The following is a 114,734-nucleotide window of genomic DNA, read 5'->3' on the forward strand; positions in this document are numbered from 1 at the left end:
GAAAAAAGGCGTGTAAGTTTGGAGTTCGTTGGATTTGATGATCATGGGGTTTGCTCGCTATAAAAGATCAAAGTACGCGTATGGATTGTCAAAACTTACTAGGCTTTAAAAATGACGACTTATGACGGCCATCAACTTCTTTGTTAAAAGTGCTCAAGCCAATGGCTTCCCTCTTTAACAATCAGAATTCATCACAATTCGATGAGTGCCATGGTCAATGTGTAACCACTGCCATGAATGGTTTTAAGAGGAAAGTCTTCAATGGTCTGTGTTCTGACTTTTCGACGCAATCTCAATACCAATGCATCCAGATTGCGGTCGTCATAACTCACACTGTCTTTGCCCAGTTGCTCGATGATATGACGCCTTGAAACACTGGCCCCTGATTTGACATTCAAGATTGTCAAAAACTTGTATTCCAAAGCACTCACCGGAATAAGTACGCCACTAGGTGATCGAAGCGCCCATTCCGCTTTATTCAATTGCCAAACCTTGGTTTGGCAAATTCTGCGCTCCAATGATTGAAGGATGGCAAGCAGTTCATCCATTCTTATAGGCTTGGTGACGTAGTGGTCCACCCCCATGCCGTAGCCATTGATACGATCACGTGTGCTGTCTTTTGCCGTGAACATCACAACACCACAATTTGGGTGATGATTTAGAACTTCACGTGCTACGTCAAACCCATCACCATCTGGCAAAGCCGCATCCAGTATCACCATGTCATAACTGCTTGACTTGAAATACTGATAAAACTGCCGAATTGTGGCTACTTGGACGACCTCATAAGCACCTGAAATTTTTAAAAATGAGGCAACTTCTTCACGCAAATCGTCTTCATCGTCAAGCAACATGATTCTGGCCATATCAAAGTGATAATGCACTTAAGCTCAGTTTAAATTCTGACAATTAATGACAACTTCAATGATAAATACTATTTTCACAATCTGAAACATGCGATCAATCACAGGTTTCGTGTTGGCATTCGCATTATTCGGCTGGCATTCCATTGGAATGGGCCATGAAAAAGACGCGCCATCATCCCAGGCAATATCTTTACAAGGTACCTTGGGCCAATCTCATCAGGCAAAGGTATACCGTGATGAGTCAAGCAGGCTAGACTTTCAACAAATTCGACGTTTACCAGCAAATCAATGGACAGATCTGACAAGCAGCATTGCTGAAGGCTTTACTACCGCGGCCATATGGATTCATTTTCAACTGCCACAGAGACACAGTGACGAAGCGGGAGAATGGTTTCTGGAACTGAATCAACCACTTCTTGCAGATGTCCGTCTTTATTCCCTAACTTCCAAGGGAAACATCATTGAAAGATTTGGCTCAACATTGTCGGATGCGCAAAAAAGAGAACTGAATTACCGTTATCCAACATTTGTACTCAAAGATCAAATTGACAGTGCTTACTGGATTCGAATCTCAACGCCCACCGCTTTACAGACATCTCTGAATTTGTACAAGGCCAATCAATTGATGGCAAAGCATGCCAGAAATGATTTTGTATGGGGCATTGTATTTGGAACTTATTTACTGATCGTCATTTTTTATTTTGCGTTCAGTTTAAGGACTCGCGAACGGCTGCATCTCTACTACACGTCTTATATTTTCATCAACTTTCTTGCCGCGTTATTCACAAGCGGTTGGCCTCTTCAATATTTCGAAGGGATGACAAGCAATGATCATATTAAGTATTTAGGCATCTGGGTATCGCTTTCTTTGACAACAGGCACACTGATGTCGGCAGAGTTTCTCCAAATGAAACATCGCCATCCAATCACAAAAAAAATGATGCTGACGATAGCTTTCGTCTTTACGACTATCGGTCTTATTGGCGCAATTCGAAATCAATATGCAAGTGTAATTCCATATGTGCAAGTCACTTCTTTGTTTTTAATATTGTGCTTCATGCTATTGGCCATTGTAGATGCGATCAAAGGAGATCGAATTTCGCGGATTTTTCTGCTCGCATTTAGTTTGTTTTACATCGGCGTCATATGGCGATACATGAGAAATTTTGGAATTTTTGAGTCCAACTTTTGGAGTGACAACAGTTACCAATTAGGTGCGTTTGCTCACATGCTCATTATGAGCACTACCATTTTTGCGCGATACAACAACGTGGTCAAAGAGAAGAAGCAAGTGCAGTTACAACTGCAATACGAATCTCAAATTCGAACCAGTCAAGGCAAGTTTGTAGACATGGTTTCACACGAGTTTCGCACACCGCTGTCTGTGGTGAAAGCTGCTCTAGGCAACCTGATGGTCAAACATGCGAGTGACAACGAAACGCTTACTAGACTGCAAAGGATTGAGCGCGCCAGCGAGCGCATGCAAGATTTGATTCACAATTATCTCAATACAGAACGAACAATCCTCAACACACACACACCCAATTTAAGTAAACACAACATTGCAAGCATCTGTCGCCTTGCTGTGGAGGATTTGAATGAAGAAAATCGGCGGCAAATTATTCAAAACCTTGCTGTTACCCCAGATGTCATCTGCGATATTGATTTAATTCGAATTGCAATTCTTAATTTACTTGAAAATGCGTGCAAACACAGCATGTCAAGCGAACCCATTCACTTGAGTACGATGGTTAATGACGGCTGTCTAAGAATTGAAATAGCTGACACTGGACAAGGTATCAAAAACGAAGAACTAGAGCACATCTTTGAGCGTCATTACCGTGGGTCAGGGAGTCATGCAATAGAAGGCTCTGGTTTAGGTCTTTACATCGTTCAATCAATCGCCATGAGTCACCAAGGTCGGGTTTCAGTTAGAGACAATTTGCCAAGTGGATGCGTATTCGCTCTGGACCTCCCGCTTTAATTTTTGGTGAACAAGCTAAATAGAACCATGCAATGCTTAGAGTTGCACTGAGGACGATGGACAAGCATCAAAAATTTAAAGTTTTATATCATTTAAAAAAATCTACGATCAATACAACACGCTGCGAATTTGATTCATTGGCAGCACTGTGTGTGTGATTATCATCAAAAATCACGACCTCACCTGGCTTCCAAATATATCGTTCGCCAGCAACCTCAATCCACGCTGACTCTGGGCAAATAAGACCGAGATGAGATCGCAATACTTCGTTGCTGTAGCCTACATGCGGATAAATCTTACAGTTGGGATTTAAAACTGAAAACCCAGCCAAGAATAAATCTGGAACTTGTTGAAGGAAGTGTGTAGTAATGGGGCATGATTCACTCTGTGGCAACCACTTACCAAATTGGTAAAGACCTACCGTTTCCCACAGACCATTGTGCAGGTTTTGCTCTTGCCATATCTGAGATTGCTGCGCAACACTCAAATACTCGTCAAGTATCAATTTCCAATTTTCTTCAAGACTTCTGAGAAATTTGAAGCGCTTGCTGGACTCAAAAATGCGCATGCTACCTTTATCAAATTTTCAATATTCGAATTGAAAGCAATTCATTTGCAGTGGCATAAAACTTATGATCATGCAACGACATTGAAATTAATCACCCTCTGCCACCTGCGAAACCATATAACCCACACCATGAACTGTTTTGATTGGCAAAGGATGCGAAGTGGCTTCTTCTATTTTTTTTCGCAACCGCAGCACAAGCGCGTCTAAATTACGAGGGTCTGCTTTTTCAGGGTTTTTTCCCAACTGGTTCAGAATCGAAGCGCGAGAAACAGCCTTGTTACGATTTTTGGCAAGGATGCTTAAAAAATCAAATTCTTGAGTCGTCAAATGAATACTGCTGCCACCCGGCTCTATGAGTGTCCAGTGATTTTTATCAAGCCGCCACTCCACCATCGGCGAAAGTCTCCATGCAAGGACTTTGATCAGTGCACCTAGCTCATCAAGTCGCACAGGTTTTGACACGTAGTGATCAGCCCCCGTTTTGAACCCCTCGATTCGATCTTTTGTACCATCCTTGGCTGTGAACATCACAATTCCACAGCGCACACTTGCTGCTCGCAATTCACTCACAAGGTCTAAACCATCACCGTCAGGCAATATTCGATCGATCAGAAGCACATCGAACTTATCGGGTCCAAAGTATTGGTGAAATTGCTTGATGGACCCAACTTCAGTGACCGCATACCCCAAGCCGAGCAGATACGCTGCGACCTCTTCTCGCAGTTCACGCTCGTCGTCAAGGACAAGAACTCTAATCATTTTGAGATATTAGAGGTAGGTGCTCGCGAATTTCTGACAACTTCTGATAATTTGTGATAATGGATCAACAAGTCAAACAAAGAAGAGGGTAAGCCATGCTGTACCGAAATGCCTTGGAGGAACGTCGCAAAACATTTCACCAGATTGTCCATTCGTTCCATATTGCAAACGTGCTAAAAAAATCACTCTTCACCATATTTTTATTTCTGTCATTCAACTGTGCGTTCAGTTTAAGCACTTACGCACAATCGCTCACACTCGATGGAAATGAAGCGTCAAAAATTAATTTAAAAGGACAGCTGTCAGTCTACCGTGACAAATCCGGTCTCCAAACAAGTCAAGACATCGTCGAACTGGACAGTGCTTCCTTCAGATCCGTTCCAGGAAACTTAGCCGAAGGATTTACAAACGATGCAGTATGGGTTCGGTTTTCTATCTCCAAAACGACGACTGCTGCACGTTCTATTTGGTGGCTAGACGTCAGTCAACCCTTGCTGTTCAATTCTCTCTTATACAAGAAAAACCAACAAGGAAACTTAGAGCCAATAAGTGCGCTTCTCAACAGATCTGCCATCGCTGAGAAGTTTGAGTACAAAAAATCTATATTTGAAATCAAACTAGAAGACGATCAGACCTCTACTTTTTACCTGCGCATTCAATCAAGAAGCGCTATCTCTACTGAACTTTTTTTATGGGAACCGGGTGAGTTTGTAACCGCTACAACCATTAATCGATTTGCATGGGGAAGCGCATATGGCATATGCGCGATCATTATCTTCTTCAGTGTCATTTTCTCAATCTGGACAAGAAGATTAATTTATCTATCCTACGCTGGTTACATTACCGCATTTTCAATGGCAAGCCTTTACGCTGGTGCTTGGCCCCTTCAATTTCAACCCAACATCCCCTCAAATACATTCTTTTTTAGCCTAGGCTTTTGGGTAAGCTTGACCCCACCTCTGGCTTTGCTTTTCAGCTTCTCTTACTTGCACCCCAAGGAGCGATGGCCAAACTATGCTTATTTTGCAACTTTTATTTCCGCATCGATTTCACTGATTGCAATCGGACTCTTAATTTTCAATCGATTTGAAATTGCAATGCCACTGATACAGACAGTTGGCATTATTGGATTCACAATTGCTTATCTAACAGCATTCGTTTACAGCTTCAAAACGAATCGGAATGCACGTGTGTTCTTGTTTGCCTTCAGTTTCTTTTATGTCGGAGCATGTCTTCGCGTATTAAAAAATCTTGGTATCGTGGAATCAAATTTTGCAACTGAATACAGTTATCAATTTGGCACTTTGATTCACATGTTGGTCATGACAGCAGCTGTATTTTGGGGATATGTCAAAACACAAAGAGAAAAATCGATTGCTGAATTAAAACTGCAATCAGAAAGAGAATTACGAAAAGATCAAAACAATTTTATTGCAATGATTTCACATGAATTGCGAAACCCCTTGTCAATCATTTCCGCAAGCACAGAAAATTTAATGACGGAAAAAACCCTGAGTCCAGAAATACGAAATCGAATTTCAAAAATTTCAAGGGCAAATCAACGGCTCAGTCAATTGGTCATGGATTATTTGCACCATGAAGAAATTCTAGATGCAGCAGCATCTTTGCAGCTTGAAAGTTGTGATTTGAATCTCATCGTCAAAGAAGCACTGCAATATTTCAATGACTTTGTACCAGCGCCAATTTTTCATCCCAACCCAGGCATCGCCAAAGCCATGATCGATGTCAGGATGATCAAAATGGTGATTTTCAATTTATTAACCAATGCCGTTCGATATTCACCAAACTGCGCGCCAGTTGTCACATGCCAAACGCTGGAGTCATGGTTTGAAATTGTTGTATTTAACGAAGGTAGTGGGATACCTGAAGAGGACATTCCTCACATTTTCAAGAAGTTTTATAGAGGCGCCAACGCAACTGGTACCTCAGGCTCTGGGCTTGGCCTGTACCTCATCGAGGCAATTGTTTCTAAGCACCATGGCAACATGACAGCTAGAAACATCGCTTCAAGAGGATGCGAATTTATTGTCCGTTTGCCCTTGGTTGTAAATGCATCAGGTGCAAATATCCAGCTTTAACTTGTAGATATTAATTTTCAATTAATTTTCCCCATGCGCATCACACTCAAAAGTTGCACTAAAAGACAGCGTGCTCTCGTCGCTCAGGTGCAGCTTTTCCCTCTAGCCAAGTCGCATATGCATCGAATAAAGTTTGTTGCCCATGCGATGGCGTCGCCTCTGCGTCATATCGATTCAAATCTGCATTCCAAACCAACATCGACTCCGTAGCGTAGTAGCGCCCGATGCGTGCCAACTCAGCTTTGTCAGCCGCTTTGGATGAAATTTTGCCAAGCACATCCAACACACCAATGATGAAATCAAGCAGGCCGACAGGCACACTTTTAAATTGGACGGGCTTGCCAAGTTGCCGGAATAAAAACTCACCTTGATCGCGCGGTGTAATGGCCGGACCGGGTCCGCCAATCGGCAGAATTTGATTGTGCTTGTTCGAATCTGTCAAACACCCTGCGATGAAATCACCCAAATCATCATCGCTGATCGGCTTACAAGCCGTGAGTCTGCCATCGCCAAAGATGAGAAAGGGTTTGCCTTTTTGGACGCGCGCTAGCTGACCCGCAAGCGATTTGAAAAACGCGGTGGGCCGCACAATTGAATACTTCATACCTGATTCAATCAAGGCGGACTCAAAGGCCAACTTGGCTTTTTGAAATGCCAACAAAGGCTTCTGGACGCAGATGGCCGACAGCAGCACAAATTGACGCACACCCACCGCTTTGGCAGCTTCCAGTGCAAACAGGTGGGCCTGATAATCCACAGCCCAAGCATCCTGAGGCGTTCCCGTACGCGACGCTAGGCAAGAAACCACGGCATCAAATGGTTCATTGCAAAAAGCATCTTGCTGAAGGGACTCTAAACTGCAGGGGTCACCATATCGAAGTTCAGCACCCCGTAATTCAGTGAGGAAGCCGGGCTTGTCTGCTCTTGCCGTAGACGCTAGAGGCTTTCGCAAAAAACAAACCAGTTGATGGCCTTGTTGCATCAATGCTCGGGCTGTTGCAAGACCGATGGTGCCCGATGCACCCAACAAAAGAACACGCATGGGTCTGTTAGGCGTTGAGGAACATTTTTCGCACAGCTTCCCGCGCTTTGTCTCTTTGCTCTACTTCTGCATGGTGAAGTTCTCGCAAAGGACCATTCAGCATTTTTTTCATCAGTCCGATCGAAAAAGATTCCAAGACCTCCTCAAGGGGCTGTCCTTTTTCGATCAACTTGCGCGCGCGAATCAATTCAGCCTGACGCCAATGGTCGGCTTGCGAATTGAGCTCTTGAATGAGGGGAACATGTGCTCTTTGATCAAGCCACGCCATGAACTTTTGAACACCCGCGTCGATGATGATTTCTGCATCGACCACTGCCGCTTGGCGCTGCGATTGACCGCTGTTGATCACTTCTTTGAGATCGTCTACCGTGTACAGATAGACATCGTTCAAGTCTTTCACCTCAGGCTCGATGTCGCGCGGCACCGCAAGGTCCACCATGAAAATGGGGCGATTCTTGCGTGCCCGCAGTGCGCTTTTCACAGCGCCCAATCCAATCAAGGGCAAGGAACTGGCCGTGCAACTGATGATGATGTCAAACTCATGCAAGTGTTTGGGTAAATCGACCAGTGCAATGGACTTACCACCATGCGCAGAGGCCAAGGCCTGGGCTCTGTCTGCCGAACGATTGGCAATGGTGATGGAACGTGGCGACTTGACGGCAAAGTGCGCCACACACAATTCAATCATTTCACCCGCACCCACAAACAGCACATGGGTGTCTTTGATGTTCTCAAAAATGCGGCTGGCCAAACGCACAGAGGCTGCTGCCATGCTGATCGAGTGAACGCCAATCTCAGTGGATGTTCTCACCTCTTTGGCCACTGCAAACGAGCGCTGAAACAATTGGTTCAAGGTGGTGCCCAATGCACCCGTGTCCGCCGCCAACTTCACAGCGTCCTTCAATTGCCCCAAAATTTGCGACTCCCCCAACACCATGGAGTCGAGCCCGCTGGCCACTCTAAAGGCATGGCGCGCAGAGGCATCGCCCTCTAAGCGGTAAATGTGCGATTGCAACACCTCGATGTTGGTTTGCCCCTTCTCGGCCAACCAAGAAAGTGTTTGCGGAAGTTGCACCGCGTCACCTGCACAGTAAATTTCTGTTCGATTGCAAGTGGACAAGATGGCCACTTCTTTGTGGCTGTCAAAACTTTGTCGCAAACCAATCAACGAGTTCTCTAACTGCTCAGACGCAAAAGCAAACCGCTCCCGCAAATCAATCGGCGCGGTGCGGTGGTTCAGGCCAAGCGTCCAAACTGCCATTTAAACAACCCTTCTGAGCGTGGGAGCTGCTTGAACATCGGGCCAATAGGTTTCGATGCGCTGATGAATGCCTGGCGCTGTCAGGCCGTAGTGCTGCATCAACAGAGCGGGATCTCCATGTTCTGTGAATTCATCTTCAAAGCCAATGACCAGAACGGGCTTGGCCAGACCCAAATCTTGCAAAGCTTCCAATACGGCGGCGCCAGCACCGCCTTTGCGTGTGCCATCTTCAAGGGTCACCAAGCGTTCGTGGGTCTGGGCAACTTCATTCAGCAATTCCAGGTCCAAAGGCTTGGCCCAACGCATGTTGACCACAGTGGCATCGATCTGTTCTGCCATTTTCAATGCTTCGTAGAGCAAAGGGCCAAAGGACAAGATGGCAACGCCTTTGCCTTGTCTTCGAATCTCACCTTTGCCAAAGGGCAAGCAACTTAAGTCTTTGCAGACTTCGGCACCGACACCAGCGCCACGAGGGTATCGCACTGTGACTGAATGGTCTTGAGCATAAGCGGTGCTGAGGAGTTGGCGACATTCGTTTTCGTCGGCAGGACAAGCCACACTCATGTTCGGAATACAACGGGTGAAAGCGATGTCGAACATGCCGGCATGCGTGGCCCCATCAGCGCCCACCAAACCTGCGCGGTCCAGTGCAAAAACCACTGGCAAATTTTGCAGCGCCACATCGTGAATCAATTGATCGTAAGCACGTTGCAAAAACGTGGAATAAATGGCCACCACAGGCTTCAAACCTTCACAGGCCATGCCGGCTGCAAATGTGACAGCATGCTGCTCTGCAATGCCGACATCGTGATAACGGTTGGCAAAGCGTTGGCTGAATGCCACCATGCCAGAGCCTTCACGCATGGCGGGGGTGATACCGACCAAGCGGGGATCTTTGGCGGCCATGTCGCAAAGCCATTGGCCAAACACTTGCGTAAAGGTCAATTTGCTGCTGGTTGCAGGTGTGAGACCCACAGCGGGGTCGAACTTGCCAGGACCGTGATAGTTGATGGGATCGGCTTCGGCCTTCGCATAGCCTTTGCCCTTGCGCGTGACCACGTGCAAGAACTGTGGGCCCTTGGCTTGCGACAATTTTTGCAAGGCATCCACCATGCCGTTTACGTCGTGACCATCGATAGGGCCTGTGTAAGTGAATCCCAACTTTTCAAAAATGGTTTCGGGTTGGATGAAGTTGTGTGTTTGTTGTTCAAGTTGACGCGCCAGTGCAAACAAGGGCGGCGCATTTTTCAAAAACTTTTCGCCAATTTTTTTGGCTTCCGCATAAAAGCGCCCCGACATCAATTCGCCCAAGTACTGGTTCAACGCACCCACAGGTGGACTGATCGACATGTCGTTGTCGTTCAAGATCACCAACACGTCACAGTCTGCAGCGCCCGCATTGTTCATCGCTTCATAGGCCATGCCCGCCGTCAGTGCGCCATCGCCAATGATTGCTACGGCTTTGCGTTGGCTGCCTGTTTGTTTGGCGGCCATGGCCATGCCAAGTGCCGCTGAAATGCTGGTGGACGAGTGGGCAGTGCCAAATGCGTCGTACGCACTTTCTTCACGCCTTGGAAATCCACTCAGACCGCCCTTTTGGCGCAGCGTCCCCATTTGGTCCATCCTGCCAGTGAGCATTTTGTGGGGATAGGTTTGATGGCCCACATCCCAAATCAAACGGTCTTCTGGCGTATTAAAGACATAGTGCAAGGCAATGGTCAGCTCGACAGTGCCCAAGTTGGAACTGAAGTGACCGCCAGTTTGTGAAACGGATTGAATCAAACGCTCGCGCAATTCATTGGCCAAGCCAGGCAAACTGTCGCGCGACAGTTTTCGCAACTGCGCTGGCGATTGAATCCATTCCAACAAGGCGGTCATGATGGGCCTGACGAGGTGATTGACAGACCTGTAATTTACCCAGATTTGACAAATCGTCAAGTTAAATTGACACTTTGCATATATTTTGAATTGACACTTAGACAAGGATTGGTTTTTGACCAGACCCCAAACGACCATGTACCCAACACTCCAAAACGACCAATTCCTGCGCGCCTGTCTGCGCCAAGCCACTGACCACACCCCAGTTTGGCTGATGCGTCAGGCAGGCCGTTACCTCCCTGAATACCGAAAAACCCGCGAAAAAGCGGGCAGTTTCATGGGCTTGGCCACCAACACCGACTTCGCCACAGAAGTCACGCTCCAGCCCTTGGACCGGTATCCTCTAGATGCAGCTATTTTGTTTTCTGACATCCTGACCGTGCCAGACGCCATGGGCTTGGGCTTGAGCTTCGCACTTGGCGAAGGCCCCAAATTCGAGAAAGTGGTGCGCGATGAGGCCGCTGTGGCCGCCTTGCACGTGCCGGACATGAACAAACTGCGCTACGTGTTTGACGCGGTCACCTCCATTCGAAAGGCCTTGAACGGACGAGTTCCCCTCATCGGCTTCTCGGGAAGCCCTTGGACTTTGGCCTGCTACATGGTCGAAGGCGCAGGGTCTGACGACTACCGCTTGGTCAAAAGCCTGATGTACAGCCGACCCGACTTGATGCACCGCATTCTGGAAATCAACGCACTTTCAGTGGCGGAATACTTGAATGCCCAAATTGACGCAGGCGCTCAAGCCGTGATGATTTTTGACAGTTGGGGCGGCGTGATGGCCGATGGTGCTTTCCAGCAATTCAGTCTGAAATACACCGAATTGGTGCTCTCCAAGCTCAAAAAACAGCATGAAGGCCAACAAATCCCTCGCATCGTGTTCACCAAAGGCGGCGGTTTGTGGCTGGACGAGATGAGCCAACTCGACTGCGAAGTCTTGGGCCTCGACTGGACCATGAACTTGGGCAAAGCCCGCGCCATGGTGGGCGGCCAAGTGGGCGGCCCAGGCAAAGCACTGCAAGGCAACATCGACCCCAATGTGCTGTTTGCACCGCCGCAAAGCATCGAAAAAGAAGTGGTTCGGGTTTTGGACAGCTTTGGTAAACCGCACACCGACACTACCCAAACTGGCCCCACCCATATTTTCAATTTGGGGCATGGCATCCATCAACACACGCCTCCCGAGCATGTGACAGCTTTGGTTGAAACCGTCCATCGACACTCCAAGAAATTGCGTTCGTCGCTCTAAACCGACAGTAGTAACCCCTAGTTGAAGCTTCAAACTGTAAATTTAACTTGACAGTTTGAGGCTGGTTTCAGATGATGGGCTGAATCAGTTCAGTGGGATTTTCCATGGCATCCACGTTTCCTTTCGCAGCCATCGTCGGTCAAGACGAGATGACCCTCGCCATTCAGGTGGTGGCCATTGACCCCACTGTGGGTGGCGTGCTGGTGCTGGGCGACCGAGGAACTGGCAAATCCACCGCCGTGCGGGCTTTGGCCGATTTGCTACCGCCCATTCAGGTGGTGAAGGGCTGCCCCTACAAATGCGATCCCCAAAAGCCAGCGCAGGCCTGCCCTGTTTGCCAAGCCTCGCAAGGCACACCAGGTGCCAAAGCAACCAAACTCCAAACCGAAAGCCGTGCTGTCAGCGTGGTGGACTTGCCTTTGGGCGCGACAGAGGATCGCATTGTGGGCGCACTCGATTTAGAGAAAGCTTTGTCACAAGGCATCAAAGAGTTTTCGCCTGGCTTATTGGCCCAAGCGCACCGCGGTTTTTTGTACATCGACGAAGTGAATTTGTTGGACGATCATTTGGTCGACCTGCTGATTGACGTTGCCGCCTCCGGCGAAAACTTGGTAGAGCGTGAAGGCCTCAGCATTCGCCACCCGGCGCGCTTCGTGTTGGTTGGCAGTGGCAATCCTGAGGAAGGCGAATTGCGTCCGCAATTGCTCGACCGTTTTGGTTTGTCGGTTCAAGTTCGCACGCCACAAGACATCGCACTTCGAGTTGAAGTCATCAAGCGCCGCGATGCATTTGACAAAGACCCCGTGGGCTACAAAGCACAGTGGCAAGACGAAAGCGACAAGCTCCAAAAACGCATCGTCAAAGCCAGAAAGCTGTTGGACTCGGTGGTGATCAGCGACGAGATGCTCACCCTTTGCGCACGCTTGTGTCAGCAACTGGGCACGGATGGGCTTCGCGCAGAACTGACCCTAATGCGCGCAACGCGTGCCTTGGCAGCCATGCAAGGCAGCAAGTCTGTCAAGCCAGAACACCTTCAAACCATTGCACCCCTGGCCTTGCGCCATCGCCTTCGTCGCAACCCTTTGGACGACACAGATTCTGGCGAACGCGTGCAAAGGTGTTTGCAAGAAATTTTGGGTGCGTAAAAGTTGGCATCGCCAAACTCCTTGCAAGGCATGGCGGCATGGAACGATGCCATCACGTCCTTGCAGCTTTTACAAATTGACCCTCACGGTTTTGGCGGTATTTGGCTGAAGGCACCCTTTGGCCCGGTGCGTGAACGTTGGCTCCAGGCATTGCAAAAAAGCAGTGTCAAAACCGTCAAGCTACCCGGTAACATTGACCTTGAACGCTTGTTAGGCGGCATTGATTTGTCGACCACCTTGCAAACGGGCCAGCTTCACATGCAGAACGGTTTGTTACAGCAAGCCCATCAGGGTGCGGTTTGCATCAGCATGGCCGAGAGGTTTCCAAGTGCGTTGGTCGCGCCAATTGCCCAAGCTATGGACACGCAGACGATTCCCGCTTTGAATGTGAAGTCAGATGCTGCACCAATCAACACGCAATTTGGCGTCATCGCTTTGGATGAATCGCTAGAAGACGATGCACCCATTGGCAAAGCCCTGCAAGAGCGATTGGGCATTTGGTTGGATTTAAAAGACCTCGCACCTTCAGACATTCAAGCCATGACTGTAGACGCGCTGGACTCAACCTCTCAGGCCATTGATGTGCAATTCAGCGAAGCACATTTGCAACAGATGCAAGCGCTTCTGCCCAAGCTTCAGTGGACGCACGATCAAGCATTGGCCATGTGCGCTACAGCACAAGGCTTGGGCATTGATTCTTTGCGCATCCCCAGTTTGGCTCTGCGTGTGGCCTGTTGCCATGCAGCCTTGAATTTGCGAACCACAGTTGAAGATGAGGATTTGGAATTTGCAGCACGTCGCGTGTTGGCACCCAGAGCCACACAATGGCCCTCAGAACAAGCAGAAGAGACAAGAGAAGTGACATCCGAAGAAAAAGCAGAACAGCCACCAGAACCCCACAGCGATGCACCCCCTCCACCGCCAGAATCTGAGCAAGATTCTGAAGATGCACAGCCTGAATCGCCACCTTCAGAACCCACAGCGGAAGACTTGCAAGAAATGATGGTGGCCGCGGCCTTGGCCAGTTTGCCCCTGGGCATGCTCGACACCTTGATGACGCAAGCGGGTCGCAGTCAGGGCAACACCTCAGGCCGAAGCGGTCAATTCAAAACTGGCTCTCAACGCGGTCGACCCCTGCCACCTCGGCCCGGCAGGCCCGGTGGCCATTCTCGTTTGCATGTGTTGGCCACTTTGCGTGCAGCAGCACCCAAACAAAAACTCAGAGGCGCCAAGGTACAAGGGCGCGTTGCCATTCGCTCTGAAGATTTTCATGTCCACCGCTATCAACAGCACTCGTCCAGTTGCTTGATTTTGGCCTTAGATGCCTCTGGCTCAGCCGCCTTGCAACGATTGGCCGAAGCCAAGGGTGCCGTTGAATTGTTGTTGCAGCAATCTTATGCACGCCGTGACAGCGTTTGCATCGTGGCCTTTAGAGGCGCACAAGCACAACTGCTGTTGCCCATGACGCGCTCTTTGGTGCGTGCCAAACGGGCCATGACTGGCTTGCCTGGCGGAGGCGGCACACCCTTGGCTTTGGCTTTGAAAATGGCCTACGAGCAAGCCGCTCAGTTGCATCGGCAGGGTGTGACGCCTATTTTGGTGATGCTCAGCGATGGCCGTGCCAACGTCACTTTGCAAGGCTTGGGCGGTCGCGCACAAGCGCAAGCCGATGCCTTGCAGTGGAGCGCGCAGTGGCGTCAAACAGGCCACCGATCTTTGTGGATTGACACGTCCATTCAACCCGACCCGCAAGTGCAAAACTTGGCGCACACCATGGGCGGCAGTTACCTGCCGATGCCGCAAGTGCAAGCCAAGCGCGTGGCCAACGCCATGGACAACTTGCGGCAGTTGGCGGCTTAAGTGATTCACCATGTTTGACAGCCTGTATCCCACCATGCAGTGGGCCAACTACCGCAGTACTTGGCCGCATGCGCAGCACAGCCAGTTTATTCAAGCAGGCGGTATTCAATGGCATGTTCAAATCATGGGACTAGGCCCAGTCTTGTTGTTGTTGCATGGCACAGGTTCTGGCAGCTTCAGTTGGCGCGGCTTGATGCCTTTGCTCAGCGCTCATTTCCAAGTCATCGCACCCGACTTGCCTGGACACGCTTTCACCAGCCGAGGGCCTGAGGGCAGCCTGTCGCTGCAAGGCATGAGCGAAGGTTTGCGTGCACTGTTGTTGCAACTCAATGTCACGCCCTCCATCATCGGTGGGCACTCTGCGGGTGCTGCCATTGCAGCCAACATGCTGCTTCAACAGCGCGCACTGTCGCAGACACAGCTGATCGGCTTTAACCCCGCTTGGTTGCCCCTTCCAGGCCTGCCTTCTTTGATTTTCAGACCTGCAGCCAAGTTGGCCGCAATCAACCCTGTTTCTGCTTGGGCCACGGCCAAACTGGCCAGCAAACCCGCCATGATTGAAAAATCCATTTTGCAAACAGGTTCTCAATTGGATGCACAAGGATTGGCGCTTTACCAAAGTGTGTTCAGCCATTCTGGGCATGTGCACAGCGTCCTGAACATGATGGCGGCATGGCAATTGGACACCCTCTCCAAATCTTTGCCGCAACTTCAAAACAAGGTGAGCATCTTGGTGGGGATGCAAGATCAAACCGTGCCGCCTTCAATGGCACACGAAGCTTGCAAATTGATGCCGCAAGCACGCGTGTTTGAACAACACGGCTTAGGGCATTTGGCGCACGAAGAAGATCCTGCTGGCACTGCGCAGTTGATACTCACCCACTGTGAATCTACTTAAGGGCGAAACCTTTTAAGAGATTGATCGCTTCAATGGGGTCGGTGGAAATGGCATCGGCACCAAACATGTCGGCCGACAAATCTTTGAGTGTGAAGATAGGCCCACCCAACATCACTTTGACATCGGGGTTGCCAGAGTTTTTTCTGAAGTGCGCAATCAATTCGCGCAACTGAGGCAACTGGGTTTCAATCGCCACAGAAATGCCAATGACGTCGAACCATTCATTGGCAATGGCACGCATCAACTCGGATTCGGTGGATGAAATTTCAATGACCACATGAGCGCCTGCCCGCCGGAAAAAATCGGCCACGATGGTCAAGCCTAAGAAATGCTGAGAGCCTGGCGCGCAAGACAACATGACGCGCTGCGTTTCGCCTTCAACAGTGGGGCCGTCGTGGTAGCCGTAGCCCAATCGGTGGGTCACTTGGTGCATCTGCGCCAAGCCACAAGTGACATCGCTGAAATCGCACAGGTCTTTTTCCCACAGCACGCCCAAATGCCTGGCAGCAGGCGTAATGAGTTCCATGAAGATGCGGTCTTGCTTCAAACCGCGGTCTAGCAGGCGGTCGACAATTTGATTGACGCCCGCCACATCACCTTTCAGGCAACAAGCGGTGAAGTCCAACATTTCTGGGACCGGCTCGCCAAACTCGGGGGAGTCGGCGCTGATGGACTGGCTAGAGATGAGTTGCTGAGAATTCAACAGTCTGGGAATGATTTGAGACTCAATCACGTCCAGAAGGGAATCCTTGCACTCGTCATTCGCAGCACCCGAATCCTGGGGGCGCTGAGATGAACTCCCTAAGCCGTTGAACTTAGACATGCAATTTCCTTGCGAAGGATAGCGTGCCAACCTTTTTGTGGGTGATCGGGGCAAAAATTCTGCCAGCAACATAGCTTGCCGATCCGCTAATCGAACTCACTTTATAAAGAGAAGTCGCCTTGGCTTCAACCCTCTATAACCCTATGTACAGTCTGAGAGGATAGGGATTTTTCCTTAATTTTTGATGACAAAGGACGTAAGTTTTGATATCAAAAGGGTCCATTGAGCTTCACAGTGGCCACATTCAAGACAGTGGCAATGCTAACCCATACCCAATAGGGTATCAGCAACAGAACTGCCTTTTTATTGATGCGCCATAGGCCCATGACCAGAAATAGGATCGACAGCCACAAAAAAACCACCTCAAAAACGGCATAGTCGGGCCGTTGCAATTTGAAGTAGATGGCACTCCACAAAATATTCAAGAATGCGTTTGTGGCAAACAACAAAATAATTCTTTTTTTGTCATTTGGCCCTTGAGCTGACTGCCAAGCCAGTGCCCCACTGATGGCACACAGCGTAAAAATGGTGCTCCAAATGACACCAAAGTAAGGGTCTGGCGGCTTCCACTCGGGGTGTTTGAGCGAGAAATACCAAGGCCCGAGCTCAGTCAGACCTGCGCCAATGCCGGCGGTGAGGTAGCTCAGTGCAAATGCAATTGCAAAAGTTTTGAGAGTTGCGAAATTGATTTGCAATGGGGCCCCTTTAGGTTCGGGCCAGTCCTAGCAAATGGGCCATGTCTTTGAAAAATATTCGGACATGGGCCATGGGGTCTTTTCTGGCCAACTCTTTGTTCATGTAAGACTCGAAGGTGAGTCTTTGCACATCGCGATCTTCGCAAATTTTGACGAACTTTTCACGACGCTTGTCATTCTGATACCAGAAGTATTGCATGATGGCCAAAATCCAGAACACCTTGCCGTGCTGTTTCATGAATTTTTTACGGCCTTGTTTCAAGCAAGCTGGGTTGCCGGTTTTCAAGGCTTCATGCGCAGCCCTTGCCATGGTTCTGGCGCAATCCATGGCGTAGTAAATGCCTTCACCTGAAGACGGCGCTACCACACCCGCTGCGTCCCCCACCACCAACACATCTTTGCCGTTGTCCCATTTGGGCAAGGGTTTCAAAGGAATGGGCGCACCTTCACGGCGCAGCGTGGGCTCATCAGTGAGACCTGCGACTTTGCGCAGGTGGCCTGTTGCAGTTCGAAGTGAAAAGCCTTTGTCGGCACTGCCTGTGCCCACACTCATGGTGTTGCCGTGTGGAAAGACCCAGCCATAAAAATCGGGCGACACTTCACCTTGGTAATACACGTCACAACGCTGGCCATCGTGGGATGGTTTTTGCACCGGCGCTTGAATGATCTCGTGATAAGCAAACACATACTTGGTTTTGTCGGCATCGGGAATTTGCTGACGGGCCACTTCTGATTTGGCGCCGTCGGCACCAATCACCATGCGTGCACTCACCTTGACGGGCTTGGCATGCTCTGCAGCAGAATGCTCTTTGGCATGCACAGGTGTGTAATGCACCCACAAAGTGCCAGCCTCGTCGTGCTGTACTTTGTCAAAAATAGCTTGCTGCCGAATAGCACCCGATTCTGCTGCACGTGTTCGTAAAAACTCATCAAAGTCGATCCTGTCCACCATGCCCACAAAACCATTGTCGATGTGGATATCGACCTTGTTATCGGCGGGTGAAATCATGCGCGCACAATTGACTTTGGCCACCAGCAAATGATCCGGAATTTCAAAGTCTTTGATCAACCTGGGTGGAATGGCGCCGCCGCAAGGTTTGGGTCGACCTTGACGGTCGAGTAACAAAACGCGCCAGCCTTCGCGGGCTAAATCATTGGCAGCAGTGGCGCCTGAGGGGCCGCCTCCCACCACGACGAAATCGTAATCGGTTTGGCTCATGATGCGGATCCACCTTTCAAGAGGACTGAGTTGTCGAGAGACATTTCGGAAGGCTTCACGTCACCTGCGCGAATGCGCATGGCAACCAATGCAGAGGCCAAAAACATCAAGGATTGAAATGCAAAAACAGCTACATAGGCTGAACGAGAATCTTGAAGCAGTGTGTGTGCTAAATCGCTGGCACCGGTGCCCACCAGGCCACCCAAACCAAAGGCTGCGGCTTGCGCAGCACCCCAAAGGCCCATGCGCGTTCCTTCGCGGCCAGGGCCGCCCTCACCTGCCAAGCGCATCATGGTGGCGATGGCAGCAATGGAGAATGCGCCATTGGCCACACCTAAGAAAATCACATTGGCTTTAAGGGGCCAAGATTCCGTCATGTTGATCAAGGCAGAGGATGACAAACCGACCGTGGCAACAGCTGAGAACACACAGCCGCCCACCATCCAAGCTTGCACCGAACCCAATCGACCGGCCACCCACCGCGAACTGGCCGCAGCCACCGACAGCATGCCAATGAGCACACCCATGTGGTGCCAACCCGAGAGTTGTGTGGTTTTGCCGGGTGACATGCCATGAATGGCGCCAGCGAAGGGCTCCAAAATCAAGTCTTGAGCGCTGTAGGCCAGCATGGACAAGAACACAAAGATGGTGAATGTTCTGGCCTTAGGCTCTGACCAAACTTCTTTGAAGGTTTGCTTGAAGTCTGCCGCAGACGCTTTGTTTTCTGGCGCCAAAACAGCAGATGCGCTTTCAAGGCGCCACAAACACAGCGCAGTGATGCAAGTGGTCAACAGACTCAAACTGGCAGACACTTTCAACAACACTTCAGGGGTGTACGGATCAATCAATTTGCCCACCACGCCCGCCGTGATGGCAAAGCCCATGATCATCATCAACCACACAGTGGTTGCTGCTTGTGCGCGCTTTTGATCAGGCACTTGCTTGGCCATCAAGGTCAACAAGGAGGTGCCACAGGCACTCACGCCCAAGCCAATCAAGCTGAAGGACAACACGGCCAAGCCAATGCCCATGGCAGGCTCAGTGGCCATCCAAATGGTGGACACAGCAGCCATCACACCTCCAACGCCCAGCACCATCATGCCGCCCATCATCCAAGGCGTGCTGCGTCGGCCTTTGTCTGCACCGTAGCCCATTCGGGGGCGCACCATTTGCACCGCGTAGTGCCACGCCACCAGAGCGCCTGGCAGCAAAGCTGGAAATGCCAACTCCACCACCATGATGCGATTGAGTGTGGAAGTGGTCACCACCACCACAGCACCTAAGCAAGCTTGAATGAGGCCAAGGCGAATGATTTGAAACCATCCAAAGACAGGTGAATTCATAGCACTCCTACCGCATTGAGTTGACGCAATCCCCAAGCGCTGACCATCATGCCGCTGACAAACAGGGGCACATCAAATGCACTGACATACAGCGCACGCTCAACGGGATTTTTTAAAAATTTGAACATGAGGGGCCATTGCAGAAAGCTCAGCACCAGCACGGCCAGTGCATGCCAAGGCAATTGCCATTGATAGAGCAAAGCGACCACCACCACTTGCGGCGTCCACATCATCAAGCAAGCGATGCGTGCGGCACCAACGGGGCCATATTTCACAGGCAAAGAAGCTATGCCCATTTGACGATCGCCTTCAATGGCTTTGAAATCGTTCAAGGTCATGATGCCGTGCGCGCCTAAGCTGTAGAGCAAGGCCAAACAAATTGAGTTCGTGGCAGGCCAAGCACCGCCCAGCATCACAGCTGTGCCAGTGAGCCAGGCCAAGCCTTCGTAGCTGAGGGCACAAGCTGCTGCACCCCACCAACCATTGTTTTTCAGGCGCACGGGTGGCGCGCTGTAGGCCCACGACAATGCAATGGCCAACGCACAAGCAACAAAACCCCAAGTGCCCATCAGCGTCGCCCACAGCAACGACAAGCCGGTCCACAACACGGCAATGCCCAAGCCCCATTTGCCGGGCATTCGGCCTGAAGGTATGGGTCTTTGAGGTTCGTTGATGGCATCGACATGGCGATCGAACCAATCGTTGACAGCCTGGCTGCTGGCGCAAACCAAAGGGCCCGTTAAAACCAAGCCCAACACAATCAAGGCCCAGTTGTCAGAAAGACTTTGGCCCGAGGCTACAGCGCCGCACGCAAAAGCCCACACAGGTGGAAACCAAGTGATGGGCTTGAGAAGTTCTGCAACCGTTCGCAAACTGGGTCGCTGTGGTGGTTGCGAGAGCGCAAGGATGGGATTGTCCATGCCCCCATTGTGAGAAGACTTTGAGAATTGTCAATTAGGATTGACACTGTATGTCAATTAAAAAATACATCTCGCCATTTTTTGGCGAGGTGGCGGGCCGCTTTAAGGGAGCTCGGTGTCAGCTTCCGTGTCGGACAAGATGCCAAAACGGCGCAGTTTGACATACAGACTTTGCCTCGAAAGCCCCAACATTTCGGCCGCAGAGGCCCTGTTGTTGTGGGTCAATTCCAAAGCGGCCTCAATGCACATGCGCTCGATGGTGTCGACCGTTTCGCCCACAATGTCTTTGATGGGTCTGCGGCCCACCAACTGTGACAACTCGGCAAAAGGATGTGGCGCCGCCGTTGTTGTGCCGGCAGCAACCTGCATGCGGCGGTCCATGTCACGGACAAAGAAGGCATACATCGGCTCGGGCCGTGAGAGGTAAACGGCAGAAACTTCCACAGGCAAGGTCATGCCCGACAGGGTTCTAACCTCGGTTGCAAAATTGCGCACAGGCAAGTGCTGCTTGAGGGACGTGTTCAGCACCCCCCAGTCCACAGAACCCCTCAACAACCAGCGCTCCATCGATTGACCAATGACCTGCGATGAGGCCGTGAGACCCAACAAGGCCATGCCTTCTTCATTGACACTTTTAACCGTACCAGCAGTGTCTGTGAGCAGCCAACCGTCTGGGAATTGCTCCATGGCTTCGCTGAGAACTGCAGAAGACTCTGCATCTACCGAAGAACCAGCAGATGCTTCGCGCTGTGTCAAACGCACCAGGTATTGCGCGCCACCCTCTTGCCTGAAGACCGTTGCAGAAACTGTCAGGGGCACATTCGCACCCATGAGCGTGGCTGAGCACATCTCAATGCGGCCTGTGGCCAATGCGGTTCGGAGCAAGGACTGAACCTCGCCCTGGCTGCTGGCCTCAAAACACTCTCGAAAATCGCGGCCCACCAAACGCTTGCCTGCATCTTTGAACAAGGCTTGGGCACCGACATTGGCTTCAATCAAGCGGTAAGAAGCTGCATCGATCATCAGCACGGCCTCAGGCGATGTTTCAAACAAGACCCGATAACGCGCTTCAATGTGCCGTAGACGCAAGTAATCACGTTCGACAGACTGTTGTGTTTCAACCAACCTGCGCTGCAATTCAGCCAAGCGCTCGAGGTTGCGGCCGACGGCCAAAAATTTGTTGCCCTTCAAAGGCACTGTGACGTATTGAATGGCCGCCTCGCCACCGGAGGGGGTGGGATGATTGACGTGACGCCAATTGAGGACTGCGTTTTCATCTGAGACTTGCAACAAGTCTTGAATTTTTTTCTTACTCTCGACGGTCACGGTGTCTGTCCAGCGCTTGCCCATCCAAGCCTGGCAGCCCAACGTCGCCATGGTGTCTTGCGCCGTAGAAACATCCTCAATGACACCTTCACTGTCAATGATCAAGCTGACGTCCGAAACCACGCCCAATAGCTTGGAAAATGTGGCTGGATCGAGGTTTTTGGTGTTCATTGAGACTGCAAATTGACTTCAGTGATGTGAAGTTGACACTTTTTATTGTTGCCGAAGCATACACTCAAAAATGCCATTGTTCCCTAGGGCAAATCTTAAGTATTGATACAAGACAAACTAAGGTGTCACGTTAATTTGACGCTCCATGTTGAAAAGGGTTTGGGTCACAGATTCGACGGCTTGCAAGGCGTTGCCTTTCAGCAGATGCGTGTCTGTCCATGTAATTTTTTCGGGTGCAAAACTCGCCACGGGGCCACCCACAAAGACTTGAAGCGCTGTATTCACACAGTCTTTGAGCAATTCAGGCAGTGCAGCTTGAATCTCAGGCAGATGGCGCTCTGTGGACAGCGACAAGCCAATGACATCGAACCAATCCGCTTGGAAATTTCGTTTGAAATCGTTCATGTCTAAGGGGTTCACCAAGGTGACGTTCCAGCCTGCCCGCCTGAAAAACTCGCTCAACATGAAAACGCCCAAGCCATGTTGCGTGGTGGGCTCGGTCATCAGTAGCACGCTATAGCCGTTAGGATCTAGGCGGCCTTCTGTGACAAACTCTGCACTGAAATCATGCAACATTTGATGCAACCTTGAAAAGCCGATGGTGCACTCGGCAAAACTCAATCGGTCGGACAACCAGTGCTCGCCCAAGACTTTGGCGCTTTCGGCAATGCCTGCAATGTAAATCTGCGTCAAAGACAAACCTTGTCGTTGCCAACCCACAATGACTTTGCGTGTTTCTTCCAAACTTTGCAGGCTGGCATCGCCCAAAAGCACCACTTGGGCCTTGTCAATCCCATCGTTTCTGCCAAAAGTGGTGCCCCCCACCAGGCGGGGACCCACATTCAGGTTGGATTTTTTGCCGTTCACAGACGAGCCAGCACGCCAGCGCTCTGCATCCTGCCCTACTGAACGATCAAATTGATGCTGACTCACAGCGTTCACCCATTTCCTGAATTAACGCAGTCAGTGTCCCTGAAGTTCATTCAGCTTCAATTCGGTGTAAACCCTACATAACATATATATTGTCAATTTATATTGACACTCGTCAGATTGAACCTTAAAGTTGGCTCAGTTCATCAGTCAATAAGAGGCGACATGCAGGATAAGCAAGCACAGGTTTTGTACACGCCCGAGCAACGCGCTCGGCGTGATGCAACGAAGTGGACACTTGTTCAAGGCTTGTTGGCGCCTGTTCAGTTCCTGATATTTCTCGTCAGCTTGTACCTGGTCCTCAGCAGTTTGCGCACAGGCGAGCACACCGATTGGGCCTTGGCCTCAGTGGTCATCAAAACACTGGTGCTCTACGCCATCATGATCACCGGCTCCATTTGGGAAAAAGTGGTGTTTGGCAAGTACCTGTTTGCCCACGCTTTCTTTTGGGAAGACGTGGTCAGCATGCTGGTGCTGGCCCTGCACACCGCCTATTTATGGGTGTGGTGGGAAGGCCAATGGTCTGCCACCGATCAATTGATGTTGGCGCTCGCCGCTTATGTCACCTACGGCGTCAATGCTGCGCAATACATCCGCAAATTGCGCATGGCGCGTCTGCAACGCCCCACTGAACCCTCCCGCGACCTTGAACATACGACCGCATCAGGTCCACAGGTGAGTCTATGAGCCCCGTCATTCCTATTCGCGCAGAAACCAGTATCGGTTGCACCGATGTCACGCCCTTGGTCCAACGCGGGCAACGCGAGGTTTTCTGCGGCCTCACAGGCATCATTTGGCTGCACCGAAAAATTCAAGACGCTTTCTTTTTGGTGGTGGGTTCTCGCACCTGCGCACACCTGATTCAATCGGCTGCAGGCGTGATGATTTTTGCCGAACCTCGTTTCGGCACCGCCATCATTGACGAGCGCGATTTGGCAGGCTTGGCCGATGTTCACGACGAACTTGATCGCGTGGTGCATCAGTTGTTGAACCGCCGCCCCGACATTCGCATGCTCTTCTTGGTGGGCTCTTGCCCCTCCGAAGTAATCAAGTTGGATCTGTTGCGCGCTGCACAGAGATTGAATCAAATTCATCACCCTGCTGTGCGAGTACTGAACTACTCTGGCAGCGGCATTGAAACCACTTTCACACAAGGTGAAGACGCATGCTTGGCCGCCCTGGTACCTGGCTTGCCCAGCATGAATCCCCAAGTGCCATCGCAAACCAAACCGCAACTGATGGTGGTGGGTACCTTGGCCGATGTGGTGGAAGACCAGCTTCGCAATTTGCTGGAGCAGATGAACATCACCGTGAATTTCTTCCCACCGCGCAACAGTCAAAAAATGCCTGCTGTGGGCGCCAACACGAAGTTTTTGTTGGCACAACCTTTCTTGGCAGATACAGCCAGAGCTTTGCAGGACAGAGGTGCCACACACTTACCCGCCACTTTCCCATTGGGGATTGAAGGTACGACTGCGTGGTTGCAAGCTGCAGCACAAGAGTTTGGTGTATCACCCCTGTTGTTCGAAAAAGTAACAGCTGCGCCTAAACAACGTGCTGAAAAAGCTTTGGCAGTGCACCGTCAAATGCTCGATGGCAAACGCATTTTCTTCTTCCCAGATTCGCAACTTGAAATTCCATTGGCGCGCTTCCTGAACCGCGAAATGAACATGGACTTGGTGGAAGTGGGAACGCCCTATTTGCACCGTCAACACATGGCCGCTGAATTGGCATTGTTGCCCACAGGCACCCGCATCAGCGAAGGTCAAGACGTCGACTTGCAACTCGATCGTTGCGTGGAAGACAAGCCCGACGTGGTGGTCTGTGGTCTGGGCTTGGCCAATCCGCTGGAAGCGCAAGGCATGACCACCAAGTGGGCCATTGAGTTGGTCTTCACCCCCATTCAAGGCTACGAGCAAGCCGCCGATTTGGCTGGCTTGTTCAGCCGACCATTACGACGTCGCGAAAAGCTGGCGGCATAGGAACACCAGATGCAACTCACGCTTTGGACATACGAAGGACCGCCCCACGTTGGCGCCATGCGCATTGCCACCGCCATGCGCGATGTGCACTATGTGTTGCACGCCCCACAAGGCGACACCTACGCCGACCTGCTGTTCACCATGATTGAGCGCTTGCCCCGCCGCCCGCCTGTCACGTACACCACCTTCCAAGCGCGCGATTTGGGTGGCGACACGGCAGAGCTTTTCAAAGATGCGGCACGTCAGGCCATTGAACGCTTCAAACCTGCGGCCATGTTGGTGGGCTCTTCATGTACCGCTGAGTTGATTCAAGACGATCCAGGCGGTTTGGCGCAAGCCTTGAAATTGGATATTCCTGTCATTCCTTTGGAGCTGCCTTCGTACCAGCGCAAAGAAAATTGGGGCGCTAGCGAAACCTTTTACCAACTGTGCCGTCATCTGGTGTTGAAACCAGAACAGAAAACTGCCAAGAGCCGTCCTATCTGCAACATCTTGGGCCCTTCCGCCTTGGGCTTTAGACACCGTGACGACGTGAAAGAAATCACTCAGTTGCTCCACAAATTGGGCATAGCCATCAACGTGGTAGCGCCTTTGGAAGCCACTGTGGCCGACATTCGCAAGTTGGCCGATGCCGATTTCAACGTGGTGCTCTACCCCGAAATTGGCATGAGCACCGCGCAATGGTTGATGCGCCAGTTTGATCAGCCTTATACAAAAACAGTGCCACTAGGCTCCAATGCCACACAAGATTTCATTCGCGAAGTTTGCGGCTTTGCAGGCTTGGACGTACCCGCCATTGAAGAGATGACAGCCCGTGCACGCTGGTACGCACAATCGGTTGACTCCACTTACCTCACAGGCAAGCGCGTGTATTTGTTTGGCGATGCCACCCACGTGGTGAGCGCAGCCCGCATTGCCTCGGAAGAGATGGGCTTCGAAGTGGTGGGATTGGGCACTTACAGCCGAGAGTTTGCGCGCGAAGTGCGCGACTGCGCCAAGAAATACGGCGTGGAAGCTTTGATCACCGACGACTACTTAGAAGTTGAAGCGCAAATTACCGAACTGCACCCCGAACTGATTTTGGGCACGCAAATGGAACGTCACATTGCCAAGCGCCATGGCATTCCTTGCGCCGTTATTTCGGCGCCCGTTCACGTACAAGACTTTCCTGCTCGGTATGCACCTCAGATGGGCTTAGAAGGCGCCAATGTGTTGTTTGACACCTGGGTGCACCCGCTCATGATGGGCCTGGAAGAGCACTTGCTGGGCATGTTCAAGCAAGACTTTGAATTCCATGAAGGTGCATCGCCCTCTCACTTGGGCAGTGCGCGTCCTGCAGAAATCATTGTGGAAGCCGCTTCACAAAAAGAGGCTTCCAACCAAGCCACTTGGAGTGTGGAGGCTGAAAAAGAACTGGGCAAGATTCCATTTTTTGTGCGCGGCAAAGCCCGTCGCAATACCGAAAAATATGCCCTCGACCAAGGCGTCGCAACCATCACCGTGGACACACTTTACGATGCCAAAGCTCACTACAGCCGTTGAGATGAAGGGTTCTTCATCCACCACCAAGTCAGCGCGCGCTGGCATGCGGGTGGTGATGCTGACGCTAGACACACACTTGTCCAGTGCAGCGCAACGGTCTGCAGCCAAGTTGGCGCAAAAGCTGCCCGGTTTGGAGTTCAAACTGCACGCGGCCAGTGAATACCGCGCCAGCGAAGATGCCTTGAAGCGATGCTTGCAAGACATTGATCGCGCGCACATGGTCATTGTGTCCATGCTGTTCATGGAAGATCACTATCTGCCCGTGATTGACGCCTTGACCGCCAAGCGCGATCACTGCGATGCCATGGTCTGCATCATGTCGGCGCCACCTGTGATGCAACTCACGCGCATGGGCAAATTTGCCATGGGTGGCCAATCGTCTGGCTTGATGAGTCTGCTCAAAAAGTTGCGTCCCAAGGCCAAAGAAAACACCGAAGAAAAGTCTTCAGGCAAGTCTGAAGGCGCCAAGCAAATGGCCATGTTGCGCCGTTTGCCCAAGTTGCTGCGTTTCATTCCGGGTACAGCGCAAGACTTGCGCATGTTCTTCTTGACCATGCGCTATTGGCTGGCTGGCTCTGAACAAAACATCACCAACATGGTGTTGAGTTTGGTCAACCGCTATGCAGCGCCCGAACGTCAAAACTTCAAACTGGGATCGCAAGCTGAAGAACCCATCGAGTACCCTGAGGTGGGCCTGTACCACCCCAAAATGAAGGGCAAAATTTCTGAAAGCCTTCAGCAATTGCCCAAAGAACTGGATGGCAAGCCCACGGTCGGTTTGTTGCTCTTGCGCTCCTACTTGTTGGCTGGCAACGCCCTGCACTACGATGCGGTCATTGCCGCCATTGAGTCGCGCGGCTTGCGTGTTATTCCAGCCTTTGCCAGTGGCCTGGATTCTCGCCCTGCCATTGAGAATTTCTTTTTGCAAAATGGCAAATCCAAGATTGATGCCCTGGTGTCATTGACAGGCTTCTCTTTGGTGGGCGGTCCCGCTTACAACGATGCCAAAGCAGCTGAACAAATTTTGGCGCAACTCGATGTGCCCTACATTGCGGCTCACCCTGTCGAGTTTCAATCTCTAGACCAATGGGGCAGTTCACAGCGCGGTTTGTTGCCGGTTGAGAGCACCATCATGGTGGCCATTCCTGAGCTCGATGGCTCCACCATTCCCATGGTCTATGGCGGCAGACCCGGCCCTGCAGGCACCAGCTGCACAGGCTGCGAGCGCAACTGCCACTTCACCACTGAGCACCAATCGCAAGACATGTTCACCTGCGCTGAGCGCACCGACATGCTGTCAAGGCGCGTCGAAAAGCTGGTGCAAAGCCGCTTGAAACAAAGAAGCGAGCGCAAGTTGGCTTTGGTCATTTTCAACTTCCCCCCCAACAGCGGCAATGTAGGCACAGCCGCTTACCTGTCGGTGTTTGAGTCTTTGTTCAACACGCTCAAAACACTGAGCAACGAAGGCTACAACATTGAAGTACCGGCAAATGCCGATGTGCTGCGCGACATGGTACTGAATGGCAACCGCGAAATGTACGGTGCCGATGCCAATGTGCATCACATCATTCCTTCCTCTGAGCACGTGCGCAATGAACGTTGGTTGAAGCAGATTGAAGCCCAGTGGGGTCCCGCACCCGGCAAGCTGTTGACCAACGGCCAAGGCTTGTTTGTGCAGGGTGTTCAGTTGGGTCAAGCTTTGGTTTGCATTCAGCCAGGCTTTGGCTACGAAGGTGACCCCATGCGCTTGCTGTTTGAAGCCGGCTTTGCACCAACGCACGCTTTCAGCGCTTTCTACCGCTACCTGCGCCAAGACTTTAAAGCCGATGCCGTACTGCACTTTGGCACCCATGGCGCTCTGGAATTCATGCCTGGCAAGCAGTCTGGTTTGTCTGGCAATTGCTGGCCCGATCGCCTCATTGACGACCTGCCCAATCTGTACTTCTACGCCTCCAACAATCCCTCTGAAGGCGCCATTGCCAAACGCCGTGGCAGCGCCACTTTGGTGAGCTATTTGCCGCCTACTTTTGCAGAGTCTGGTTTGTACAAAGGCTTGTCTGAGCTTAAACAAACCCTCGACAGATGGCGCGCGCTGGACGACGAATTGAGCGAAGAGCGCAACGACTTGGCCGCCATGATTCATCAACAGGCTGTCGTACTAGAACTGCGCGTTCCTGCTTCTGTTCCTGCTGAGTCTTCATTGTCTGAGCCTTGGATCAATTCTCTGGTGGACCAATTGTTAGAGCTTGAGTACTCGCTCATTCCCGAAGGCTTGCATGTCATTGGCCAATTGCCCACACGCTCACAGCGCTTGGCCACTTTGAAAGCCATGGCCAAGGCAATGGAAATTGAAGAGCCAGAGTTACTCGAGCGTTTGGTGGATGGCGTCACAGAAGATCAACTCAAGCGCAGTGCCAAGCACCTCACAGCAGCGCAACAAGATGCCTTGCACCAATTGGTTCACTCCAATGTGTTGTTGAACCAAGAGAGCGAATTGAACGGCCTGCTGCGCGCCTTGGATGGTCGCTACGCTTTGCCCGCACCCGGTGGCGATTTGCTACGCAACCCCGATGTGTTGCCTACGGGTCGCAACTTGCACGGCTTGGACCCCTTCAAATTGCCCACAGCCTTTGCGGTGCGTGATGGTCAAAAGCAAGCTGAAAAACTTTTGCAACGCTACGCCCAAGACGGCTCGGGTTTGCCAGAGTCCATTGCCATGGTGCTGTGGGGGACCGACAACCTCAAAACCGAAGGCGGCCCCATGTCGCAGGCTTTGGCGTTGATGGGTGTGCTGCCCCGATTTGACACCTACGGCCGCTTGGCCGGTGCGCAATTGATTCCTTTAGAAACATTGAACCGCCCCCGCATTGACGTGGTAATCACCTTGTCCGGCATCTTCCGCGACTTGCTGCCCATGCAAATCAAACTCTTGGCCGAAGCCAGTTTCCTGGCGGCCAGTGCCGACGAACCCAGCGAGATGAACTTCATCCGCAAACATGCCTTGGCCTACATGGCAGAACATGGCGGTGACATTGAAGCTGCATCGCTTCGTGTTTTCGGCAACACCGAAGGCGCCTACGGTTCCAATGTGAACATGCTGGTCGACAGCTCCTCTTGGCAACAAGAAGATGAGTTGGGCGATGCCTTCACATCACGCAAAGGCTTTGCGTATGGCCGCGAAGGCAAGCCGGTTCGCAACAACCAACTGCTCAAGAGTGTGTTGGCCGATGTGTCCTTGACTTACCAAAATCTCGACTCTGTGGAGTTGGGCGTGACCAGCATCGACACCTACTTCGACACTTTAGGCGGCATCAGCCGCGCTGTGTTGCAAGCCAAGCACGACCGTGATGGCGACGCTGCGACGGCACCGCCTGTTTACATCGTCGATCAAACGCAAGGCGATGGCGTGGTGCGTAGCCTGACTGAACAAGTGGCCTTAGAAACACGCACGCGCATGCTCAACCCCAAGTGGCACGAAGGCATGTTGCAACACGGCTACGAAGGCGTGCGCCAAATTGAAGTGCACCTGACCAACACCATGGGCTGGTCGGCTACCACCGGCCAAGTGCAACCTTGGGTCTACCAACAACTGGCGCAAACCTTTGTGCTCGACCCTGCCATGCGTGAGCGCATGGCGCAATTGAACCCCACATCATCGGCCAAGCTTGCAAATCGCTTGATCGAAGCTTCTCGTCGCGAGTATTGGAAACCCGATGCTGAGACCATGAATGCCTTGCTGCGCGCCGGCGAGGAACTTGAAGACCGCCTTGAAGGCATTAAAGAGGGACAACCCGCATGATCGAAACGACCAGCATCCCAGTACAGAACATCAAAAAGAGTTCACGACTCGACGGTGAGGGCAGCGTTCAGTTTCAAATGGACCCCAACCTCAAAATTGGCACGGCCAAAGTGTTTGCCGTTTACGGCAAAGGCGGTATTGGCAAGAGCACCACATCGTCCAACTTGTCGGTGGCTTTCAGCAAATTGGGCAAACGTGTTTTGCAAATTGGCTGCGATCCCAAACACGACTCCACCTTCACGTTGACCAAAAAATTGATGCCCACAGTCATCGATGCTTTGGAAACCGTCGACTTTCACGCAGAAGAACTGCGCCTCGATGACTTTGTCTTCAAGGGCTACAACAACGTGATGTGTGTCGAAGCGGGCGGCCCGCCTGCCGGCACAGGCTGCGGCGGTTATGTCGTGGGTCAAACCGTCAAGCTACTCAAAGAGCATCACTTGCTCGAAGACACCGATGTGGTGATTTTTGATGTGTTGGGCGACGTGGTGTGCGGCGGCTTTGCAGCCCCCTTGCAACACGCAGACCGCGCCTTGATTGTCACGGCCAACGACTTTGACTCCATTTTTGCCATGAACCGCATTGTTCAAGCCATTGGTGCCAAAGCCAAAAACTACAACGTGCGTTTGGGCGGCGTGATTGCCAACCGCAGTGATGCCACTGACCAAATTGACAAGTACAACGCCGTGGTGGGTTTGAAGACCATGGCGCACTTCCCCATGTTGGACGAGATTCGCAAGAGCCGTCTGATGAAGAGCACGCTGTTTGAACTGGAGCCAACACCCGCAGTGAAGGCTGTACAAGACGAATACATGCGCTTGGCTGCCGCCTTGTGGCTGGGCAGCGACCCTTTGCCTGCGGTGCCCATGAAAGACCGCGATATTTTTGACTTGCTCGGTTTTGATTGAAGCGACTCACTGGAATCTGAAGAACATGAACACTCGCGCTTACGAACAACGTCGCAGTCAGATCGAACATTATTTCGATCGCACAGCTGCCGACGCCTGGGCTCGCCTCACCTCCAACGAACCCGTGGGACGCATTCGCGCCACCGTTCGTGCCGGTCGCGACACCATGCGCAACACCCTGTTGTCGTGGTTGCCTGAAGACTTAACAGGCAAGCGCATTTTGGATGCAGGTTGTGGCACTGGCGCTTTGGCCGTAGAAGCTGCACTACGCGGTGCAGAAGTGGTGGCCATTGATTTATCGCCGACGCTGGTGAAACTGGCTGGCGAACGCGTGGCCAGCGATCACCCTCAATTGCCAGGCAGCATTGAGTTTTTATCCGGCGACATGCTGAGCCCCGACTTGGGACACTTTGACCATGTGGTGTGCATGGATTCGCTGATTCATTACAACTGCGACCAGATCGCTGATGCATTGGCAGCGCTGGGTCAACGCACACGTGGCAGCATGGTGTTCACCTTTGCACCCCGCACACCTTTGTTGGCCTTGATGCACAGCATGGGCCGACTTTTCCCAAGCTCAGATCGTTCGCCCTCTTTGTCACCTGTGGCGCATTCCGCTTTGCTGAACAAGTTGGACACCCATCCAGAGCTCACGCAATGGCAAGGCGGTCGCATGCAACGCGTGGCCAGTGGTTTCTACACCTCTCAAGCTTGGGAGTGGTCACGCGCATGACACTGAAAATGCCAGCATGGTTGTCGGCTTATGCAACGCGCTTCATGCCGTTTGCAGATGCCGCCTCGCCCGATCTGCCTTTGGGCAGGTTGTTGCGCTTGTCCATGTTTCAGTTGGTCATTGGCATGATCACCGCTTTGTTGGTGGGCACCTTGAACCGCGTGATGATTGTGGAATTGCATGTGCCTGCTTGGTGGGTGGCCTTGGCAGTGGCCATCCCCATGGTGTTTGCCCCTTTGCGAACCCTCATTGGCTACCGCAGTGATACGCATCCCTCTGCTTTAGGACTCCGACGCATTCCTTATTTGTGGACAGGCAGCTTGCTGTTGTTTGGTGGATTGTCTGTGATGCCTTTTGCATTGCTTTTGTTGGCCGAAGCTGTGCCAGAAACTTTGTTGCTAGGACAACTGGGCGCTGGACTGTCATTTATCTTGATTGGCACCGGCCTTCAAGTGACGCAAACGGCCGGCATGGCACTGGCCAATGACGTGGCGCAAGAAGACAAGCGTCCCCGTGTGGTGGCGTTGCTGTATTGCATGTTGCTGCTGGGCATGATTGTGAGCAGCGTGTTGTTCGGCTTGTTCTTGGCCGATTTCACGCCCCTCAGAATGATTCAAGTCATTCAAAGCTCTGCTGTCTTGGTCATTGTGGTTAACCTGATTTCGATGTGGAAACAAGAATCCCGTCAGGCCAAACGTGGCGCGCGCGCGCCCGGTGGTTTCAGCGCCAGCTGGAAAGAACTGATTGCCATGCCCCAGATGCGCCGCTTCTTGTGGACAGTGGGTTTGGGCTCTTTGGCCTTCAGCATGCAAGACATTGTTCTGGAGCCCTACGGTGCCGAAATTTTAGGCTTGGACGTCGGCAACACCAGCTCTCTCACCGCCATGGGCGCCATCGGTTCTTTGATGGCTTTTGGTTTGTCAGCCAAATGGTTGGCATCCGGCTGGCACGCATGTCGACTGGCCAGCTTTGGCATCTTGATTGGCCTGCCCGCCTTTGCCTTGGTCATCTTTGCAGCCCCCACCGAGTCTGTGGCCATGTTCCGCACTGGTGTGGTCTTGATTGGCTTTGGCTCTGGCTTGTTTTCCGTGGGCATGCTGGTCACGGCCATGTCGTTTCAAAACGCACGCATGAGTGGTTTGATTTTAGGTACTTGGGGTGCTGTGCAAGCCACGGCCACAGGCGCTGCGATGGCCATGGGCGGAGCCCTGCGAGATGTGGTTTCAGAAATGGCTTTGTCGGGCCGTCTGGGTGAAGCACTCAACTCACCCATCACCGGCTACAGCTTTGTGTACCACTTGGAAATTTATTTGTTGTTTGTGGTGTTGATTGCCTTGGGGCCACTGCTGAAAAGCAGCCGCCGCGAAGCAAGGACACCAATTTTGAAATTTGGTTTGGCTGAATTGCCAAATTGATGGGCATTGATTTAACAAGGAGCAGTCTTATGGAAACAGGCGCTATTACGCAGTATGTCGACGTGGCACAACTGGTGCTTTACGTATTTTGGGCATTTTTCGCAGGCCTGATTTATTACCTCTTGCGCGAGAACCACCGCGAGGGCTACCCCATGGACTCTGGCCGTGAGAATGGTCCCAAGCAAGAGGGTTGGCCACCTGTGCCCTCCCCTGTCACTTACAAAACCCACGACGGTCACGTCATGCTGTCACCTGACCTGAACCGTCCTGATGGTCAATACAGTGCACAACCCACCACCCAATGGAATGGTGCCCCCATCGAACCCGTGGGCGATCCTTTGTTGGCAGGTGTCGGCCCAGGTGCTTGGGCGATGCGCGCTGATGTACCTGACATGGAACATGGAGCCCCCAAAATTGTGCCTTTGCGTTTGGCACCCGACTTTTCTGTGGCACATCAAGACATTGATCCGCGTGGCTTGGCTGTCGTTGGTGCTGACCGCAACGTGGCGGGTCATGTGGTGGAACTTTGGGTGGACCGCATGGAAATGATCTTCCGTTACATCGAAGTGAAATTGGAAGGCGCCGAGAAAACAGTGTTGCTGCCCATGAACTTTGCCAGGATCAAAAAGCAAGGCATTCATGTGCATGCCTTGTTGGCGCATCAATTTGCCAATGTGCCGCAAACCAAATCGCCTGATCAAATCACCATGCTAGAGGAAGAAAAGATCACGGCCTACTTTGGTGCCGGCACTTTGTACGCAACTCCTGAGCGTCAGGAGCCCCTGCTGTGAGAGCCAAAAACATCAGTGCGACGCACGAGCATGAGTGGGAAGCAGCCCCTGGCTTGCCTTCCACGCTGCCCGAAGGTGAACACATCGTTTGGCAAGGATCGCCCGATTGGCAACAGTTGGCGATACACGCTTTCCATGTCCGCAAAATTGCCATTTACTTTGCACTGATGGTTGGCATTCAACTGACGCACCTTTGGGGCGAAGGTCTTGAAGGTCGCGAGTTGATTGTCCCCATCGTGGTCAGCGCCTCATTGGCCATGCTGGCACTGGCATTGCTGACCACCTGTGCATGGTTTGCAGGCAAGAGTTCTCTCTACACCTTCACCAACAAGCGTGTGGTGATGCGCATCGGCATTGTGCTGACGCTCACCTTCAACTTGCCCTACCGCCGCATTGCGGGCGCTTCGGCCAAAGGCTATTCAGACGGCTGTCAAGACATTGCGTTAGAGCTGTACGCAGAAGATCGAATTGGTTGGGCGCATTTGTGGCCGCACCAAAAGGCTTGGCATGTCAAGCACCCCCAGCCAACGCTGCGCTGTGTGCCCCAAGGCGAAGCCGTCAGCGCTTTGCTTTTCAGCATGTGGCGCGAACACCATCAGGCCGACAAAGTGGTCACAGGCGCAATGAACGTGACGCCTTCCAACGACGGCCGTACGCATCAACCACAAGGCGCCATGGCATGACACGCGAAACGACCTTGCCTTTGGCAACGCGCTCAGCACCTGCATCGGCTTCATTGCCCTGGGCTGTGAAGCTGCTCGGCAGCATGTTGCTGCTGATTTTGTTGGCCGTGGGCTTTGCAAGATGGCAAGGTATTTCAGACAAACAAGTTGACGCTGCCACTGTTTGGCAGCGTGATTTGATTTTTGCGGATGGCCCACAAGGTTCAGTGGTCGTGAAAGATGCCAAGAATCAAATGGAGATTGCCAAGTTTGAAGGTGAACAGGGGTTTCTGCGCAGCACTTTGCGCGCCCTGGCGCGTGAGCGCAAACGCCAAAGCATTGGCCCCGATGCACCCATGCAATTGCTGGGTCGTGCGGATGGCCGCTTGACATTGTTGGACCCCAGTACCCAACAACGCATTGACTTAGAAGCCTTCGGCCCCAGCAATGTGGCTGTCTTTGCAGGCTTGCAAAAAATCGGTCTTGCACCAATACAGATTGTTCAAATTTCAGGAAATGACAGGAGCTCCCAATGAATGCCTCAGCCGTTCGCAGCATTGAAACCGTTGAAGATGCCAACAAAAAGGCAGTTCATGACGATTTGATCAGCCCCCGCTTTTACACCACCGACTTCGATGCCATGGACCGCATCAACATTGAGCCTGTGCGCGCCGAGTGGGACAAGATGATGGCCGAGTACGAAGGCGACAACAACCACGATCACTTTCAGCGTGATGCTGCTTTTGCAGACGAAGTGCGCGACAACATGGCCAAACTCTCGCCTGAAATGCGCCAAGAGTTCATGGACTTTTTGGTCAGCTCGCTCACCTCAGAGTTTTCAGGCTGCGTTTTGTACAACGAAATTCGCAAGAACGTCACCAACCCTGACATCAAACAACTGATGACCTATTTGGCACGCGACGAATCGCGCCATGCGGGTTTCATCAACTTGTCTTTGCGTGATTTCAATTTGGGCATTGACTTGGGCAACCTCAAGCGCACCAAGAAATACACCTACTTCAAACCCAAATACATTTACTACGCCACCTACCTGTCCGAGAAGATTGGCTATGCACGCTACATCACCATCTTCCGCCAGTTAGAGAAACACCCCGAAAAACGTTTCCATCCCATCTTTCGATGGTTTGAACTTTGGTGCAACGATGAGTTTCGCCATGGCGAATCCTTTGCGCTCATCATGCGTGCCAACCCCAAGTTGCTCAGCGGTGGCAACAAACTGTGGATTCGCTTTTTCTTGCTGGCTGTCTACGCCACCATGTATGTGCGAGATCACACACGCCCCATGTTGCACGAAGCCATGGGTTTGGATTCCAGTGAATACGACTACCAAGTGTTCCGCATCACCACAGCCATCACGCAGCAAGTGTTCCCGCTGGCCTTAGACACCGACAATCCTAAATTCCGCCGCGGTCTTGAGCGCTTGTTTGCCATTTCGCAAGACATGGAAAAAGCCAAAGCGCGTGGTGGTCTCATCGGTAAATTGCAACAAGGTGTTTGTGCTGTCAAAGCATTTGGCACCTTTGCAGGTCTGTACATGATGCCCGTCATTCAGCAAGACTTGTCGCCACAAGTTCGCATGGAACCCGCATGGTAATGGACGTCGTTTGGGCCTGTGTTTTCACAGCCATGTGCTGGTGGTTTGGCACAGGTGTGATTTTGTGGCTCGATCGTTTACCACCTGCAAGCTTTCGCTGGAGTTTGTTGGGCTGGAGCATGCTCTTGATTTTGAGTTTCAAGGGCGTTTATGAAAGCATGCGCGAGGTCAGCGTTGCCAATGCTTACTTGGCTTTTGGCAGTGTGATTGTGATGTGGGGTTGGCACGAATTGGCTTTCCTCACAGGATGGATCACCGGCCCGCGCAAGGTCCCCTTGACCGAAGGCGCCCAAGGCTGGCAACGGTTTCAAGAATCGGTGCAAGTCATGCTTCATCATGAAGTGGTCTTGCTCATCAACTTCGGCATTTTGTGGCTGATGCAAATGGACCAACCCAACCATGTGGCCCTTTGCACATATGCGCTGCTGTGGTTCATGCGTTTGTCGGCCAAACTGAACCTCTTTTTTGGGGTGCCACAAAACGGCGCACAGTACCTGCCTGCGCATCTGGTTTATTTGGCCAGCTACTTTCGCTCACGCCTGATCACCCCTTGGTTTGTGGTTTCCATCAGTGCAGCCATTGGCACGTGGTGTTGGTTGGTTTGGCAAGCCCAGCAAGGCGCCATGGCCATCACCACAGGTTGGGTCATGTTGGCCACCCTCTTGGGCTTGGCCATTGTGGAACACCTCATCATGATTTTCCCATTGCCACTTGAGCGGCTTTGGGGTTGGGCCATGGGCCAGTCCTCGGTGGAATCAGCTCTCTCCACCCCACCTTAAGGCTTTCATGAACGCATTCAATGCCAATGGTTTTTCGCATCCCGGTCTGAACGCAAGGCAGCCCGGGGGCAACGACGGCAGCTCGGATGCCAGGCCCATGGCTGTCATCATTGGCAGTGGCTTTGGCGGCTTGGCCGCAGCCATTCGTTTGAGTGTCAAAGGCTATCAAGTCAAAGTGTTGGAAAAGCTAGATGCCCCGGGTGGCCGCGCTTATGTGCACCGTCAAGATGGCTTTACCTTTGATGCCGGTCCCACCATCATCACCGCACCGTTTTTGTTAGAAGAGCTTTGGACACTGTGCGGTAAAAAGTTTGCAGACGACGTGACGCTGGTGCCCATGGACCCGTTTTATAGAATTCGCTTTGACGATGGCACTTGGTTTGATTACAGCGCCGATGAAGCCAAAATGTTGGACGAAGTGGCACGCTTCTGCCCCGAAGATGTTCAAGGGTATTTGGATTTTGTGAAAGATGCAGAGCGCTGCAAAACACTTGGGTTTGAAGGTTTGGGCTCGATTGCCTTTGACACCTTGGGCGATCTGATCAAAGCCATTCCCTCCTTCCTCAAAATGGGCGCTTGGCGCAGCATTTACGCCTTGGTGGCCAAACACTTTAGCAATGACAAGCTTCGCACGGTCATGAGCTTCCACCCCTTGCTGATTGGTGGCAACCCTTTCTCGGTCACAGCGGCTTATGCCTTGATCAACTCCCTCGAAAGAACCTGGGGCGTTCACTCTGCCATGGGCGGAACCGGCGCCATTGTGAAAGCCATGGTGGGTTTGCTGGATTCACGCGGCATTCAATTGCGCCTGAATGCACCTGTCACACAAATTCGCATTGAAAACGGCAAAGCGTGTGGTGTTGAGTTGGCGTCGGGCGAGTTCATCGCCGCCGACATTGTGGTGAGCAATGCAGACACAGCATGGACATACAAGAACTTGGTGGCACCGCAACACCGCCGCCATTGGACCAACCGCAAAATTGAAAATGGCTGCTATTCCATGGGTTTGTTTGTTTGGTACTTTGGCACCTCCAAGCAATACCACGATGTACCACACCACATGATGGTGCTAGGTCCGCGCTACAAAGGCTTGCTCACAGACATTTTCAAGCGTCACCATCTGGCCAAAGATTTCAGCCTGTACTTGCACCGCCCCACCGCCACCGATCCGTCCTTGGCGCCAACAGGTTGTGACACTTTTTATGCGCTGTCGCCAGTTCCGCACTTGGACAGTGGCACCGATTGGGTCCAATACGCTGAAACCTACCGCGCCGCCATTGCGGAAGCCTTAGAAGCTTCCGTTCTGCCTGGATTGCGGGAATCCATCGTCACTTCCAAAATCACCACGCCGCAAGACTTTCACGATAACTTGTGGTCCTATAAAGGCGCTGGCTTTGGACTAGAGCCTTTGCTCTTGCAAAGTGCGTGGTTCCGTCCTCACAACCGAAGCGAAGACATTCCGGGTTTGTACATGGTGGGGGCTGGCACACATCCAGGAGCGGGCGTGCCTGGGGTGTTGATGTCGGCCAAGGCACTTGAAACGGTGGTACCCCATGTTTCAGTTTAATCCCATCCCCAACACGGCCAACCTCGAGGCCTGCGTCGCCATGATGAAGGGCGGCTCGAAAACTTTTTTTGCAGCCAGTCGATTATTGCCCCCTCGCATTCGAACAGCCTCCATTGCCTTGTACGCTTTTTGCCGAGTGGCCGATGATCTGGTGGATGAAGCCTTGCCCGGCCAAGCACCGCTTGACGTTCTGCGTGAACGCCTTGACGCCATCTATGCAGGCACGCCCAAAGACCATGTGGAAGATCATGCTTTGAGCATGGTGGTTCAACAATATGAGCTGCCCCGACATTTTTTAGATGCCTTGATTGAAGGCTTTGCGTGGGATGCCAAAGGCCGGCGTTATGACAGCATTGAAGAAGTGCACGACTATGCGGCCCGCGTAGCAGGCAGCGTTGGCGCCATGATGTGCTGGATCATGGGTCCGCAAAACACAGACACCCTTGAGCGCGCGTGTGAACTGGGTGTGGCCATGCAGCTGACCAACATTGCGCGAGATGTTGGCGCGGATGCCGCCATAGGCCGAATTTATTTGCCGAGACGTTGGCTGATTGAAGCCGGTGTGCAGCCTGAAGAATGGTTGCAAAACCCCATCTTGACCCCCGGCATCCAAATCGTTGTGGCCCGCCTGCTTGAAGAAGCAGATCGCCTGTACAAGCAAGCCCAACCCGGCATTGCCGCATTGCCCCCCGATTGCCGTTCAGCCATTCTGGCAGCCAGCATGATTTACAGAGAGATTGGCGTTCAACTTAAACGCGAAGGACTGGACTCGGTCAGCACACGCACCGTGGTCAGTACCACGCGCAAATTGGTGTTGCTGGCATCCGCTTGGACTCAAGCCGCTTGGATTCGAACGGCAGAAAACCAACCCAAACCTTTGCAGGCTATTCAATTTTTGGCGCTGCACAACCAAAACACACAAGCCAGTGCGCAATGGGCCGGGGCTTACTTTCCCAACCGTGCCATGCCGCAACGCGTGGCATGGGTTTTTGATTTACTCGAACGACGTGAAAACGAGCGCCTGCAAGGGCGTCAACGGCTTCATTCTTGATATTGCAAACCATCTAACAAGGAGAAGATGATGAAAATTCAAAGCGGACTGAACGTTGTCAGTGCTTTCTTTTGGACATTCTGGGCAACGCTGTCGTTGGCTGGCTTGATTCAGCACAGCGATACAGGGTATTTTTATGTGTTTGCGGCAGCGTTGGTAGCCTGCCTGGGCATGCACCGCGTCACAATGAAGGCCATCGAGAAATTCATGGCCATGCACGCCAACAAATCAGCATCACACTGATTTGAATGAAGGTACCTGATGCAAGTTGATGCATTGCACATTAACTTGCAGACTGGCCATTTTCGGCCAGCTTTGCGTGCGCAGGTTTACTTGCGTGGGCGATTGAACCAATTGGCCAACATGAACAGACAGAACACCACGTACATGATGATGAGAATGTGAGTTGTTTGCATCGTATCTTCCTTTGCCTGTTGCTGATGAATTGGAATCTTTAAGAATTTCTTAATAAGGGCTTCATGGCCACCAAGGTGAGTAGCAGCATCACAACTTCAATGCCATAAACAGCGGAGTAACCCGTCACAGAATTGGTCCATTGTGCCACGCCATCGCGCAGCAAGCCACCCAAGGCCATGCCAATGCCCGAAGCGGTCGCCTGAACGGCTCCCCATGCACCCATGGCCAAGCCCACTTGATCGGGGGGTGCCAAGTTCATGCTAGCGGTCAAGGTACCGTGCGCAAACAGGCCGCCCCCCAAGCCAATCAAGAACACACCCAAAACAAACAGTGGGACCGACATCAGAGGCGCTGCCAAAATAATGAATACAAAAGCAGGCAACCCTGTCCATGCGCCCCAGCTGGCCATTTGATACGGATCTGCACCTCGGGTAATGACCCGAGACGCCCAAGCGAAGCCGATCAATCCACCCAAAGCCAAGGTGAAGGTCAGGAGTGTGGTGGAAGACACGCTGAGTTTGAGTATTTCGCCACCATAGGGCTCCAGCAGCACATCTTCCATGGTGAAGGCCATTGAGCCTAAGCCCACAGCCAAGAGCCTTCTAACGGTGTGGGGGCCTTCACAAAATAATCGCCAAGAATCCTGGAACGATGCTTCAGGCGACGCGCCTGGCTGCCTTTGGCGACTGCGTGCTTCTTGCTTCCACACCGCCACCACATTCAAGACCAGCGTGATAACGGCCACCGCTTGAACCACTCGGATCAATGCGCCAGGGCTGTAATCGGCCAATAAATCGCCTAAGACCAACGCACTGCTCATCATGCCCATGAGTTGCATGACATACATCAGTCCCACCACTTTGGCCTGCTTCTCTTGCGGTGCCAAATCGGTGGCCAATGCAAGACCTGCCGTTTGGGTGGTGTGAATACCCACCCCGACCAAAATGAAGGCAACGGCTGCGCCAAACTGGCCCACCCATTGCGGCGCTTGGGCAGACTGTCCGGCACCCGACAAGACCAACAACGCAAAAGGCATGATGGAGAAGCCACCAAATTGCATGAGGGTGCCCATCCAAATGAAGGGCACGCGGCGCCAACCCAGATGCGAACGGTGGTGATCAGATTGGAAACCAATCAAAGCGCGAAAGGGTGCAATCAACAAGGGCAAAGCCACCATGAAAGACACCAAGCTTGTGGGGACGCTCATCTCGACAATCATGACGCGATTGAGCGTGCCCACCAGCATGACCATGGCCATGCCGACAGAAATTTGAAACAAGGACAGACGAAGCAAACGGGACAGTGGCAAATCTTCACTGGCAGCGTCTGCAAACGGCAAGAAACGAGGGCCCAACTGACTGGCCCAAGAAACAACCCACTGGGTTCTTGTACGGTTCATTTTGAAAATTCAAAAGAAAGTACCAAGCGCGGTAAAGCGCTTGGTCTTTCGTCGGGGAACACCCCGTTACTTTTTAACTGCCGGTTCAGCGGCAGGTGCTGCAACTGCAACAACCTTACCAGCTCCGCCATTCAAAAAGCCTTTCACCCAAGTGGTGTTCAGTGTCAGTGCCAGGTGCACGCTGAATGAGGCAATAGCCACAGCAGCGATGAACACTGGAATGCCAACTGAAGGTTTCACCACGGTCCACATTTTTGCGTAAATCATGGTGACTCCTTATTTAAGCCAGGGTGAATAGATATAGGCCAACAGATGGGCAAATGCGGCAACCATGCCGAAAATCTGTGTGCCTTGGATGAGATTACGGTGAATCTCTTCTGATTCGGCCTCGGTCAAACCGCTGGGCCCTACTTTGTCAGATGACATAGCATTCTCCTAGGAGGAAGACGTGCACAACCCGCACGAGGGTATTCAGGGTCGGGTGACCCAGAATTCGGAATATCACGCTGCATCTGCAACGTGATGGAATGACTGAAAAGCTTGTTCGACATTCAAGCTCTCCTTGGCATTCGAAATGGCAGCATCGCCTGCACCACAGGCGACAACAAACGGGGCACTGACAAGGTCTCGTGAAAGGCCAGCAGCTTTTCGCCGGCGTACGAGAAGTTCAGCAATGCGCGCTGATAAAAAGGGGTGTCTTCGAGTTGCTCATGAACCGAGACTGGCGTGTCGCTTCGCATGCGCCTTCCAATTTGCCAACCTGTCTTGCGCAGGGTTTGCACTGGCGCAGAAGGCATGGCTTCGACTTGGCCTTGCGGTGTAAACCGCAGCGAGAGCAGTTTGTCCTCTAGACCTGGCCAAGCCATGTCGTAGAACACCAAACTGCTGTTGTCTTTCATCTTGGCGCGCGACCAATTCCAAGTGTGAAAAGCCTCGGTGATGGGCTCGTCGCCTTCATTGGAATCGAGATAGGCCTGACCCTTCCATTGCAAGTTGGGTGAGGTTAATTTCACCTCCACACGTGCAGATGGCGCAAGGGGCCCCCAGCGATGTGCGCCTTGTTGATCAATCGGCACCGAGAAGTTGAACAATTGTTCTGGCCATACGCGAATTTCGCCCTGAATGCTTTGCAGCCAAGGCGTTGAGACTTCATCGATCTGAATGCGCAATGAATCACCATCCCACGTCACAGCACTGGGGCCAATGACAAATTCTTTGGCGTCACGTGAGCAGCTTTGTTTGCCGCGCTCCGTCATGGCCCAGCGGCTTGCACCTTTGCTGTAAATGGCCACATTCAAAGCACAATAATTTTCGGGATCGGCCTGCCCTGCGCGCCTGGCCCATGTGTAATAAGGCGAGAACACACTGCCCACAAATGCAATGAGTGTCATGCCGTGTTGTCCGTCGTCACTCATAGCGTCGATGTACCACCAGAGGTAGCCGTTTGCGGGAACCGATTGGTCAAACCGTGGCTGGCCATCAGGGCCTCGGCCGCCAATCGACCGGACATCGCTGCCATGGGCACGCCGGGTCCCGGATGCACACTGCCCCCGGCCAGAAACAGGCCTGGGAGGGGCGTTTTCGATCCAGGACGAGAGAACAGGCTGGTCCATCCATGCGTGGCCTGGCCATACAACGCGCCCCCCGATGCTGGAAAGCGCTGGTGAAATTCCGCTGGACTGGTCCGCACACAATTGAAAGGCGTGATTTCCAGTTTCAAGCCCAAACGCTCTAAATGTTGGAAGCTCTCTGTTTGACATTGTTCTAAGGCCTCCTCGTTCAACCCGTTCACATCGCCCACTGCAGGTGCATTGACCAAACACAGCAAACGCTGTGGCGCCTCTTGCGACACATGACCGGGTTGGTCTTGCGCACAAACATAAACCGTGGGCTGATGGGGCAAGCGTTGGCGCTTGAAGATGTCTTCAAACTCGCTTGAATAATCGTCATGGAAAAAGACGTTGTGGCGATCCAACGCAACACCTTGGGCTTTGGCATGAACCGACCAAGTCAAAGCCGACAGTGAACGCGGCGGCGCTTTAGAAGTCACAGCACTTCGCACTTCGTTGGACAGCAAGCCCTCACGCAAAGCAGATGCATCGCCATTGAAGATCACCGCATCGGCTGGAATTTCTTCTCCGCTGCTCAAGCGAACGCCAGAGACGCGGCCTTGTCTTTGCAAAATTTGGCTGCAAGCGGCGTTGTATCTAAACTGCGCGCCCCGCGCCTGTGACAAACGTGCCAAGGCTGCAGACAACGAGGTCATACCACCTTTGGCCGACCAGACGCCGGCCATCTCAACTTGGGCAATCAACAACAAGGTAGCGGGGGCTTCCCAAGGGGAAGAACCACAGTAAGTGGCATAACGCGCAAACAACTGGCGCAAGCGCTCATCTTTGAATTGCAAGCACATCTGCTGCCAAAGGGTTCGCATGGGCCCCAATTGCGCCAACTGTCCCAAGCCCTGCGGACCCAACCGGGTCATCAGCGACAACATGTTGGGTCGCGCGGAACGGATGACAGGCCCTTCCAGGTTGCTGTAAGTTGCTTGTGCAGTTTGACAAAATTTTCGAAACAGCAAAGCTTCAGAGGGGCTGGACCATTTTTCGATGTTGGCTTCACTCTCTTGCGCGTTGGCAGACAAATCAAGCTGACTGCCATCTGGCCAAAAATGCCTGGCCAACACCGACAAGGGTGTGAGCGAGAGTTCTTGTGACAGGCTGGTGCCCACCTCTTGAAACAATTCGTCAAAAACCCAGCGCATGGTGAAAACCGTTGGGCCACTGTCAATTTTGGCGCCTTGCACCTCGCGGGTATGAACCTTGCCACCCGGTACCGATGCGGCCTCCAGAACGGTCACGTCGTAGCCGTGGTGTGACAAGCGCAAAGCACTGGTCAAGCCGCCCATGCCAGCGCCCACAATGACCACCCTTTGTTTAGACATGGGCAGCCTCTTGCTCACTCGAGTTGGCAGCCAACTTGGTTTGCACAGCGTCCATGCCCAGGTCATCACCAAAATCTTTTCCCATCCACTGGCCACTCATGCCCAGCACCTGCATGTGAACAAACAAGGATTCAGAGAAGAAATCGTTTTTGTAGGCCGCTGTGATGGCCGTTTGATGCGAGCCCTGAAATGCGTAGTCACGCATGGCTTGTTGGTCTTGCCACAAACTGAAGGTGCATTGCCTCACAAGGGGGATTTCTCCCAAGCCCATCGATAACAAACAGCCTTTTGAATTTTGCAAATCTGCCTGTGCTGCTGGGGCATAGCGCCAAAAAGACATGGTCTTAGAAGGCACGATGCTGGCCCGCGTTAAGACGGCCAAAGGTCGGGGCTTGTTGCCGGACAGGACCGCGCCGAACTTGCGACTGACTTCATCGGTCAATGGCCATTTCGCTTGATCCCACGCGCCACGTGCTGAGGTTACGGCAAGCAGGCCACACCAACTTTCACGGGCTTTTTCGCGCATGGCACTGACGTGGGGGCCATGCAAAAATTTAAGCGCCGAATCGGTGTTTCTAAAACGGCAAACCAATCCTTGATGTGAAGGACTGGGCCGAATGCTAAAGCCACCGGCATGACCACTGCCCATCACTTTGGCAAACAACAAGCCTGGCACCTGCTTCAACGCTGAGGGGCCGGCCACCAGCCGCATCCATCCCCAGCTGCGGTGCTGACGCACGTAGTCCACCAGCACGATCACAACCACGCCTGAGACGTCAGTGTTGACAAATTCAAGCGTGTTCATGAATGTGCTTATTTGGTTGCAACCGTGGTGGCAGTCACCTCGGATTGACCACCCAGCTCTGGGAAGTCTTTGGCCATCTTGGCGCCATTCAAAGGTTTGTAAGCACCTTGGTGGCACGTGGCGCAATTGACCTTGGCCACATCGCCCAGTTCACCCTTGCGGTGCGCAGGGAAGGTGTCTGTCAAGGGCTCCATGTAGTCCTTGTTCAAATCACGGGCCATTCGAATGCCATACCAAGCCGTTGCACGTTGTGGCGGATTGCCTTTCCAACTCACAAACGACTGGGTGTTGTGACAGTACGTGCAATTCACACCCAAAGAGGTGGACATGTGCGTCATCAAACCGTAGGTCCACTCAGCTTGTTTGATCGATTGATTGTTACCCGCTGGCAATGCGGTTGTGGCACCCACGCGAATGTTTTGCGCACCCAACAAGAACGGCGTGAAAGGGTCATTGGGCAGTGAGCTCAAGTTGACCACTTTGGAAGGTTCGTTCTGCCCTGCCTTGTCGCCCATGAAGTTAGAGCCATAAGGTTGGTGATTGGCCTTGAACCAAATTTCTTTAGGCACAGGCTGACCACGGTGACAGGTATAGCAAGTCACGCCTGTAGCACTCACATGCGGCTGCCACTCTTTGTTGATGTGGCGTGTCATTTCCACCATGCGCCTTGCCACCACCTTGGTGTACTTGCTGTCTTCTGCAAAATTGGCAGGGTTGTGACAGTACAAGCAACCTTGTTCTGGCGGCGCCACCCACGAAGACATGGACACCATCAAACGTGTGAATTGACCCACACTCAAATCGCCCAAGACCTTGACGTTTTTGTAAACCGATGATGCTTTGGGGCCGGATGGATCGCCTGCAGGCAAAGCAAAAGGTGCCGCATGCTTTTCAGCGTTTTCTTCAAGGGTGGTGGGGTTGTAAATTTGCACCATGCCTGTACCGCGATAACCTCGCTGTACAGACTCCATCGGCGGTCTTTCACAAGCCGACAGTAGCAAGGCCACCACGAGCAACAGCAGCCCCTGAAAGCCTTTGCGAAATGCATGCATTCCCGATGTCATTGAATGGTTCATGGCTTAACTCCTGTGGCCAAAGAAGGATCCATCACCATGGGGAACACTTCAGGGTATGGGGGTGCGACGCCATGCTTGATAGCCCAGAGGTACCAGTTGTCCACCACAGTACCTGTCAGCAAAATGCCAATACCGCCTGTGATAGGACACAACACCGCAAACCACCAAGCCCAGCGGTGAATGGATTCCATCGTGGCATTAAAGCCCATGGTCCAACGCCAGAACAAGGCAGCACGCTCAGAGGCTGTCCCGCGATCGGTGATTTGTTCAATCTCGCGTTCGCCGCCAAACCGAGTGACCGCCAGAATGGTGGCACCGTGCATGGCGAACAGCAAAGCTGAGCCATACAAGAAGACAATCGACAAGGCGTGGAACGGGTTGTAGAAAAGATTGCCGTAACGCAAAGAAAATGCGGCCGTCCAATCCAGGTGCGGGAAGATACCGTAAGGCACAGCCTCACCCCATGAACCCATCAAGATGGGACGGAACAAGCCCAATACCAAGTACAACCAGATGGCTGCAGCAAAGGCCCAGGCCACGTGTGTGCCCATGCCCAACTCGCGAGCACGGCGATAGGTACGCGCCCACCAGAGGAACAATGATGCAGTTAAGAAGACGCCAGTGATAAGCCACCAACCGCCTTGATTGAGCGGCGGCATTTGCAAGCCATAACTTGGCGGTGGCGGCTCTAGCGCCAACCAAAACAGCTGACGGATGAATTGAATGGGATCGTAGTTGACGGAGGCCAACATGTTGAAGCCAATGGTGACAAAGGCAATCAAGCCACACACCAGTGAAGCAAGGCCCAGGCCGCCCAAGTAAATGGGGCCCAGTTGGGCATTGCCAATTTTGCCAATCCAGTAATTGAGGACAGGCTCTCCCAAACGCGGGCTATTGCCCTGACCTAACTCAACGCCATGATGAATAGGGCCAACGGCTTGAACGGTGGTGAACAGGTTTTGATATTGCGGCATCTTTTCGCTCCTGTTTATTTGGTCACCGGCCACTGCGACCAGATAGGAAGGTTCAACCACCAGCTCCACCATTCAGGCCAGCCTTTGCTCCAGAAGGGGCCGCTCAGCACAATGCACAAGGCACTGAAAAGAACGGCGGCCAGTGCCAAGAACAGACCCAAACGGTGAATGCCCAAGGTACCAATGGAGTAGCCAATGATGTCGCGGAAGAAAGTGTCCTCATGCTCTGGCGTGCGAACGGTCTCGCCTGGCGCAGGGTTGGTAGAAGACAAAATCAGACCACCGTGCAATGACAAAGCAAACACGCTGGCAAAAAAGAAACTCACCGCAATCATGTGTGCGGGGTTGTAGTGAAAGTGCAAATATTGGTAGCCCACGTTGGACACCCAGTCCAAGTGGCTGTAAATGCCGTAAGGGAAACCATGTCCCCATGCGCCCATCAACACAGGGCGTATGACCACCAAGGTGACATAACCAAAAATAGCCACACCAAAAGCAAATGGCACGTGGTACCCCATGCCCAGCTTTCTGCAAATTTCAACCTCGCGCAGCATCCACGAGACAAACGCCCCGATGGCACAGACTGTGATGAGCTGCCACAAGCCGCCCTCCAGCAAAGGTGCGAAACCCAGACCGTACGAGATGTCCGGTGGTGCAATGCTGATTTGCCACAGATTCCAAGTGGGGCCTTGCGAGGCACCCCACAAAATCATGGCAGTTCCTAGGAATGCAAAAAAGATGGTGGTGATTCCAAAGAATCCCACATAGAAAGGACCGACCCAAAAGTCAAATAAATCCCCGCCCACCAAGGTACCCCCTCGGACGCGATATTTTTTTTCAAAGTTCAGCATGGCCATGGTTCGGTCTCCAGCTTTTAAAAAACTCACTCAGGTGCTATTTGCGCAGGACGTACACAAACAGCACCCGTACTTCTTTAATCCGATCAGGACTTTGCAGCAGGAACCGCAGCAGGCATTGGCGCGTTTTGCGCCGCTGTTGCAACAGGTTTCTTTGCACCGTCTAACCAGTTAAATTTGTTGGTGCTGAGCAAAATGAGGTGAATCATTGCTGCCAGACCAAACAAGAAAATCCCTTGAACCACCATGGCTCGCAGGGGATCGAAAAGTCGCCAAATTCGCCACATGATGTATCTCCTAAATGATGTGGGACATGAAGGTATAAACCGCAGATTTCACACCTTGGCTCATGCTCTTTGCATCTTCAGCACCGGGCAAATAATTTCGCCAATGGATACCAAAAAGGTTGCCCAAAAGAACCAACACGAACAAAACCGCAAAGCCCACCATGAAGATGGTCCAATACGCTTTTGACTCAGTGTCAGATGACTGCACAGAGTTGAGTGACGATGTGTCTTGCATGAAGTTTCCCCTTCAAACGGATGAAAAAATATCTAACTTAGAACCAGGGTCGCCACGCCCAAACCAAGATGTGTGCCAATACAGCCACAGCCGTAAAGCCCACTGCACCTTGCATCCAGTAGTGGTGAAACTCCTGAGCTTCTTCGTCGGACAGTCCTGAAATGGATGCCTTATTCGACATATTTGCTCCCTTCAATACGGCCTTGCGGCCAAAGTGCGCACAGCCCGCGCAGATAGGCAGCCGCAACCCGAAGGCCACGACATCTCGGTTGACGCGCCACTCAAAGCGGCGGTGTCAAATGTTTTCAAATCAACTTTCAAGCTGTGCGTCACGCAGTCACTCCCATGCCCAGGGCGTGTCCTGCTGCTTCAACATGCTCACGTGTGACGGTTTCGCCACCCGTGATGCGAGAAATTTGTTCTGCTTGATCCCGCAAGCGTTTGGCTGCGGAAATTTGTACCAACACGGGTTGGTGCTGGATCAGATCTCGCAACAGGTTTTGGGCGTCGTCTTGCCAAGTGGCATTGGGCGTGACCAAACCACGCGCCTGCGTGGCTTCGACCTTGTCCATGTCCGTGCCCAGCGGCAGGATGTGAAACAGTGCATCAAACAAGGCGTTGCAAACCTCTTGAATGAGGTAGGTTGCACCGCTGTAGCCCATGAATGGCGTCCCTGTGTGGCGACGAATGATGGCGCCAGGAAAGGACGCAGGAATGTACGAGGGCTTCATGGGGCCTTGGCCTGCCATTTCGCTCATGTACATGCGCTCGTTGTAGCTGCCAAACAAAATGAGGGGCGTTTGGGTATGCACCAACTCACGCACTTTGGCGTTGTCTGTTTTGTTACCCGCAGTGCGTGACACACTGAAGCGACAAGGCAAGCCCATCTCACCTTCTAGGAAGTTCTTCAGCCCTCTTGTGTAGGTCTCACCCGCGACCACGGCAAAGCTGGCTGTGCTGAAAAAGTCCTGCGTCACCGAACGCCATAGATCCCAAAGCGGTTTCAGGGTGGTATGGCGTTCTCGTTCGATGAAAGGCTCGGGATCGATCTCGAGCATCTGCCCAAGCTTGCGCAGGAAACGCGTGGTGGTGTGCAAGCCAATGGGCGCCTGCAAATAGGGGCGCTCTAAAGCTTCACACAGCATGCGACCGAACTCGCGGTACATGCAAACATTCACATCCGCATCGGCCAGTTTGGGCACATCGGCCAAATGACTGCCGAGTGGGAACACCATGTTGACTTCAGCGCCAATGCCTTCAATCAAACGGCGAATTTCTGCCAAGTCGCTGGCACTGTTGAAGGTACCGTAGGCGGGGCCAATGATGTTGACCCGAGGTTTTTCGCCTGCTGGACGCTCACTGAATGGTTTGCGCGCAGGTATTTTGCGCAGGCCATATTCGCTCCACAACCAATACATGGCGCGGTTGGCGCATTGCCATTGGTCTTCATCGATAGTGCGCGGCAAGAAGCGTTGAATGTTGGTGCCTTCTGGCGTGACGCCGCCACCGATCATCTCAGCGATGGAGCCTGTGACCACCACGGCAGGCAAGTCGGGATCCAATGTTGCATGAGCACGCTTCATGGAACCTTCAGTGCCTTCGCGACCCAACTGCTCTTCTGCCAAGCCAGTCACCACAATGGGCAACTCGTGCGGTGGCAAGCCATCGGTGTAATGCAACACAGAGGTGACTGGCAAGTTTTCGCAGCCCACAGGGCCGTCGATCACAACTTGCAAACCTTTGATGGCGGTGAACACATACACCGCGCCCCAATAACCGCCTGCGCGGTCATGGTCCAAAATGAGAGGCGACTTGACGGTGCTCATGTTCCCATCGCCTCCGATTTGCGTTTTTGAATCTGCTTCTCAAGCAAGCGGCGAGTTTCTTTTTTGAACTCCGGCCGGTCGACGGGCACAGACTCCCAAACGCCTGCATTCGGGCCTAAGCCCACTTCCCCGAAGAAGGCTTTCATTTCATCAAAACGATGCTGATTGCCAATGGCCGACTGCACCACTTGCACCAAAGAACCCGCACCTGCCACACCCATCAAAGGACGAGCAGAAATCAGGTTGGTGAAGTACAAAGATGGAATACTGAGTTCTTTGGCCGCTTGAACCAAGGGCGTGGTGCCAATGGCCAAGTCGGGACGGAACTCGTGAACGGCCGCCATGTCTTGCTCAAGCGATGCGCGCATCTGCACTTGCACGCCGTGTGCTGCCAGCCATTGCCTGTCGTGTTCATTCCAAGGTGTGGCGGGGCAAGCTGAACCGACGTAGCGAAGGTCAGCACCGCATTCCACCAACAAGCGTGCCACCAACAACTCAGAGCCTTCATAGCCACTGAGCGTGATGCGACCTTTAATGGGCTTTTGCGACAACAAACCGCGCATGGCGCCCAGTTGTTGATTGCGTGCCGCATCAATTTGATCTTGGGCAATGCCTGCCGAAATACCAATGTTTTGCAGCCAGTCTTGTGTGCCTTCTAAACCAACGGGTGCAGAACCAACAACAGGACGACCTGCTGCTTGAAACTCACGCACACTGGCCGTGTAAAACGGATGGATGGCTGCAGCCACCGAGCAGTCAAGCGCCGCATAAAGTTCACGCCATTCACGCGTTGGCACCACAGGTCCTGCTGCCAAACCCATGGGCGCCAGCATTTGACCAATGATGACGGGATCTGCCGGGAACATCTCACCCAGCAAGGCAACTGTAGGCACTGCAGAGCGTCCACCTTTAGGCGACGCAACAGGGCCATTCATGACCTCTTCACGGGCGTACTTCAGCATGGCGCCGGCTAACACATCTTTGGCCTCTGCGTGCGTAGGAACACCAAAGCCTGGCACATCGATGCCAATGATGCGAACGCCATTGATCTCTTTGGGCAACAACTGAAGTGGTACACCACTGGCAGTGGGAACGCACAAGTTGATGATGACAACGGTGTCAACTTTGTTGGGATCGGCTTCCGCGTGAACTGCTTCGCGAATGTCTTCAAACAATTTACCAGTGACCAACGTTTCAGAGTTGAAAGGCACATAGCCCACACTGCGTCTGGCACCGTAAAAGTGCGATGTGAAGGTGAGTCCGTACACACAACAGGCAGAGCCCGACAAAATGGTGGCGGTGCGCTTCATGCGAAGACCAACACGCAACGAACCAAACGCTGGGCACATGCTTTGCGGTTGGTCGTGCGGGCCCGCATCGGCTTTGCGGGGATAGTCTTTGGCGTATTGGTCCAGCACCTCTGACTTGCCGGCACTGCGCGCAGCTTCCAGCATTTGGTCTGCACCCGCATGACAGCCTAAGCCGTCTGCAGGCGCCTGCGCTGCTTGCGCAGGCACAGCTTGGATAGGAATGGTGCGTGCCATGGTGCTTAGGCCTGGTCGTAAATAACTTCGAGGCTGGGCTTGATGACTTCGTTTTTGCCCACCATGTCAAACATGGTGGCTGGCTCCAACACCACATTGCGGCCCACGGTGTCTGCGCTGAACAAACCTAACAACTCATCTTGCGTTTGTGGCTTGGGACGCATCGGTGGCGCTTCGGCCACGTTCTTGGCCAAGTCGGCAAACAGGGAGCCCCACTCACTGTCGGGCTTGCCAATGATTTCGTAGCTGGCACTCTTACGGCGAATGTCTTCGTTGGCAGGAATAGCAGCCAACACTGGAATGCCGGCATTGGCAGCAAAAGCTTGCGCTTCGCCTGTGCCGTCGTCTTTGTTGATGACCATGCCGGCCACACCCACGTTGCCACCCAGTTTGCGGAAGTACTCCACCGCTGAGCAAACGTTGTTGGCCACATACAAGGACTGCAAATCATTGCTGCCCACCACAATCACTTTTTGGCACATGTCGCGGGCAATGGGCAAACCAAAGCCGCCGCACACCACGTCGCCCAAAAAGTCGAGCAACACATAGTCAAAGCCCCAATCGTGGAAGCCTAATTTTTCAAGCGTTTCAAAACCGTGGATGATGCCGCGGCCACCGCAGCCACGACCCACTTCGGGGCCGCCCAGTTCCATGGCAAACACACCATCGCGCTTGAAGCACACATCGCTGATGCTGACGGCTTGACCGGCCAGTTTCAAACGTGAAGAGGTTTCAATGATGGTGGGGCAAGCCTTGCCACCAAACAACAAGCTGGTGGTATCACTCTTTGGATCACAACCAATCAGCAAAACTTTTTTGCCTTGCTGCGCCATCATGTAACTGAGGTTGGCCAGTGTGAAGCTCTTGCCAATGCCGCCCTTGCCGTAGATGGCAATGATCTGCGTTTCCTTGGTCACCTCTTTCGTGCTGATGGGCTCTAGAGGCTCTGCGGCCTCACTGCGAAGTCGATCAACAAATTGAACGGTGTGCTCGGTGGTAGTTTGTGTGTTCATGCGTGTGCGCTCCAATCAAGGACCATCTTGAGACAAGAAACATCACCGAACGCGGTCTCATACGCAACGGTGGCAGAGTTGGAGGTTTGGACGTGAGTGACCAAACCTTTGAGTGACAGTTGTCCGTTGTTCACCAATTCATTGACAGCCAATAAATCGGGACGCTTCCATTCGGCAGCAACGCGAATTCGTGCTTCACGCATGAACGCGGGTGCGTAGGCAAATTGCAAGTTGTCTTTGTAAAAACCTGCCAACACCACTTCACCACCGGGACGAATTCTTTGAATGAGTTTGTCGAGCAATGACGAATCACCACTGACGTCATAAATGGCCTGATACCCTTTGTGATCATCGTCTTGAGGGTTAACGACCTTGTAGCCTTCAGCACCTTTTGCACGCTCGGCATTGGTTTCCCAAACGGTAGGCGGTGGGAAGCCAGCAGCCACTGTGAGGCGCGCCAGCAAACGGCCCATGACGCCGTGACCAATGATCAAATCGGGCGGGTTGTACGGCTCTTGCTGACCGCCACCCGATACAGCGTGATAAGCCGTAGCGGCCAATGCAAACAGCACAGCATCGCTGCCAAGGTCGTTGGCCACAGGCAGTATTTTTTGATCTGAAACCACCAAGCGCGATGCAGCACCGCCAAACAAGCTTCGAACACCTGTGAAGCAGTTGGCGCCGGGGACAAACACGGTTTGGCCTTCTTTGAGCTTGGCGCCTTGAGGGGCACGCACCACTTGACCCACAGTTTCGTAGCCCGGCACAAGGGGGTAACCCATGCCGGGAAATGGCGGCATGCTGCCATCCCACAACATGCGCTCTGTGCCCGTGCTGATGCCACTGTATTGCACAGCCACTTCGACTTGGCCTTCTTGCAAAGAAGGCAAATCCAATGCCTGAAGCGACAATTGCTTGGGGTTGTCAAATACGACTGCGGTGGCTTTCATAACTGTATTCTTTGCGTTACATCAATTTGTGTCAAACGATGTTTACATATAATCATATCGATTAGGGTAAACACTTAGACTTTCTGCCCACAATGAGCTGCGCATGGATGGGCATGGCGTTGGGCAAGTGCTCAATCTGGCCAAATCCGGCCTCTGCCATCAAATGCATCAGCTCTTCAGGGGTGCGAAGGCGCCCTGCGCCCATGGCCAGCAGGTAAAAGTGGAAATACGCGTCCGACTGGGCCGGGCCGGCATAAGACTCCGACAGGGCTTGCGCCATGGGTTCTGCCAACAAGAGGACTCCACCCAATGGGAGCGCTGCATGAATTTTTTGCAGCAACTGGCGCACCACGTCGTCAGGGTGATCGTGGGCCACGCGCACCAGCGTGATCAAATCGGCGCCTGTGGGCAAAGCGTCGTGCAAAAAACTGCCTGGGTGAAAACTCATCCGATCGCTCAAACCACGTTGCTGAACGTTGGCTTTGGCCAGTTCCAACACGGGTGGCAAATCAAACAATTTGACTTTCAAGTGGGGTGCATGCACAGCCATTTCTGAGGCAAAACGGCCCTTGCCAGCACCCACATCCAAGACGCATTGGTGCTCATCAAAGAAATAGCTGGACAAGATTTCTTCGATCACAAAACCTTGAGATGCCGCCATCAAATCGGAGTACCGGCTGAACTTGTCTTGAGGCTCACGCGTGGCAGCATTGGCGTCGTGCGCATAGGGCCAATAGGCCGCCATGTCGCCTTGCCATGCGTTGTTCAAAAAGCCCACCGGATCTTGCATGTCGGCGTACAGCAAATGGTTGTGCTCAATCATGGCGGCAATGCCGTCGTGCGTTGCCAAAGGCACGCCCAATGGGCCTAAGCCAAAACGTGCGCCACTTCTGCACTCCAACAAATTCAGCGAGACTGCCGATAAAAGCAGGCGCTGCAAGACGGGCGCAGGCATGTTGACGCGGGCTGCAATTTGGTGCAAATCGGCCGGCGCTTGGTGCAACATTTTGAACAGGTCGAGTCGAATGCAACCCAGCATCACCTGGGTGTGCACAAAGCCGGCCATCAAATCAAACAGCTTTTGAGTGCGACGGCGCGTCACCCAGCGCGTGAGCGGATTGGTGAGTGAAAAACTGTAAAGACGTGGACTGGCATAGAGCCGCTCTAGCCACGCCAAAAATCGATCATGCCAAGCGTCAGCCCCGTGCCCGGAGGCTGGCAAACTGGCCAAGTCAAGTTTGTGATTCACGCCCATTTGACAGCCTTGGCCAATGCAGCTTGCTTGCGGTAGTCCTCACACATCGACTTGGGGACCAATCGCTCTGACTCATGCAGCACCAATTGCTTCAACATGTCGCGGCAATTGCAATCCGGAATCGAGTCACCCGCTTTGGCGATCAAGCTGTCAAAGTGATGAATGGCGCCTTCCAAGCCCAAAGCTTGCGCCGAACTGGGCCTTGCATTCAAGACATCCTGCCCTGCTGGTTTACCCAAACTGGCCACATCGCCCAGAACATCGCGAATGTCATCGGCCACTTGGTAGGCCTCGCCCAAATACGCACCCAGCGGCGCCCATGGCTCATGCGCTTGACCGCTGGCAATGGCGCCAGCACAAGTTGCAGAAACAAACAGCGCACCCGTTTTGGCGCGTTGATACTGCCCCAAATCGGCCGTGGTTTCACACTCCCAGGCCTGGCCCGCCACAATGCCATTTGGCAAACCCACGCCTCTTGACAGGTTGTCCATCAGTTCAATGAGACGGTCTGGATAGGTCCGGCCAGCTTGCAACAGCGCTTGGTAGGCCATCACGATCAGGCCATCCCCCGTCAACAAGGCCAAAGGCTCCGAGAAAGCCTTGTGGACCGTGGGTTGTCCCCTACGGAAATCGGCATTGTCAAAGGTGGGCATGTCGTCGTGCACCAAGGATGCACAGTGCATGAATTCCAAGGCGACAGCGGCCGCATTGGTCAACTCGGGGGCATCGTCGCCACAGGCGGTGGCAACGGCCATGCACAGCTGGGGGCGAATGCGTGCACCGCCCGAAAACACCGCATGCTGCATGGCGGCTTGAAGCCGTTGGGGTGCACCAGCGCCCGCAGCGGCGTCGAAATGCAATTTCAGCGCCGCTTCCGCTCTTGTTAATAGACTCATGACACCCCCAGAGGAACCGTCAACGAAACGTGACAGAATTAAATGTCAATATAGTAATACATTGAGAAATGTCAATAGATGTTGACACTTAGTTTATTTTTGGCTGATTTAGGGCCAAATCATGGGGTGAAAAACCCCTTAGGGAGCGATATGCATGAACGTTCATTGCCTTGTTTGCCCATCGACGATGCGCAACGCTTTGTGCTGCACAACGAAATTCACACGCGACCCTCTGCCACCTTCAAGCTGCCAGCCCTGATTGTTTATGTTGCTGTCTTGAATGCAGGTGTCAGCGTCTCGGACGAATGCCAACACCTGCGGCAATTGGCCGGTCAAGACAGTTTGGACATCGACCAAATGAAGGGCAACTTTTTGCAACTTCAAAGTGATCAGTTCAAAATCATTTGGGAACGCCATACCGAATTCACGCGCTACACCATTGTTCAGGCATTGCCCGCGCATGCGCATTGGGGCAGCACCTTGCCCGACCTGGCCACCCACGTTGCCACGGGCATGGCTTGGTTAAAAGGCATTCCCGGCAAAACCATCACAGCCATTCACTTGGCCATGCTGAACGAAGGCATGGACGATCCAGATGCCATCTACAAATCCAAATTGTGGTTGGGCGAAGGAACCGTCATTGGCGCCAAAATGGGCCGCACCGCCGACGCCAATTCACACTCACACCTGATCACCAATTTGCGCATTGGCGCAGATGGCTTTGAAAGAATATTGGTGATGGCTGCACCCGGCACATCCGAGAACAGAGCCGGACGTATTGCACAGCGATTGTTGGAACTTGAAACCTATCGCATGATGTCTTTGCTCAGCTTGCCTGTGGCCAAGCAATTGGCAAGCAAGTTGGCAACCACAGAAGCACAATTGGTCGAGATCACCGCGCGCTTAGAAACCAATACCGTCAGCGACGAGGTCCTGTTGAGCGATTTGGCCAGTTTGGCCGCGCAAGTGGAAAGCACCACCGCTGAACACAGCTACCGTTTCTCGGCAGCACGCGCCTACGATGCCATTGTCAAAGAACGCATTTCTGAAATGCGTGAACGTCCCTTGTCGGGCATTCAAACAGTAGGCGAATTCATGCAAAGACGCTTGGCACCGGCCATGGCCACTGTCAATGCCACCTCCGAGCGTTTGGCTGCCCTGGCCCAACGTGTGTCACGCGCCAGCGCATTACTTCGAACACGCGTCGAGATTGCGGCTGAAGCACAAAACCAGCAACTGCTGGAAAAACTCACACGCGGACAAGCGCTGCAACTCAGACTGCAATCCACTGTGGAAGGCCTGTCGATTGCGGCCATCACTTACTACGTCGTCAGTCTCTGCCTTTACCTGGGCAAAGCATTGAAGGCGGCTGGCTTGAACATCAACCCAGAAATGCTGGCTGGATTTAGCACCCCCTTGGTTTTGTTGGTGTGTTGGCGAATGATCCAACACATCCACCGAAGCTTGAAAGAACTTTGAGATTGAGAACATGGACACTCAAGTCGTTAGAAATTACTTAACATCCTTGCAAAGCAGCATTACCACACGCATTGCCAACTTAGATGGCGGCAGCTTTTTGTCAGATCACTGGCACAAGCCACCTGGTGAGCCTTTGCAAGGCAGTGGCATCACGCAAATCCTTGAAAACGGCGCTGTGTTTGAAAGAGCAGGCTGTGGCTTTTCTCATGTAACAGGACCCAAACTGCCACCTTCAGCCACACACGACAGACCTGAGTTGGCGGGCGCCCCCTTTGAAGCCATGGGTGTTTCCTTGGTTTTTCATCCACGCAATCCCTATGCGCCAACAGTGCACATGAATGTGCGCATGCTGTCAGCCAAAGCAGCAGACGGCCAGACCGTGGCTTGGTTTGGTGGCGGCATGGACCTCACGCCCTACTATGGTTTTGAAGAAGATGCAGTGCATTTTCACCAAACGTGCAAAGACGCATTGACGCCACACGGTGCGCATTTGTACCCCCGCTTCAAAGCTTGGTGCGATGACTATTTTTGCTTGAAACACCGCAACGAACAACGCGGCATTGGCGGTGTTTTCTTTGACGACTTTTCAGAGTTTGGCAGCGAAAAAAGCTTCGATGTTTTGAAAAGTGTGGGCGACGCATTTTTAAGCGCCTATATGCCAATCGTTGAAAGACGCAAGGACACACCCTACGGTGAGAGGGAACGTACACACCAGCTTTACAGACGCGGCCGCTACGTTGAATTCAATTTGGTTTGGGACCGCGGTACGCATTTTGGTTTGCAATCAGGTGGCCGTACAGAATCCATTTTGCTGTCCATGCCGCCCTTGGTCAGTTGGTCTTACCAGCACCAAGCGCAAGCTGGCACACCCGAACACGATTTGATGAAAAACTTCATTGTGAAACGCGATTGGGTTTGACCTCCCACTGCTCAACTTGAGATGACATCCACACCATGACCCCATCCTTTCCCGCTCATCGCCCTCGCCGTTTGCGCCGCAACGACTTTAGCCGCCGACTGGTGCGAGAACACGCACTCAGTGTCAACGATCTCATCTATCCGGTGTTTGTACTTGAGGGCGAAAACCGCCGCGAGTCTGTCAAATCAATGCCCGGCGTCGATCGCGTCAGTCTGGATTTGCTGATGCATGTGGCCGAAGAATGCGTTGAGTTGGGCATTCCTGTGATGGCGCTTTTTCCTGTCATCAGCGCACACCTTAAAACACCCGATGGCATCGAGGCGACCAACCCCAAAGGTTTGGTGCCGCATGTGGTGGCCACTTTGAAAAAACATTTTCCAACGCTGGGCATCATGACCGACGTTGCGCTCGACCCCTACACCAGCCACGGACAAGACGGTTTGCTGGACGAGGCGGGCTACATCCTGAACGATGCCACTGTCAAAGTGCTCACACAGCAAGCTTTGGCACAAGCGCAAGCGGGTGTCGACATGGTGGCGCCCAGCGACATGATGGATGGCCGCATTGGCGCCATTCGCGCAGCGCTTGAGACGCATGGCCACATCAACACCCAAATCATGGCGTACAGCGCCAAATATGCCAGCGCCTTTTATGGCCCGTTCCGCGACGCCGTAGGTTCAGCCGCCAATCTGGGCAAGAGCGATAAAAAAACCTACCAAATGGACCCCGGCAATTCAGACGAAGCCTTGCGCGAAGTGGCGCTTGACATTGCTGAAGGCGCCGACATGGTGATGGTCAAACCTGGCATGCCCTACCTCGACATCGTAAGACGGGTCAAGGATGAGTTCAAAGTACCCACCTTCGCCTATCAAGTGTCTGGTGAATACGCCATGCTCAAAGCAGCCGCGCAAAATGGCTGGCTCGATCACGACGCCGTGATGATGGAGAGCTTGCTGGCATTCAAACGGGCCGGCGCTGATGGCATCTTGACTTACTTTGCCATCGACGCTGCCAAAAAATTAAAGACTTCCAACTGAAATCAAAGCACTTCTTTATGACCTCCACCATCACCATTGCAACCCGCGAAAGCCGACTGGCTTTGTGGCAAGCACATCACGTGAAGCAATTGCTTGAAGCCCAAGGCCATCAGGTGTCATTGCTGGGCATGACCACTCTAGGCGATCAGATTTTGGATCAACCTTTAAGCAAGGTGGGCGGCAAAGGCTTGTTCATCAAAGAACTTGAAGTTGCACTGGCAGATGGCTCGGCCCACATTGCGGTGCACTCCTTGAAAGATGTGCCCATGGATTTACCGCAAGGCTTTGCACTGGCGTGCATCTTAGAACGTGAAGATCCGCGCGACGCCTGGGTTTCGCCTCATTTTGACTCCCTCGAAAGTTTGCCTCAGGGCGCCGTTGTTGGCACTTCCAGCTTGCGCAGAACCGTGTTGCTGCATGCCCTGCGACCTGATTTGAAAATCGAACCCCTGCGTGGCAACTTGGACACACGCTTGCGCAAACTCGATGAAGGTCAATATGCCGGCATTGTGTTGGCCACAGCGGGTCTCAAACGCCTAGGGTTGGCTGAACGTATTCGACATAGCTTTGATTTAGACCGCATGATGCCTGCCGCAGGACAAGGCGCCATTGGCATTGAAATTTGCGACGATCGCCCCGACTTGGCAGCGCTCTTGGCACCCTTGAATGATTTGCCAACCGCCATCAGGGTGTATGCAGAGCGCGGTGTCAGTCGCACCATGGGCGGAAGTTGCTCAATGCCATTGGCTGCCCACGCCACACTTGAGAAGGGTGTCTTGGCCATCAGCGCTGCATGGGGTGATCCCCATAACAGCCATGCCCCATTGATACAAGCCAAAGATCAATGCGAGATCGACCTGAACCATCCCACAGTACTGCAGCAAGCCAGTGAATTGGGCATCAGAGTTGCACAACAACTGATTCAAAAAGGGGCTGTTGCCGTCATCAAATGAATTGGCATCAGGCCCTGGGATTCAAGCAATTGAATGATTGAAGTTTTGTTTCAGTGCGAAGCAAATCCACACAATTTAGCAATCACCCCTTGAGCAGTTTCTAGGTTCAAAGCATCACCTCGCCAAACTGTGTGCGCATCCGAGCGCACCAGCACAAAAGCATGGCGATACTCAGGCGGCACATTCGCTTGCGAGGAGACGTCGATGACAGTCAAAGGCATGCGCGCGACTGCGGCTTGCCCTTTCAAGGCTTCGACTGTTTCGCAAATCGGGTTGACAAAGCAAAGCAAGGTGTAGGCTGGCCCCAAGGCGTCATAAACTGAGCGCCCCTCTGCCAGCCAGAAATGCGGTGCACGACAACCGGGAACTGAGGAGGATTGAAAGCTGCCCATGCTGTAATCGGGCGCGCACTCTTCGTCATAGACCATCACAGGCGACTGATCGTAGTAGTAGCCGAAGTTCAGCCCTGCACAGCAATACTGCTGCACATTCAAGTCGTACAAATCTTGGCCAAACTCGGTGCGAGCCGCTTGACCAGCCGGACTGTCTTCTTCCAGATTTTCTGGAATTTGCCGGCGTCTTTGGCTCATGGCATGCGCATGGTTCATGGCAAAGCGCGACACTTGCTCGGTGATGGGATGTCGCTCTTTTTCATAAGCACTCAAAGCTTGTGGCGCCGCCCAGCCTTCTAGTTGTGCTGCCAAATGCCAGGCCAAATTGGCCGCATCTGCCAACCCTGCATTCATGCCATAGCCTGCATAGGGTACCCACAAGTGGGCGGCATCTCCGGCCACAAAGACTTTGCCACTTTGCAACTGATCACTGACCAGCCTTCGCCCAATCCAGTCTTCCTTGCTCATGACTTGATATTCGAAATCATCACCCACACCCAAAATGGTTCGGATGGCCCAATCTCGATCGACGGCCTCAAAATCCACCTCATGGTCGCGCAAGTAGTTGTGAATCAGCCAAACCTCTTTGCCATCAATGGCGTAGATGTTGCCGCTACGGCGCGGGTTGACCGTGAACATGGCCCAAGCCGGTGCAGCTTTCATTTTCGCAATCAGTCCCGGGGCACGGATGCAAGTGCTTTGAACCCGTTGCACCACTTCGTCGCCGACCAATTTGGCGCCAATGCCTTTACGGACCATGGAGCGTCCGCCATCGCAGCCCACCAAATACGAGGCTTGAATGGCGAAAGCAGGTGCATCAGGCTGTTCCAAGTTTTGAACTTGCGCGGTAACTTGGTGTTCATCCTGTTCAAAGGCAATCACCTGGTGCTTGTACAAACATGTGATCAAGGCTTGCTTTTGAACATGTTGCCGCAGAATGGGTTCGATGTAACGCTGATTGATTCTGTGCGGAGGCTCTGGTGTTGGCCAATGGCCATCCGGACCTGAGTGATCGGTGAGGCGTGTGTTTCGGCCTGGGATGTGAATTCTGGCAATCTCTTCACCCAAGGTGCTGGTTCTGTAAGACACACTGTGCGGGTAGTCATCTGGCAGACCTGCTGCGCGCAAGTCTTGCGACACCCCCAAGGCTCGGAACAGTTCCATGCTGCGCGCTGAAATGTGGTTGCACTTCACATCGGGCAATACCTCTGCGGCGCGCAATTCCACCAAGACACTGGCAATGCCTCTTTGGGCTAAACACAAAGCCATGGTCATGCCCACGGGGCCAGCGCCCACAATCAACACAGGTGTGTTGAATTTGATGTCGGCGCTCATACTGTCACCTTCAATGCATCGTATTCAAACAGCCAGTCGTAGTGTCGGCGAACTTTTTCGGGCTCCCATTCAGTGCTGACATAGTCAACCGCTTTGTTGGCATCGGAAAGTTGGGGGTTGTGAAAGCGCTTGGCGTTGTCACTAGAGCGGTTCACGATGTCGGCTGTGCGTTGCCAACGTAGCGCTTCAAATTTCTCAAAGGCTTCTGGGGCCGTTGAATAAGCGTCTAAACAACGCGCCATGACAGCAGCATCTTCGATGGCCATGTTGGCGCCTTGCGCTAAAAAAGGCAAGGTGGGATGTGCGGAATCGCCCACCAGGCAAATCGATCCTTGTGCCCACCCTCTTTGTGGGGTTCTGCCAAGCAAGGCCCATTTGAAGGGTTGCTCAATTTTGCGCATCAACGCAAGCACATCCTCATGCCAGTGACCAAAGTCTTGAAGCAGCTCTTCGTGCGTGCCCTGCTCTGTCCACGATTCACCCTGCCAGCCCTCTTTTTCAATGATGCCCACCACGTTCATCAGTTGGCCACCGCGAACAGGGTAAGTGATGACATGCGCACCCGGCCCCACCCAATTGGTCCCCACGGGCGCTTGTAAATGCGACGCAATGGATTGAATGGGAACCAAACCACGCCAAGCCAACAAACCTGTGAATTGCGCTTTGTCTTCGCCCAACAACTTTTCGCGCAACACCGAGTGAACGCCATCAGAGGCAATCAAGCCATAGGCCATGTGGCGACTGCCATCTTGCAATTCGAAACTTGCACCGCCTGAGGTACTTTGCGCAGACACCACCCGGGCATTCAACCTCACTGGTGCATCCGACCTTGCGTTGAAAGCATCTAACAACACTTTGTGCAGGTCACCTCGGTGCACCATCCAATAAGGCGCGCCAAAGCGCGACAAGCAATCGTCACCCAGGTCAAACAATTTCCAACGTTGACCTGTATTCCACATGCGAATCTCTTTGCCCTGCGCTTGTGACACCACTTGGTGCAAGGCATTTTCCAAACCCAAACTTTGAAGAATGCGTGTGCCGTTGGGTGAAATTTGCAGACCTGCACCCACCTCGCCTAATTGCGAAGCTTGCTCATAGACATCCACCTTCCAACCCAACTGCAACAAAGACAGCGCAGTGGTCAGGCCTGCGATGCCAGCGCCAGCAATGGCGATTCGCTTGTCATTCATTCAGAACCATCACTCTGCTTTGATGTTGTTGTCTTTTGCCACTTGGGTCCAAAGTTGAATTTCTTGCGAAATGGTTTTGGCCAAATCTGCAGAAGAGCTGCCCACAGCTTTGATGTCCAACTTGGCCATGCGCTCTTGCACATCAGGCAAGGCCATGATGCGCGCCACTTCTTCTTGCACACGCTTCACAATCGGCGCCGGCGTGCCTGCAGGCGCCAGCAAGCCACTCCAGAAATTGACTGACACATCCACGCCCTGCTCTTTCAAGGTTGGCACTTGCGGGTAGGCGGCAAGGCGCTGCTCTGAGGTCACACCCAGTGCACGCAATTTGCCAGCTTTCAACAAAGCGGCAATGGGGCCAGAGTCAATCAAGGTCATTTGCACTTCTTGGGTGAGCACCGCATTGATGGAGGGGGCACTGCCTTGATAAGGCACGTTCATGGCTTTCAAGCCCGTTTTGGTTTTGACCAACTCCATCACCAGCTGAAACGAAGCGGATGGGTACGAGTAATTGAACTTGCTCGGGTTGGCCTTGGTGAGGTTGACCAGTTCGGCAAACGTCTTGGCAGGTGATGCTTCGTTCACCGCCAAAATCATGGGGAAAGAACCCACCAATGAAATGGGCGTCAAATCGGTCATGGGGTTGTATGACAGTTTGGCTACCAAAGCGGGATTGAACACAATGGGTCCACTGGCCGCCATCAGCAAGGTGTAGCCATCGGGGGCCGCTTTGACCACCAACTCGGTCCCCACAATGGCACCAGCACCAGGTTTGTTTTCAACCACCACAGGTTGACCCAATGCCGGCGCTAATTTTTCTGCCACCACGCGGGCCAAGATGTCGTTGGCGCCACCGGGCGCATAAGGCACCACAATGCGCACCGGCTTAGAAGGCCACGCAGTTTGCGCATGCACCACGCCAGCCAAACTGGCCAACAAGGTCAATGCCGTTCCAACAACAGCCATGCGCTTGCTTGAAGAAAATTGGGTGTGTGTCATGTTTGTTTCCTTTTCAATCTCAATGCTTTGGAAAAACTCAATCTGTAACGAGGCGCTCAGTTAGAGTGGGGTGATGCGCACATGCAGCAGTGCGCTTTGTCCAGCGTCCAAGGCCGCCAAGCAGCGTGCCACAGCGGCAGCAACATCCGCTGGATGTGACAGCCTCTCGCCATGCGCGCCTGCGGCTTCTGCAATTGCTGCGAAATCTGTGCCGTAACCCAAATCGGAAGCAAATTGATTGGTCTCTTTCGCTTCCCCTTGGGGGTACATGCGCAAGGTCGACTCCTTCACAGCCGACCATCCGCCGTTGTCTAGAAGGACCGTCAGGATGGGCAAGTTGTATTGGCGGGCCACTGCATACACCGCACTGGGGTTGCTAAAGTAAAACGAACCATCGCCCACAAAATGAATCACGCGGCTCTTAGCTTGCGCCAATTTAATGCCCAAAGCCGTGCCTGCGGAAAACCCAAGTCCACCGCCTGACAGGCCGACCAAACTGCCTGGCAATTCACGCGGAATTTGCTCAAAGACCGCCATGGTGTTGCGAATGGCCTCATTCAAAATCACATCGTCCGGCTTGATTTGTTGCGCCAGTGCCGCACACAGGTAGTGCGGATTGATGGCATTCAAGGTGCCCGGTGCACTGGCCAATGCAGCCACTCGCTGCTGATTGGACTGATGTGCCTGTTGAAGTGCTTGACCACGCGCTTGCGCTTTGCGTTTGAATTCGGCACTTGCTGTTTGCTCAATGACCGCAATCAATTGCTGGAGTAACTTGACGCTGTCGCCTTCGATGCGTGCATTCAAGGGGAAGCCCCACATCGGAATGTCGCGCTTGATGGCATCGACATCCAACTGCGCCCAATAAGCTTTGGGATTGACGCGCGTTGTTTTGGGAATCCAAGGCACATCCACGTCCACCATCAAACCAAAGTCGGCCTGCTCTGTAAAAGCTGCAGGGTTGTAGCCAGCAAAATAAGGAGAGTCTCGGCGGATGTTGAGATAGATCGTGTTGAACTCACAAACACGCATGCCGCACAAGGTCGCCAATTTTTCAATCAAGGCAGGCGCCTCGTGGTTTCGGCCTGCATAGGCCGTGACCAGCATCGGATTTTCTGAAGCCATCAACTTGTCCGCAATGGCTTGCACCGCCGCCAAATCAGCACCCTGCGCTTTCACAGGCAAATGGTTTTGATGGCCATAAGCACCGATGCTGCTTGCATCTACGGGCGCCGCCAAGACCTCGCGGGGCAGTGTGAGGTACACCGGTCCTGTTGGATCGCTTTGCATCACCGCCCCTGCCCTTGAAACAACCTCATGCGCCATGGCGGGCCATGCCAAGTTGTATTCCCATTTCACATAGGGCCGAACCACACTGGCTTGGTCAAAAGGCTCTTGAATGAAATGCACATAGGTGTCGCGACCGCCAGTAGCTTGATCGAATGTGCTCATGGGCGCACGACCCGCAATCAACAACACTGGAATGCGTGTACGGCACAGGTTGTGCAGGCCCATGGCCGCGTTGGCAGTGCCAGCATCCACGTGCACCAGCACCGCCTGTCCGCGGCCTGTTGCAACGGCATAGCCGCCCGCCATGTGAACCGCCGTGTTCTCGTGCGGACACAAGATCAGTTTGGGAAACGAGCGACCTTGTGCACGCCAATGCGCCATCTCTTCAATCAGGGGGGCGTGGTCTGTGCCCAAATTACAAAACAAATAGTCAATGCCTAAATCAACCAAGCCTTGAAGCAAGTCATGGGAAGCTGTGCGTGTGTAGGTGTCGCTCATGGTCATTTGTTGAGGAGGCCAGCCGATTTGACAACGGGCAACATCGATTTCAATTCAGATTCAATTCTTTGGCGAACCACCTCGGGTCCGGCACTGTCGCTTTCATGCCCCAGCTTGCTGAAGGCTTCGCGGGTGCTGGGCATGTCCAAGAACTTTTTCACTTCTTGTCCAACGCGCGCCACAATGCTGGCAGGCGTTTTGGCAGGCGCATACAAGGCCAACCAAATTTCAAACTCATTGCCTGGATAGCCTGCTTCAGCCAAGGTGGGCACCTCTGGCATAAAGCGGGAGCGCTGATGCGAGGCCACTGCCATGGCACGCAACGTACCCGCTTGAATTTGCCCTTTGACTGGCGCCAGGTCGGCCATCACCATCACCACACGGCCCGTGACCAAGTCGGAAACGGCTGGCGGGAATCCTTGGTAAGGCACGTGAATCATGTCCACGCCAGCGCTTTGCGTCAGCATGGCGGTGCCCACATGGCCCATGGAGCCGATGCCGTTGCTGGCATATGGCAATTGGCCTGGTTTGGATTTGGCATCGGCCATCAACTCTTTCAGCGAGTTGTACTTGTTGACTGGCGATGTAATCAGGAAAAAAGGCAAACGCGACACCATGCTGACGGGTGCAAAGTCTTGCAATGGGTCAAAGGGCAACTTGCCAGGGTGAGTGAGGGGCAACAGAGACATGGTGGAGCCACCTGTCAGCAGAAAGGTGTAACCATCGGGTGCTGCACGTGCCACCATGTCCGCACCGATCACGGTGCCGCCACCTGGCTTGGGATCGATCACGGTGGACTGACCCAACACGGTGGTGAGATGCTGCGCGACCAATCGGGCCGCGGCATCCACACCGCCGCCGGCTGGATACGGCACCACGATGCGGATGGGTTTGGCCGGCCACTCTTGCGCAAAACTGCCAAAAGGCAACAAGCCCAGCAGGCAGAGGAGGATGAGTTGGCGAATCAAGGGGATCTGCATCATGAGGTCACTTCCACAAAAACTGTGTTGTCACGCTATCACGCCCCTTAAGGGCGGCAAAGCATGAAAACCCCAAGTTTGTGAGCTTCCGTCACACACCTACGCGCTCTGGCTCTTGTGGCGCTGAAGAATAGCGAGGATGAGTTGAACCACCCATTGCCAATGCAAAAACGCACCGCTAAAGTTGGCGCCAATTCAAGGAGCATTTATGGACAGTCGCATGATTCAATGGAAGTCTTTGGTCTTCAGCGCTTTATTGGGCTTGACGATTTGCCAAAGCGGCTTTGCACAATCCAGTGACTATCCCACCAAGCCCATCAAAGTGGTGGTGACCTTCCCCCCGGGTGGCAGCTCGGATGCCATCATCCGAATCTTGTCCACGCGCCTGAACGATAAATTGGGACACCCACTGGTTTTAGAAAACCGCCCTGGTGCTGGTGGCAACATTGGTTTAACCGCTGTGGCCAAAGCCGCACCCGATGGTTATGTGTTGGGCGTGGGTGCTGCTGGCGGGCTGACTGCCAACGTCAGCCTCTACCCCCAAATGCCATTTGATGTGACCAAAGATTTTGCGCCCATCACCATGTTGGCCTCCATTCCCTTCGTGCTGGTGGGTCATCCTTCGGTGCCAGCCGACAACCTGCAGCAGCTGATTGCGTTGGCCAAATCACAACCGGGCAAAGTGTCGATTGGCCACGGTGGCAATGGCACCGCCATGCATCTGTCGACAGCCTTGTTCACCCAAATGGCCGACGTCAAATTGATCGAAGTGCCTTATCGCGGTTCTGGACCTGCCGCCATGGACACGCTGTCGGGTCAAATTCAATTGTCGATCACCGATTTGGCAGCAGCACTGCCCCACATCAAAGCGGGCAAGCTCAAAGCCTTTGCGGTGACCAGTCCCAAACGCTTGAGCAATTTACCCGACGTGCCCACCTTGTCTGAAAGTGGTCTCACTGGCTATGACTCTACCGGTTGGTTTGGCTTGGTGGCGCCTACCGGCACACCGCCCCAAATCATTCAACGCCTGCATGCCGAATTCACAGCAGCTTTGAACGATGAAGCGATCAAATCGCAAATGCGTCAAAACGGCATGGAACCTGTTGCCACGTCGATCGAAGGCTTTGATGCGTACATCAAAAGCGAAACCCAAAAATGGGCGCGCGTGATTCGTCAAGCCAACATCAAACTGAATTGAAGTTCAACATGTCTACAAAATTTGACAGCGATGTCTTGGTGGTGGGCGCAGGCCCCGTGGGCTTAACACTGGCCACCGATTTGGCGCAACGCGGCGTCACCGTCTTGATGGCTGAAATTCGCGAATTTGCCCAACCACCCAATGTGAAATGCAACCACGTTTCAGCGCGCAGCATGGAGCACTTCAGACGTCTGGGCATAGCGCCTACATTGCGCGCTGCAGGTTTGCCAGAAGACTACCCCAACGACGTGGTGTTTCGCACCAGCATGACGGGCATGGAACTGACGCGCATTCCCATCCCCGGCAGAAGCACGCGTTACACGGAAACCCAAGGACCCGATACAGGCTGGGACACACCCGAGCCGCCACACCGCATCAACCAAATCTATTTGGAACCTTTGCTGTTGAAGCATGCTGTGTCGCACAAGGGCGTCAGCTTGCGCAATCGAACCCAAGTGACTGACATTGTGCAAGACGAAGAAGGTGTCCATGTCAGCTTGCTGAATTTGGACACCCAAGAAAGTCAAACTGTTCGCGTACGTTACGTAGCGGGCTGCGACGGTGGCAGTTCGTTTGTGCGCAAAAAAATAGGCGCCAAGTTAGAAGGCACTGAAATGATTCAACGCGTTCAGTCGACTTACATTCATGCCCCCGATTTGATCCATTTGCTGCCAGGCAAACCCGCTTGGTGCTACTACTCGGTCAACACCCGCCGGTGTGGCACCGTGTTTGCCATCGATGGACGTGAGAAATGGTTGGTGCACAACCATTTACACCCTACCGAGCCCGAGTTTGACTCCGTTGACCGTGACCAATCGATTCGCAACATTTTGGGTGTGGATGCCGATTTCAAGTACGACGTCATCACCAAAGAAGACTGGGTGGGTCGTCGCTTGTTGGCCAACCAATTCCGCGATCGCCGCGTGTTTTTGGCGGGCGATGCTGCGCATTTGTGGGTACCCTATGCGGGCTACGGCATGAATGCAGGTATTGCCGATGCCACCAATTTGGCATGGCTTTTAGACGCCGCCATCAAGGGCTGGGCAGCGCCCTCCATTTTGGACGCCTACGAAGCCGAACGCTTCCCCATCACAGAGCAAGTCTCGCATTTCGTGATGAACCATGCGCAGAAAATGATCAAAGCACGCCGTGCCGTGCCACACAACATTGAAGCCATGGACGCAGAGGGAGAAGCCGCTAGAAAAGCCACAGGTGACGAAGCCTACGAGTTGAACGTTCAGCAGTTTTGCTGCGAAGGCCTTAACTTTGGTTATTACTACGAAGGCTCGCCCATCATTGCGCATGAGGAAGAAGCTGCGCCAGCTTATTCCATGGGATCGTTCACACCTTCCACGCTGCCGGGATGCCGTACGCCTCATTTCTGGCTGGATGACGGCACTTCGCTTTACGACCTGTTGGGCAAAGGTTACAGCCTGCTGCGCATGGACGACACAGTGGATGTGCAAGGCTTTTTAGACCAAGCCAAGGCACAGAATGTGCCCATGACCTTCGTTGATTTGGTCAAGCAAACTCAAATTCCTGAAGCCTACAAGCACAAATTGATTTTGTGCAGAACCGATCAGCACGTGGTGTGGCGTGGCAACAGACTGCCCGATGCAGCAGAAGACTTGATGGCCCTGCTGAAGGGTCAGGCCACCGCCATGGCCTGACGATCGTCGTGGCTTAAGTGATGTTGAACACGCGTTCAGCATTGCTACCGCGAATGGCTGCACAGGCTTTGTCGGACAGCTTGGCCGTGTTGGCGAACGAGCCTTTGGTGTCGTGCACTTGGTGCGGCCAATCGGTGCCAAACATCACGTGGTCTTGTCCCACCACCGAGATCAAATACTCCAACGCACCCAAGTTGTAAGTGATGGTGTCGTAGTAAATGTGACGCAAGTAGTCTGTGGGCTTTTGCTTCATTTGACGGCGTGAAGCAATTTCCACTTCATCGCCTTTTTCAAATCGGCCCACCAAATAGGGCAAGGTGCCGCCGCCGTGCGATGCAATGATTTTGAGTTTGGGGTACTTGTCAAAGAAGCCTTCAAAAATCATGCGCGTGATGGCCAGCGTGGTGTCAAACATGAAACCCACAGACCAGCTCAAATCGAATTTGGTCATGTCCATCATGTCCACGCCAGGCGGATCGGTGGGGTGTACCAACACGGGCAAGCCGCGTTTGTCGATCTCGGCCCAAATGGGCGCAAACATAGGATCGGTCAGGCTTTTGCCAGAAATATTGGCCAAGACCATCACACCGCTTGCGCCGTTGCGGCAGGTGCGGTCTAGCTCCTCAATCGCCCTTTGAGGATATTCCCAGGGTAAGGATGTAAACCAACGAATGCGGTCGGGGTAGGTCGTTTGCGCTTGGGCCATGGTGTCATTGGACTCGCGGGCTGCACGGCAGCTGATCTCTTCATTGCCCCAATACACATTGGGACAAGTGAGCGACACCACTGAAATGTCGATGCCTGCAGCGTCCATGTGCTTGATGCGCAGGTCGTAATCGAAATGACCCTTTTGCGGAATGACCACCGGTGTGTCCCCGCGAAAAACCTCTTGCTGACCGTCTGGCCTTGTTTTGATGTTGTACTGGCCGCCTTCGGCTTTCAGCAGCTCCAGCCACTTGGGGGTAAACATGTGCGTGTGAACATCAATGACTGACATGGTCTCGGTCTCCGTTGAATGAATATTTGGCTGACATCATGAAAACCCCAATGGGCTTTGTGCCTGATTATGGCCAAACTTGGTCTTTTCAGTTGTCCATTGATTTCACCACGATAGGAATTCTCATGAAGCGTCAATTTTTGAAACTTGCTCTGTTGAGCGCTGGCATGGCATTGGCTGGCTTGTCGGGTACTGCAATTGCACAAGACAAACCGACTTTGAAAATTCTCGTGGGCTTTCCGCCAGGTGGCTCTGTTGACGTGGTGGCCCGTTTGTTGGCCGAACGCATGCGCACCTCGCTCGATCAGAACGTCATCGTCGAAAACAAACCCGGCGCCGCGGGTCGCATTGCACTTGGCGAACTGAAGCGCGCCAATCCCGATGGCAACACCTTGGCCTTGGTGCCCTCGGGTGGTTTGGTCATCATGCCTTGGTTGTACAAAAACTTGGGCTACGACCCTGTCAAAGATTTCTCGCCCATTGCGCGCGTCACCACGTTTGACTTTGCAGTCACCACAGGCCCCGGCTCCCCTGCTACAGACATCAAATCTTTAATGGGCTGGCTGAAAGCCAATCCAGGCAAAGCCAACTACGCAACCTCTGGCGCAGGCACAGTGCCTCACTTTGCAGGTCAATTGTTGGCTCAAGAATCCAACACGCCCATGACGCATGTGGCCTACAAAGGTGGCGCCCCCGCCGCGCAAGACCTCATTGGTGGCCAAATTCCCGTCATGATTGACACCGCATCCGAAACACTAGAGCACCACAAAACAGGCAAGCTGAAAATTGTGGCTGTGACAGGTGAATCACGCTCTGCTGCTTTACCCGAAGTACCCACCTTGAAAGAAGTTGGCATCAATGTGGTGGCCGATGCCTTCTTTGGCTTGTATGGCCCTGCTGGCATGCAAGCCGATCGCACGCAAAAGATCAGCGATGCTGTGGCGCAAGCTTTGAACAATCCTGAAATTCAAAACCGCATCAAAGGCTTTGGATTGGTACCTAGTTATGCCAATGCCGCGGCTTTGACAGCTTCGCAGGCCACACACTTGAAGCGTTGGGAAGCGCCTATTAAGGCTTCGGGTTATACCGCGGAATAAGCTACGAGTTCCTATCGCAGTGCTCAAGGCCCTAGGCCTTGGGCACTACATCACTTCAAAAAAGCGCATGACCACTTTGTCGGGATGCCTTGCACCAGTGCCAATGAACAATTTTTCGCTGATCCAAGACAGCGATTTTGAAGCTGTTTCAAATTGGGGTGTGCAGCGGAAGTAAACAAGTTGTGGGTCTACTTTCTCGCCGCGAATTAATCGCGCCATGACTTCGGGTGATGCCGTTCGCAATGCGCGATTTTGAACAAAAATTAAATCGCCGGCATCCGTTTCCAGAACGTACCTGGCGTCGAGTTCTGCCAAACTCTGATTCACAATCATTTGAAAATCTGCGCCACCGCGAAGCACGCGGGCCGTCCAGCCATTGCCATGAACTTCGCCGCCCAAGATGGGAATGACACGGCGCTGCCCATGCACTGTGGCACCCACTTCTTGCGGCTTGTCCACTTGAACCGACAGATCGGCAAAGAATTTGAGTTCGGGGGTTGGTAAATCAAACATGAGTAGAGTCAGTTTTGGGCAGTTTTCAAAAAGATGGCGTGAATTTATCGACCCGCAATGGCAATCAGTTCAACCTCAAATTGCAGCGTTGCGTTGGGCGGAATGACGCCACCAGCACCCCTGGCGCCATAGGCAATGCCTGGCGGGCATGTCAACTTGGCCTTGCCGCCCACCTTCATCAATTGAACACCTTCGGTCCAGCAAGGAATGACGGCATTCAATGGAAAGTCGATGGGCTGATTGCGCTTGTAGGAGCTGTCAAATTCCTTGCCATCGGGAAACGTACCGCGGTAATGCACTTTCACCTTATCGGTGGCGGAAGGACTTGCGCCATGTCCGTCTTGCAACGATCGGAACACCAATCCGGAAGCGGTAACTTTGGCGCCTGACTCTTTGGCCGCCACTTGCGCAAAGTCGCTTTGCGCCAGTGCAGAAGAAGCAGCAACGGCACACAAAGCCAGTGCAGTGAAAGTAGCTTGAATTGAATACATCTTGAATGTCTTTGGTAAGTTGTCTGAATTTTTCTGCAAGCTTACTTGGCAGGACGATGCAAAACGCAAATCTTGTTGCCAATGGGATCGCGAAGGTAGGCCAAATTCAAAGTGCCAAATGAACCTTCTCGGGGTCCTGGTGGATCTTCACAGGGCGTTCCACCGTTGGCAATGCCAGCTGCATGAAATGCGTGGACTTGCTCTAGCGTTTCGGCCAGAAAGCCAATCGTGCCACCATTGGCTGGCGTAGCGGGCTGGCCGTCCAGAGGTTGGGTGATGGAGAAAGAACCCTTGGGGGTGCGGTAGAAATAACGCGTGTTGTTATTGATCACACCAGGGCCGATGCCCAAAGTGCCAAGCACTGCGTCGTAAAACTTTTTGGATGCCTCGAGGTCATTGGCACCGACCATCACGTGACTGAACATTGATTTTTCCTTTGGTTAATGGGTTTTAGCAACCTGAATCATTTTCATTCAAATTGAAGCATAGAGGTATCAGCTTTGAAGCAAGGGCTTATTTCTGCTGTGCAAAACAATACGCAACGATGGCATTGGCGTGCCCGTGACCCATGCCGTGTTCACTCTTCAGCCAATTCACAAGTTCCATGTGTTTCAAACCTTTTTGTTGCTTCACAAGCTTGATCCAATGGTCTATGGGTTGCCCGTATTTCTTTTCAATGGATGGAAAGTAAGAAGCTGGGCCTGTCGCTTTGAGTTGTTCGCTCATCTCGTTTCTTTCATTAACTGATAACCATCAGACTGTCATGCAATAGACCGCCAACATAGAACCATTTCCAACGGTTGCAGCATGTCCATCAAAGGGCTTCATGACGCTTTTTTTGAAGGTTTTTACATTGATGCGCAACCATTGACCTGATATTTTAGGACTGGAATCATAGGCAGGACGTAAAAAAACCCTGTCATTCCTGACAGGGCTTTTCTTCATTCAAAGTGTCAAGCAGTGTTGCCATTTACTCAGGCTGCAAATTAATGGCCTTGGCAATACCTCTGTAGCGAGCCGTGTTGTCTGCATAAATTTTATTCATGGCAGCCAGCGGCTGTGGACGAGGAACAATCATCGACTGCGCCTACAGTGCTTCGCGCACTGAAGGGTCGTTGGCCACTTCACTCAAAGCCTTGTGCAACGCCTGCACCACGGCTTCAGGTGTATCTTTGCGCACAAAATAACCAGACCACATTTCAAAGACAAAATCTTTGAGTGCTTTGCTTTCGTTCAATGTAGGCGCTTTCTTGAACATGCTTTGGCAGTCTGCAGACAGCACACCCACCACTTTGAGCTTGCCCTCTTCCACCAGTTGGACATGTGCTCGCCCAGCAAGTGGTAAATGGAGCCAGGACCCACGCTGGCGAAAGTCATGGGTGCACCAGATGCTGCAGCCTTTTTGGCGTTGGCCACCAGTTCATCGCCGTTATTCACGGGTAAGTCTTTGCGGGCTAAGACGGCCATGGGATTGATGGTGATCATTTGCACCAGGCGAAACTCATCGCTCTTGTACTTCACCGCTGCGTTGGCCAATGGGGCAAAGATCAGCTCGTTCGGGCCACCTTGAAAAATGATGTGACCATCGGCAGGGGCGTTCAGCACTTTTTGTGCGGCAATGGCGCCACTGGCACCGCCTAAGTTTTCAATAATCACCGGTTGACCCAGGTGTTTGGCCATCCGCGGCAGTGCGCCTCACTTGGTAGAGGTAGAAGTCAAGCTGACGCCCTAGCTGAATGACCACGCCAGGTTTGGATTGGTCACTTTGGCGAACAAGGGGGAGGCTTTGTACTTGAATGAAATACGCATGCTGATGCGGCAGAGTTTCAAATAAGCTTTTGATTCACTCTTTTAGAAAGCTCTTCAAGAATAGACAGTTAATCAGACAACTTAGACACGCATGCCCTTTTCATTGATCACCACTTCACCATCTTCTTTGGTAAATGCACCACGCTGGGGTTCAACAAGAATATCAAGCACGGCTTCAGACGGGCGACATAACTTTGTTCCAAGTGACGTCACCACGATTGGGCGATTGATGAGGATTGGATGCGCCATCATGAAATCCAACAAATCATCGTCAGACCATTTTTCGTTTCCCAAATCTAGCTCTTCGTACGGAGTGCCTTTCTGACGAAGCACATCCCTGACTGGCAAGGACATGTCAGAAATCAACTTCTTGAGTTGTTCTTTTGAAGGCGGTGTCTCCAAGTAAAGAACCACCTCAGGTTCGACACCAGCGTTGCGAATCAGGGCTAAAGTATTGCGCGAAGTGCCGCACTTTGGGTTATGGAAGATTGTGACCATCAAGAACTCCTAATTAGCTCAACTTTATCATTTCAGAACTTCGCATTGAGCAGGATAGCTTATGGCCAATGATGCAAGATGAATGCCGTTCGTTCTGATTTGTTATCTTTTTCTGATGAGATTGGAGGAGGAGCAGGTAAGCGCCAACTTGATTTAAATTGACGCATAGCAGACTGAACGATCACTGGAAACTGAGTGGACCCTTCATTGATTAGTTTTCATTCACATCAAGAATAAAACCTACAACAAATAAACCAAGTGAAAAGAAATACAAGCCTGTGAATTCGTCGGTCAACGAATGGACTATGAGTGCAACGACCAGCAACAAGGTGCCAACCATTGAACAGCCAATAGCGAAGAGGTTGGAATTCGAAGTGGGCATTTGCAACTTTCTGTAGTTGCCCCAATGTAGAAAAACCACCCCAGTTTGTAAATTCGCCCCAAGCCGTACGGGCAAGCCCTTATGTCAACTTAAGATTTGACCGAAATGCGTAGAAGGTCAGCAAGCGTCTTTATTCCCAGTTTTTCCATCACCCTAGCCTTATGAACCTCTACCGTTCTCGGACTGATTTTTAGTAATTCTCCGATTTCACGATGACTTTTCCCTTGGGAAAGAACATGAAAGACTTCTTTTTCCCGAGGAGTCAGCAAGCTCAGCTTTTGATTTTGATGGATATGTTCGGTAGTGGCAGATAAATTCTGAAATGAACGATTGATAGACTCCAAAAGCTGTTCAAGTACAAATGGCTTTTCCAAAAAGTCCACGGCATTGCCTAAAAATGCTTCACGCATCACTTGAACATCTGCAAAAGCAGTTAGAAAAATGATTTGAACTGGTGTCTTTAAACTGAGCAAACGGTTTTGTAGCTCAAGTCCGCTCATGCCTGTCATCTTCAAATCCAAAATGATACAAGCGGGGCGATTGGGCAAACTAGATAGGAAAGACTCAGCACTTTCATAAGTCCGGCAGTCGTAGCCTTTCAAACCAAGCATTAAGCTGAGTGAGTCACGCACAGATGCATCATCATCAACAATACATATCAGCTGGTTTTCAAACATCTATTTTGTTCCCAGTTGGCAATGAAACAACAAAACATTTTTTAGGTTTTGATCGGTACGAAATTGATCCGTCATTGTTTTCAATCAACGACTTACTGATAGACAAACCTAATCCCAAACCATCTTTTTTTCCACTGTAGAAAGGCTTAAAAATAATTTCAGTTTCGTAGATATCAAGAGTTTTACCTGAATCAAAAATACTTATTTCAACTCGCTGCTGCTTATTTAATGCAAACATTACCTCAACGAGTCCATCCGAGTTGGCTGACTCTATCGCATTCTTGATCAAGTTGCCTAATGCCGTTTTCACTTGAGTGATGTCCACCATCACCCACACGGGTTCGCTGAGCTTTTCAATCTTTAATTGAACATTTAACTTTTGAGCGTAGCTTTCTAACTGCGAAACTGCATCTATCACCAACTGATCAACATCTACCAACTTAATGTTTGAAGCACCTCCGATGAAAAAACTTCTCAAACCACGAACAATCTCAGACGCACGAATCGACTCTTTGATGATTTGATCTAGTGTTTTTCGCAATGTATCTTTGTTTTTTCCGTTTAACTCGGTGTGTTCACTTGACGAAAGCAACATCGCAGATTCAGCATAGGCATTGATAGCACTCATTGGCTGATGCAGTTCGTGCGCAAGAGATCCTGCCAACTCACCCGCTGCCACCAACTGCAATGTTTCTTTCAACTTTTCTTGTGTATTCAATCTTTCGTCAACAACAGTACCAATAAGCAAACCTGTCATAGATAAAGTAAACATCACAATTTGCATATCAATCAAATCACTGGGCAACACGCCTATCTGTGTAAAACTGATCACTAAAGGTACTTGAATCACCGCCGCGGCAAATGTAGCACCTGGCAAAGAATGCGCCGCACCAATCAAGCCGACTGCAAAGAATAGTGGGAAAAAATATTTCATCTGCAATGCAATAGGCAAGGAAAAAACAAAATATTCACAAATTAGGAGCCCCAAGAACAATAGCCAAAATGATTGACTTTTAAACATTTGTTTAAATTGCTCTTGACGGTATGGATTTAAAAACAAAAGAGACAACGGAAGTACAACCACCAGCCCCAATAAATCACCGACAAAAAAACGATAACTCGCCTCAACAAAATCGTCTTTGACTAATTTTCCAATTAATGTTTGAAAGCCAACATACAAGATTGCTGTAACTACCGCGCCAATCACGCTGACCAAACTCAGTTTCAAAACCTCTACTCGGTTTTGCAGTCTCGGAACACCTTTCATCAGTTTGATCAAGACATAAGAAATACTTGAGTAGCAGCCAATCAATATCGCATTTCCAATCAAAACAGAAGAAGAAAAGATAACTGAATCGCGGATTAGCCAATCAGCAAATCCAATTGTGAAAAAAACCCACGGAGCCCACATCAATCCAGCCCAAGTTAGGAAAAGTACTTGAACAGCGGCAGGCGGATTCCAAGGCGTGATGTTGAGCTGCCCCATTGGATGAATAAAACTTAGCCAGTCAACGCATACATACACAAGCGAAAACACCATCGCTAAAATTAAGTTTTTGATTGAATGAGTCATTATTTGTAAAGTTATACCTCAGCCTTATATCAGCTAACTACAAATAGAACTTTGCTCAACAGTCAACAACTCAAAGAAGCCGAACCAAGTGTGAAAGTTGTGCAGCAAGAAAAAAGCGACTCGAATGAGTCGCTTTTAAAGTGGTGGGCCCACCAGGACTTGAACCTGGGACCAAAGGATTATGAGTCCTCTGCTCTAACCAACTGAGCTATAGGCCCTTGGGCGCTGATTGTACTTTGCCCAAAAGCCTCTCTTAGAGCGCCAGCGACCTTTAGGCCGCAACCGGCTTGAACTGATACCCGTTGCCACTGACTTCCATCGTGCCAAACGCTGGGAAGGGGAAGTGAAAACCACCGGCCATCATTTTGTCTTTGACCAGCATGTCAAAGATGCGGCGGCGTGACATGCGTGCCATGGCGGGGTTCATGTCAAACAACACAGACCAATCTGGCGCACGTGCAAACAAGGATGGCACGTTGGTGATGTCGGCCACGTAGGCAAACGACTGACCTTCTGAATCCATGCGGAACAAGGTGTGACCCGGTGTATGACCGAACGCAGCCACGGATGTAATGCCTGGCGCCACAACAGCACCCGACTCAAACTTGACCAACTGATCGCCACCCAAATTACCCAATGCACGGCGAACGCCCATGAAGGCGCCTTTCATGGCGGGGGGTGCGGCTTCCATGCGCGCATCGTCCATCCAGAATGCATGCTCTGTGGCGGGCACGTGGACACGCGCGTTGGGGTACACCAGTTCGCCGGCTTTGTTGCGCAAACCGTTGATGTGATCACCATGGTAGTGGCTCAACACCACGTTGTTGATGTCGGTGGGTTTCAAGCCCACAGCTGCCAAGTTGGCGGCCAGTTTGCCGGTGGTGGGTGGTCCGTTATCGGCAAAGCCGGTGTCAAACAAGTAGCGCTGATCGCCATTGATCAATAAGAAGGGGGTGTAGGGCACATCGATGTAATCGGTGGGCAGGTTTTGGCTGGCCAACAAGGCTTTGACTTGCTCCAGGGGGGCATTGGTCACAAACTCTTCGCCCAAAGGGCGGCGCACAGCGCCATCGTTCAAGGCAATGATTTCCATCTTGCCTAACTTCATGCGCTTGTAGCCCACGGCGGGCAAGTCGGGCAGGCCAAAGTTGGGGGCCGACTGTGACCACACCGATGAGAAAGTAAGAGCGGATGCGCCGGCAATGCCAGCACCCAAAAACAAGCGTCTGTCCAACATGATGAGGTCTCCTCAGTTTTATAAACACTCAATATACCAATGGCGTACTTAGAAGTGCGCTCGTACTTTGAAATAACCCTTCCAGTGCCTTGACACTTACAAGCCCTGTACAGCTACCAAGCGCGCGCGACTGCATTCATCGCGAATGCTTTTAAGGCCCTGGTAGATGGGCCCGTTGTAGAAGCTTTCAAACGCAGCGATGTCGGGAAATTCCAAAATGACGATGCGCCGAGGCTCCCAGTCACCTTCGTAAACGCGGTGCTCGCCGGCCCGTGCCAAGTACTTGCCACCCGCAGCTTCTAGGGCCGGTTTAACGCCCGTCATGAATTCTTGGTAGCGGGTTAAGTCAAAAATTTCCACATCAAAAATCACATAAGCGCTCATAGGGTCTCCTTGTGTTTGATCAGCTAGATGTCATGGACAAAGCAGCTTTGCTATTAGAACGGATGATGGCGCCGATTTTTTCTATCAGCAAAGTCTCAGCAGTGCTTAGCTGAAGCTGGCGAGTTGCTGCACCCACCGTTTTCTCCCAAGACTTGCCAATGTCTTTGGCCATTTTTCTGAACAATGCCATAGAGGGTTTAAAGCCAAATTCACAATCGGCACAAAACGCCTCCCATGAATGTGCGCCTACGGCTTGGTAGGTGTTTTCATCGCCAATAAAAAGTGCCAAATCGTTGTCACCGTAGGCCTGCACACACAAAAGGTCATAAAAAGGCGCAAGCACATACCCCTGACTGTTAATCATTAACGAAATATTTTTGGCATGCGCGTCACTGTTGCCGATCAAGTAATTGAACATGACCCAGCGTTGTACAGACAACAAGTCTTTACCCGAGAGCTTCAAATCTCGAAACGCATGCACAATTTTTTTAAGGCTGACGAACCCACCTTGACGCTCGTATTTCCAGTCAGAGCCGACGCCCAACAACTGGCAGGCGTCAATCTGATGCAAACAAATGATCTCTTCATTGACAACAACACGGTCATAGCGCTGCACGACGTAAAGCGCTTCAGGCAAGCGCAGTAAATAAACAGGTGGCACAGGCAATTGCATTTCTGCAGCCAATTTCATGCACAGGTATTCATTGATCGCACTGGGCTGGTAGCGCACCAACCTAGAGTCTGGTTTGGCGATGTGCGTGGTAGGTGCGCCAGCAACGCTGTCGTATAAAAGACCACGCTGATCGTCGTAACGCAAACCAACTTTGTCTTGCGCACCAGCCAGTGACATTCGGGTTTGCGCGTTCGAAGTCAGGAGTGCTTGCTTGTCTGCACGTGCGTTGACCCTGGCACTGAGTTGCGCTTTTGACAGCTCGCTGTATTTTTGTAGTTGATTGGGGGTGACATGATCTGGCAATACAGACAAAACGCCCGGTAAATCGGCTCCCAACTCACCGATCAACTCCAAGGTGTTGGCACCTCGAAGCTGAATCTGATTCAGGACCTCATCCAGTGGCGTTCCCTCTGGTAATAAATTGCCAAAGAAGGTCTTGACCGCGTCGCCTCTATAAGGCTCCTTGCGCAATTCAAACTGCGGCGCAAGCAGAAAGGCATCTTTGGCCTTGAGCCATTCTTCGTCATATTGAAAAAAATACTGCGCCATCTCATGGCCTAACCACCCCATTGGTTGGGCGTTAGCCCACACACGCAGTCGGATCATGATGGGTCGCCTTCGGTCTGCGACAAGCCTGTGATGTGAAAGGTGAGCCCTAAGCCACTGGCCAACCTCACAAGCTTGCCAAGACTGCAGCTTTCTGGATGGGCCTCCACATCTCGAATGAATGAAGTACTCACACCGCAAACTGCAGCAGCCTCCTCACGAGACAATTTTTGTCGTTTGCGCTCGGTTTCTAGCGCTTTGGCCAACTCATGGATGCGTGATGTTTCAATCTTCATAATTTGATCTTATAAGAACACATTAATTTGATAATGGCTTTTTAACTTATATTTTGCTCCAATAAGATCAAAATTATTAGAAATTTATCCAATGATTCACTATTTGATCCTTAGAGATCAAAATAAATTGAAAATTATCGCAGTGCCTTTGAATTTTTCTTGCTATTTCATTTTTCTCTTCAAAATTTCAGATTGAATGCTGTATTTTCATACAGTATATTTAAAGCATGCCTACAACTGCTTTCATCACACCTCAGCCAATAAACCCCACCGCCCCCAAGCTGTGGCTCAACATGTGCGCCTGGAAAGTGCCCGCTGGCTTTCCCTCGCCCGCAGCCGACCACACCCAAAAACGCATTGACCTGAACGACCACCTCATTCGCAACAAAGAGGCCACGTTCATTTTCAAAGTGAAGGGCGACTCCATGGTGGGTGCTGGTATTTACGAAGGCGATGCACTCGTCATCGACCGCTCCATTGAAGCCAAGCACAACAACATTGTGTTGGCTGTGCTCAACAACGAGTTCACCGTGAAGCGTTTGTACAAGCGCGGCGGTGTGGTGAAGTTGGTGGCCGAGAACAATTTGTACCCGCCCATTGTGGTGAAGAGCGGCGAGGAGCTGAGCGTTTGGGGCGTGGTCACCTACAACTTGCACAAGTTGTATTGAGAGGCACCATCAACCTGTTATGCATCGCGATGAGTTCTGCCACACAAGCACCCGTTCAACAACTGGCCCTGGTCGATTGCAACAACTTCTACGTCAGTTGCGAACGCTTGTTCCGCCCCGACCTGCGCAACGTGCCCGTGGTGGTGCTGTCCAACAACGATGGCTGCGTGGTGTCGCGCTCTAATGAGGCTAAGGCTTTGGGCGTGCGCATGGGCCAGCCTTGGTTTGAGTGCAAAGCTTTGGTGGCCGAGCATGGTGTGTTTGCACTCAGCAGCAACTACGCTTTGTATGCCGACTTGTCCAACCGCGTGATGCAAATTTTGAGCGAGTACTCGCCGCGCTCGGAGGTGTATTCCATTGACGAATGTTTTGTCGACCTCACCGGCACACCCAACTTGCGCGAGGTGAGTTACGCCATGCGCCAGCGTGTGATGCAGTGGACAGGCATTCCGGTGTGTGTGGGCATTGGGCCCACCAAAACATTGGCCAAGCTGGCCAACCATGTGGCCAAGAAGCATCCACGCTCGCAAGGTGTGTTCAATTTCAACGCGCTCACTGAAGCACAAAAAGACAAGCTACTCACACAATTGCCTGTGGAGGAAGTGTGGGGCGTGGGTCGCAAGCTCACCAAGCGTTTGGCCGAGTACAACATTCACACGGTGCAAGATTTAAAAACCGCACACACGCCCACCTTGCGCGCCGACTTTGGCGTGGTGATCGAAAAAACACAACGCGAGTTGCAAGAAATCCCCTGCGTTGATTTGCAAGAAATTACACCCGAAAAACAGCAAATCATTTCCAGCCGGTCGTTTGGCAACATGGTCACCGAACTGCCTGTTTTAAAAGATGCGCTGTCTACGTTTGTGGCCAACGCCTGCGCCAAACTGCGCGCACAAAACAGCCAAGCGGCCGTCATTCAAGCGTTCTTGCACACCAACCGTTTTAGAAAAGACTTGCCGCAATACTCGCCCAGCTTGGCCGTGCCACTGCCCTACCCCACCAACGACAGCTTGGTGATTTTCAGATGGGTGGACGCGCTGTGTGAGCGCATGTACAAGCCTGAGTACCAATACAAAAAAGCCGGCATTGTGTTGAGCGACATCAGCCCCGTCACGCACTACCAAGGCGACTTGCTAGAAGAGCCTGCGCCTGCGCAAGGTACGCTCATGCAAACCTTGGACGCCCTGAACAAACGCTTTGGGCGTGGTGCGGTCAAGGTGTCCACGCAAGGCGCCTACAGCGGGTGGCAAATGCGGCAAGAAAGACGATCGCCCAACTACACCACCGATTGGACAGAGGTGCCAGTGGTCTAGAATGAATTTTTCATCACTGAAAACACCACCATGTCCACGTTGCCCGCCACTGCCATCGTTCGAGAAGTCGGTCTGCGCGATGGCCTGCAAAGCATTCAAACCATTTTGCCCACAGCGCAAAAAATAGAATGGATTCAACAGGCCTACGCTGCTGGCCAACGTGAAATTGAGGTCGGCTCGTTCGTACCGCCCAAGCTCATGCCGCAACTGGCAGACACCTGGGACGTGCTGGCCTTTGCCAAAACACTGCCCGGCCTCACGGCCTCTGTGCTCATCCCCAATTTGAAAGGCGCTGAACGCGCATTGGAAGGCGATGCCGACCTGATGGTCTTGCCTTTGTCGGCCAGCCATGCACACAGCTTGGCCAACTTGCGCAAAACGCCTGATGAAGTGGTGCAAGAGCTGGCGCGCATTCGCGCAGCACGCGACGCCTCTGGCAAGAAGACCCTCATTGAAGGCGGCGTGGGCACCGCGTTTGGTTGCACCTTGCAAGGCGAAGTGAAAGTGGACGAAGTGCTGCGCCTCATGCAAGCCTTGTTAGACGCTGGCGCAGACCGCGTGAGTTTGGCCGATACCGTGGGCTATGCCGACCCGCACTCGGTCAGCGTGCTGGTAGAAAAAGCCTTGCGCATCGCTGGCAACAAACTCTGCTGCGGCCACTTTCACGACACGCGCGGCTTGGCACTGGCCAATGCCTATGCCACGCTCAGCCTGGGCATTCAACGCTTTGATGCGTCACTGGCTGGCATTGGCGGCTGCCCGCACGCACCGGGCGCCAGTGGCAATGCCGCCACCGAAGACTTGGCCTTTATGCTAGAAGCTTCCGGCGTGAAGACAGGCATCGACATTCCCAAACTGTTGGCCTTGCGCCAGCAAGTGGCTGGATGGCTGACAGGGGAACAAACCAATGGCACTTTGTGGCGCGCTGGCTTGCCCAAGAATTTCAAAGGAGCACTTCATGGCTGATTTGTTTGACAACCCGATGGGTTTGTGCGGTTTCGAGTTCGTAGAGTTTGCATCTCCTGTGGCGGGTGTCATCGAGCCCTTGTTTGAAAAAATGGGCTTCTCTTTGGTGGCCAAACACCGCTCCAAAGACGTGGTGCTGTACCGCCAAGGCGACATCAATTTCATTGTCAACCGCGAACCCAGAAGCTTGGCGGGCTACTTTGCCGCAGAGCATGGTCCTTGCGCTTGCGCGCTGGCGTTTCGAGTCAAAGACTCGCACAAAGCCTACGCTCGTGCGCTAGACATGGGCGCGCAACCCGTCGAGGTGCCGACAGGGCCGATGGAGTTAAGACTGCCCGCCATCAAAGGCATCGGCGGTGCGCCCCTGTATTTGATCGATCGTTACGAAGACGGCAGGAGTATTTACGACATCGACTTTGAATTCATTGAAGGTGCAGATCGCCACCCCGTGGGCCACGGCTTCAAAATCATCGACCACCTCACCCACAATGTGTACAAGGGTCGCATGGCGTTTTGGGGCGCTTTTTACGAGAAGATATTTAACTTCCGAGAAATTCGCTACTTCGATATCAAAGGCACACACACGGGTCTGACCAGCCGAGCCATGACAGCACCCGATGGCCTCATTCGTATTCCTTTGAACGAAGAATCTGGCAAAAATGGCGGACAAATCGAAGAGTATTTGATGCAGTTCAACGGCGAAGGCATTCAGCACATTGCGTTGCGCACGGACGACCTGATGAAAAGCGTTGACGCCCTGCAAATGGCGGGCATTCCCCTCATGACAGCGCCCAACGACATCTACTACGAGATGCTGGAAGAGCGCCTGAAAGGTCATGGCGAACCAGTGGCAGAATTACAGGCACGCGGTATCTTGTTGGACGGCTCCACCGCCAATGGCGAAAAGCGTTTGTTGTTGCAAATCTTCTCGCAAACTTTGTTGGGCCCAGTATTCTTTGAATTTATCCAGCGCAAGGCCGATGAGGGCTTTGGCGAAGGCAACTTCAAAGCATTGTTCGAGTCCTTAGAACGTGATCAAATTAGACGTGGCGCCCTTCAAGTCGACGCCTAAAAGGAAAGTCATGAAAATTAGCAGAATTCACCACGCGGCTTATCGCTGCAAAGACGCCAAAGAAACCGTCGAGTGGTACGCCAAAAACTTGAACATGGATTTTGTGCTGGCCATTGCCGAAGACTTGGTGCCCTCCACCAAAGCGCCCGATCCTTACATGCACATCTTTTTGGATGCAGGTGGCGGCAACGTGCTGGCCTTCTTTGAATTGCCCAACTCGCCCGAAATGGGCCGTGATGAAAACACCCCTGCGTGGGTGCAGCACATGGCCTTCGAAGTGGACAGCATGGAAACCTTGCTGGCCGCCAAAGCCAAGCTAGAGGCCAATGGCGTTGAAGTGTTGGGCCCCACCAACCACACCATCTTCAAAAGCATTTATTTCTTTGATCCCAACGGTCACCGTTTGGAACTGGCCACCAACACCGGCACGCCCGAGATGTACAAAACCTTGGACGAAGTGAAGTGGGACATGCTGAACGAGTGGAGCAAAACCAAGCGCGCGCCCAAGCATGCGGCTTGGATGCATGAACCTTCTTGATTGAAAAACGAGTCAGTCGATTTACTTCGACTGACTTAAAGCGTTGCCCACCATCTTGGACGTGATGTCCACAATTTGAATCATGCGCTCGTAGGGCATGCGTGTAGGACCAATAACGCCTAACGTACCCACCACATGACCGTCTACCTCATACGGTGCACTGACCACCGACAACTCTTGCATGGGCACAAACTGGCTTTCACCGCCAATGAAAATACGCACACCATCGGCCTGACTAGACACATCGAGCAGTCGCATGAGCTGCGTTTTTTGCTCAAACAAATCAAAGGCCTGACGCAAGTTGCCCATATCGTTAGAAAAGTCACTCACCGACAACAAGTTGCGCTCACCCGAAATCACCACATCGCCTTCGTCTTCACTCAAAGCCTCGGAACTCATTTGCACCGCAGCCTGCATGAGGCTGGCAATTTCTGATTGCAAATTGACCAGCTCTTGCTTCACGCGCATGCGCACTTGCTCGATGGCCATGCCCGCGTAATGCGCGTTCAAATAATTGGACGCTTCAATCAACTGGCTTTGTGAATAATCAGCCTCGGTAAAGATGACGCGGTTTTGCACGTCCCCTTCGGGCGAGACAATGATCAGCAACACGCGTTTTTCAGACAAACGCAAAAATTCAATGTGCCTGAACACCGACGCACGTTTAGGCGCCATCACCACACCCACGTAATGCGACAAACTGGACAACAGGTTGGCGGCGTTGGCAATGACCTTTTGCGGTTGGTCAGGCGCCAGCCTTTGGGTGGGCAATTCGCCCTTTTGAACCGTCAACATGGTGTCGACAAATAGGCGATAACCCCTATTGGTGGGCACCCTGCCAGCCGATGTATGCGGACTGGCAATCAGGCCCAACTCCTCGAGGTCGGACATGACATTTCGAATGGTGGCAGGGGATAATTCAAGCCCGGACGCCTTGGACAGCGTGCGGGAACCCACAGGCTGGCCGTCCGCAATGTAGCGTTCAACCAGCGCTTTGAGTAATAACTTGGCACGATCATCTAGCATTCGGTCATTTTAATGATGTAATTTGCGAATGAAGTCTAAATTTCGTCACGTTGCGCTTTTTGGCAAGTACCACGCCGTGGTTTCTGGCGCGGCTTTGGAAAGCTCGCGTCGGGTACTGGACGATGTGGCCCAATTCATCAGTCGCATCGGCGCCGAAGTGGTGCTGGAAGCCGGCACCGCCGAGCATCTAGGCCTCAACCTCTACCCCACCCTCAAAATGGCCGAAATCGGCCAGCAATGCGATTTGGGCGTGGTGATTGGTGGCGATGGCACCATGCTGGGCATTGGCCGCCAGGTGGCGCAATACGGATTGCCGCTCATTGGCATCAACCAAGGTCGCTTGGGCTTTATCACTGATATTCCCATGGGCCAGTTTGAGCAAACCCTCCAGCCTATGCTGGTGGGCCAATTTGAAGAAGAGCAGCGCAGCATGCTGCACGCCAAGGTGTGGCGCGACAAGCATTGTGTGTTTGACACCTTTGCCATGAACGACGTGGTGGTCAACCGCGGTGCCACCTCGGGCATGGTGGAACTTCGCATTGAAGTCGATGGCCGCTTTGTGGCCACGCAGCGTGCCGACGGCCTCATTGTGGCCACGCCCACAGGCTCCACCGCTTATTCCTTGTCGGCCGGTGGCCCGCTCATGCATCCCACTTTGGGCGGCTGGGTCATTGCCCCTATTGCGCCGCACACACTGTCCAATCGTCCCATCGTGTTGCCAGACACCTCGCACATCAGCATTGAAATTGTGTCGGGCCGCGACGCCAGTGCCAACTTTGACATGCAGTCTTTGGCCAGTCTTTTGTTGGGCGATCAAATTACCGTCGAGCAGTCAATTCACAAAGTGCGGTTTTTGCATCCACAAGGCTGGAACTACTTTGACACCTTGCGCAAAAAAATGCACTGGAACGAGGGAGGCATTTAAGCCATGTCGCTGCGTCACATCAGCCTGCGCGACTTTGTCATCGTGCGCCAGCTCGACCTCGATCTATCGCAAGGCTTCAGTGTGCTCACAGGCGAAACAGGCGCTGGCAAATCCATCCTGATTGATGCGCTGCAATTGGCGCTCGGCGAACGCGCAGATTCCAGCGTGGTGCGAGAAGGTGCTGCGCGTTGCGAAGTGTCTGCGGAGTTTGACTGCCCACCGCAAGCGAACGCAGTTTTAGAAGAAGCAGGATTCGAAGTCGCTGACACACTATTGCTGAGGCGCAGCGTCGACCCTCAAGGCAAAAGCCGCGCATGGGTCAATGGCAGCCCAGCCACTGCCACCCAATTGCGCGCCTTGGGCGAAATGCTGCTCGACATCCATGGCCAACACGCCTGGCAAAGCCTTACGCGCCCAGATGCCGTGCGCGGCTTGCTTGACGCCTATGCGGGCATCAGCACCGATGCCCTCAAAACTGCTTGGCAAACTTGGCGTCAAGCCCAGCAAGCGGTGCAACAAGCCAAGAGTGCACAAGATTCCTTAAGCCGCGAGCAAGAGCGCTTGGCCTGGCAAATTGGTGAGCTCGACAAACTGGCACCCGCCTTGGACGAATGGGAAGAGCTCAACACGCAGCACACGCGCCTGTCGCATGCGCAAGCCCTGATTGATGCCGGCCAGTCGGCCTTGGCCGCCCTGGATGGCGACGAGTCAGCACGCATGGGCAGCCTCAGCGGCGCCATTGCTTTGCTGTCCCAAGCCATCAGCAATTTGCAAGATCAAGCCCACGTCGAGCCCGAATTTCAAAGCATTGCAGAAGTGCTGCAGTCGAGTTTGGCCCAAGCCGAAGATGCTGTGCATTCGCTGCAAAGTTATTTGCGCAAAACCGATTTAGACCCGGATCGTTTGAACGAGTTGGACCAGCGCATGTCGCAGTGGTTGTCTTTGGCGCGCCGCTACAAACGTCCCCCCGAAGAACTCGCTGGCTTGTTGGCAGGCTGGAAACAAGAGCTCAATGCCTTAGAGGCTGCCAGCGATTTAGAAGGCTTGGAAGCTCAAGCCAAAGCGGCCGGTCAAGCCTATCAAACCGAGGCTAAAAAACTGTCGCAACAGCGCAAAAAAGCGGCGCCCAAATTGTCACAAGCTGTGACGCAGGCCATGCAAAACTTGGGCATGCAAGGTGGCCGATTTGAAGTGGCCCTCATTGCATTAGACGATGCTGCGCAGCATGGCTTGGAGGACATTCAGTTTTTGGTAGCGGGTCACGCCGGCAGCACACCTCGCCCTGTTGGCAAGGTGGCGTCTGGCGGAGAACTCTCGCGCATTGCATTGGCCATCGCCGTCACCACCAGCGAGTTGGGCGAAGCAGGCACCTTGATCTTTGACGAGGTTGACTCGGGTGTTGGCGGTGCTGTGGCCGAAACAGTAGGCCGCCTCATGAAGCAATTGGGCGTGCACCGCCAAGTACTGGCCGTCACCCATTTGCCCCAAGTGGCCTCTTGCGCAGACCACCATTTGCTGGTGAGCAAGTCGAGCAGCAAAGAAGGTGTGAGCAGCAACGTGTCGCCCATTGCCGGCGAGCAGCGCGTGACCGAAATTGCACGCATGCTGGGCGGCGAAAAACTCTCTGCCACCACCTTGGCGCATGCGCGCGAAATGCTGACCAAGTAAATTTCTGAAGTCTGGACATCATGGAAATCGTATTGATCACTGGCATGTCGGGTTCCGGAAAGTCCGTGGCTTTGCACGCGCTGGAAGATGCAGGTTTTTATTGCGTCGACAACCTGCCACCCGAACTGCTCATTCCGTTTGCTGAACTAGAGCGTGATCAAAAAGAACAGCGTGTGGCCATTGCCATTGATGTGCGCAGTGCCACCTCTTTGCCCATGATGCCGGGTCAATTGGAAGTCTTGCGCAATTTAGGCTTTCAAGTCACGTCCATTTACCTCGATGCTGCGTCCGACACGTTGTTGCGTCGCTATTCCGAGACACGACGTCGCCACCCTCTGTCTGGCAGAAACGCGGCTGAAGGCGAACGCGCGCTGACCGAATCCATTGAGTACGAACGCGAGCTCTTGTCCAATCTGCGCGAATCTGCGCACATCATCGACACCAGCTTGCTGCGCGCCGCACAGCTGCAAAGCTATGTAAAATCTTTGGTCAGCTCGCCCGCTGCCAAACTCACCTTGGTGTTTGAATCCTTTGCCTTCAAGCGCGGCATCCCACTCGATGCCGATTACGTGTTTGATGTGCGCATGTTGCCCAACCCGCACTACGAGTCGGCGCTGCGCCCCATGTCGGGCAAAGACGAGCCTGTGCAAAAGTTTTTGCAAAGCTATTCCGAAGTCAATTTGATGCAAAGTCAAATTGAGAGTTTTTTAGACCAATGGTTGCCTGCGCTTGAAAAAGACCACCGCAACTACATCACCGTGGCCATTGGGTGTACAGGTGGACAACACCGTTCTGTTTATTTGGTTGAAAAACTCAGCCAGCGCTTTGCTGCCAATTGGTTGACGTTAAAGCGTCACAGAGAACTCGACAGCAAGTGACGCACGGGCTGTGGCAAGCCCAACGAGGTCCATTCTTTTTCTGACCACCACGCGCCCTCGGACAACACAGGCGCTCCTTTGGCTGCTTTGAGTTTGACCACGTGACAATGCAAATCTTTGTGCGTCAGCACATGTTTGAAAGCAGGCAACACGTCCCACTTCAAAGTGCCAGCTACCGAAGCCTTTTGCAATGACGGCGTTAAAGAAGCTTGCATCGCTTCCTCTGAATCAAAGACAGGCAAGCTGTAAAGGCTGGCCCAGATGCCAGACGCAGGTCTTTTTTCCAACCACACCTCACCCTGCGCGTTTTGCGCCAGCATCAGCCACAGCACTTCGCTGCTGCGTTTGAGCTTGCGCGTTTTGACGGGAAACTTTTCGGGCTCGCCAAGTGCATAGGCTTTGCATTGCGTTTGCACAGGGCACTCATCGCAATGGGGTTTGCGCGGCAAGCACACCGTGGCCCCCAAATCCATGATGGCTTGCGAGTAGCGCGGCATGGCGGTTTGAAGCTGTCGGGTAGGCAGCGCCTCTTGCGCCATTTGCCACAACACTTTTTCGTTTTTGGCCACCGACAAATCATCAGCGAAGCCCCAGACGCGCGTGAGAACACGCTTCACGTTGCCATCCATAATGGCCACACGTTCTGAAAAACAAAATGACGCCACAGCGGCCGCTGTGGATCTGCCAATGCCTGGCAAGGTGATCAAGTCTTCGGCGGTGCTTGGAAATTCACCGCCAAAACGTGACACCACCTCTTTGGCGCATTGATGCAAATTGCGCGCACGGCTGTAATAGCCTAAGCCACTCCACAAGCCCATCACTTTGTCTTGGGATGCTGCCGCCAAATCGGCCACCGTGGGAAAGTTTTCTAAAAACTTGGCGTAGTACGCCAGCACTGTACTGACCTGCGTTTGTTGCAACATGATTTCAGACAACCACACCCGATAAGGATCACGTGTGTTTTGCCAGGGCAAGTGGTTGCGGCCATGCACCTTCTGCCATGCCACCAAGGTCTCGGCCAAACTGGCTGAAGGTTTTATCGCTTTTGGCATACGGGGCAGTAAAAAGTAGAGCGCTGCCCCTGCACAATTTGCTTGATGGGCGTTTCACATGTCCGGCAAGGCAAGCCCGTTCGGCCATACACCGCGGCTTCCAATTGAAAGTACCCGGTGTTGCCCTGCGCATTCACAAAATCTTTGAGGCTGCTGCCGCCCTGTTCGACGGCGCGTGCCAACACTTGGCGAATGGCCGCGTGCAACTTGGCCACCCGAGGGCCGCTCACTTTATCGGCTTTCACTGTGGGTTTGATACCGGCCATGAACAAGGCTTCCGAGGCATAGATGTTGCCAACGCCCACCACCACATCACCCGCCAATAACACTTGTTTGATGGGCGCAGAGCGCTTTTTTAGCCCTGCTTGAAACAACTTCAATTCAAAGCCATCGGTCAGGGGCTCCATGCCCAATTTGCTGAGCAATTTCAGGGCAGGCTCGTGGTGTTCTGACGCCGACCATACGGCGGCGCCAAACCTTCGGGGGTCGTGCAAGCGCAAAGTACCCTGTGTGGTGACCAAGTCCATGTGATCGTGTTTGCCAGCAGGCGCCTGCGTTGGGGCGAAATTCAAACTGCCCGACATGCCCAAGTGCAGCATCAACACGCCGCGGTCCATGTCCAACAGCAAGTACTTGCCGCGTCTGCGCACGCGCAAGACGCTTTGCCCCACCAAAACCGAAGGGGCCACACCCAAAGGCCAACGCAATGACTTGCCCATGTGCAGGGCCACAATGCGCGCGCCTTCAATCCGGCTGGCAAAACTGAGCCGGGTGACTTCTACTTCGGGCAATTCAGGCATCGAATCGGCAGACAGGACAGAGTGAAAATAAAGGGCCAAACCCTGCGTCGCAAGGGCTCGTGGATTATGATGCCTCTATGAAGTATTGGTTTTCATCGATTGCATTGGTCTGGGCCACAGCGGGGGTATGTGCAGAACCGCCCATTGAAAACTCCAAGCTCAATGCAGTTTTGTTTTACCAACTGCTGTTGGGCGAACTCAATGTGCAAGCAGGTGAGCCGGGTGCTGGCTTTGCCATCATTTTGGATGCAGCGCGCAAAACCAAAGACGAAGCACTCTACCAACGCGCCACCGAATTGGCATTGCAATCTCGCTCAGGCGAGGCAGCCTTGCAAGCCGCCAGAAGCTGGAAGTCCAGTTTGCCTGAATCGCAAGAGGCCAACCGCTACATCTTGCAGATTTTGTTGGCCCTCAATCGAATTGAAGAAGCCGGCCGGGCGCTCAAAACCAGCATTGCAAGCCTACCGCTAAGCGAGCAGTCCAATGCCATCGGCTCTATCCCCCGTGTCTTCAGCCGCGTACAAGATAAAAACTTCGCCGCCAAAATTGTGGAGCAGGCACTGTCGGGCGCCATTCAAAATCCCGAAACAGCCGCGACAGCTTGGACCACCATTGGCCGCATGAAGCGTGACGCAGGCGAAATTCAACCGGCCGCCGAAGCCGCACGCGCAGGTCACGCGGCCAATCGCCGAGCGCCTGGCCCCATCATGTTGGCTTTGAGTTTGCTCAATTTGGTGCCCGACGAAGTTCAGCCCATGATTTCTCAGTACATGTCGGGCGACGCCTTGCCCGATTTGCGTTTGGGCTATGCCCGCACTTTGATTGACTTGGACCAAATGCAGCCTGCGTTGGCTCAACTCTCTCAACTCACCAAACAACATCCTGAATTTGCACCGGGCTGGTTGTTTTTAGGCTTGCTGCAAAGTGACTTGTCGCAAGTGCTGCAAGCAGAACAATCGCTTCAACAGTATTTGAAGTTGGCCACCAACGCCAATGATCCCGACCGCATGGGCGGTGTTTCAGAGGCGTATTTGGCTTTGTCTCAAATGGCCCAAAAACAAGGTCGATTTGCAATCGCAGACGAATGGTTGGCCAAAATTCCAGCCGAAGCCGACCCCTTGAAAGTGGCCAGTCGCCGCGCCGCTTTGTTGGCACAACAAGGCCGCAAAGCAGAGGGTCTGAAAGTGCTCGAGCAAGTCAAAACCAGCAACCCGCAAGAAGTCAGGCTCAAAGCCTTGGCGCTGTCTCAGTGGTTGCGTGAAGACAAACAAATTCCCGCAGCGTTTGCCACGATTGAAAAAGCTTTGGCCCAATTTCCAGCCGATACCGATCTGCAATCCGAAATGGCCATGCTGTGTGAAAAGTTGGGCCGCTTCGAGCAGATGGAAAGTCTGCTGCGCGGCATGATCAAAGCCAAACCCAACGATCCCCATGCATACAACGCCCTCGGTTACTCTTTGGCCGACCGCAAAATTCGGTTGGATGAAGCCCGCGAACTCATTTTGAAAGCGGTGCAACTGGCCCCGCGCGACCCTTTCATTCAAGACAGTTTGGGTTGGTTGGAATACCGCGCAGGCAATCTCCAAGAAGCGCTTCGAATTTTGGAAGCCGCATTCAAAGCCCGCCCCGATGCAGAAATTGCAGCACATTTGGGCGAAGTGCATTGGAGCTTGGGTCAAAAAGACAAAGCGGGCACCATTTGGCGTGAAGGCCTGATGCTCAAGGCCGACAACGAAACCCTGCTTGAAACCCTCAAGCAATTCAACTTCAAACCCTGAACGTGCTGAAAGCCGGACTGCGCATGAAACGCTTGGGGTTAATGAGTTGCATGGCCAGCGTCTTGCTGTCGGCTTGTGCTGCCAGCACGGTGGCAACCCCAACCTACACACCACCCGCCTCTGCACCTGCAGACAATCAGGTGGTCACGGTGCAAGCCGATACCCCTGCGCCAGCCTTCAAGGCAGGCCGCTTTGCATTGCAAATGGACACGCAACCACCCCAGTCCTTCATCTCCTCCTTTGATTTGACAGGGGGTTGGCCCGATGGCACCTTGAACATCTACAACCCACTGGGCCTGCAAATGGCCCGCTTGGAGTGGACGGCACAAAGCGCCAAACTGATTCAGGGCAGTCAAGTGGGCTATGCGGCCAACCTTGAAAGCTTGGTCTACAAATTGACCGGTACACCTTTGCCCACGGCCGCATTGGTCGATTGGTTGGGCGGCAAACCCACACCCGCCGAGGGCTGGAACGTCGATGTCAGCGAATGGCATTTGCGACGCCTGGTGCTTGAACGCGTTCAACCCGCACCCCGCACGGTGCTTCGCATTGCCTTTGAACCATGAAGTCGCTGCAAAACGTTTTGGCGCCAGCCAAACTCAATTTGTTCCTGCACATCACGGGGCGCAGGACAGACGGGTACCACCTGCTTCAGTCGGTTTTCATGCTGATCGATTGGTACGACACCCTGCACTTTGAGGTTCGTCCCAATGGGCAAATTAGCAGAGAAGACCTCAGCGTTCCCCTGCCCGCAGACGACCTGATCACCCGGGCCGCACGCTTGTTGCAACAAACCAGTGGCACCTCAATGGGCGCTCACATTGCCATCGACAAATCCATCCCGGCCCAGGCGGGCATGGGCGGCGGCTCATCTGATGCAGCCACGTGTTTGCTGGCCTTGAACAAGTTGTGGAACCTGAATTACTCGGTGAACCAATTGGCCCAATTGGGACTTCAATTGGGTGCCGATGTGCCCTTTTTCATCAGGGGTCACAACGCTTGGGTCGAGGGAATTGGCGAGATCATGACCCCTGTCACCTTGTCGCCCGCCCAATTTGCGGTGGTCAAACCACCTGAAGGTCTTGAAACTTCTAAAATTTTTGGGGATCAGGCTTTAAAGCGGGATACAAAGCCTGCTACAATTTCGGTCTTTGCAGCAGACCCGTATGGCTTTGGCCACAACGACCTGCAACCAGTGGCCCAGCGCCTCTGCCCCCAAATCAGCGAATCTATCGCCTGGCTTGAAACAGCCAGACTGGCTTCAGCTGTTGTCAAAGGCAGAATGACGGGCTCCGGGAGTGCAGTGTTTGCGCAAGTGCCACGCGGCACGGATTTAAGTCAAATGCCTCAAGTTCCAGCAACTTGGCAAAATTGGAAAATCCGAATGTGTGGCAATTTGGAAGTTCACCCCCAAAAGGGTTGGGCCTCCAGCGACGATTGATCGGTCGGTAGTTTTGGTTTTCCATCACTGCCAACCCGTGTAGGGGAGTCGCCAAGTTGGTTAAGGCACCGGATTTTGATTCCGGCATGCGAAGGTTCGAATCCTTCTTCCCCTGCCAAATAATTGCACGCAGTCACATGCGTCCAATACGACACAGTCAAACGTGTCGTGGATTGAAATTTATGCGCTAACCCGCATCGGCCCATCATTTGATCGCTGAGACGCTCATGCTGCCATCCAACACAAATTCAACATCAGACTTCATGGTCTTTACGGGCAATGCCAATCCTGTGTTGGCGGCCGAAGTTGCCTACGAGTTGGACATTTCGCTGGGTTTGGCCGATGTCGGCCGTTTCTCAGACGGTGAAGTGACTGTCACCTTGAACCAAAACGTGCGTGCGCGCGACGTGTTCATCATCCAGTCCACTTGCGCCCCCACCAACGAAAACCTGATGGAACTGCTGATCATGGTCGACGCTTTGAAGCGCGCCTCAGCCGGTCGCATCAGCGCCATCATTCCTTACTTTGGCTACGCCCGCCAAGACCGTCGCCCACGCTCCACGCGTGTGCCCATCACGGCCAAGGTTGTAGCCAACATGTTGCAAGCGGTGGGCGTCAATCACGTCCTCACCATGGACTTGCACGCCGACCAAATTCAAGGTTTCTTCGACATTCCCGTCGACAACATTTACGCCTCGCCCGTGCTCTTGGGTGACCTGCGCCAAAAAAACTACGAAGACCTCATTGTGGTCTCCCCCGACGTGGGCGGCGTGGTTCGCGCACGTGCTTTGGCCAAACAACTCAATTGCGATTTGGCCATCATCGACAAGCGTCGTCCCAAGGCCAACGTCAGCGAAGTGATGCACGTCATTGGCGACATCGACGGCCGCAACTGCGTCATCATGGACGACATGATTGACACGGCTGGCACCTTGGTCAAAGCCGCTGAGGTTTTGAAAGAGCGCGGCGCCAAAAAAGTTTACGCATATTGCACACACCCTATTTTCTCGGGCCCCGCCATCGACCGCATTGCCAAAGGTTCTGCCCTCGATGAAGTGGTTGTGACCAACACCATTCCGTTGTCACAAGCCGCTGCGGCTTGCCCCAAAATTCGCCAACTCACTGTGGCGCCGCTGTTGGCCAAAACCATTCAGCGCATTGCCCACGGCGAGTCGGTCATGAGTTTGTTCACAGATCAAGACTGATCTGGAACATCAATGTGGGCTGCTGTTCGGCAGTCCTTTTTAAAACAGAGTCGTACTGGTCGCGGTCGACTCAACTTGGAGTGAGTTATGAAATTTGTCGCTTTTGAGCGCTCTATGCAAGGTACGGGTGCGAGCCGCCGTCTGCGCAATTCAGGTAAGACACCTGGTATTGTTTATGGCGGTGTGGATCAACAACCCCAACTGATCGAACTCGATCACAATGCCCTGTGGCACGCCCTGAAAAAAGAAGCTTTCCACGCAAGCATCTTGGACATGGAATTGAACGGTAAAGAAACCAAAGTCTTGCTCCGTGACTTCCAAATGCACCCTTACAAACAATTGGTTTTGCACATCGACTTCCAACGCGTTGATGCCAAGACCACTTTGAACCGCAAAGTGCCAATCCATTACACAGGTGAAGACGTTTCTCCTGCTGTCAAAGTAGACGCTTGCTTGATCAATCACATCATGAATGAGCTTGAAATCGCTTGCTTGCCAGCCGATTTGCCAGAAGCTATCAACGTTGATTTGTCCGGTTTGAAGAAAGGTGTTTCTTTGCACCTGGCCGACATCACATTGCCCAAGGGCGTGAAAGCCATCACACACGGTAAGAAAAACCCCGTGTTGGTGTCTGTGGTGGCCCCAGCAGTTGAAGAAGCCGCTCCTGCAGCCGACGCAGCACCTGCTGCGGATGCCAAAGGCAAGAAGAAGTAATTCTTCACACCCTTTCAACACTTTTTGTGTTTCAAACAACCCGCCTTGTGCGGGTTGTTTTGTTTTTATACTCACACATGATCAAACTGTTTGTTGGCTTGGGCAACCCAGGCGCCGAATACGAGGACACCCGCCACAACGCTGGTTTTTGGTGGATCGACGCCTTGGCACGCGAACTCAATGCCAACCTGGTTCCCGACAAAAGTTATTTCGCCAAAGTGGCGCGCACCCAAGTCAAAGGACAAACCATTTGGTTGCTAGAGCCTCAAACCTTCATGAACTTGTCGGGCAAGTCTGTGGGCGCTCTGGCCAAATTTTTCAAAATTGCACCCCAAGAAATTTTGGTGGTGCACGATGAACTCGATGTGGTGCCAGGCCAGGCCAAGTTGAAGTTTGGCGGCAGCCATGCCGGCCACAATGGGCTGCGCGACATTCACGCCCAATTGGGTACGGGCGACTATTGGCGCTTGCGTTTGGGCATTGGTCACCCTGGCGCTAAATCAGAAGTGGCCAATTGGGTGCTTAAAAAGCCCATGGCCGAACAACGAGAATTGATTCACGAGAGCATTGCACGCTCGGTCAAAGCGGCCGATTTGCTGATGGAGGGCAACATGGAAAAAGCCATGGTGCAAATTCACACCAGCAAACCACCCCGTCCCAAGCCTCCCCGACCTGAAGGGGTCTAAGCACTGCCTCCTTTGGCAGCCCCTGCTTTCAAGCCGCGTTTTGCAGGCGCTGGTACTTTTGGAACAAGGTCTCTTTGGTTTCCACGTGCTGTGGATTGACCGGAATACAGGCCACGGGGCACACCTGCACACATTGGGGTTCGTCGAAATGGCCTACGCACTCGGTGCACTTGTTGGGGTCAATTTCGTAAATTTCCGGGCCGAGGTAGATCGCCTGATTGGGACATTCAGGTTCGCACACATCGCAATTGATGCATTCATCGGTGATCATCAAGGCCATAGCAATCTCACTGTTTCTGCCCGAATTATCAGGCAGACAAGACAGCCTGCACCACTGCGCCTAAAATACCCCTGTGGAACCCTTACTCAACGCCGATTTACATTGCCACTCCGTGGTCTCTGATGGCACGCTCACGCCGGAAGCCTTGGCCGCGCGCGCCAAAGCCAACGGCGTGCAATTGTGGGCCCTCACCGATCACGACGAGATTGGTGGTCAAGAACGTGCCATGGCGGCAGCCAAAGCCGAGGGCATGAAGTACCTCACCGGCGTTGAAATTTCCATCACCTTTGCGGGCAAAACCGTCCACATTGTGGGTTTGGGCTTTGACCACCAAAATGAAGCCTTGGTGCAAGGCCTGCGCAATACACGCGGCGGCCGAAGCGAACGCGCCAAAGAAATGTCAGAGGGTTTGGCCAAGGTGGGCATCATGGGCGCCTACGAGGGCTCCCTCAAATACGTTGGCAATCCTGAACTCATTTCACGCACACACTTTGCACGCTTTTTGGTTGAAACCGGCGTTTGCAAAGACACCTCTGAAGTGTTTCGCAAGTACCTCACCGAAAACAAACCCGGCTTTGTGCCGCACCGTTGGGCTTCGCTTGAGAATGCCGTGAAATGGATCACGGGCGCTGGCGGCATTGCCGTCATTGCTCACCCCGCGCGATATGGCTTCACAGCCAACGAAGAGTTTGCGCTGTTCACTGAATTTAAAAACCACGGTGGCCGCGCCGTTGAAGTCATCACTGGCAGTCATTCCAGCGCCGATGCCTTGCAATACGCAGACACTGCGCTCGAATTCGAATTGGCAGCCTCTCGCGGCAGCGACTTCCACAGCCCCGAGGAAAGCCACACTGACCTCGGCACCTTGCCTTGGTTACCAGGGCAACTGACCCCCGTGTGGGAATTGTTGTCAGACCGGATCCAGTGAAACACGCCCCTGCTCAAACGCTCGCTGGCATTGGCTTCGTCGTTTTGTCTGTTGCATGTTTTGCGGTACTGGACACCACCACCAAACACGTCAGCGCCAGTGTTCCATTGATGTTGGCTTTGTGGTTTCGTTACTTGATTCAAGCCTTGTTTAGCACCGTTTTCTTTTTGCCACAACGCGGCATGGCCCTCTTCAAAACCGACCACCCTAGATTTCAATTGGTGCGCGGCGCGCTCTTGTTTGGGAGCAGCCTGTGTGCGTTTTATGGTTTGAAGCACATGCCTGTTGGCGAGTTCACCGCCATTGCATCCATCACGCCCCTGGTGGTCACTGTAGTGGCCGCCATGGTGCTTGGCGAGAAAGTGCGCAAGCTCCGTTGGGCCTTGGTGATTGGCGCCTTCATTGGCACCCTGATCATGGTGCGTCCTGGCACCCAACACTTTGATTGGGTTTTGATATTTCCCTTGATGCTGATTGTGACCAATGGCAGTTTTCATTTGCTCACCAGCAAAATGGCCAAAACCGAAGACCCCATCACCATGAACATTCTGACCGGCTGGGTGGGGACAGCACTGGGCGCCTTTGTATTGCCCTTCGTTTGGGAGCTTCCCACCGATGGATTTGTATGGGCACAACTGCTCATCATGGGCAGCTTTGCCACGGTGGGGCACTACCTGTTGATCAAAGCATTTTCCAAAGCACCTGCTACCGTGCTCACACCTTATTTCTACACGCAAATTGGGTTTGCCATGCTGGGGGGGTGGTTGGTCTTTGACCACATGCCCGACCAATGGACTTTGGTGGGCATGGGCGTGGTCACCTTGTGTGGTGCGTTGGGCGCCTGGTTGACGGTGCGCGAAAGTCGCATCCAAGTTTTACCCATTGAGTCTTAAGCGTTTGAATTGACATGGCCCAGTATTTTTCTGTTCACCCCGAAAACCCCCAACAACGCTTGCTCAAACAAGCAGTGAGCTTGCTCAACCAAGGCGGCGTGCTGGCCGTGCCCACCGATTCCAGTTACGCGCTGGTCTGCCACATGGACGACAAGGCGGCGGCCGATCATTTGCGCAAAGTGCGAGGGGTTGATGACAAACACCATCTCACCATTCTGTGCCGCGACCTGAGTGAGCTGGCCAACTACGCCAAAGTGGACAACGCCCAATTCAGAATGCTGAAGCAAGCCACACCCGGCGCCTTCACCTTCATTTTGGAAGCCACCAAAGAAGTGCCGCGCAGAATGAGCCACCCACAACGCAAGACCATTGGCTTGCGCGTACCAGGACATGCGGTGCTGCAAGAATTGCTGGCACTGCATGGCGCGCCCCTGCTGGCCACCACCCTCATTCCACCCGATGAAACTGATCCGCTGAACGATCCCGAAGAAATTCGCGATCGTTACGAGAAACTCATCGCTGGCGTGATCGATGCCGGCGCCTGCAACCGTGAACCCACCACCGTGGTCGATTGCACAGGGGATGGCATCGAGGTGGTAAGGCAAGGTTTGGGCGACATTGCCCTGCTGGGTTTGTAAACAGCCGCCCCAAAACCAAGCCAACTCTTTGAGACAATCGCTCTGTGGACACCTCTAACCTCATCCAAACCGTTTCGGTCTATGCCCTGCCCGTGATCTTTGCGATCACCTTGCATGAGGCTGCGCACGGCTATGCAGCCAAATACTTTGGCGACCGCACGGCTTACATGATGGGACGCGTCACGCTCAATCCCTTTGCGCACATCCATTGGGTCGGCACCATCTTGTTGCCCTTGCTGCTTTACTTCAGCACCAGCGGCGACCTGTTGTTTGGCTACGCCAAGCCCGTGCCGGTCAACTTTGGTAATTTGCGTCATCCCAAACGCGACATGATTTGGGTGGCCTTGGCAGGGCCGGGGGCCAATTTGATTCAAGCCATCGTGTGGGCCCTGCTGTATGTGGTCTACACCGACTTTGGCGTTACCGAAAAATTCTTCTTGGCCATGTGCAAAGCCGGCGTGCTGAGCAACGTGGTGATGTTTGCCTTCAACTTGTTCCCCCTGCCACCCTTGGATGGTGGCCGCATCGTGGTGGGCTTGTTGCCTTGGCGCCAGGCCTATCAATTCTCGCGCATCGAGCCTTATGGTTTTTTCATTGTGATGGCCTTGGCCATCACAGGTGTGGTCAATCACCTGTGGCTCGACCCGGTGATGAACACCACGTTTGGACTGATCGAACTGATTTTGAAATCTCTGACTTAAAGACCTTAAAGCCCTTAAAGCCCTCTTCTTGAAGCATCCATTGCCATGACGACCAACCACTCCCAACGCACTCGCGTTCTTACCGGCATCACCACCACAGGCACGCCGCACTTGGGCAACTATGCGGGCGCCATTCGACCCACGTTGCAAGCCAGTCGCAATCCGACCACACAAGGCTTTTACTTTTTGGCCGACTACCACGCCTTGATCAAATGCGATGACCCAGCGCGCATTCAACGTTCTACATTGGAAATTGCCGCCAGCTGGATTGCAGCCGGCTTGGACCCTGATAGCGTGATGTTCTATCGCCAGTCCGACATTCCCGAAATTCCCGAACTCACATGGTTTCTGACCTGCGTCACAGGAAAAGGCATGTTGAACCGTGCACACGCCTACAAAGCGTCTGTCGACAAAAACAACTTGGCTGGCAACGATCCCGATGCCGACGTCACTGCGGGTTTGTTCATGTACCCCGTGCTGATGGGCGCCGACATTTTGATGTTCAAGGCGCACAAAGTACCTGTGGGCCGCGATCAAATTCAACACATTGAAATGGCGCGCGACATGGCGTCTAGCTTCAACCATTTGTATGGTGAGCACTTGGTGTTGCCCGAAGCAGTCATTGAAGAGTCTGTGGCCTTGTTGCCGGGCTTGGACGGCCGCAAGATGAGCAAAAGCTACGACAACACCATTCCTTTGTTTTCGTCGAGTGCGCAGCTCAAGAAATTGATTTCTGGCATCGTGACCGATTCACGCGCACCTGGCGAAGCCAAAGATACCGAAGGCTCGGCCTTGTTTCAAATTTACCAAGCCTTTGCCAGCGCCGAAGAAACCGCCAGCTTGGCCAAAGCCTATGCCGATGGCATTGGCTGGGGTGACGCCAAACAAATGTTGTTTGAACGCATTGACCGCGAAGTTGCGCCCATGCGTGCCAAATACGAAGAGCTGATCAACAACCCCGCCACGGTCGATGCCATTTTGCTCAAAGGCGCGGCCAAAGCACGTGAGTTGGCCACCCCGTTCATCCAAGAGTTGCGACACGCCGTGGGCTTGCGCTCCTTGGCCAGCGCGGCAAGCTCGCAAGGCCATGCCAAAACTGCACGCGCGGCCAGCCCTGCCTTCAAACAATACCGTGAACAAGACGGCCAGTTTTATTTCAAACTGGTCGACCCGCAAGGCCGTGTGTTGTTGCAAAGCTTGGGGTTCGGCTCCCCCAAAGACGCAGGCATGGCCATTGCGCAATTGCAACAAGACGACGCCAAAGCATTGGCAGCCTTGGGTGCGCAAGTCAAATTTGGTGAAGGTGCGAGCGCAGCGCTTGTGGCGGAGGCCTTGGCCACTTTGCGCGCCGAATTGGCAGAAAAGGCCAAAGCCAAGTCTTGACACTTTCGCCAGCAGGTGTGGTTTGGAATCTGTTAAATCTGCAATAAGTGTTCAAATTACGCAAAAGTTGCTTGATTTGTTGCAGGCTTTGCTGATACGCTCATACTTTAAGTTTCATTCTTGAGCACACCATGACCGTTTACGTGATTGACGACCACCCGCTGATGCGCGATGCCCTCACCATGTTGGTTCAGCGGGTTCGCCCCGGTTTGAAGGTGGTGTCCGTTCACAAACTCAGCAGTTTGGAGTCCACGGTAGAACGCCAAGGCGAGCCAGAGTTGTTCTGTCTTGATTTGAAACTGCCCGACACTTTGGGCTTGTCGGGCGTGCATGCTGTGAAGGCCAAATTTCCCAATGTGCCTTTGGTCATTGTGACCGGCTCGGAAGCCAGCGAGTGCGAAGCAGCTTGCTTAGAGGCGGGCGCCAATTTGTTTTTAGAAAAAGCCAGCCCACCCAACACCATCATCGAAGGTCTGCGAACTTTCTTGCCCACCCCTGAAGAAGCGGAGGCCGCTGCCAATGCCGCCGCTCCGACCAAGCTGTCAAAGCGTCAGAAGCAATTGATTTTGATGCTGGACCAAGGCCTGAGCAACCGCGACATTGCCGACAAACTGGCCATCAGCGAGCACACTGTCAAAGTTCACTTTTGGCGTTTGTTCCGACGCTTGGGTGTGAACAGCCGCACGCAAGCTTTGTACTTTGCGCGCACCAACGGCTGGCTCGGTATTTAATCTTTTTTCTTCTTGTTGACGATGTCGGGGGTGACAGCGTCAAGCACATTGATCACCGTTTTACCGGTGTAAATGACGGTCGAGGCCACCACATCGGCCACAGCAACCACAGCACATCCCTGCAGTAACAGGCAGGTCATCAGAGCGACACAAGCAGTTGCAAATTTCATGACAAAGATCTCTTGAGGTACGACACCCTGAGGGTGACTAAAATGGTTGGGCGCAATTTTACGGGGCTCAGTGACGCACAGGTGAGTCACCCGGATCGGCTTCGTGAACTTGCTTGTAAAAACGCTTGGGCAAATGCGTAGTGAGACGCTCAATGGCCAAGTCCATCATGTTGGGATGAATTTCATGCCCAATGTAGGGCAACACATCGGCCGTGACATCGGCCTCGATGGCCACCAAGTGCTCAGCCGCACTGACCGCATAGCCATAATGAATCACGTTGTCTGATTTGCCGTGGAACAAATGGTAGGTGACGGTTTCTGGCGCATGCGTTGGCAAATTGACAAAACGGCTGCCAAAGCCCATCACGCGACCGCACAATTGAGGCTCTTGCAAACTGGCGGCCAAGGACATGATGCCGCCTTGAGAGAAGCCCACCAAAGCTGTGGCTTCATGGCTTACACCTGCGCGTTGTTGCCATGCGCGAATGAGCGATACAAAACCAGGCATGGCATCGCTCACCCGTTGAGGGCGGTTTTCTTCGGTTACACCTTGGAGAGGAAACCACTGCCAGCCAAAACCAGCCTCTGCAGGGTCAATGGCCTGCACGCACACCACACAGGCTTGCGGAAATTCATCCGCAAAACGTTTGGCCAAAGGCTGCATGTCTTGCGCGTCTGCACCATAACCATGGAACAGCAAGAAAAGTTGCGCAGCTTGCGCGGGGGCTTGAACGACAATGTCTTGGGTCATGCCCCTATTTTGCCTGATCAGCTTTCTACAAAGATGCGCGCCTTGCGTGGGGTTAACACCAAAGTTTCGCCTTCTTTGTATTGCTGCTCGGCAAACAAGTGCGCAGACAGTTGGGCTTCAATGACGGTGTCTTTGGCAAATTCATGATGGTCCACGGGCTCAAACTCCAAGCGCGCAATGGGGCCTACCACGATGGCGCGGGTCAGCTTGGCTTTGATGCCTGCATCGCCATTGCTGTAGCGCTTGACTTCAATGTCATGAGGGCGCACATAGGCAAACGCTTTGCTGTCTTGCACGTACTGATGCTCGGGGCTGTTGAGGCTGACAGCGTTGTCGCCGCCTATCAGCATTTCACCTTCGTGGGCGCGACCATGGAACAAGTTCACATCACCCAAAAAGCCATACACAAAGGGGCTGGCAGGATGGTCCCACACTTGTTGGGGGGAGCCAATTTGCTCTACGCGGCCGCTGTTCATCAGCACCACACGGTCGGCCACTTCCAAGGCTTCTTCTTGATCGTGCGTCACAAAAATACTGGTGACATGCAAATCGTCATGCAAGCGGCGCAGCCAACGGCGCAATTCTTTGCGCACTTTGGCATCGAGGGCACCAAAAGGTTCATCGAGCAACAACACTTTAGGTTCAACGGCTAAAGCGCGTGCCAAGGCGATGCGCTGACGCTGACCGCCGGAGAGTTGTGAAGGGTAGCGATCGGCCAACCAATCGAGTTGCACCAAGCCCAGCAAGTCGTGCACCTTTTGTTTGATGACGGCTTCTGAGGGACGCACACTGCGCGGCTTCATGCGCAGGCCAAAGGCCACGTTTTCAAACACGGTCATGTGGCGGAACAAAGCGTAGTGCTGGAACACAAAGCCCACTTGGCGCTCGCGCACATGCACGTGCGTGGTGTCTTCACCGCTGAAAGCAATACTGCCCGTGTCAGCTGTTTCTAAGCCAGCAATGATGCGCAGCAAGGTTGTTTTGCCGCAACCTGAAGGTCCCAACAAAGCGACCAACTCGCCAGAGTCAATGTCGAGGCTGACATCACGCAGTGCGTGAAAATCGCCAAACTGTTTGTGAACGTTTCTGATTTCGATGCTCATGGGGATACTTTCTTGCAGCCTTCAAGCTGCTTTCACTGAGGCGCCCACAGGCGCTGCATTGACGTTTTCTGGCGGTAAATCGCGAATGGCTTTCATCTCGCGTTCGTGGCGCCACTCGGCCACCGACTTGATCACCAAGGTGACCAGCGCCAGCAAGGCCAACAAAGACGCCACAGCAAAAGCGGCCACCGATTGGTATTCGTTGTACAAAATTTCTACGTGCAAGGGCATGGTGTTGGTCTGACCGCGAATATGGCCCGACACCACCGACACCGCGCCAAACTCGCCCATAGCGCGCGCGTTGCACAAAATGACGCCGTAGATCAAACCCCACTTGATGTTGGGCAAGGTGACATACCAAAAGGTTTGCCAACCTGTGGCACCCAACACAATGGCCGCCTGCTCTTCTTCGTTGCCTTGCGCTTGCATGAGCGGAATCAACTCGCGCGCAATGAAAGGAAACGTGACAAACACCGTTGCCAACACAATGCCAGGCACAGCAAAAATAATTTTGACATCGTGTTCTTGCAGCCAAGGACCGAACCAGCCTTGTGCGCCAAACATCAGCACGTACACCAAGCCTGCCACCACTGGGGACACCGAGAATGGCAAGTCCACCAGGGTGGTCAACACTGATTTGCCTTTGAATTCGTACTTGGCAATACACCATGCTGCGGCAATGCCAAACACCAAATTGAGAGGCACGGCAATCAAAGCTGTGATGAGCGTGAGGCGAATGGCAGACCAGGCATCGGGTTCTTTGAGCGCTTCCCAATACGCATCAAAGCCTTTGCGCAATGCTTCAGCAAAGACTGCAGCCAGTGGCAATACCAAAAACAAAAACAAGAAGATCAGCGTGATGCCAATGAGGGTGTAGCGCACCCACGCAGACTCTGTGGTGCCGGCTTCTGCGCGGCGAATGAGATTCGTGCTCATGCAGGCGCTCCTGTGTGACGGCGCTGCCAAGCTTGCAAGCCATTGATGATCAGTAGCAAGATGAACGAGATGACCAACATCACAGTGGCCACTGCAGTGGCACCCGCGTAGTCGTATTGCTCCAACTTGCCAATGATGATGAGGGGTGTGATTTCAGAAATCATGGGCATGTTGCCCGCAATGAAAATGACCGAGCCATACTCGCCCATGCCCCGTGCAAAGGCCATGGCAAAACCTGTAAGCAATGCCGGCGCAATGGAAGGAAAAATGACCTTGCTGAAAGTTTGCCAACGCGAAGCACCCAAGCAAGTTGCAGCTTCTTCCAATTCTTTTTCAGCATCTTCCAACACTGGCTGAACTGTGCGTACTACAAAAGGTAAACCGATAAAGATGAGTGCAATCACAATGCCGTTAGGGTTGAAGGCCAGTTGAATGCCAAGGGGTTCAAGGTACTGTCCCACCCAGCCGTTGCCTGCCAACAGTGCCGTTAAAGAAATACCAGCCACTGCCGTGGGCAATGCAAATGGCAAGTCGACCAACGCATCCACCACTTTCTTGCCAAAGAACTGATAGCGCACCAACACCCACGCCACCAACAAACCAAACACCACATTGACCAATGCCGCGATCAAAGAGGCTCCAAAGGTGAGGCGATAAGACGCCATCACGCGAGGGCCTGTGACGGCTGCCCAAAACTGATCCCACGTGAGTGTGAACGTTTTGAACACCAGGGCCGACAAAGGAATGAGCACAATCAAGCAAAGGTACATCAAGGTGTACCCCAAGGTGATGTTGAAACCGGGCAAAACCCGGGCCGGCGCTCTGCGCTTAGCAGGCGCCGCCGCAGCGGAACGAGACAGCATGAATTACTTAACGGTGTACAGCTTGTCGAACTGACCGCCATCGTTGAAGTGCACTTTTTGTGCTTCAGCGAAAGAGCCAAACACTTCGTTCACGGTGAACAACTGCAAAGGTTTGAAGGTCTTGCTGTATTTTTTCAAGATGGCGGGATTGGTGGGGCGCAAGGCATGCTTAGCGGCAATCTCTTGCGCTTCATCGGAGTAGAGGTAGTTCAAATAGGCCTTGGCCAAATCGCCAGTGCCTTTCTTTGCAACGGTACGCTCCACCACAGCGACTGGGTTTTCAGCCACAATGCTGATGGAAGGATGGATGGCATCTACTTTGCCTGCACCAAACTCGTTGTCGACAGAGATGACCTCGGACTCAAAAGTCACGAGCACATCGCCAATATTGCGTTGCAAGAAGATGGTGGTGGCATCACGACCACCTTTGGCCAACACAGGCACGTTTTTGTAGAGCTTAGCCACGAAAGCTGCAGCATCGGCTTCGCTGCCACCCTTTTTACGCACATAGCCCCAGGCTGCCAAATAAGCCATGCGGCCATTGCCACCTGTTTTGGGGTTGACCACAATCACCTGAATACCAGGCTTGATCAAATCGTCCCAGTCTTTGATGTTCTTGGGATTGCCATTGCGTGTGAGAAACAACATGGTGGAGCTGGTGGGCGATGCCGCGTGTGGAAAACGCTTGTTCCAATCGGCAGCCACAATGCCTTTACCGGCCAAAAAGTCGATGTCGGTGGTGGTGTTCATGGTGACCACGTCGGCGTCCAAACCGTCATTCACCGCGCGAGCTTGTGCACTGGAGCCGCCATGGGCCTGGTCAATCTTGACGTCTTTGCCAGTGGTCTTTTTGTAATTGGCAATGAAGGCGGCGTTGTAGTCTTTGTAAAACTCGCGGGCCACGTCATAAGAGGCATTCAGCAAAGTTTGGGCTGATACGTTGAGGCCAGAGATGGCCAGCAAGGTGGCGGCGGCAATGGTTTTGATCTTGTTCATGGTGGGTCTCAAATGAGTAAGGGTGTGATTGTCCAAGTCCATCCTCAAAACTCAAACGAATCATTTGTTGTTTGTTTATACGCTTAAGGCATATAAAGCCCAATTGAGCGGCTAAAGTCTTCGCAGCAAAGCAACTCCTTGGTAAGTAGCCCCTTACTTCTTCAGATAAATCTGATCAAAGCTGCCACCGTCGGCAAAGTGATCTTTGTCGGCTTTCTCCCAACCGCCAAAGGCTTGCTCAATGGTGAACAAAGGAATCTTGGGCAATTGCTTTGAATACTTCGCTTGTGCCTTGGCAGAAATGGGGCGGTAAAAGTTTTTGCCAGCAATGTCTTGACCTTCATCGGTATAGAGGTACTGCAAGTAGGCTTCCGCCACAGCACGTGTACCTTTGCGGTCAACTATTTTGTCTACAACCGTCACGGGGGGCTCTGCCAAGATGCTGATGGAAGGATAGACCACGTCTACTTTGCTGCTGAATTCTTTTTCCAACAAGTACGCTTCGTTTTCCCAAGAGATGAACACATCACCTTGGTTACGTTGCGCAAAGGTCACTGAAGAACCACGCGCGCCCGTGTCCAACACGGGCACGTTTTTGTAGAGCTTCAGCACAAACTCTTTGGCCTTGGCTTCGCTGCCGTAATTGCGCTTGGCAAATTCCCATGCAGCCAAATAGTTCCAGCGAGCGCCACCCGAAGTTTTAGGGTTAGGCGTGATCACGCTGATACCTGGCTTGATCAAGTCATCCCAATCTTTGATGCCTTTGGGATTGCCTTCACGCACCACCAACACAATGGTCGAGGTATAGGGTGATGAGTTGTGGGGCAGGCGCTTTTGCCAATCGGCGGGAATCAACTTGGCTTGTTTGTGCAAAGCATCAATGTCCCCTGCCAAGGCCAAGGTGACCACGTCGGCATCGATGCCATCGATCACGGAGCGGGCTTGTTTGCCGGAGCCGCCATGAGATTGCTTGATGGTGACGTCTTGACCGGTTTTCACTTTCCAGTGTTTGGCAAACGCAGCGTTGAACTCGACATACAACTCGCGGGTGGGGTCGTAGGAGACGTTCAACAAGCTGACAGCTTGGGCAGAAGCCAAGGTGGAGACACCCGCACTGGCCAAGACCAATGCGCTTAAAAGGCGGCTAAAGAATCGAAGATTTGTTTTCATGGAAGACCTCAGAAATACATCTAAAAAATAAGATGAATGAATTCTGAAAGTCTTTGTTTAAAACCGGAACTACTTATTTATCAGTTGTTAATTACTTAATCGCATATAAATTCAAGTAGTTAATTTACACAACGACTAATTAAAAGAATACTATTTGACTCAATTAATTGAGAACAAAGGCATATGTGCAATTTGCTAAGGTACTGAATACTCCGGAGGGGCAAACCGTCCTACTTCCTCAGCATTTCAACTTTGATTCAGCGCAAGTAGAAATTCAACGTATTGGTACGGGCCTTCTTTTAAGACCAATTGATGATTTGGCCTTGCTACTTCAAGTTGCACTAGACACGTTTGAGCTCAATTTAAAAATTGAACGCAACCAACCCCCTTGGTAATCTGCGGTTTTATATCAAGCCACCAAAGCCACAGACTTGACTTGGGCCCACACAGGCATACCCACCTGCAGCGCCAATTCGTCCACCGCACGCTTTGTGACGCGCGCCAATACCTCTTCGGCACCACACTTCAAAACCACCATCACCTGCGAAGGATGCACATCGGGCGTGATGCTTTGAATGTGGCCGCTCAGTTGGTTTTGAATGCTGGTGTTTTGCGGCTCGGTGGTGGCCAAACTGACATCACGCGCCAAGATTCGAATGCGTACAGCTTTACCAGCAGGCAACCCTGCATCGCGCATCCAAACGCAACCGCCTTCAAAGTCGACACGCGACAAATGCCACTGCTTGTCCACTGCGCCGATGCATCCTTCAATCAGCGCGCCAGCATCTTCACCCACAACCACTGGATTGACGACCTGGGTGAGGACCGATCCCACAGGACCTTGCGCTTTGACTTGCCCTTGATCCAACACCACCAAATGATCGGCCAAGCGAGTGAGCTCTTCTGTTGAATGCGTGACATACAACATGGGCATCTTGAGTTCATCACGCAGCTTTGTCAGCCAAGGAAAAATCTCTTGCCGACGCGCAGCGTCCAATGACGCCAAGGGCTCGTCCATCAACAGCAATTTCGGCTTCATCGCAATGGCTCTGGCAATGGCCACGCGTTGACGCTCACCACCTGAAAGCTGATCGGGCATGCGCTGCAACAAACTGCCAATGCCCAAGAGTTCAATAGAGGCTTTCAGCGCCATGGCTGCATCTGACTGCGCATTGCCTGAGGCCTTCTCTGCGCGTTTCAGACCGAAATTCAAGTTATCTGTCACATTGAGGTGTGGCAACAAACTTGATTCTTGAAACACATAGCCCAAGGGGCGTTGCCAGGTTGGCAAGTCGATGCCTTGCTGCGTGTCTTGCCAAACATGCGAGCCGATTTGAATGCGACCCACTTGATTTTTTTCCAAGCCAGCCACCGCACGAAGCAATGTTGTTTTGCCTGAGCCAGAAGGCCCAAAAATAGCGGTAATGCCCAGCCCAGGCAATTGAAGGTCGAGGTCCAGCTCAAAAACTGGACGACTCATTTTGATCTTGAGATGCAGGTTGTTCATACCACCTGCCTTTGACGTCGGTTCATCAAAGCCAAAGCCAAGAGCACCAAAAACGAAAAGACCAACATGCCCGCTGCCAACAAGTGCGCTTGTGCGTAGTCCATGGCCTCAACATGCCCATAAATTTCTGTCGACACCACACGTGTCTTGCCAGGAATGTTGCCGCCAATCATCAACACCACACCAAACTCTCCCACGGTGTGGGCAAAGCTCAAAATAGCAGCTGTCAACATGCCGGGTTTGGCCATGGGCAATGCCACTGAGAAGAATGCATCCAATGGACTGGCGCGCAAAGTGGCCGCAACTTCCATCGGTCTGGGTCCCATGGCGTCAAAAGCGTGCTGCAAAGGCTGCACTGCAAAAGGCAATGAAAACAAGATGGAACCGATCAACAGACCTGTGAAAGTGAACGAGAGCACACCCCAACCCATGGCCTGCGTGAATTGCCCCAAGGGTCCTTGAGGTCCCATCGCAATCAGCAAATAAAAACCTAGAACGGAAGGCGGCAAAACCAAGGGCAAAGTGACCAGCGCATGAATGGGTGCACGCCACGCAGATTGCGTTTGCGACAACCACCAAGCCAATGGCGTCGCCAAAACCAACAACAACACCGTGGTTGAGGTGGCCAGTGCCAAGGTCAATTGAATGGCTTGCCAAGATTCGGGTGACAAATTCATACGTGCAAGTTTACGACGAAGTCCCAAAGCCCTTGGATGTGAGAAATTTTGCATCTGTTGGATATAACCGACACCACAAATTCCTGAGGGCGCTATCTTTGCGCCTCATGAAAAAAATTTGGGACATTTCCCCACCCATTGATGCAAGCAGCCCGGTCTTTCCGGGCGACACGCCTTTCCATTTGAAATGGTCTGCCCAAATTGCGGCAGATTGCCCTGTCAACGTCAGCGCCATCACCTTGTCGCCCCACGTGGGCTCACACGCCGATGCGCCTTTGCACTACGACCCAGAAGGCGCCGCCATTGGCCAAGTCGATTTACAGGCCTTCATAGGTCCTTGCCGAGTGATTCACGCCATTGAGGTTGGGCCGCTGATCACGATGCAGCATTTCGCGCATCAACTGCACCATGCCCCCGAGCGAATTGTGGTGAGAACTTACACAACATTTCCAACACACCAATTTGACAAGCAACTCACGGCATTCGCACCCGAGACACTGCATGCCTTGGCAGACCTCGGTGTGAAACTGATTGGCATCGACAGCGCCAGCATCGATCCAGCCGACAGCAAGACATTGGACAGCCACCAAGTCATCCGACAGCGCAACATGCGTGTCTTGGAAAACTTGCAACTCGATCACATCGAACAAGGCGACTACGAATTGATCGCCCTGCCCCTCAAACTCATGAGCGCCGACGCAAGTCCCGTTCGCGCCATCCTTCGAGAACTTTGAACATGACCACCCACTCTCTAGCCGAATGCCAAGCTCTGGACCAACAAGACCCCTTGCGCTCATTGCGTGAATTGTTTCAACTGCCCGAAGGCGTGATTTACTTGGATGGCAATTCATTGGGCATTTTGCCCAAAGCAACGCCAGCACGCGTTGCACAAGCGGTGACGCAAGAATGGGGCACTGATCTGATCAAAAGTTGGAACACAGCCGGTTGGTTTCAATTGCCCCTCCAAGTAGGTAACAAAATTGCCAGACTGATTGGCGCCAAAGACGATGAAGTGGTGGCGGCTGACAGCACATCCATCAATTTGTTCAAAGTGCTGAGTGCGGCCATATCGATTGCCAAAGCCGACCACCCCCAAAAGAACATCGTTCTGAGTGAGCGCACCAACTTTCCAACCGACCTCTACATTGCAGAAGCCTTGTGCAAAGAGCGCGGCTACCAACTCAAACTGGTAGAAGCCGAAGAATTACACAGCGCACTTCAACAAGACGTGGCCGTGCTGATGTTGACGCATGTGAACTACCGCACTGGCGCCATGCTGAACATGAAAGACATGACCGCTGCTGCACACGCGGTAGGTGCATTAAGCGTTTGGGATTTGGCACACAGCGCAGGTGCAGTACCTGTTGATTTGAATGGTGCCCATGCCGACTTTGCTGTGGGTTGCGGCTACAAATACCTCAACGGCGGCCCCGGTGCACCCGCTTTCGTTTGGGTCAACCCTAAACACACCGATCGTTTTTGGCAACCGCTCACGGGCTGGTGGGGTCATGCAGCACCTTTTGAATTCACGCCGGATTACCAACCCGCTGCAGGCATCACACGTTATCAATGTGGCACGCAGCCCATCTTGAGCTTGACCGCACTCGATACAGGCTTGGATGCTTTTTTAGAAGCAGAAAACCTGGGGGGCATGAAAGCGCTGCGACAAAAGTCCTTGGCCCTCACTGGGCTGTTCATGCAATTGGTGCAAAGCCAGTTGCAGGGCCATGGCTTTGGCATTGCCACACCAGCGCAAGATGACCTGCGCGGCTCTCAAGTGAGCTTGACGCGCAGCGAAGGTGCCTATGCCATTGTGCAAGCGCTGATTGCGCGCGGCGTCATTGGCGACTTCCGTGCGGGCGATGGCCAACATCACCCCGACATTCTACGATTTGGCCTCACACCTTTGTATGTAGGCTTTGCCGATGTGTGGCATGCCGTGCGGCATATCAAAGAAGTGATGGACACCCAGGAATGGCAACAAGCGCGCTTTTCGCAAAAGAACGCCGTCACCTGAACTAGAAAGAACGCACCATGTCTGGATGCCCCTTTAGTCAAGGCGCCTCTGCGCCAATGACCTCTGCAGAATCAGCAGACGAAGTCAGCACCGCACAAATTGTGCAAGATGAAAAAGCGCAATTGGATTTCAGCCAATCCATGAGCTACGGCGACTACCTGCAACTCGACGCCATCTTGAATGCACAAAAGCCGCTGTCGCCCGATCACAATGAAATGCTGTTCATCGTGCAACACCAAACCAGCGAGTTGTGGATGAAGCTGATGCTGCACGAACTTCAAGCAGCCATTCATCACATTCAACAAGACGATTTGCCAGATGCTTTCAAAATGTTGGCCCGTGTGTCACAAATCATGGCGCAACTGGTGCATGCATGGGATGTGTTGGCCACCATGACGCCGCCAGAGTACAGCGCCATCCGGCCTTACTTAGCGCAATCGAGTGGCTTTCAAAGTTGGCAGTACCGTTGCATTGAATTTTCAATGGGCAACAAAAATGCGGCCATGTTGATGCCCCATTCACACCGACCCGATTTGCATGCCATTGTGGAAAAAGCCTACACCGCGCCTTCGCTTTACGACGTGTGTTTGAAACTCTTGGAAAAACGTGGCTTGGCGGTACCGACCTCTCATTTAGAAAGAGACTGGCGCCAGCCTTATGCCGCCAACACCCAAGTCGAAGAGGCTTGGCTGATTGTTTATAGAAATCACAAGCAACACTGGGACCTTTACCAACTGGGTGAAGAACTGGCCGATTTGGAAGACGCTTTCCGGCTTTGGCGCTTCAGGCATT

General features: G+C 52.8%; 115 protein-coding genes, 2 tRNA genes and 1 pseudogene (2 of these 118 cut by a window edge). 52 read left to right on the top strand and 66 right to left on the bottom strand.

Annotated elements, in window-relative coordinates; translation table 11 throughout:
- Both B9Z46_RS04570 and B9Z46_RS04575 read right to left on the bottom strand, forming a co-directional pair.
- Positions 1-45, bottom strand: the start of a protein-coding gene (locus tag B9Z46_RS04570; protein ID WP_108254691.1) for an Ig-like domain-containing protein. Its footprint begins 7,935 nt before the window's first position; only the first 45 of its 7,980 coding nucleotides appear in the window; it begins with the start codon at positions 43-45; its stop codon lies off the left edge, out of view.
- Positions 46-191: 146 nt separating this feature from the next.
- Complete coding sequence (locus B9Z46_RS04575; RefSeq protein WP_158268399.1) at positions 192-854, bottom strand: response regulator transcription factor; 663 nt, start codon at positions 852-854, stop codon at positions 192-194.
- Between the two features lie 100 nt (positions 855-954).
- On the opposite strand from B9Z46_RS04575, the gene B9Z46_RS04580 reads away from it, so the two are divergent.
- Positions 955-2,850 carry a sensor histidine kinase gene (locus B9Z46_RS04580; protein WP_108254693.1) on the top strand — a complete coding sequence of 632 codons (1,896 nt, stop codon included), beginning with the start codon at positions 955-957 and terminating at the stop codon, positions 2,848-2,850.
- Between the two features lie 88 nt (positions 2,851-2,938).
- On the opposite strand, the gene B9Z46_RS04585 is transcribed toward B9Z46_RS04580, so the two are convergent.
- Positions 2,939-3,418, bottom strand: coding sequence for an aspartyl/asparaginyl beta-hydroxylase domain-containing protein (locus tag B9Z46_RS04585; protein ID WP_108254694.1), 480 nt, complete (start codon positions 3,416-3,418; stop codon positions 2,939-2,941).
- An 87-nt stretch (positions 3,419-3,505) separates the two neighbouring features.
- The gene (locus B9Z46_RS04590) at positions 3,506-4,177 is read right to left on the bottom strand and encodes a response regulator transcription factor (protein ID WP_108254695.1); all 672 of its coding nucleotides are present in this window, start codon (positions 4,175-4,177) and stop codon (positions 3,506-3,508) included.
- Between the two features lie 95 nt (positions 4,178-4,272).
- On the opposite strand from B9Z46_RS04590, the gene B9Z46_RS04595 reads away from it, so the two are divergent.
- Positions 4,273-6,276, top strand: a complete 2,004-nt coding sequence (locus tag B9Z46_RS04595) for a sensor histidine kinase (RefSeq protein ID WP_108254696.1) — start codon at positions 4,273-4,275, stop codon at positions 6,274-6,276.
- Between the two features lie 58 nt (positions 6,277-6,334).
- Here B9Z46_RS04595 and B9Z46_RS04600 read toward each other — a convergent pair whose 3' ends face one another.
- Genes B9Z46_RS04600 through dxs form a run of 3 tightly spaced genes read right to left on the bottom strand, consistent with a single transcriptional unit; the run spans position 6,335 to position 10,457 of the window.
- On the bottom strand, positions 6,335-7,318 hold the full coding sequence (locus tag B9Z46_RS04600; RefSeq protein ID WP_108254697.1) for an NAD(P)H-binding protein: 984 nt from the start codon (positions 7,316-7,318) through the stop codon (positions 6,335-6,337).
- Positions 7,319-7,325: 7 nt separating this feature from the next.
- Positions 7,326-8,579, bottom strand: a complete 1,254-nt coding sequence (gene hemA / locus B9Z46_RS04605) for a glutamyl-tRNA reductase (RefSeq protein WP_055360036.1) — start codon at positions 8,577-8,579, stop codon at positions 7,326-7,328.
- Positions 8,580-10,457: a 1-deoxy-D-xylulose-5-phosphate synthase gene (gene dxs / locus B9Z46_RS04610; RefSeq protein ID WP_108254877.1), complete on the bottom strand. Its 1,878-nt coding sequence runs from the start codon at positions 10,455-10,457 to the stop codon at positions 8,580-8,582.
- 136 nt (positions 10,458-10,593) lie between these two features.
- On the opposite strand from dxs, the gene hemE reads away from it, so the two are divergent.
- From hemE to bchO, 4 genes are all read left to right on the top strand, one after another.
- Positions 10,594-11,703 (top strand): uroporphyrinogen decarboxylase, encoded by a 1,110-nt coding sequence (hemE, locus tag B9Z46_RS04615; protein WP_108254698.1) that lies wholly within the window; start codon positions 10,594-10,596, stop codon positions 11,701-11,703.
- A gap of 104 nt (positions 11,704-11,807) precedes the next feature.
- Positions 11,808-12,848, top strand: coding sequence for a magnesium chelatase ATPase subunit I (bchI, locus tag B9Z46_RS04620; RefSeq protein WP_108254699.1), 1,041 nt, complete (start codon positions 11,808-11,810; stop codon positions 12,846-12,848).
- A 3-nt stretch (positions 12,849-12,851) separates the two neighbouring features.
- Entirely contained in the window at positions 12,852-14,708 is a 1,857-nt protein-coding gene (locus tag B9Z46_RS04625) for a magnesium chelatase subunit D (RefSeq protein WP_233245908.1), read from the top strand.
- Positions 14,709-14,718: 10 nt separating this feature from the next.
- Positions 14,719-15,606, top strand: a complete 888-nt coding sequence (gene bchO, locus B9Z46_RS04630; protein WP_108254700.1) for an alpha/beta fold hydrolase BchO — start codon at positions 14,719-14,721, stop codon at positions 15,604-15,606.
- On the opposite strand, the gene B9Z46_RS04635 is transcribed toward bchO, so the two are convergent.
- The 7 genes from B9Z46_RS04635 to B9Z46_RS04665 all read right to left on the bottom strand — a co-directional run bounded on the left by B9Z46_RS04635 (position 15,599) and on the right by B9Z46_RS04665 (position 23,036).
- On the bottom strand, positions 15,599-16,429 hold the full coding sequence (locus B9Z46_RS04635) for a B12-binding domain-containing protein (protein WP_055361861.1): 831 nt from the start codon (positions 16,427-16,429) through the stop codon (positions 15,599-15,601). The two genes, bchO and B9Z46_RS04635, sit on opposite strands and share 8 nt — an antisense overlap.
- Positions 16,430-16,638: 209 nt before the next feature.
- Entirely contained in the window at positions 16,639-17,124 is a 486-nt protein-coding gene (locus B9Z46_RS04640; protein WP_108254702.1) for a TspO/MBR family protein, read from the bottom strand.
- 10 nt (positions 17,125-17,134) lie between these two features.
- A complete protein-coding gene (locus B9Z46_RS04645) occupies positions 17,135-18,343 on the bottom strand; it encodes a geranylgeranyl diphosphate reductase (RefSeq protein ID WP_108254703.1) in 1,209 nt (402 codons plus the stop codon).
- Positions 18,340-19,686 (bottom strand): BCD family MFS transporter, encoded by a 1,347-nt coding sequence (locus tag B9Z46_RS04650; protein ID WP_108254704.1) that lies wholly within the window; start codon positions 19,684-19,686, stop codon positions 18,340-18,342. Before B9Z46_RS04650 ends, B9Z46_RS04645 begins: the two co-directional genes overlap by 4 nt.
- Positions 19,683-20,606, bottom strand: coding sequence for a chlorophyll synthase ChlG (gene chlG / locus B9Z46_RS04655; protein WP_108254705.1), 924 nt, complete (start codon positions 20,604-20,606; stop codon positions 19,683-19,685). Before chlG ends, B9Z46_RS04650 begins: the two co-directional genes overlap by 4 nt.
- 102 nt (positions 20,607-20,708) lie before the next feature.
- Positions 20,709-22,103 (bottom strand): transcriptional regulator PpsR, encoded by a 1,395-nt coding sequence (gene ppsR / locus B9Z46_RS04660; protein WP_108254706.1) that lies wholly within the window; start codon positions 22,101-22,103, stop codon positions 20,709-20,711.
- A 117-nt stretch (positions 22,104-22,220) separates the two neighbouring features.
- A complete protein-coding gene (locus B9Z46_RS04665) occupies positions 22,221-23,036 on the bottom strand; it encodes a B12-binding domain-containing protein (protein WP_146179223.1) in 816 nt (271 codons plus the stop codon).
- A gap of 162 nt (positions 23,037-23,198) precedes the next feature.
- Here B9Z46_RS04665 and bchF point away from each other — a divergent pair, with 162 nt between their 5' ends.
- From bchF to B9Z46_RS04740, 15 genes are read left to right on the top strand one after another with little or no spacing between them, the layout of a single operon-like run.
- Positions 23,199-23,720, top strand: coding sequence for a 2-vinyl bacteriochlorophyllide hydratase (gene bchF / locus B9Z46_RS04670; RefSeq protein WP_108254708.1), 522 nt, complete (start codon positions 23,199-23,201; stop codon positions 23,718-23,720).
- The gene (locus B9Z46_RS04675; protein ID WP_108254709.1) at positions 23,717-25,015 is read left to right on the top strand and encodes a ferredoxin:protochlorophyllide reductase (ATP-dependent) subunit N; all 1,299 of its coding nucleotides are present in this window, start codon (positions 23,717-23,719) and stop codon (positions 25,013-25,015) included. The genes bchF and B9Z46_RS04675 overlap by 4 nt, the downstream gene beginning before the upstream one ends.
- Positions 25,016-25,024: 9 nt before the next feature.
- The gene (bchB, locus tag B9Z46_RS04680) at positions 25,025-26,557 is read left to right on the top strand and encodes a ferredoxin:protochlorophyllide reductase (ATP-dependent) subunit B (RefSeq protein ID WP_108254710.1); all 1,533 of its coding nucleotides are present in this window, start codon (positions 25,025-25,027) and stop codon (positions 26,555-26,557) included.
- Positions 26,532-30,356: a magnesium chelatase subunit H gene (locus B9Z46_RS04685; RefSeq protein WP_108254711.1), complete on the top strand. Its 3,825-nt coding sequence runs from the start codon at positions 26,532-26,534 to the stop codon at positions 30,354-30,356. The genes bchB and B9Z46_RS04685 overlap by 26 nt, the downstream gene beginning before the upstream one ends.
- Complete coding sequence (gene bchL / locus B9Z46_RS04690; protein ID WP_055360025.1) at positions 30,353-31,264, top strand: ferredoxin:protochlorophyllide reductase (ATP-dependent) iron-sulfur ATP-binding protein; 912 nt, start codon at positions 30,353-30,355, stop codon at positions 31,262-31,264. The genes B9Z46_RS04685 and bchL overlap by 4 nt, the downstream gene beginning before the upstream one ends.
- A gap of 25 nt (positions 31,265-31,289) precedes the next feature.
- The gene (bchM, locus tag B9Z46_RS04695) at positions 31,290-31,997 is read left to right on the top strand and encodes a magnesium protoporphyrin IX methyltransferase (protein WP_055360024.1); all 708 of its coding nucleotides are present in this window, start codon (positions 31,290-31,292) and stop codon (positions 31,995-31,997) included.
- A complete protein-coding gene (locus B9Z46_RS04700; protein WP_108254712.1) occupies positions 31,994-33,412 on the top strand; it encodes a BCD family MFS transporter in 1,419 nt (472 codons plus the stop codon). Before bchM ends, B9Z46_RS04700 begins: the two co-directional genes overlap by 4 nt.
- A 29-nt stretch (positions 33,413-33,441) precedes the next feature.
- Positions 33,442-34,203, top strand: a complete 762-nt coding sequence (gene puhA / locus B9Z46_RS04705; RefSeq protein WP_108254713.1) for a photosynthetic reaction center subunit H — start codon at positions 33,442-33,444, stop codon at positions 34,201-34,203.
- Complete coding sequence (gene puhB, locus B9Z46_RS04710; RefSeq protein ID WP_233245909.1) at positions 34,200-34,886, top strand: photosynthetic complex putative assembly protein PuhB; 687 nt, start codon at positions 34,200-34,202, stop codon at positions 34,884-34,886. The genes puhA and puhB overlap by 4 nt, the downstream gene beginning before the upstream one ends.
- A complete protein-coding gene (puhC, locus tag B9Z46_RS04715; protein WP_108254714.1) occupies positions 34,883-35,401 on the top strand; it encodes a photosynthetic complex assembly protein PuhC in 519 nt (172 codons plus the stop codon). Before puhB ends, puhC begins: the two co-directional genes overlap by 4 nt.
- On the top strand, positions 35,398-36,480 hold the full coding sequence (acsF, locus tag B9Z46_RS04720) for a magnesium-protoporphyrin IX monomethyl ester (oxidative) cyclase (RefSeq protein WP_108254715.1): 1,083 nt from the start codon (positions 35,398-35,400) through the stop codon (positions 36,478-36,480). The genes puhC and acsF overlap by 4 nt, the downstream gene beginning before the upstream one ends.
- The gene (puhE, locus tag B9Z46_RS04725) at positions 36,480-37,259 is read left to right on the top strand and encodes a putative photosynthetic complex assembly protein PuhE (RefSeq protein ID WP_233245910.1); all 780 of its coding nucleotides are present in this window, start codon (positions 36,480-36,482) and stop codon (positions 37,257-37,259) included. The genes acsF and puhE overlap by 1 nt, the downstream gene beginning before the upstream one ends.
- A gap of 7 nt (positions 37,260-37,266) precedes the next feature.
- Positions 37,267-38,826 (top strand): phytoene desaturase, encoded by a 1,560-nt coding sequence (locus B9Z46_RS04730; RefSeq protein WP_199220541.1) that lies wholly within the window; start codon positions 37,267-37,269, stop codon positions 38,824-38,826.
- A complete protein-coding gene (locus B9Z46_RS04735) occupies positions 38,813-39,877 on the top strand; it encodes a phytoene/squalene synthase family protein (RefSeq protein WP_108254716.1) in 1,065 nt (354 codons plus the stop codon). Before B9Z46_RS04730 ends, B9Z46_RS04735 begins: the two co-directional genes overlap by 14 nt.
- A 30-nt stretch (positions 39,878-39,907) precedes the next feature.
- Complete coding sequence (locus tag B9Z46_RS04740; protein WP_156339858.1) at positions 39,908-40,120, top strand: hypothetical protein; 213 nt, start codon at positions 39,908-39,910, stop codon at positions 40,118-40,120.
- A gap of 211 nt (positions 40,121-40,331) precedes the next feature.
- Here the strand turns inward: B9Z46_RS04740 and B9Z46_RS04745 are convergent, their stop codons facing one another.
- The 19 genes from B9Z46_RS04745 to B9Z46_RS04830 all read right to left on the bottom strand — a co-directional run bounded on the left by B9Z46_RS04745 (position 40,332) and on the right by B9Z46_RS04830 (position 56,355).
- A complete protein-coding gene (locus tag B9Z46_RS04745; RefSeq protein ID WP_108254717.1) occupies positions 40,332-41,693 on the bottom strand; it encodes a PucC family protein in 1,362 nt (453 codons plus the stop codon).
- 66 nt (positions 41,694-41,759) lie between these two features.
- Positions 41,760-41,960: a light-harvesting protein gene (locus B9Z46_RS04750; protein WP_055360016.1), complete on the bottom strand. Its 201-nt coding sequence runs from the start codon at positions 41,958-41,960 to the stop codon at positions 41,760-41,762.
- Between the two features lie 9 nt (positions 41,961-41,969).
- The gene (gene pufB / locus B9Z46_RS04755) at positions 41,970-42,119 is read right to left on the bottom strand and encodes a light-harvesting antenna LH1, beta subunit (protein WP_055360015.1); all 150 of its coding nucleotides are present in this window, start codon (positions 42,117-42,119) and stop codon (positions 41,970-41,972) included.
- A 125-nt stretch (positions 42,120-42,244) separates the two neighbouring features.
- Positions 42,245-43,108: a carotenoid 1,2-hydratase gene (locus B9Z46_RS04760; RefSeq protein ID WP_108254718.1), complete on the bottom strand. Its 864-nt coding sequence runs from the start codon at positions 43,106-43,108 to the stop codon at positions 42,245-42,247.
- Positions 43,105-44,637, bottom strand: coding sequence for a 1-hydroxycarotenoid 3,4-desaturase CrtD (crtD, locus tag B9Z46_RS04765; protein WP_108254719.1), 1,533 nt, complete (start codon positions 44,635-44,637; stop codon positions 43,105-43,107). Before crtD ends, B9Z46_RS04760 begins: the two co-directional genes overlap by 4 nt.
- Positions 44,630-45,442, bottom strand: a complete 813-nt coding sequence (locus B9Z46_RS04770; RefSeq protein WP_055360012.1) for a hypothetical protein — start codon at positions 45,440-45,442, stop codon at positions 44,630-44,632. The genes crtD and B9Z46_RS04770 overlap by 8 nt, the downstream gene beginning before the upstream one ends.
- 8 nt (positions 45,443-45,450) lie before the next feature.
- Positions 45,451-46,518, bottom strand: coding sequence for a photosynthetic reaction center cytochrome PufC (pufC, locus tag B9Z46_RS04775; RefSeq protein WP_233245911.1), 1,068 nt, complete (start codon positions 46,516-46,518; stop codon positions 45,451-45,453).
- Positions 46,515-47,492, bottom strand: a complete 978-nt coding sequence (gene pufM / locus B9Z46_RS04780) for a photosynthetic reaction center subunit M (protein WP_108254881.1) — start codon at positions 47,490-47,492, stop codon at positions 46,515-46,517. The genes pufC and pufM overlap by 4 nt, the downstream gene beginning before the upstream one ends.
- A gap of 14 nt (positions 47,493-47,506) precedes the next feature.
- Positions 47,507-48,349: a photosynthetic reaction center subunit L gene (gene pufL / locus B9Z46_RS04785; protein WP_055360010.1), complete on the bottom strand. Its 843-nt coding sequence runs from the start codon at positions 48,347-48,349 to the stop codon at positions 47,507-47,509.
- Between the two features lie 86 nt (positions 48,350-48,435).
- Positions 48,436-48,636: a light-harvesting antenna LH1, alpha subunit gene (pufA, locus tag B9Z46_RS04790; RefSeq protein WP_055360009.1), complete on the bottom strand. Its 201-nt coding sequence runs from the start codon at positions 48,634-48,636 to the stop codon at positions 48,436-48,438.
- A gap of 10 nt (positions 48,637-48,646) precedes the next feature.
- Entirely contained in the window at positions 48,647-48,871 is a 225-nt protein-coding gene (locus B9Z46_RS04795; protein WP_055360008.1) for a hypothetical protein, read from the bottom strand.
- A gap of 37 nt (positions 48,872-48,908) precedes the next feature.
- A complete protein-coding gene (pufB, locus tag B9Z46_RS04800) occupies positions 48,909-49,052 on the bottom strand; it encodes a light-harvesting antenna LH1, beta subunit (RefSeq protein ID WP_055360007.1) in 144 nt (47 codons plus the stop codon).
- A gap of 11 nt (positions 49,053-49,063) precedes the next feature.
- Complete coding sequence (locus tag B9Z46_RS15095; protein ID WP_156339856.1) at positions 49,064-49,204, bottom strand: hypothetical protein; 141 nt, start codon at positions 49,202-49,204, stop codon at positions 49,064-49,066.
- Entirely contained in the window at positions 49,201-50,697 is a 1,497-nt protein-coding gene (bchZ, locus tag B9Z46_RS04805; RefSeq protein ID WP_055360006.1) for a chlorophyllide a reductase subunit Z, read from the bottom strand. The genes B9Z46_RS15095 and bchZ overlap by 4 nt, the downstream gene beginning before the upstream one ends.
- Complete coding sequence (gene bchY / locus B9Z46_RS04810) at positions 50,694-52,241, bottom strand: chlorophyllide a reductase subunit Y (RefSeq protein ID WP_090129118.1); 1,548 nt, start codon at positions 52,239-52,241, stop codon at positions 50,694-50,696. The genes bchZ and bchY overlap by 4 nt, the downstream gene beginning before the upstream one ends.
- Before the next feature lie 5 nt (positions 52,242-52,246).
- On the bottom strand, positions 52,247-53,254 hold the full coding sequence (locus tag B9Z46_RS04815; protein WP_055360004.1) for a chlorophyllide a reductase iron protein subunit X: 1,008 nt from the start codon (positions 53,252-53,254) through the stop codon (positions 52,247-52,249).
- On the bottom strand, positions 53,251-54,204 hold the full coding sequence (gene bchC / locus B9Z46_RS04820) for a chlorophyll synthesis pathway protein BchC (RefSeq protein WP_055360003.1): 954 nt from the start codon (positions 54,202-54,204) through the stop codon (positions 53,251-53,253). Before bchC ends, B9Z46_RS04815 begins: the two co-directional genes overlap by 4 nt.
- Positions 54,205-54,265: 61 nt before the next feature.
- Entirely contained in the window at positions 54,266-55,459 is a 1,194-nt protein-coding gene (locus tag B9Z46_RS04825; protein WP_108254721.1) for a methyltransferase, read from the bottom strand.
- Positions 55,450-56,355, bottom strand: coding sequence for a polyprenyl synthetase family protein (locus B9Z46_RS04830; RefSeq protein ID WP_055360002.1), 906 nt, complete (start codon positions 56,353-56,355; stop codon positions 55,450-55,452). The genes B9Z46_RS04825 and B9Z46_RS04830 overlap by 10 nt, the downstream gene beginning before the upstream one ends.
- A 150-nt stretch (positions 56,356-56,505) precedes the next feature.
- Between B9Z46_RS04830 and B9Z46_RS04835 the strand changes: the two genes are divergently transcribed.
- Genes B9Z46_RS04835 through hemC form a run of 4 tightly spaced genes read left to right on the top strand, consistent with a single transcriptional unit; the run spans position 56,506 to position 60,743 of the window.
- Entirely contained in the window at positions 56,506-57,834 is a 1,329-nt protein-coding gene (locus tag B9Z46_RS04835) for a DUF3422 family protein (protein WP_108254722.1), read from the top strand.
- A gap of 10 nt (positions 57,835-57,844) precedes the next feature.
- Entirely contained in the window at positions 57,845-58,753 is a 909-nt protein-coding gene (hemF, locus tag B9Z46_RS04840) for an oxygen-dependent coproporphyrinogen oxidase (RefSeq protein ID WP_108254723.1), read from the top strand.
- 35 nt (positions 58,754-58,788) lie between these two features.
- On the top strand, positions 58,789-59,790 hold the full coding sequence (gene hemB, locus B9Z46_RS04845) for a porphobilinogen synthase (protein WP_108254724.1): 1,002 nt from the start codon (positions 58,789-58,791) through the stop codon (positions 59,788-59,790).
- A 17-nt stretch (positions 59,791-59,807) separates the two neighbouring features.
- Positions 59,808-60,743 carry a hydroxymethylbilane synthase gene (gene hemC, locus B9Z46_RS04850; RefSeq protein ID WP_108254725.1) on the top strand — a complete coding sequence of 312 codons (936 nt, stop codon included), beginning with the start codon at positions 59,808-59,810 and terminating at the stop codon, positions 60,741-60,743.
- Between the two features lie 50 nt (positions 60,744-60,793).
- Here the strand turns inward: hemC and B9Z46_RS04855 are convergent, their stop codons facing one another.
- The 5 genes from B9Z46_RS04855 to B9Z46_RS04875 are packed head-to-tail and all read right to left on the bottom strand — an operon-like array spanning position 60,794 to position 67,430.
- The gene (locus B9Z46_RS04855; protein ID WP_199220542.1) at positions 60,794-62,470 is read right to left on the bottom strand and encodes an FAD-dependent oxidoreductase; all 1,677 of its coding nucleotides are present in this window, start codon (positions 62,468-62,470) and stop codon (positions 60,794-60,796) included.
- A complete protein-coding gene (locus B9Z46_RS04860) occupies positions 62,467-63,660 on the bottom strand; it encodes an FAD-dependent monooxygenase (RefSeq protein ID WP_108254726.1) in 1,194 nt (397 codons plus the stop codon). The genes B9Z46_RS04855 and B9Z46_RS04860 overlap by 4 nt, the downstream gene beginning before the upstream one ends.
- Before the next feature lie 9 nt (positions 63,661-63,669).
- On the bottom strand, positions 63,670-64,659 hold the full coding sequence (locus tag B9Z46_RS04865) for a tripartite tricarboxylate transporter substrate binding protein (RefSeq protein WP_055359995.1): 990 nt from the start codon (positions 64,657-64,659) through the stop codon (positions 63,670-63,672).
- 60 nt (positions 64,660-64,719) lie between these two features.
- A complete protein-coding gene (locus B9Z46_RS04870) occupies positions 64,720-66,447 on the bottom strand; it encodes a thiamine pyrophosphate-requiring protein (RefSeq protein ID WP_108254883.1) in 1,728 nt (575 codons plus the stop codon).
- 2 nt (positions 66,448-66,449) lie between these two features.
- Positions 66,450-67,430, bottom strand: a complete 981-nt coding sequence (locus tag B9Z46_RS04875) for a tripartite tricarboxylate transporter substrate binding protein (protein WP_108254727.1) — start codon at positions 67,428-67,430, stop codon at positions 66,450-66,452.
- 205 nt (positions 67,431-67,635) lie between these two features.
- Here B9Z46_RS04875 and B9Z46_RS04880 point away from each other — a divergent pair, with 205 nt between their 5' ends.
- Both B9Z46_RS04880 and B9Z46_RS04885 read left to right on the top strand, forming a co-directional pair.
- Positions 67,636-68,625: a tripartite tricarboxylate transporter substrate binding protein gene (locus B9Z46_RS04880; RefSeq protein WP_108254728.1), complete on the top strand. Its 990-nt coding sequence runs from the start codon at positions 67,636-67,638 to the stop codon at positions 68,623-68,625.
- 8 nt (positions 68,626-68,633) lie between these two features.
- The gene (locus B9Z46_RS04885) at positions 68,634-70,295 is read left to right on the top strand and encodes an FAD-dependent oxidoreductase (RefSeq protein WP_108254729.1); all 1,662 of its coding nucleotides are present in this window, start codon (positions 68,634-68,636) and stop codon (positions 70,293-70,295) included.
- A 13-nt stretch (positions 70,296-70,308) separates the two neighbouring features.
- Here the strand turns inward: B9Z46_RS04885 and B9Z46_RS04890 are convergent, their stop codons facing one another.
- Positions 70,309-71,292 (bottom strand): amidohydrolase family protein, encoded by a 984-nt coding sequence (locus tag B9Z46_RS04890; RefSeq protein WP_055359991.1) that lies wholly within the window; start codon positions 71,290-71,292, stop codon positions 70,309-70,311.
- A gap of 125 nt (positions 71,293-71,417) precedes the next feature.
- Here B9Z46_RS04890 and B9Z46_RS04895 point away from each other — a divergent pair, with 125 nt between their 5' ends.
- Positions 71,418-72,389, top strand: coding sequence for a Bug family tripartite tricarboxylate transporter substrate binding protein (locus tag B9Z46_RS04895; RefSeq protein ID WP_108254884.1), 972 nt, complete (start codon positions 71,418-71,420; stop codon positions 72,387-72,389).
- 45 nt (positions 72,390-72,434) lie between these two features.
- On the opposite strand, the gene B9Z46_RS04900 is transcribed toward B9Z46_RS04895, so the two are convergent.
- The 14 genes and pseudogenes from B9Z46_RS04900 to B9Z46_RS04970 all read right to left on the bottom strand — a co-directional run bounded on the left by B9Z46_RS04900 (position 72,435) and on the right by B9Z46_RS04970 (position 81,468).
- A complete protein-coding gene (locus tag B9Z46_RS04900) occupies positions 72,435-72,902 on the bottom strand; it encodes a DUF3237 domain-containing protein (RefSeq protein ID WP_108254730.1) in 468 nt (155 codons plus the stop codon).
- A 44-nt stretch (positions 72,903-72,946) separates the two neighbouring features.
- Entirely contained in the window at positions 72,947-73,393 is a 447-nt protein-coding gene (locus B9Z46_RS04905) for an FKBP-type peptidyl-prolyl cis-trans isomerase (protein ID WP_108254731.1), read from the bottom strand.
- 41 nt (positions 73,394-73,434) lie between these two features.
- Complete coding sequence (locus B9Z46_RS04910; RefSeq protein ID WP_055359989.1) at positions 73,435-73,818, bottom strand: VOC family protein; 384 nt, start codon at positions 73,816-73,818, stop codon at positions 73,435-73,437.
- 88 nt (positions 73,819-73,906) lie between these two features.
- Positions 73,907-74,119, bottom strand: coding sequence for a DUF4287 domain-containing protein (locus B9Z46_RS04915; RefSeq protein ID WP_108254732.1), 213 nt, complete (start codon positions 74,117-74,119; stop codon positions 73,907-73,909).
- A 27-nt stretch (positions 74,120-74,146) separates the two neighbouring features.
- Entirely contained in the window at positions 74,147-74,338 is a 192-nt protein-coding gene (locus B9Z46_RS15100) for a hypothetical protein (RefSeq protein ID WP_108254733.1), read from the bottom strand.
- A gap of 142 nt (positions 74,339-74,480) precedes the next feature.
- Positions 74,481-75,073, bottom strand: a pseudogene (locus B9Z46_RS04930) (tripartite tricarboxylate transporter substrate-binding protein).
- A 210-nt stretch (positions 75,074-75,283) separates the two neighbouring features.
- On the bottom strand, positions 75,284-75,700 hold the full coding sequence (gene arsC / locus B9Z46_RS04935) for an arsenate reductase (glutaredoxin) (RefSeq protein WP_108254736.1): 417 nt from the start codon (positions 75,698-75,700) through the stop codon (positions 75,284-75,286).
- Positions 75,701-76,171: 471 nt separating this feature from the next.
- Positions 76,172-76,759 (bottom strand): response regulator transcription factor, encoded by a 588-nt coding sequence (locus B9Z46_RS04940; protein WP_055359985.1) that lies wholly within the window; start codon positions 76,757-76,759, stop codon positions 76,172-76,174.
- The gene (locus B9Z46_RS04945) at positions 76,752-78,332 is read right to left on the bottom strand and encodes an ATP-binding protein (protein WP_082466714.1); all 1,581 of its coding nucleotides are present in this window, start codon (positions 78,330-78,332) and stop codon (positions 76,752-76,754) included. Before B9Z46_RS04945 ends, B9Z46_RS04940 begins: the two co-directional genes overlap by 8 nt.
- 141 nt (positions 78,333-78,473) lie before the next feature.
- Positions 78,474-78,550, bottom strand: a tRNA-Ile gene (locus tag B9Z46_RS04950).
- 53 nt (positions 78,551-78,603) lie between these two features.
- The gene (locus B9Z46_RS04955; RefSeq protein WP_108254737.1) at positions 78,604-79,569 is read right to left on the bottom strand and encodes an MBL fold metallo-hydrolase; all 966 of its coding nucleotides are present in this window, start codon (positions 79,567-79,569) and stop codon (positions 78,604-78,606) included.
- A 96-nt stretch (positions 79,570-79,665) separates the two neighbouring features.
- Positions 79,666-79,953 carry a DUF1330 domain-containing protein gene (locus tag B9Z46_RS04960; RefSeq protein WP_055359946.1) on the bottom strand — a complete coding sequence of 96 codons (288 nt, stop codon included), beginning with the start codon at positions 79,951-79,953 and terminating at the stop codon, positions 79,666-79,668.
- Positions 79,954-79,972: 19 nt separating this feature from the next.
- Positions 79,973-81,232, bottom strand: coding sequence for a HipA domain-containing protein (locus tag B9Z46_RS04965; protein ID WP_108254738.1), 1,260 nt, complete (start codon positions 81,230-81,232; stop codon positions 79,973-79,975).
- Positions 81,229-81,468, bottom strand: a complete 240-nt coding sequence (locus B9Z46_RS04970) for a helix-turn-helix domain-containing protein (protein WP_055359944.1) — start codon at positions 81,466-81,468, stop codon at positions 81,229-81,231. The genes B9Z46_RS04965 and B9Z46_RS04970 overlap by 4 nt, the downstream gene beginning before the upstream one ends.
- A 227-nt stretch (positions 81,469-81,695) precedes the next feature.
- On the opposite strand from B9Z46_RS04970, the gene B9Z46_RS04975 reads away from it, so the two are divergent.
- The 5 genes from B9Z46_RS04975 to B9Z46_RS04995 are packed head-to-tail and all read left to right on the top strand — an operon-like array spanning position 81,696 to position 86,025.
- Positions 81,696-82,136, top strand: a complete 441-nt coding sequence (locus tag B9Z46_RS04975; protein WP_233245912.1) for a LexA family transcriptional regulator — start codon at positions 81,696-81,698, stop codon at positions 82,134-82,136.
- Positions 82,137-82,165: 29 nt separating this feature from the next.
- Positions 82,166-83,449, top strand: coding sequence for a Y-family DNA polymerase (locus tag B9Z46_RS04980; protein ID WP_108254739.1), 1,284 nt, complete (start codon positions 82,166-82,168; stop codon positions 83,447-83,449).
- 30 nt (positions 83,450-83,479) lie between these two features.
- A complete protein-coding gene (locus B9Z46_RS04985; RefSeq protein WP_108254740.1) occupies positions 83,480-84,415 on the top strand; it encodes a hydroxymethylglutaryl-CoA lyase in 936 nt (311 codons plus the stop codon).
- The gene (gene hppD / locus B9Z46_RS04990) at positions 84,408-85,487 is read left to right on the top strand and encodes a 4-hydroxyphenylpyruvate dioxygenase (protein WP_108254741.1); all 1,080 of its coding nucleotides are present in this window, start codon (positions 84,408-84,410) and stop codon (positions 85,485-85,487) included. Before B9Z46_RS04985 ends, hppD begins: the two co-directional genes overlap by 8 nt.
- Positions 85,488-85,497: 10 nt before the next feature.
- Complete coding sequence (locus tag B9Z46_RS04995) at positions 85,498-86,025, top strand: VOC family protein (RefSeq protein ID WP_055359939.1); 528 nt, start codon at positions 85,498-85,500, stop codon at positions 86,023-86,025.
- 21 nt (positions 86,026-86,046) lie between these two features.
- On the opposite strand, the gene hrcA is transcribed toward B9Z46_RS04995, so the two are convergent.
- Positions 86,047-87,051: a heat-inducible transcriptional repressor HrcA gene (gene hrcA / locus B9Z46_RS05000; RefSeq protein WP_108254742.1), complete on the bottom strand. Its 1,005-nt coding sequence runs from the start codon at positions 87,049-87,051 to the stop codon at positions 86,047-86,049.
- Positions 87,052-87,079: 28 nt separating this feature from the next.
- On the opposite strand from hrcA, the gene B9Z46_RS05005 reads away from it, so the two are divergent.
- Genes B9Z46_RS05005 through rapZ form a run of 3 tightly spaced genes read left to right on the top strand, consistent with a single transcriptional unit; the run spans position 87,080 to position 90,522 of the window.
- Positions 87,080-87,976 (top strand): NAD kinase, encoded by an 897-nt coding sequence (locus tag B9Z46_RS05005; RefSeq protein WP_108254743.1) that lies wholly within the window; start codon positions 87,080-87,082, stop codon positions 87,974-87,976.
- Positions 87,977-87,979: 3 nt separating this feature from the next.
- Positions 87,980-89,644 (top strand): DNA repair protein RecN, encoded by a 1,665-nt coding sequence (recN, locus tag B9Z46_RS05010; RefSeq protein ID WP_108254744.1) that lies wholly within the window; start codon positions 87,980-87,982, stop codon positions 89,642-89,644.
- Positions 89,645-89,664: 20 nt separating this feature from the next.
- Positions 89,665-90,522 carry an RNase adapter RapZ gene (gene rapZ, locus B9Z46_RS05015; protein ID WP_055359935.1) on the top strand — a complete coding sequence of 286 codons (858 nt, stop codon included), beginning with the start codon at positions 89,665-89,667 and terminating at the stop codon, positions 90,520-90,522.
- Here rapZ and mutY read toward each other — a convergent pair.
- On the bottom strand, positions 90,498-91,574 hold the full coding sequence (gene mutY / locus B9Z46_RS05020) for an A/G-specific adenine glycosylase (protein WP_108254745.1): 1,077 nt from the start codon (positions 91,572-91,574) through the stop codon (positions 90,498-90,500). The two genes, rapZ and mutY, sit on opposite strands and share 25 nt — an antisense overlap.
- Positions 91,559-92,374 (bottom strand): bifunctional DNA-formamidopyrimidine glycosylase/DNA-(apurinic or apyrimidinic site) lyase, encoded by an 816-nt coding sequence (mutM, locus tag B9Z46_RS05025; RefSeq protein ID WP_108254746.1) that lies wholly within the window; start codon positions 92,372-92,374, stop codon positions 91,559-91,561. Before mutM ends, mutY begins: the two co-directional genes overlap by 16 nt.
- Before the next feature lie 77 nt (positions 92,375-92,451).
- Here mutM and B9Z46_RS05030 point away from each other — a divergent pair, with 77 nt between their 5' ends.
- From B9Z46_RS05030 to pth, 7 genes are all read left to right on the top strand, one after another.
- Positions 92,452-94,152 carry a tetratricopeptide repeat protein gene (locus B9Z46_RS05030; RefSeq protein WP_108254747.1) on the top strand — a complete coding sequence of 567 codons (1,701 nt, stop codon included), beginning with the start codon at positions 92,452-92,454 and terminating at the stop codon, positions 94,150-94,152.
- 2 nt (positions 94,153-94,154) lie between these two features.
- A complete protein-coding gene (locus tag B9Z46_RS05035) occupies positions 94,155-94,718 on the top strand; it encodes a lipoprotein insertase outer membrane protein LolB (protein ID WP_108254748.1) in 564 nt (187 codons plus the stop codon).
- Entirely contained in the window at positions 94,715-95,593 is an 879-nt protein-coding gene (gene ispE, locus B9Z46_RS05040; protein WP_055359930.1) for a 4-(cytidine 5'-diphospho)-2-C-methyl-D-erythritol kinase, read from the top strand. Before B9Z46_RS05035 ends, ispE begins: the two co-directional genes overlap by 4 nt.
- 41 nt (positions 95,594-95,634) lie before the next feature.
- Positions 95,635-95,711: transfer RNA gene (locus tag B9Z46_RS05045), tRNA-Gln, on the top strand.
- A 109-nt stretch (positions 95,712-95,820) separates the two neighbouring features.
- A complete protein-coding gene (locus B9Z46_RS05050) occupies positions 95,821-96,798 on the top strand; it encodes a ribose-phosphate pyrophosphokinase (RefSeq protein ID WP_055359929.1) in 978 nt (325 codons plus the stop codon).
- Between the two features lie 87 nt (positions 96,799-96,885).
- The gene (locus tag B9Z46_RS05055; protein WP_055359928.1) at positions 96,886-97,512 is read left to right on the top strand and encodes a 50S ribosomal protein L25/general stress protein Ctc; all 627 of its coding nucleotides are present in this window, start codon (positions 96,886-96,888) and stop codon (positions 97,510-97,512) included.
- 77 nt (positions 97,513-97,589) lie between these two features.
- A complete protein-coding gene (gene pth / locus B9Z46_RS05060) occupies positions 97,590-98,198 on the top strand; it encodes an aminoacyl-tRNA hydrolase (RefSeq protein ID WP_055361846.1) in 609 nt (202 codons plus the stop codon).
- Between the two features lie 28 nt (positions 98,199-98,226).
- Here pth and B9Z46_RS05065 read toward each other — a convergent pair whose 3' ends face one another.
- The gene (locus B9Z46_RS05065; RefSeq protein WP_055359927.1) at positions 98,227-98,478 is read right to left on the bottom strand and encodes a YfhL family 4Fe-4S dicluster ferredoxin; all 252 of its coding nucleotides are present in this window, start codon (positions 98,476-98,478) and stop codon (positions 98,227-98,229) included.
- A 73-nt stretch (positions 98,479-98,551) separates the two neighbouring features.
- Here B9Z46_RS05065 and B9Z46_RS05070 point away from each other — a divergent pair, with 73 nt between their 5' ends.
- The 6 genes from B9Z46_RS05070 (at position 98,552) to B9Z46_RS05095 (ending at position 103,752) form a co-directional block, all read left to right on the top strand.
- Positions 98,552-99,406, top strand: coding sequence for a 3',5'-nucleoside bisphosphate phosphatase (locus B9Z46_RS05070; protein ID WP_055359926.1), 855 nt, complete (start codon positions 98,552-98,554; stop codon positions 99,404-99,406).
- Entirely contained in the window at positions 99,403-100,299 is an 897-nt protein-coding gene (locus tag B9Z46_RS05075; RefSeq protein ID WP_108254749.1) for a DMT family transporter, read from the top strand. Before B9Z46_RS05070 ends, B9Z46_RS05075 begins: the two co-directional genes overlap by 4 nt.
- A gap of 14 nt (positions 100,300-100,313) precedes the next feature.
- Positions 100,314-100,937, top strand: coding sequence for an L-threonylcarbamoyladenylate synthase (locus tag B9Z46_RS05080; protein WP_108254750.1), 624 nt, complete (start codon positions 100,314-100,316; stop codon positions 100,935-100,937).
- A gap of 44 nt (positions 100,938-100,981) precedes the next feature.
- Positions 100,982-101,638: a site-2 protease family protein gene (locus tag B9Z46_RS05085; protein WP_108254751.1), complete on the top strand. Its 657-nt coding sequence runs from the start codon at positions 100,982-100,984 to the stop codon at positions 101,636-101,638.
- A 45-nt stretch (positions 101,639-101,683) separates the two neighbouring features.
- On the top strand, positions 101,684-103,021 hold the full coding sequence (locus tag B9Z46_RS05090; protein ID WP_108254752.1) for a tryptophan--tRNA ligase: 1,338 nt from the start codon (positions 101,684-101,686) through the stop codon (positions 103,019-103,021).
- A 131-nt stretch (positions 103,022-103,152) separates the two neighbouring features.
- Positions 103,153-103,752 (top strand): LuxR C-terminal-related transcriptional regulator, encoded by a 600-nt coding sequence (locus tag B9Z46_RS05095; RefSeq protein WP_055359921.1) that lies wholly within the window; start codon positions 103,153-103,155, stop codon positions 103,750-103,752.
- On the opposite strand, the gene B9Z46_RS15195 is transcribed toward B9Z46_RS05095, so the two are convergent.
- From B9Z46_RS15195 to modB, 9 genes are all read right to left on the bottom strand, one after another.
- Positions 103,749-103,922 (bottom strand): hypothetical protein, encoded by a 174-nt coding sequence (locus B9Z46_RS15195; protein WP_199220544.1) that lies wholly within the window; start codon positions 103,920-103,922, stop codon positions 103,749-103,751. The genes B9Z46_RS05095 and B9Z46_RS15195 overlap by 4 nt on opposite strands.
- A 67-nt stretch (positions 103,923-103,989) precedes the next feature.
- Positions 103,990-104,673, bottom strand: coding sequence for an esterase (gene ypfH, locus B9Z46_RS05100; protein ID WP_108254753.1), 684 nt, complete (start codon positions 104,671-104,673; stop codon positions 103,990-103,992).
- 17 nt (positions 104,674-104,690) lie between these two features.
- Positions 104,691-105,776, bottom strand: a complete 1,086-nt coding sequence (locus B9Z46_RS05105) for a sulfate/molybdate ABC transporter ATP-binding protein (protein ID WP_055359919.1) — start codon at positions 105,774-105,776, stop codon at positions 104,691-104,693.
- A gap of 21 nt (positions 105,777-105,797) precedes the next feature.
- On the bottom strand, positions 105,798-106,712 hold the full coding sequence (gene cysW / locus B9Z46_RS05110; RefSeq protein ID WP_108254754.1) for a sulfate ABC transporter permease subunit CysW: 915 nt from the start codon (positions 106,710-106,712) through the stop codon (positions 105,798-105,800).
- A complete protein-coding gene (cysT, locus tag B9Z46_RS05115; protein WP_108254755.1) occupies positions 106,709-107,575 on the bottom strand; it encodes a sulfate ABC transporter permease subunit CysT in 867 nt (288 codons plus the stop codon). Before cysT ends, cysW begins: the two co-directional genes overlap by 4 nt.
- A gap of 3 nt (positions 107,576-107,578) precedes the next feature.
- Positions 107,579-108,571 carry a sulfate ABC transporter substrate-binding protein gene (locus B9Z46_RS05120; protein ID WP_108254885.1) on the bottom strand — a complete coding sequence of 331 codons (993 nt, stop codon included), beginning with the start codon at positions 108,569-108,571 and terminating at the stop codon, positions 107,579-107,581.
- 153 nt (positions 108,572-108,724) lie between these two features.
- Positions 108,725-109,741, bottom strand: a complete 1,017-nt coding sequence (locus B9Z46_RS05125) for a sulfate ABC transporter substrate-binding protein (protein ID WP_108254756.1) — start codon at positions 109,739-109,741, stop codon at positions 108,725-108,727.
- Positions 109,742-110,150: 409 nt separating this feature from the next.
- Positions 110,151-111,221, bottom strand: coding sequence for a molybdenum ABC transporter ATP-binding protein (modC, locus tag B9Z46_RS05135; RefSeq protein WP_233245913.1), 1,071 nt, complete (start codon positions 111,219-111,221; stop codon positions 110,151-110,153).
- 23 nt (positions 111,222-111,244) lie between these two features.
- Positions 111,245-111,925: a molybdate ABC transporter permease subunit gene (gene modB / locus B9Z46_RS05140; RefSeq protein WP_108254759.1), complete on the bottom strand. Its 681-nt coding sequence runs from the start codon at positions 111,923-111,925 to the stop codon at positions 111,245-111,247.
- Between the two features lie 107 nt (positions 111,926-112,032).
- Between modB and kynB the strand changes: the two genes are divergently transcribed.
- The 3 genes in view from kynB to kynA are tightly spaced (at most 56 nt apart) and all read left to right on the top strand, a layout consistent with a single transcriptional unit that may run on beyond the window.
- Positions 112,033-112,659 carry an arylformamidase gene (gene kynB / locus B9Z46_RS05145; RefSeq protein WP_108254760.1) on the top strand — a complete coding sequence of 209 codons (627 nt, stop codon included), beginning with the start codon at positions 112,033-112,035 and terminating at the stop codon, positions 112,657-112,659.
- A gap of 2 nt (positions 112,660-112,661) precedes the next feature.
- Positions 112,662-113,942 (top strand): kynureninase, encoded by a 1,281-nt coding sequence (kynU, locus tag B9Z46_RS05150; RefSeq protein ID WP_108254761.1) that lies wholly within the window; start codon positions 112,662-112,664, stop codon positions 113,940-113,942.
- A gap of 56 nt (positions 113,943-113,998) precedes the next feature.
- Positions 113,999-114,734, top strand: partial view of a tryptophan 2,3-dioxygenase gene (kynA, locus tag B9Z46_RS05155; RefSeq protein ID WP_108254762.1) — the 5' portion only. It continues 128 nt past the right edge of the window; only the first 736 of its 864 coding nucleotides appear in the window; its start codon is at positions 113,999-114,001; its stop codon lies beyond the right edge, outside the window.

Origin of the sequence: Limnohabitans sp. Hippo4, assembly GCF_003063605.1 — a bacterium.
Classification (GTDB): Bacteria; Pseudomonadota; Gammaproteobacteria; order Burkholderiales; family Burkholderiaceae_C; genus Limnohabitans_A.

Coding starts and splice junctions, on each gene's coding strand:
- B9Z46_RS04865 (WP_055359995.1), bottom strand. CDS start 64,659: ATGACACACACCCAATTTTCTTCAAGCAAGCGCATGGCTGTTGTTGGA.
- crtD (WP_108254719.1), bottom strand. CDS start 44,637: ATGTCTAAACAAAGGGTGGTCATTGTGGGCGCTGGCATGGGCGGCTTG.
- modB (WP_108254759.1), bottom strand. CDS start 111,925: ATGAATTTGTCACCCGAATCTTGGCAAGCCATTCAATTGACCTTGGCA.
- B9Z46_RS04760 (WP_108254718.1), bottom strand. CDS start 43,108: ATGAGTGACGACGGACAACACGGCATGACACTCATTGCATTTGTGGGC.
- B9Z46_RS04580 (WP_108254693.1), top strand. CDS start 955: ATGCGATCAATCACAGGTTTCGTGTTGGCATTCGCATTATTCGGCTGG.
- modC (WP_233245913.1), bottom strand. CDS start 111,221: ATGAGTCGTCCAGTTTTTGAGCTGGACCTCGACCTTCAATTGCCTGGG.
- B9Z46_RS04735 (WP_108254716.1), top strand. CDS start 38,813: ATGTTTCAGTTTAATCCCATCCCCAACACGGCCAACCTCGAGGCCTGC.
- B9Z46_RS04945 (WP_082466714.1), bottom strand. CDS start 78,332: ATGACTCATTCAATCAAAAACTTAATTTTAGCGATGGTGTTTTCGCTT.
- bchO (WP_108254700.1), top strand. CDS start 14,719: ATGTTTGACAGCCTGTATCCCACCATGCAGTGGGCCAACTACCGCAGT.
- B9Z46_RS04585 (WP_108254694.1), bottom strand. CDS start 3,418: ATGCGCATTTTTGAGTCCAGCAAGCGCTTCAAATTTCTCAGAAGTCTT.
- B9Z46_RS05030 (WP_108254747.1), top strand. CDS start 92,452: ATGAAGTATTGGTTTTCATCGATTGCATTGGTCTGGGCCACAGCGGGG.
- B9Z46_RS04770 (WP_055360012.1), bottom strand. CDS start 45,442: ATGAACACGCTTGAATTTGTCAACACTGACGTCTCAGGCGTGGTTGTG.
- arsC (WP_108254736.1), bottom strand. CDS start 75,700: ATGGTCACAATCTTCCATAACCCAAAGTGCGGCACTTCGCGCAATACT.
- B9Z46_RS04940 (WP_055359985.1), bottom strand. CDS start 76,759: ATGTTTGAAAACCAGCTGATATGTATTGTTGATGATGATGCATCTGTG.
- pufA (WP_055360009.1), bottom strand. CDS start 48,636: ATGTGGCGAATTTGGCGACTTTTCGATCCCCTGCGAGCCATGGTGGTT.
- kynU (WP_108254761.1), top strand. CDS start 112,662: ATGACCACCCACTCTCTAGCCGAATGCCAAGCTCTGGACCAACAAGAC.
- B9Z46_RS04815 (WP_055360004.1), bottom strand. CDS start 53,254: ATGAACACACAAACTACCACCGAGCACACCGTTCAATTTGTTGATCGA.
- pufB (WP_055360015.1), bottom strand. CDS start 42,119: ATGTCATCTGACAAAGTAGGGCCCAGCGGTTTGACCGAGGCCGAATCA.
- B9Z46_RS04700 (WP_108254712.1), top strand. CDS start 31,994: ATGACACTGAAAATGCCAGCATGGTTGTCGGCTTATGCAACGCGCTTC.
- B9Z46_RS05055 (WP_055359928.1), top strand. CDS start 96,886: ATGAAATTTGTCGCTTTTGAGCGCTCTATGCAAGGTACGGGTGCGAGC.
- B9Z46_RS04970 (WP_055359944.1), bottom strand. CDS start 81,468: ATGAAGATTGAAACATCACGCATCCATGAGTTGGCCAAAGCGCTAGAA.
- B9Z46_RS04595 (WP_108254696.1), top strand. CDS start 4,273: ATGCTGTACCGAAATGCCTTGGAGGAACGTCGCAAAACATTTCACCAG.
- B9Z46_RS05005 (WP_108254743.1), top strand. CDS start 87,080: ATGAAGTCTAAATTTCGTCACGTTGCGCTTTTTGGCAAGTACCACGCC.
- bchF (WP_108254708.1), top strand. CDS start 23,199: ATGCAGGATAAGCAAGCACAGGTTTTGTACACGCCCGAGCAACGCGCT.
- cysT (WP_108254755.1), bottom strand. CDS start 107,575: ATGCTGTCTCGTTCCGCTGCGGCGGCGCCTGCTAAGCGCAGAGCGCCG.
- B9Z46_RS04745 (WP_108254717.1), bottom strand. CDS start 41,693: ATGAACCGTACAAGAACCCAGTGGGTTGTTTCTTGGGCCAGTCAGTTG.
- B9Z46_RS04795 (WP_055360008.1), bottom strand. CDS start 48,871: ATGCAAGACACATCGTCACTCAACTCTGTGCAGTCATCTGACACTGAG.
- B9Z46_RS05050 (WP_055359929.1), top strand. CDS start 95,821: ATGCTGCCATCCAACACAAATTCAACATCAGACTTCATGGTCTTTACG.
- B9Z46_RS04685 (WP_108254711.1), top strand. CDS start 26,532: ATGCCAAAGCTCACTACAGCCGTTGAGATGAAGGGTTCTTCATCCACC.
- B9Z46_RS05120 (WP_108254885.1), bottom strand. CDS start 108,571: ATGAACAAGATCAAAACCATTGCCGCCGCCACCTTGCTGGCCATCTCT.
- chlG (WP_108254705.1), bottom strand. CDS start 20,606: ATGGACAATCCCATCCTTGCGCTCTCGCAACCACCACAGCGACCCAGT.
- B9Z46_RS05095 (WP_055359921.1), top strand. CDS start 103,153: ATGACCGTTTACGTGATTGACGACCACCCGCTGATGCGCGATGCCCTC.
- B9Z46_RS04985 (WP_108254740.1), top strand. CDS start 83,480: ATGTCCACGTTGCCCGCCACTGCCATCGTTCGAGAAGTCGGTCTGCGC.
- B9Z46_RS04635 (WP_055361861.1), bottom strand. CDS start 16,429: ATGTCTAAGTTCAACGGCTTAGGGAGTTCATCTCAGCGCCCCCAGGAT.
- B9Z46_RS05090 (WP_108254752.1), top strand. CDS start 101,684: ATGACGACCAACCACTCCCAACGCACTCGCGTTCTTACCGGCATCACC.
- B9Z46_RS04900 (WP_108254730.1), bottom strand. CDS start 72,902: ATGTTTGATTTACCAACCCCCGAACTCAAATTCTTTGCCGATCTGTCG.
- pufM (WP_108254881.1), bottom strand. CDS start 47,492: ATGCCGCAATATCAAAACCTGTTCACCACCGTTCAAGCCGTTGGCCCT.
- B9Z46_RS04730 (WP_199220541.1), top strand. CDS start 37,267: ATGAACGCATTCAATGCCAATGGTTTTTCGCATCCCGGTCTGAACGCA.
- bchZ (WP_055360006.1), bottom strand. CDS start 50,697: ATGAGCACCGTCAAGTCGCCTCTCATTTTGGACCATGACCGCGCAGGC.
- B9Z46_RS04575 (WP_158268399.1), bottom strand. CDS start 854: ATGTTGCTTGACGATGAAGACGATTTGCGTGAAGAAGTTGCCTCATTT.
- B9Z46_RS04600 (WP_108254697.1), bottom strand. CDS start 7,318: ATGCGTGTTCTTTTGTTGGGTGCATCGGGCACCATCGGTCTTGCAACA.
- bchM (WP_055360024.1), top strand. CDS start 31,290: ATGAACACTCGCGCTTACGAACAACGTCGCAGTCAGATCGAACATTAT.
- B9Z46_RS04895 (WP_108254884.1), top strand. CDS start 71,418: ATGAAGCGTCAATTTTTGAAACTTGCTCTGTTGAGCGCTGGCATGGCA.
- B9Z46_RS04910 (WP_055359989.1), bottom strand. CDS start 73,818: ATGTTCAGTCACGTGATGGTCGGTGCCAATGACCTCGAGGCATCCAAA.
- puhE (WP_233245910.1), top strand. CDS start 36,480: ATGGACGTCGTTTGGGCCTGTGTTTTCACAGCCATGTGCTGGTGGTTT.
- cysW (WP_108254754.1), bottom strand. CDS start 106,712: ATGAGCACGAATCTCATTCGCCGCGCAGAAGCCGGCACCACAGAGTCT.
- B9Z46_RS05125 (WP_108254756.1), bottom strand. CDS start 109,741: ATGAAAACAAATCTTCGATTCTTTAGCCGCCTTTTAAGCGCATTGGTC.
- bchL (WP_055360025.1), top strand. CDS start 30,353: ATGATCGAAACGACCAGCATCCCAGTACAGAACATCAAAAAGAGTTCA.
- B9Z46_RS04740 (WP_156339858.1), top strand. CDS start 39,908: ATGAAAATTCAAAGCGGACTGAACGTTGTCAGTGCTTTCTTTTGGACA.
- B9Z46_RS04875 (WP_108254727.1), bottom strand. CDS start 67,430: ATGATGCAGATCCCCTTGATTCGCCAACTCATCCTCCTCTGCCTGCTG.
- B9Z46_RS05105 (WP_055359919.1), bottom strand. CDS start 105,776: ATGAGCATCGAAATCAGAAACGTTCACAAACAGTTTGGCGATTTTCAC.
- B9Z46_RS04590 (WP_108254695.1), bottom strand. CDS start 4,177: ATGATTAGAGTTCTTGTCCTTGACGACGAGCGTGAACTGCGAGAAGAG.
- pufB (WP_055360007.1), bottom strand. CDS start 49,052: ATGTCGAATAAGGCATCCATTTCAGGACTGTCCGACGAAGAAGCTCAG.
- puhC (WP_108254714.1), top strand. CDS start 34,883: ATGACACGCGAAACGACCTTGCCTTTGGCAACGCGCTCAGCACCTGCA.
- ppsR (WP_108254706.1), bottom strand. CDS start 22,103: ATGAACACCAAAAACCTCGATCCAGCCACATTTTCCAAGCTATTGGGC.
- dxs (WP_108254877.1), bottom strand. CDS start 10,457: ATGACCGCCTTGTTGGAATGGATTCAATCGCCAGCGCAGTTGCGAAAA.
- hppD (WP_108254741.1), top strand. CDS start 84,408: ATGGCTGATTTGTTTGACAACCCGATGGGTTTGTGCGGTTTCGAGTTC.
- pth (WP_055361846.1), top strand. CDS start 97,590: ATGATCAAACTGTTTGTTGGCTTGGGCAACCCAGGCGCCGAATACGAG.
- bchB (WP_108254710.1), top strand. CDS start 25,025: ATGCAACTCACGCTTTGGACATACGAAGGACCGCCCCACGTTGGCGCC.
- ypfH (WP_108254753.1), bottom strand. CDS start 104,673: ATGACCCAAGACATTGTCGTTCAAGCCCCCGCGCAAGCTGCGCAACTT.
- B9Z46_RS04750 (WP_055360016.1), bottom strand. CDS start 41,960: ATGATTTACGCAAAAATGTGGACCGTGGTGAAACCTTCAGTTGGCATT.
- hemF (WP_108254723.1), top strand. CDS start 57,845: ATGGACACTCAAGTCGTTAGAAATTACTTAACATCCTTGCAAAGCAGC.
- B9Z46_RS04890 (WP_055359991.1), bottom strand. CDS start 71,292: ATGTCAGTCATTGATGTTCACACGCACATGTTTACCCCCAAGTGGCTG.
- B9Z46_RS05080 (WP_108254750.1), top strand. CDS start 100,314: ATGGCCCAGTATTTTTCTGTTCACCCCGAAAACCCCCAACAACGCTTG.
- B9Z46_RS04830 (WP_055360002.1), bottom strand. CDS start 56,355: ATGAGTCTATTAACAAGAGCGGAAGCGGCGCTGAAATTGCATTTCGAC.
- B9Z46_RS05065 (WP_055359927.1), bottom strand. CDS start 98,478: ATGGCCTTGATGATCACCGATGAATGCATCAATTGCGATGTGTGCGAA.
- B9Z46_RS04650 (WP_108254704.1), bottom strand. CDS start 19,686: ATGAATTCACCTGTCTTTGGATGGTTTCAAATCATTCGCCTTGGCCTC.
- B9Z46_RS04995 (WP_055359939.1), top strand. CDS start 85,498: ATGAAAATTAGCAGAATTCACCACGCGGCTTATCGCTGCAAAGACGCC.
- mutY (WP_108254745.1), bottom strand. CDS start 91,574: ATGCCAAAAGCGATAAAACCTTCAGCCAGTTTGGCCGAGACCTTGGTG.
- B9Z46_RS15100 (WP_108254733.1), bottom strand. CDS start 74,338: ATGAAGAAAAGCCCTGTCAGGAATGACAGGGTTTTTTTACGTCCTGCC.
- mutM (WP_108254746.1), bottom strand. CDS start 92,374: ATGCCTGAATTGCCCGAAGTAGAAGTCACCCGGCTCAGTTTTGCCAGC.
- pufC (WP_233245911.1), bottom strand. CDS start 46,518: ATGAACCATTCAATGACATCGGGAATGCATGCATTTCGCAAAGGCTTT.
- B9Z46_RS04955 (WP_108254737.1), bottom strand. CDS start 79,569: ATGTTGGACAGACGCTTGTTTTTGGGTGCTGGCATTGCCGGCGCATCC.
- hemB (WP_108254724.1), top strand. CDS start 58,789: ATGACCCCATCCTTTCCCGCTCATCGCCCTCGCCGTTTGCGCCGCAAC.
- B9Z46_RS04905 (WP_108254731.1), bottom strand. CDS start 73,393: ATGTATTCAATTCAAGCTACTTTCACTGCACTGGCTTTGTGTGCCGTT.
- B9Z46_RS04885 (WP_108254729.1), top strand. CDS start 68,634: ATGTCTACAAAATTTGACAGCGATGTCTTGGTGGTGGGCGCAGGCCCC.
- B9Z46_RS04675 (WP_108254709.1), top strand. CDS start 23,717: ATGAGCCCCGTCATTCCTATTCGCGCAGAAACCAGTATCGGTTGCACC.
- bchY (WP_090129118.1), bottom strand. CDS start 52,241: ATGGCACGCACCATTCCTATCCAAGCTGTGCCTGCGCAAGCAGCGCAG.
- bchI (WP_108254699.1), top strand. CDS start 11,808: ATGGCATCCACGTTTCCTTTCGCAGCCATCGTCGGTCAAGACGAGATG.
- pufL (WP_055360010.1), bottom strand. CDS start 48,349: ATGGCCATGCTGAACTTTGAAAAAAAATATCGCGTCCGAGGGGGTACC.
- B9Z46_RS04855 (WP_199220542.1), bottom strand. CDS start 62,470: ATGAGCGCCGACATCAAATTCAACACACCTGTGTTGATTGTGGGCGCT.
- B9Z46_RS04980 (WP_108254739.1), top strand. CDS start 82,166: ATGAGTTCTGCCACACAAGCACCCGTTCAACAACTGGCCCTGGTCGAT.
- B9Z46_RS04880 (WP_108254728.1), top strand. CDS start 67,636: ATGGACAGTCGCATGATTCAATGGAAGTCTTTGGTCTTCAGCGCTTTA.
- puhA (WP_108254713.1), top strand. CDS start 33,442: ATGGAAACAGGCGCTATTACGCAGTATGTCGACGTGGCACAACTGGTG.
- acsF (WP_108254715.1), top strand. CDS start 35,398: ATGAATGCCTCAGCCGTTCGCAGCATTGAAACCGTTGAAGATGCCAAC.
- B9Z46_RS04645 (WP_108254703.1), bottom strand. CDS start 18,343: ATGAGCCAAACCGATTACGATTTCGTCGTGGTGGGAGGCGGCCCCTCA.
- B9Z46_RS04870 (WP_108254883.1), bottom strand. CDS start 66,447: ATGAGCGACACCTACACACGCACAGCTTCCCATGACTTGCTTCAAGGC.
- ispE (WP_055359930.1), top strand. CDS start 94,715: ATGAAGTCGCTGCAAAACGTTTTGGCGCCAGCCAAACTCAATTTGTTC.
- B9Z46_RS04960 (WP_055359946.1), bottom strand. CDS start 79,953: ATGAGCGCTTATGTGATTTTTGATGTGGAAATTTTTGACTTAACCCGC.
- bchC (WP_055360003.1), bottom strand. CDS start 54,204: ATGAAAGCCACCGCAGTCGTATTTGACAACCCCAAGCAATTGTCGCTT.
- kynB (WP_108254760.1), top strand. CDS start 112,033: ATGAAAAAAATTTGGGACATTTCCCCACCCATTGATGCAAGCAGCCCG.
- B9Z46_RS15195 (WP_199220544.1), bottom strand. CDS start 103,922: ATGAAATTTGCAACTGCTTGTGTCGCTCTGATGACCTGCCTGTTACTG.
- B9Z46_RS04825 (WP_108254721.1), bottom strand. CDS start 55,459: ATGGGCGTGAATCACAAACTTGACTTGGCCAGTTTGCCAGCCTCCGGG.
- B9Z46_RS04915 (WP_108254732.1), bottom strand. CDS start 74,119: ATGAGCGAACAACTCAAAGCGACAGGCCCAGCTTCTTACTTTCCATCC.
- B9Z46_RS04975 (WP_233245912.1), top strand. CDS start 81,696: ATGCCTACAACTGCTTTCATCACACCTCAGCCAATAAACCCCACCGCC.
- hemA (WP_055360036.1), bottom strand. CDS start 8,579: ATGGCAGTTTGGACGCTTGGCCTGAACCACCGCACCGCGCCGATTGAT.
- B9Z46_RS04965 (WP_108254738.1), bottom strand. CDS start 81,232: ATGATCCGACTGCGTGTGTGGGCTAACGCCCAACCAATGGGGTGGTTA.
- B9Z46_RS04860 (WP_108254726.1), bottom strand. CDS start 63,660: ATGAATGACAAGCGAATCGCCATTGCTGGCGCTGGCATCGCAGGCCTG.
- hrcA (WP_108254742.1), bottom strand. CDS start 87,051: ATGCTAGATGATCGTGCCAAGTTATTACTCAAAGCGCTGGTTGAACGC.
- recN (WP_108254744.1), top strand. CDS start 87,980: ATGTCGCTGCGTCACATCAGCCTGCGCGACTTTGTCATCGTGCGCCAG.
- hemC (WP_108254725.1), top strand. CDS start 59,808: ATGACCTCCACCATCACCATTGCAACCCGCGAAAGCCGACTGGCTTTG.
- rapZ (WP_055359935.1), top strand. CDS start 89,665: ATGGAAATCGTATTGATCACTGGCATGTCGGGTTCCGGAAAGTCCGTG.
- B9Z46_RS04835 (WP_108254722.1), top strand. CDS start 56,506: ATGCATGAACGTTCATTGCCTTGTTTGCCCATCGACGATGCGCAACGC.
- hemE (WP_108254698.1), top strand. CDS start 10,594: ATGTACCCAACACTCCAAAACGACCAATTCCTGCGCGCCTGTCTGCGC.